Origin of the sequence: Ottowia sp. VDI28 (genome assembly GCF_049532675.1) — a bacterium.
GTDB lineage: Bacteria > Pseudomonadota > Gammaproteobacteria > Burkholderiales > Burkholderiaceae_C > Ottowia.
In genome coordinates, this window is sequence record NZ_CP149820.1 from 4,547,669 (window position 1) to 4,660,208 (window position 112,540).

Below are 112,540 nucleotides of genomic sequence, written 5' to 3' on the forward strand. Positions count from 1 at the left end.
CCCGCGTGAGCGCTGCCCCGCCGCCCTTGATCATGCAGCCACGGTGATCGATTTCATCGGCGCCGTCAATATAGACGCCGATCTCCTCCACCTCGGTGCAATCCAGCACCGGAATACCCAGCGCCTTCAGCCGCGCCGTGGAAGCTTCCGAGCTGGATACAGCACCTGGGATCTGGTCTTTCATGGTGGCCAGCGCGTCGATGAACTTGTTGACCGTGGAGCCTGTGCCCACGCCCACGATCTGCCCTGGTTCCACGTATTTCAGCGCGGCTTGCCCGACCATGGTCTTGAGTTCGTCTTGTGTGGGAGCGTGAGGTGATGGCATTTGCGACAATTCCGGATGTTGTTGCTCGAATACTGCTCGAAAGAAGAATTATCCAATGCCTCTTTTGCCCTACGGGCTGGCTCGCCCATTTCTCTTCCAACTTGACCCGGAAACCGCCCATGAGCTCACCCTGGACGGGCTCGCACGCACTCAGGGAACGCCTTTTTCATGGGCCTGGTGCAATGGCCGCGTGCACGATCCGGTCACCCTGGCTGGCCTGCAGTTTCCCAACCGCATAGGGCTGGCAGCCGGGCTCGACAAGAACGCCCGTGCCATTGACGCCTTTGCTGCCATGGGATTCGGGTTCGTCGAGGTGGGTACCGTCACACCCCTGGCCCAACCCGGCAACCCCAAGCCGCGGATGTTCCGCCTGCCACAGGCCCATGCCCTGATCAACCGCCTGGGCTTCAACAACGCGGGCCTGGATGCGTTCGTAAGCAACGTCAGAAACTCCCGCTTCCAGGCTCAGCGCGAGGCCAGTCCAGGCCCCGGGCGCATGATCCTGGGCCTGAACATCGGCAAGAACGCCGCGACGCCCATAGAGCGCGCCACGGACGACTACCTGACCTGCCTGGCCGGCGTATACCCCTATGCCGACTACGTGACAGTGAATATCTCGAGCCCCAATACCAAGAACCTGCGCGATCTGCAGAGCGATGCAGCGCTGGATGCCCTGCTCTCGACCCTCAAATCCCGCCAGGGCGAGCTCGCGGAGCAGCACGGCAAGCAGGTGCCGCTATTTCTCAAGATTGCGCCCGATCTTGACGAATCACAGATCCAGGCCATTGCCGACGCGCTTTTGCGTCACGCCATGGACGGTGTCATCGCCACCAACACCACGCTTTCGCGCGAAGCCGTCCAAGGTTTGCCGCACGCGGACGAATCAGGGGGTCTTTCCGGTGCGCCTGTGCTGGAAGCCAGCAATAGGGTCATCAGCCAACTGCGCGCGGCGCTGGGCCAGGATTTCCCGATCATCGGCGTGGGCGGCATCCTGAGCGGCACTGACGCGGTCGCCAAGATCCGGGCGGGCGCCGACGTGGTGCAGCTCTATACCGGCCTGATCTACAAGGGTCCGGGCCTGGTTGGCGAAATCGGAAAAGCGCTGAAGGCTGCCCACCGAAAGTAACGACGGAAACCGCGTTTCTGCCAAGTTCTGCAGAACGAGCCTCCTCCAGCAGGAAAGCAGCATTCCCCGCAAAATACGCCCCATGGCCTACACCCCTGACTTCACACCCGACATCCTGACCCCGGCACGAACCGAAGTGGATGCCATGCCTGGCCCGGTGGTGCTGGAATTCGGCACGGGCTGGTGCGGCCACTGCCGTGGTGCCCAGCCACTTATCGAGCAGGCATTGGGCGGCTACCCGCACGTGCAACACCTCAAGATTGAAGATGGGCCCGGCCGCCCCCTGGGGCGCAGCTTCAGGGTCAAACTGTGGCCTACATTGGTGTTCATGCGCGATGGGCAGGTCCAGGCGCAGATCGTCCGGCCCACGGATACGCAGGGTCTGAACGACGCCCTGCGGCAAATCACAGCGTAGGCGAGCTTGCCTGCGCCCGGCCGCATGCCACTACTGGGCAGCAGCCCTTTCTGGTCCACCGGCCGATGAAACACCGGCAGGCCACTATGATCGGCCTCCCCATCCCCCATCTTCTACGCCCTTTCATCAGGCCCCCTCATGTTCTCCTCCCTCAAAGGCCCGCATGTGCTGGGCATCACGCTGGCCGCCGCGGGCATCATGATGGTGACCATGGGTGCCCGGCAATCGCTGGGGCTGTTCGTCGGGCCGCTCAACACCTCCACGGGCTTAGGGCTGGCCACCATCAGTTTCGCGCTGGCGATCGGGCAATTCGTCTGGGGCGCCGTACAGCCGCTGGCCGGCGCCGCCGCTGACCGCTGGGGCCCTCGGGCTGTCCTGATCGCGGGTGTCCTCGTCCTGGCTCTGGGCTGCGCCATGACGCCGTTCATGCAATCGGGCTTCGGCCTGGCTGTTTCCCTCGGGCTGCTCGCCTCCATGGGCGCTGGCGCCGGCAGCTTCTCCGTACTGATCGGCGCGGCCGCGCAGCGCATGTCGCCTGAGGCTCGCGGCACGGCGTCGGGCGTGATCAATGCCGGCGGTTCGTTCGGGCAATTCGTGTTCGCGCCTGTCCTGCAAAAGCTGATCCAGTTGATGGGCTGGATGGGTGCCATGTGGTCGCTGGCAGTCATCGTACTGGCGGCGCTGCCGATGATCGGCAAGGTAACCAAGGGCAGCCAGGCCACCCACGCCGTGCACGCGAGCGAAGACACAGGCCTGCGGCAAGCACTGAAAACCGCGCTGGCCGACCGGAGCTACCTGCTGCTGCACGCGGGCTTCTTCACCTGCGGCTTCCACATTGCGTTTCTGGTCACCCACCTGCCGACCGAGGTGGATCTGTGCGGCCTGCCGCCTTCGGTGGCGAGCTGGTCGCTGGCGCTGATCGGCCTCGCCAACATTGCCGGCAGCCTGGTGGTGGGACACCTGGTGGGGCAGTACCGCAGCAAGATGATCCTGGCGATCATGTATGGCTCGCGTGCCGTACTGATCCTGTGGTATTTGATGATGCCGCGCGAGCCTTGGGTGTTCTATGTCTTCGCCGTGGGCCTGGGCTTCACCTGGCTGGCCACGGTGCCACCCACGGCGGGCCTCGTCGGCAAACTGTTCGGCGTGCGCTATTTGGGCACCCTTTTCGGGCTCACACTGCTCAGCCACCAGATCGGCGGCTTCCTGGGCGCTTGGCTGGGGGGCCTGGCGATCACGGAACTGGGCAACTACAACATCATGTGGTGGGCCGACATCGTGCTGGCGCTGCTGGCCGCCATCGTCAACCTGCCCATCCGTGAAGCCCGCGTGACGCGGCCTTCGCCCGCTGCCGCCTGAAACGGCGGCTGTACGCTCAGTTTGCCAGCATCACCCTGCAAGCCTTGCCGCTACGTCCCCGCGGCACTGCGCACCCGGCCTCACCCAGCACGCGGATGGGCTGGGCGCCCTGGGCAATGGCGAAGGCCTGCAAGGCCTCCCGGCAGCGCTCGATAGCCGCCTGCCCTTCTGCCCCCTCCAAGGCCACACGCAGCACCAAGGTGCCTTTCTCGCGTTGCTGCAGCTGAAAATCGAACACTCCGCACTCCTCCTCCAACACCGTGCACAGAGCCAGCGGCAACAGGCTCACCGACTGGCCGCGCTGGCGTCCCGGCACACGCAAGGTGTCGTCGCGCCGGCCCCTTACCTGAATCACGGGCAGAGGTGAACCGCAGGCGCAGCGCTCGGTGTGCAGGCAAATCTGATCGCCGAGGTCGTAGCGGATCAGCGGCTGCACGTGATTGACCAGATTGGTCAGCAGCACCGTATGCGAGGGCTTGCCAGGTGGAACAGGGCGATGGCGCTCATCCACCGGTTCCAGCAGCACCCAATCCTCGTTGAGGTGCAAGTGGCCTTGCGCGCACTCCCAGGCCATGGGCAAAAACTCGGACGTGCCGTAACTGCTCCGCACCGGCGCGCCGAAGGCCCGCGAGATACGGGCGCGCGCCGCCTGGCTTAGAGCTTCTCCGCCGGTGAGGACACAGCGCGGGCGTATGCGCAAACGGCCCTGTTCTGCTTCTTCCGCCAGCATGGCCGCCGCGCTGGGATAAGTGGCCAGCATGCTGGGGGCATAGTCATTGAGGGCATCCACCAAGGCCGCCGTGGGCTGTTGAATGCTGAAGCCCTTGGCGCTGGCACCGATCCAGGGATTGATCCGCCGCAGCCGCTCCATGCTGCACACGCTGGCAAAGTGCCCGCCGGTTGCGGTGACCAACGCATACCGGCTCCCCACTCCCATCAGCTCAAGCGGCGAGAACGCGCCAAAGGCTCCGACGCCGGGGCTGCGCATATGGTGGCGCACGGCCTCCAGCGCGTCGTATACCGCCAGGGCCTGCGCCTCTTGCACGAAAATGCCGGGCGAGCCGCTGGTGCCGGAGCTCTCCCACACCATGTACTTGCCCAGCCAAGGTTCGGCTACGCGCTCCGGGTCCGAGACAAACGCTTGCAAGCTCTCAAGATCCAGTTCAGGATCAGTCACCCAGTCCTGGAAACGATCCATCAACTCTCCGCGCGTCACCGGGGGCAAGCGCAGCCAATCGGCGGCGCCGATGCGGTTCTTCCCCAGGCGTTCGCGATACAGCGCCGAGCCGGCGTGCGCGACTTCCAGCAGACGAGCCAGCCGCTGCTGCTGCCGCGAAAGCAAAAGGGATGAAGGTGCGTAGCTGCCGGAAACCACATCCAGCGTGGCAGCCTGCAGGTGAAGCGGATCAAAGACCTGCCTCAGCATGGCAACCCCTGGCTCCGGTATTCGGGCTTGGCCGCGAGACCGGAAGAGGGTAAGCCCACAGTGCGGGAACAAGGCGTGGGAGCGGGCTCTCGATAAGACATTGGTTTGTCTCCAATACAGCCTCTCTCACCTCCTCGCACCTATTCAGCTATCTTGCCTGCTTTCTGTAAAGCTGCCGTTGATCCGACGCAATTCTTAAGCCAAATTGAAGGTTATCGCCGCCCGCAGCTGGCACAGCCTTACCACCTGCTTCAGTCTGCATTCATGATGTTTTCACCGCGCAGTGCGCCCATGTCGCGGATATTGAAGCGATGCCGTTTCCAGCCCGCATACGTGCGGCGAAAGTTCACGACAGATATGACGTAATACAACACCTTGAACATGAAGAGCGAGCGCCGGTAGGCCGCCCCGTGGTGAATATCCGCCCCCAGCAGCGACATCATCCCCTGCTTGACCTTGAACACATTCTTGGGATGCATGAACATGTCACGGATCGTCGGATTGGTCGCCCGGTAAATGAACCATGAATAATCGCGCGGCCCCACGCGCAGACGCTTTTCCAGCTCAGCGCGTGCCGCCTGCACGGCCTTGGGGCGATCCAGCGCCGTCTTGACCAGTTCGGCCCCATCGAAAGCGCCTTGCATCGCCAGGAACACACCCGACGAAAACATGGGATCGACAAAGGTAAACGCATCGCCCACCATCAGGTACCGCTCCCCCGTGGCGTGCGTGCTGGAGTAGGAGAAGTTGCCCGTGGCATGCACCCGGTCATCCACCAGCGTGGCGTCCTTCAGGCGGTCGTGCAGCTCTGGGCACATCGCGATAGTGTCGAAAAAATACTCCTTCAGCGGCTTGTCCCGCGCCTTGAGGTAGTACGCCCAGCACACGGCCCCCACGCTGGTAGTGCCGTCGGCCAGCGGAATGAACCAGAACCAGCCGTGCTCAAACCAGCAGATGCTGATATTGCCTTCGCGCTGGCCTTCCAGCCGGCGCGCATCGCGAAAATGCCCGAACAACGCCGTGCTGTTGTGGTCAGGATTCTTGTTCTTGCATTTGAACTTGTTGGCCAGCAGCGTGTCGCGGCCGCTGGCGTCCACCACGAAGCGGGTCCGCCAGGTGCGCCGGGAGCCATCGGCCAGGCGTGCCTGCACCGTGGCCCCATCCGCATCGAAATCCACCCCGGACACCTTGACGCCCTCCAGGGCCTGCGCGCCCACGCTGGCGGCGTTGCGAAAAAGAAGCTCGTCCAGCTCAGACCGGCGCACCTGCCAGGCCGACGCCTTGGAAGGGTCCCAGCCTTCGGCAAAATCGACATAGCTGCAGTAGTCCAGATCAGGCCGGACAAATTCGATGCCGTACTTGGGCATTCCGATTTTTTCCACCTGCTCGCGCACACCCAGCTTGTCGAACAGCGCCACGTTGCCGGGAAGGAGCGATTCGCCTATGTGAAAACGCGGATGATGATCTTTCTCCAGCAAAACCACGCGGCGGCCATCGCGCGCCAGCAGCGTTGCCATGGTGGAACCCGCCGGGCCGCCCCCAACCACCAGAACGTCGCATTCCTGATCAGCTTGCATAAGTAGTTCTTCCTCAGGCTCGCTCGCCCGGATGTTTATTGGAATATGAAATACTAAGGCATCGCTGGCTCTGACCAACCCATGATCCTCACACTGCTTCTGCTTCAGCTCACCGTCATTCTGGTCACGGCGCGGCTGTGCGGTCTGGCGCTGCGCGCGCTGGGCCAACCGATGGTCATCGGCGAGATGGCCGCAGGGATCGTGCTCGGCCCTGTCGTGCTCGGGCAGCTCGCGCCGCAATGGCACCAGCAGCTGTTCCCTCCGGCATCGCTGCAGGGGCTGTCCGCCCTGGCCAACGTGGGGGTCGTGCTTTTCATGTTTATCGTGGGCACCGAACTGCGAACCCCTGAAGGCAGCAAGGAACGAGGCAAACCCTTCGGTGCCGCGGGGTGGGTAGCGGGCTTGGGCATGCTGCTGCCCATGGCTTTGGGCATCACCATCGCACCGGCGCTCCATGAGAGCCTGGCGCCGCCCGGCGTGCGTTTCTGGCCCTTTGCCTTGTTCATGGGTGTGGCGCTCTCCATTACTGCGTTTCCGGTGCTGGCGCGCATTCAGAAAGACAAGGGCCTGAGCGGCACCCGTATCGGCCAGTTGTCGCTGGCCGCAGCCGGCATGGTGGATGCGTCGGCCTGGCTGCTGCTGGCCTTGGTGATCGCATTTGCCTCCGCAGGGGCAGGCCTGGAAGGCTTCCTGCGCATCGCCTTGGGGCTGCCTCTGATGCTGGCGGTGATTTTCCTGCTGATCCGGCCGCTGCTGGCCCGCCTACTCCGCACCCATGCCCCTGACGGCCGCCCCACGGCCATGATGCTGGCTGCGCTGGTGATCGGGGTGTTCGCCAGTGCCATGTTCACAGAGTGGCTCCACCTGCATGCCGTCTTCGGCGCCTTCCTTTTCGGTATCGCCCTGCCTCGCGACGACCGTCTTTCGCATGCGCTCCGGGAGCGCATCGAGCCGCTGTCGGTCGTCATGCTGATGCCGATCTTCTTCGCGATGGCAGGGCTGGGCACCAGCCCGGGCGCCTTTGGCAATGCGGCCCTGGGCATGCTCGTGTTGATCGTGCTGGCGGCCAGCGTGGGCAAGATAGCGGGAGCAGCCGCAGGCGCCCGGATGGGCGGCTACGGATGGCCCGAAAGCCTGGCGATCGGGGCGCTGATGAATTCACGGGGACTGATGGAGCTGATCGCCATCAAGGTAGGCCTGGACGCGGGCCTGATCGGCCCGGAGCTGTTCACCATGCTGCTGGCGATGGCCCTGATCACCACCGCGGCCACGACACCCTTGCTGTCGCTCATCGCAAGGTACAGGCCCGCGGCGGTCGATCGGGTGGCTTTACCGTAGGTCTTGGGCCTCTGCCTCAGGGCACGCCGCGGTTGGCCAGGGCATCGGCGCGCTCGTTGCCTTCATGCCCGGCATGCCCTTTCACCCAATGCCACTGAATCTGGTGCCCGCCTGAGCTCACCAGAGCGTCGAGTTTCTTCCAGAGATCGACATTTTTCACGGGCTGCTTGCTCGCGGTTTGCCAGCCCTTGGCTTTCCAGCCGTGAATCCATTGGGTAATGCCCTGGCGCACATACTGGCTATCGAGATAAAGATCCACATGGCAAGGCCGCTTGAGTGCGGCCAGCCCCTCGATCACCGCAGTCAGTTCCATGCGGTTGTTGGTGGTCTCCCGCTCGCCGCCGAACAGCTCTTTTTCATGATTGCCCGAGCGCAGCAATGCGCCCCAACCGCCTGGGCCTGGATTGCCCTTGCAGGCACCGTCAGTGAAGATTTCTATCTTGTTCAAAGTCTCTTTTCCGTGATCGTGGGAGCAGGCGCCGCGCGGTTGGCGATGGAGATGGGAGCTCCCACCACCGCCGGCGTCTTTTTCCATTGTTGCCCCACCAGTTTGGCACCATGGGTGCGCTTGACAGCCACGATGAAATACGCAGCGCCGAAAATCGGCCACCAGCGCTCACCCAGCCGGTCCATCCACCGGAAACGCGCCAGCGCGCCAGCACTGCGCACCGCGGGCCGGTAGCAACCGAAGCTGACCGACTCCAGCTCGAACTCCAGCAGATGCAGCCAATCGCGCAGGCGCCAATGGCTGATGAGTTCCTCCGCATCCGGCAGGTAGGAGCGCCCGCCGCCAAAGCGCCGGTAAAACCGCGCGCGCCGCTGTCGCAGCCCCCACAGGCTCGCCGGACTCAGGCCGGCAATAGCCACCCTGCCCTCATGCACGAGCACACGCTGCACTTCACGCAGCGCGGCATGCGGATCGCGGCTCTGCTCGAGGGTGTGCGGCAGCACCACCAGATCCAGGCTGCCTTCGACAAACGGCAACGCGGTAGCGTCAGCCACCACGGCGCAACGTGGCGCCATTGGCTCACGCCCATCCTCGCCAGATTTTCCGTCCTGCGCCGTGGCACCCTGTGCGGTTTCCAACGCCAGCCACCGATGCGGCATGCGATTGGCTTGCAAGGCGTTGACGTCGATCAGGCCCAACTGCAACGCGTGATAGCCGAATACGTCGGCCAGCGCAGCGTCGAACTGCGCCTGCTCCCAGGCCAGCAAATACTGGCCTGGCGGAGTTTGAAACCAGTCATGCAAGCCGGTCATGGCCTTTCATATTGTCGATGCTGAAGAAGCGCCACCTAGGGCCGCCTGCATTCTAGGCGGTTCACGGAACGGCCCCAGCAAGTCAAGGGAACGTAAACATATGTCGAAACTTGTTCCCTGACAGACTGTGGCTTGCGTACGCTCACCTGAGCCAACCTCCTGTTACCGGATGCCCCAAGACCGACGGTCATACTGATCCACGCGCCCCTCTCACCCCGGAGCCGTGAGCAATTCGCGGGCATGAAACTTTGCGGGCTACAGGCAGTCGCATACGCGCCCCTATTGGAAATGAGGTTTTCGGGTTTTGGAAATCAAGGAATTCAAACTGCACTACAACCCCGCCCTCGATGGTCTGCGGGGCGTAGCCATCCTGCTGGTCATTCTGTCGCACGCGCATGTGCCGATGTTCGACGGCGCCTTCTTCGGGGTGGATCTTTTCTTCGTGCTGAGCGGCTTTCTGATCACCTCGCTGCTCCTCATGGAGTGGCGCGCCAACGGCCAGTTCGATTACTGGCGCTTCTATCGCCGCAGGTTCTATCGGCTGATGCCGGCGCTGCTGCTGTTTCTGGCGACCTACGCGCTGGTGGCGCCGCTGCTGTGGCCAGACCTCACGGATGTCTATACAGATGTCCTGTGGTCAGCCCTTTATCTCGCCGACTACGGCATCGCCTTTTTCGATCATCCCGATACCCTGCTGCACATGTGGTCGCTCTCGGTCGAAGAGCATTTCTATCTGCTGTGGCCGCTGGTCCTGGCACTGTGCCTTCGCCGGACGCGTCTGGGCGGCGCACTAGGGGGATCGGCCTGGAAAGTGCTGGCCGCGATGTGGGTCATCGCCACCCTGTGGCGCATATTCTGGGTTGGGCAGGAACAAGTGTTCTACGCCATTTTCTTCCGCTTCGATACCCGCGCCTCGGGCCTGCTGGCAGGGGCTCTTCTCGCCGCCCTGCTGGTGGAGCGTCCGGCCTTCATCGAGGCGCTTTCAAAGCGGATGCGCTACGCCCTATGGCTGCCGCTGATGGTGCCCATCCTGATGGCGCAGAGCTGGGACGACTACAACGCGCTGCTCTGGGGCATGACGGTGGTCGAGTGCGCCGCCGTGGTGGTGCTGGTGGCCATTCTGCCGTCTCGTACGCCCGGAACAGCACACAGTGGAAGCGGACTGGTCTCCGAGATGCTGAGCACCCCGGCCCTGGTGGGATTGGGCCGACTGTCCTATGGGGTCTACCTCTGGCACTATCCGGTGGTGCGCTACCTGCGGGCCGAATTCAGTTGGCCGGTCGTGGTTGTGCTGGGCACGGCCATCTCGGTCGGTTTGGCCGCGCTGTCTTACTACACCATCGAGCGCTGGGCCTTGCGCCGGCGTGAAACTGGTGAAAGCCGGGAGAAAACTCCCCGCATCACAGAGCGAGCCGGCAAAACCCGCCCGATTTAGTATTCAATAAATATTCAATGCGTCGCATTGAGAAGGTTTGACGGTTCAAGGAATTTCTTTTTCGCCGTCATTCCACTTTGATGGTTTTAAAATTCGTGGGTTATGGATCTGCTCGCCCTGCCCGCTTTCAATGACAACTACCTATGGCTGCTGCACGACGGCACCCGCGCCCTGGTAGTTGACCCCGGTGATGCCGAGCCGGTATTTGCCGCACTGACGCAGCACGGCCTGGAACTCGCGGCCATTCTGGTCACACACCATCACGCCGATCACACGGGCGGCGTGGCGGCGCTGCGGGAAGCTACCGGCGCTGTCGTGTACGGCCCGGCGCATGAACGCATCCCGGAACCGTTCATCCCGCTGGCCGATGGCGCACAAGTGAATGTGCTCGGCATGGCATTCCGCGTCATTGACGTGCCCGGCCATACGGCAGGCCACATCGCCTACTTCGCCAGCGACATGAACGGCGCTCCGCTGCTGTTCTGCGGCGACACGCTGTTTTCCGGCGGCTGCGGCCGCCTGTTCGAGGGCACCCCGGCGCAAATGCTGGATTCTCTCGACAAGCTTGCCGCATTGCCGGCCAACACCCGAGTGTGTTGCGCCCACGAATACACCTTGTCCAACCTGCGCTTTGCCAGCGCGGTCGAGCCCGGGAACGCTGCGCTGGCAAACTATCAGCGCGAGTGCGAAGCCCTGCGTGCAGCCGGCACGCCGACGCTGCCATCCTCCATCGGCACCGAGCGCGCGATCAATCCATTTCTCCGCAGCCGTGAAGCCTCCGTCACGCAAGCCGTGCAGGCGCATGCGGCCACCCCAACCGACGAAGTAGCAGTGTTCGCCGCACTTCGTGAATGGAAAAACAACTTCAAATGAAATGGTTTCATGTGTTGGCGCTGGCCGCCAGCGTCTGGGTGGCCGGCTGTGCCGCGCCCGGCCCCACGAGCACCACGCCCGGCACGCCATCCGGCACCTCGACCGCAGGAGATCATCCTCCAGCCGGCATCACCCAGAGCATGCCGCGCGCGGGGGACATGCCTCCGGTGCCGGTACACGAGTTGCATTCGCCGGCGGTCACCGCCCTGGCAACCCCGACTGACCTGTGGGACCGCATCCGGCGCGGCTTCGCCATGCCGGATCTCGATACCGATCTGGTACGCGACCGTGAACAGTATTACGTCACCCGGCCTGACTACCTTCAGCGCATGACGGAGCGCTCGCGCATGTACCTGTTCCACGTGGTCGAGGAACTGGAGCTGCGCGGCATGCCCACCGAACTGGCGCTGCTGCCTTTCATCGAATCGGCCTTCAACCCGCAGGCGGTTTCCAGTGCCAAGGCCGCGGGCATGTGGCAATTCATGCCGGCCACGGGGCGCGACTACGCGCTCACGCAGACCGCTTTCCGCGACGACCGGCGCGACGTGCTCGGCTCCACCCGGGCCGCCCTCGACTATCTGCAAAAGCTCTACAACATGTTTGGCGACTGGCATCTCGCCCTGGCCGCCTACAACTGGGGTGAAGGCAGCGTCAGCCGTGCCATCTCCCGCAACCAGGCCTCCGGGCTTGGCACCGGGTATCTCGATCTGAAGATGCCCAACGAAACGCGCTATTACGTGCCCAAGCTGCAGGCAGTGAAGAACATTGTCGCAAGGCCCGAATCCTTCGGCACCGTCTTGCCGCTGATCGAGAACAACCCGTTCTTCGATACCGTTGACATCACCCGGGACATTGATGTCGCGGTGGCCGCCCAACTGGCAGAAATACGCCTGGAAGATTTCAAGGCTCTCAACCCCTCGCAGCGCAAGCCGGTCATCTTTGCGGCCGGCACACCGCAAGTGCTGTTACCCTGGGACAACGCAGCCACGTTCAAACGCAATCTCGCCAGCTACGACCCCACCAAGCTCGCCTCCTGGACGGCATGGGTGGCACCTGCGAACATCTCCGCACGCGAAGCAGCCAACCGCGTGGGCATGGACGAAGCCGAACTCCGGTCCGTCAACGGCATACCCGCCCGCATGCTGGTAAAAGCAGGCTCCACGCTGCTGGTGCCCCGTACTGATGATGCACCACAAGCAGCGCCCCGCCAAGTGGTCAACAACGCCAGCGTGGCCTATGCGCCTGAAGTCGTGCTCAAGCGCTTCGTCGTACGTGCCCGCAAAGGAGACTCCATCGCCCGGCTGGCTGACCGCTACGATCTGCCGCCCGCCACCGTCGCCGGATGGAACCGCAGCAAATCGAATGCCTCGCTCAAAGCGGGGCAGGCTGTGGTGGTGTTCCTGCCGGTGCGCGCTGGCGCATCTGCTGCGGCAGCAGCGACCCAGCATGCCCGCAGGGCAGCGCACAGTGCAGGCCGCTCAACCTCCAAGGCTTCCGCGAAAAAGGGCCACGCTCCGGCGAAGCGCGCAGTGGCCGCGCCGAAAGCCAAGGCCAAAGGCAAGCGGCGCTAGGAGCTCCGCTAAGAATCCATATTTCCGGGCAGCGACTTCAAACCTGAAACTGCCTCTTGGCGCGAAGCGCGAAGTCATTGGTGAAAGTGGCCGCGGGTGAAGGCGCCCGCACCACGGGCGAGGTGCTCACATACTGCGCCATCACGCGGTGCGTGGTTTCCACACTTTCGTCGGAAATCATGCCATCGGGCGACATCGCTTCGCGTGCCTTCCCAAGCGCTGCCAGATAGATCGCCCGATCGCCATGCATGTAGGCCTCGGGCACGGCCTGCACGATATCGCTCGGTCCTGCGGTCTGCAACCACTTGAGCGCGCGCACCACCGCATTGGTCAAGGCCTGCACGGTCTTCGGATAGCGCAAGACGAAATCCTGCGGCGCATAAAGGCACCCAGCCGCCATCGGCCCGCCGTACAGATCATGCGTGCCGCGCAATGAGCGTGTATCCGAGAGCACGCGGATCTCGCCGCGAAACTCGAGCAAGGTAATCACCGGATCGATGTTCGCAATGGCTTCGATGCGGCCCTCGCGCAAAGCGCTGGCCGCTGCCGTCGAATTGCCTACACCCACATACTCGACATCCGTAGGCTGCAAACCGCCACGCCCCAGCAGGAATTTGGCAAACCAGTGCGTGGCAGACTCAGGGGCCGTGATCCCTACCCGCCGCCCTCGTAGCTGAGCCAGTTCGCGGAATTGAGGAAAGGCGCGGGTCGAAACACCCAACACCATTTGCGGCGCCCGGCCCAGAAAAACAAAAGAACGGGCATTCACGCCTCTCCGGCGCAAGTCGATCACGTGCTCATAACTGCCCGCCGTCAGATCCGCAGCCCCTTTCAACATGGACTGCAGTGCCAAACTGCCCGCGGCGTGATCCTGCAACTCAACCTCCAGGCCTTCATCCTTGAAATAGCCTAGCTGATCAGCGATGGTGAGCGGCAGATAGTAGAGCGCCGTACGCCCGCCCACGGCGAGAGTGACCTGAGGATGCTCCGGCCGCGGCGATGCCTGCGCCCAGGCACTGCCTGCCGAGAGCAGAGGCAAAGCAGCGGCAGTGAGCAAGGCACGCCGCCGACGATCTGAAAAAACGAAGCACGGACGGGAAAAGGGCACGATGGACAAACCAAATAACTACCGCCCAACGGTAGCTGATGACAAGCCCGATCGTCATTGGTAAAGCCCCCGATCGGGTTTACCTTGATTGCAAGGAACTTCGGCAGTTCTTCAGCGCCGATCCACCAGCGCGTGCGCGATGGTGCCCAGATCGACATATTCCAGCTCGCTGCCCGCAGGCACGCCTCGCGCCAGGCGCGTCACCGTAAGGCCCCGGCTCTTGAGCGCCTGGGCAATGACGTGCGCGGTGGCTTCGCCCTCGGCAGTGAAGTTGGTGGCCAGAATCACTTCCTGCACCACGCCATCGCTGGCACGCTCGATCAGCTTGGCCAGGCCGATATCCCGCGGACCCACGCCATCGAGCGGGCTGAGACGCCCCATCAGCACAAAGTAAAGCCCTCTGAATGCCGCTGTGCGCTCCAGCGCCGCCTGATCAGCCGGCGTCTCTACCACGCACAGCTTGGTCGCGTCACGGCGGGGATCGGCACAGGTGGAACAGATCTCACCCTCGGTGAATGTGTGGCAACGCTCGCAATGCCGCACCTGCGTCACAGCCGCGTCCAGCGACCGCGCCAGCAATTGCGCGCCTTCCCGGTCGTGTTGCAGTAGATGAAACGCCATCCGCTGAGCAGAGCGCACGCCTACCCCAGGCAGGCGGCGCAACGCCTGCACCAATGTGTCGAGGCTATGAGAGATGGAAGTCCCCCTGAGTCGCTGACGCGCCTTCCCCCCTAAGGGGGACGCACCCAGCGGCCTGGCAAAGCCAGCTCCGCGGGTGCTCGCGGATGGCCTGCTCCGCGGCCTTTCGCGCTTTTATGTTTCATGCACCTTAGAACGGAAACTTCATTCCGCCGGGCAGGCCGGGCATGCCTGCCGTCAGCTTGCCCATTTTCTCGGAGGAAACTTCCTCGGCTTTGCGCACAGCGGCATTGAAAGCCGCGGCGACGAGGTCTTCCAGCATGTCCTTGTCATCGGCCAGCAGGCTGGGATCGATGGTGACGCGCTTGACATCGTGCTTGGCAGTCATCAGCACCTTCACGAGGCCAGCCCCGGATTCGCCTTCGACTTCCATCAGCGCAAGTTCATCCTGCGCCTTCTTCAGGTTGTCCTGCATGGCCTGGGCCTGCTTCATGAGGCCTGCGAGTTGTCCTTTGTTGAACATGGGTTTCCTAGATAAAAGATAAGTTAAAGCGGCTTCACGCTTCCAGCCACGATTTTCGCCCCAAATTCGCGCATCATCTCCTGCACGAATGGATCTGCCAACAATAGCTCTTGCGCGGCGTTCTGCCGGCTATGAGCCACAATCGCATTGCGGCGGGAAGGACTATCGGACACAGCCCCCACTTCGGTCGCCACCCGCACAGGGTGTCCTGCCTCCGCTAGCGCAGTCTGCAGGCGCTCGCGCGTGGAGGCGTGGGTCAGCGACTCATTCTCCACCCTGAGAGTCCATTGGCCCTCGGCGCGCGCCACCAGTTGCGATTGCAGCGCCAATTCGCGCACCACCGCCGTGATCGTTTCGCGTGCCACCATATCTTGCACCAGCGTATGCCAGAAGTCGCCCTCGGGCGAGGCCTGCACCGGGCGTGGCGCCGCGGGCGCTTCACCACGATCCTCCCGCATGGGCCGCTCGCGCACCTGGAAGGCCACGATCTCCGCCTCCCTGGAGGGCTCATCCGAGGCGGCTGGTGCTTCAGCGCCTGCCTCATTTCCCGCCTCGCCTCGCCTGGGTTCGGCAGGCCACTCGCGCACAGGCACCGCCTGCGCAGGAGGATGTGGCTTGAGCCGGGGCGGCGCCGCGTATTCAGGCGCATAGCCCGCAGCCTCAGGCGGAGGTTCATCTTCCCACGGTGGCGCGTCACTTCCCCAGTCGCTCGGCGGAGGCTCGTCGGCAGAAGTCGCCTCAAGCGGTGCAAATCCTCCGCTTTCAGCCGCTGGTGGCGTGGCCGGTGCCTGAACTTGGCGCACGTCCACAGGAGGCCTGGCCGGTGCGGGAACAGGTATTGGAGCGGGCGCAGGAGGCTGCGAAGGTTCGGGAACTGGTGCGGGCACCGGTGCGGGAGCCGCTTCAGCCTTTGCTTGAGGCGCCAAAGCCGCTGACGCCGGAACCGCTGCGGCCTTTTCAGGCGCCGGTGCGGCTGTTTTCAGAGTTTTTTTCAGCCTCGGCCAGCGTGGCCGATGGCGGTCTCACGGGCGCAGCACCCTGCCCTGCACCGGCCTTGAACGGCAACAAGCGCAGCAGCACCATGGTCAGACCGGCAAACTCGTCTGGCGCGAGGCCCAACTCCGCACGGCCGTGAATGCATAGGCTATAAAGCAACTGGGTTTCATCGGCCGGCAGCAGCGCCGACAGGCGCGCAGTCTCCTGCGCATCAGGATCGGTGTCGTCCACCCCCATGTCAGGCACGGCTTGGTGCACCGCCATGCGCTGCAGCACCATGGCCATGTCCTCCAGGGTGGTCGCCGCGGAGAGCCCGTTGGCCCGCAATTGCTCCGAAAGCTCGACCACTGCCTTGCCGTCACCCTGGGCCAAGGCGCCGATCAATTGGAACACCACACTGCGGTCAACGCTGCCGAGCATCTGCCGCACGGCAGCCTCCTGCAGTTGGCCGCTGCCGAAGGCAATGGCCTGATCGGTCAGGCTCAAGGCGTCGCGCATCGAACCACGGGCGGCGCGCGCCAGCAGCCGCAGGGCCGGCTGCTCCGCGGGCACACTTTCCTGTTCCAGCACCTTTCCCAAGTGACCCAGCACCACCTCAGGCGCCATCGGCCGGAGGTTGAACTGCAGGCAACGGCTCAACACCGTGACGGGCACTTTCTGCGGATCCGTGGTGGCGAGCACGAACTTCAGGTATTCGGGCGGCTCTTCCAGCGTTTTCAACATGGCGTTGAACGCCGTGTTGGTCAGCATGTGCACCTCATCGATCATGAAGACCTTGAAGCGGCCCTGAACCGGCTTGTAGACCGCCTGCTCCAGCAACTGCTGCACCTCGTCCACGCCGCGGTTGCTGGCGGCGTCAAGCTCGGTGTAATCGACGAAACGGCCCGCATCGATTTCGGTGCAGGCGGGGCAAACACCGCATGGCGTGGCCGTAATACCACCTTGCCCGTCCGGCCCGACGCAGTTGAGCGATTTGGCCAATATTCGGGAAACCGTGGTCTTGCCCACGCCCCGTGTACCTGTAAACAGGTAGGCGTGATGCAGCCGCTGCTGCGTGAGCGCGTTGGTCAGGGCCTGCACCACGTGCTCCTGGCCCACCATTTCGGAGAAGTTCCGCGGCCGGTATTTTCGGGCCAGCACCAAGTAAGACATGGCCCGATTCTACGGGGTGGGCGAGGTCTTCCGTATTTCGTTCATGAACCCTCGGGCGCCTGCTCCCGGAACAGAACATGGATCAGAACATCGTGTTGCCGTTGGCCGATTTCTCAGGCACTGGTTGCACGACATCCCAGTGCTCGACGATCTTGCCGTCCTGGACGCGGAAGATATCCACGACCGCGGCACCTCGTTGCTCGGAGCTGCGCTGTGAATGCACGTGGAGATACACCAGATCGCCATCGGCGGCGCTGCGGACCACCTTGGCCCGGGATTGAGGATTCTTCTGGAACGTGTCCTTGAAGAAATTCACGAAAGGCGCCTTGCCATCCGGTACATACGGGTTGTGTTGCTTGTAGCTCTCGACGATCACATCCGCCGCTTCCATCTCGTGCTTGTTGAAGAAGCGGTCGTAGAAATTGACCACCAGCTGCCGGTTGGCTTCCTCCTTGGCGACATCGCGCTGTTGCGCCTGTACGGCCGACGCACTGAAAGCCCCACCCACCAGCAGGGCTGGCAGCAATGAAAGCGGATTGAAAACGATGAGACAGCATGCAAGGCTCCTGTGAATGATCCAAAAATGATCTGAATAAACGTGCCAATGACTTCGCTCGTGAGACACACGACATTCGGCGAAATAGTGAGGTCAATCTTGCCCAGTTAGTTCAGGGGCGACTATCAATGCCCATTTGAAATTGTTTGAATGGATTTCGAATGGCCATTACCCCCATTTCATCTCGCCCTTGGCCACTTTGGCGCCAATCTGCAGCGCCACATTCATACCGGCTCATACCGGCCTCCGGGTAGCGCCGCGCCATGGCGGCGATCAATGCGGCGCTGTCCTTGGCCTTTGGCAGTTCCTCTTCGAAGACAGCCAGGTAGTCGCGGGTGTATGAAAGCGTGGAAGCATCCAGCGCCCCATTGCTTGCCATATGGCCAGGCACCACAATGGCTGGCTCGCGCGCGGCCATGGCGTCCAGATTCTTGATCCATGCCGCGCGCAACGCCGGCGTCGGGGTATCGGCCGTCCACACGTGCACGCCTGAAAATACCATCACGCCGCCGGTTAGCCATGCCTTCGGCCGCGACGATGTTGATGACATGCCCCTCCAGGCTCAGCGCAGGGCCATCAAAGGTTTCGGGGAAAACGATATCGGCCTGCGTCTGCGGTCCGTTTTCCTTGAGCTGAGGCCCCCAGGCCTCCAGCTTCTTCTGCACGTTCGCACGGATGGCCGTAATGGTGTCGGAGGCCGCGAGCACCTTGGCCTGGGGAAAGGCCGCCTTGATGGGGCCCAGGCTGAAGTAGTAATCCGGATCGCTCTGGCTGACGTAGATGGCCGTCAGGTTCTTGCCCGAGGCCTTGATCGCATCCGCTACGGCGCGGCCATCGGATAGCGAGAACCCGCCGTCGACCAAGAGCGCGTCCTTGGCTCCGGAAAGCAGCACAGGCGCGCGAAAGAAGCCATGCTCCCCGGCGGGGAAATGCCTCCATTGCAACGGGGTCGAGGGAGCTTGTGCACTGGCGCAGCCAGCCAGGGCAGTGGCGGCACCCGCCGCAGCGGCGCCTTGGAGAATTTCTCGGCGAGTCATCATGATGGTTGCTTGGTGTTCGGGAAAAAGAAAAGAAAAAGGGACACCGGCAGGCCACTCAACATCTTCGGCATGACGGCATTTCTTGATCGGAGCCGTCATGGTAGGAATCGCCTATTGATAGATAAATACCAATGAAGCAGACTCATAGTATGGAAAAAGCACACAATAGCCTGGACACCGGAGCGAATCAGTTCAATAACCTGAAGCGCCTGGCCTATTTCACTGCTGTAGTGGAAACAGGCAGCTTCACGGCGGCGGCAGACCGTCTCGGCATCACCAAAGCCGTGGTCAGCCAGCAGGTGGCGCGGCTCGAGCGCGATTTCCATGCCACGCTGCTCTCGCGCACCACCCGAAAAGTGCTGCCTACCGACGCAGGCCAGGCGTTCTACCAACGCTGCGCGCGGATCCTGCGCGAAGCGGGAGACGCTTTCGACGAACTGGCGGAAGTGGCATCGGAGCCCTCCGGCACGCTGCGCCTGACGGCGCCGCTCGACTACGGCATCATCGCCGTGGTGCCCGCCATTGCGGAATTCACCCGGCGATTTCCGCAATGCAAGGTGGATGCGGTGCTCCGTGATCAGGCATTGGACCTCATGTCCGGGCAAGCCGAACTGGCTATCCGGGTCGGCTGGCTGACAGAACAACACCTGCAGGCGCGTCAAATCGACACTTTCAGGCAAGTGCTCGTGGCCTCAGCCGCCTGGCATGAACAAGTCAGTAAGCTCGCCGGGCCGGAGGAGCTGACCGCCCTGCCGTTTCTGGCAAACACGGCCCTGCGCGAGCCCACGCACTGGCAGTTTTCGCGCCACGGCGCCGAACCGCAGCAGGTGTCGGTGCGTTCGGTCATGTCCATGGATGCGACGCTGGCCGTGCGAGAGGCTGTGCGGCACGGAGCCGGACTGTCGATCCTGCCAGACTTCGCCGTCCAGGAGGACTTGGCCGCAGGACGGTTGATTCATGTCCTGCCCCAATGGGGCTTGCCCTCAGGAGGCATCCATGCGGTGTTCCCCGCCGCGCGCTTCAGGCCAGCCAAGGTCAGGGCCTTTGTGGATTTGATCCAGGAAAGAAGGTGGGGCCAAGAGCGTGTTCAAAAAGAAAGCAGCCAGTAGCAAGCGCGACAAAAACTGATGTATTCAGACAACGCTGACAAGCACAAAAAGCAAATCAACGGTATGCTGCAGCGCAACAGAATTAGTTGTAGTCTGTTTCACGATCATGACCAAAGGCCTCGGCATTGGTACAAAAGTTCGTGAACGCTGTTTTACTGTCATGCTTGCCCACGTAGAAAGCCCTGACGTTTCAGATACCGACACCGCCCTGGCCACTGCCTGCCCTGAAGCGGCAGCCTTGGTGCGGGCCCTCAATGGTTGCTGCCACCCGCGCGCTGGCCGCCTGCTGGCGCGGCTGGGTGATTGTGAGGGTGCTGACCAGATCGACTCGCTGCGAGCCGAGGTATTCAATCTTTTGGCCCTCAGTTTTGGCCCTACGGAAGCTCAGCGGCGTCTATTGCCCCTACAATAGCAAGTGACGGGCCTTCCCGCATGGTGAAGCGGCCAACCGGGTCAGGTGGGGAACCAAGCAGCCCTAACTGTGTAGCCAGTGCCGGGGTAAAGGCTCGTCACCCTTTCTTTTCTTTCGAATTCAGCGGCGCGCCTCTCGCAGCGGCTCATCTTGCAGCGGTAATGTGCAATACTTTTGCATGAAACGCCGCAACGCACTCAAATCCTTCAGTCTGGTTGCCCTGCCGGGCTTGCTGGCCGCTTGCGGGCCAGGCGACAGCGCCACCCCCTCGCCTCCGCCACCCGCCCCATCTCCCGCTGACCGCTGGACAGCCGGCAGCCTGCTCAATGCAGGCTCTTTCGGCGCCGGTACCCCTTCCCTGACCTTGCAGGCTGATGGCACCGACCGGATGCTCGCGCTGACGGGCCCGGGTTCTGAATCGCTTGCCTTTGCCATCAACTCAGCCGCCGGGTCGGCGCTGACGCTGCAGCGCCCTACGTCGTATGCCAATATTTTTGCAGCGGTGCCGAACATGAGCGGTGGAATGCTCTGGATATGGCAGGTAGATGGTGGAGCTGGTGTTCAGCAGTTGCTCTATGCGCTCAGCGACGGCACGAGTGGGCAGATCGGCGTCACCCGCACCCTGCCCGTGCTACCAGCCCCGTCATTGCAAGCCAAGGTCATGGCGCAGGATGCCAACGGCAATGCGCTGGTGCGCTGGGCCAGTGGCCCCCTGGACAGCGCTGGGCAACCCACCCAAGGCGGCCTGCTGCGCTTCATCTCGGCCACGCAAGCCTGGAGCGCCCTACCTTTGCCCAACGCCTTGGCCAGCCCCAACCTGCTCGCCAACTCAGGCGCCGTTTTCGACAGCAATGGCCGCGCCTGGCTGATTCAGCCTACTCCCGGCACAGCAGCCGGTGAATGGACCCTTGTGCTGTATAGCCTGGTGTCCGGCGCATCGGGTTGGACAGTTGGCCCGCAGGTACCGGCCAGCACGCCGCGCGCCTCGGCTTTTCAGATGGTCATCGATGGCAAGAACCGGCTTGTGGTGGCGCATAGCCCCAGTAATGGCTCCACGCTCTCCGTCTCCCGTTTCGACCCCAACGGCACAGGCTGGAGCGACCTGCCCGCCCCTACCTTGTCAAGCCAAGGCTACCGGTTGAGCGTGGATGCGCCAGGCAACCTGTGGGCGCTTGGAACCACCTCGGCCGCGCGCTACGACAATGCTTCGTCCAGTTGGACCGGCCCCAAGAATTTCGATTTCACGCCGGCAGACGCTCAGCAAGGCAACGGAGAGTGGCCGCTGGCTCTGGCAGCCGACAGTCTGGGCAATACCTGGGCCGTGGGCGTGCGCCGCAAGGCGGCGGGGCAAGACTTGCCGGTGCTGTGGATCAACCTCTTCAGTGCCACTACCCGCCAATGGTCCGAAGCCGGCAGTTTGGCCGTGCAAGGCGGCGACAACAGCGCTTTCGTTCAGCCTTCGCAAGGCCTGGGCCCAACCTTCCAGGTGGCCCTGGGGCTCGATACGCAGAACCGCCCTGTGGCAGCAGTCACTGAAATACTCCGGGCGAGCGCGAGCAGCTACCAAGCCCGCACGTGGATCGCACGCGGCCAATCCGCGTAGCGATTTCAGAGCTGGTTCACGGCTCGGCGCGCCCTTCATTGACCTCGCGCGCCGGCATGGAAAGCAGCGTGGTCAATGCACTGGAGAGCATCATCATGCCCCAGAAGATGAAGAAAGTGACCGTGTAGACCGCCTCGCGCGACCACTCCAGCGGCGAACCGAACAGGCTAAGCGCTTCGGGGTCGAACACCGCAAACACCATCATCTCCAATACGGCCGCCACCAGGAAGGCCGGCCACGCAATCCACATCAGTCGTTCACGGAGCATGGGAGTTCCTTGCGGGCGGCTCAAGGATGGCCGGGCTGGCGGGCCGGGGCCATCCCCTGCAGGGGCTTGCCCGACTCCGGCGATGCGGCGTGATTGCGCGCCTGCATGGCGGGCGTCAGGGATGGATCGTGCCCGTCAGCCGGTTGTTGCGTCTGGGCGCCAGCGCGAGGCGTGTCGGCATAGACAGGGTCAGGTCTGCTGACCGCCAGGTACAGCGTGATGAACGATGCCACGACCACCACCAGCGGCCCGCCCACCACCAGCCACATGTGCCCGTACTTCCACCACGGGCCCGAAGAAACATTCTGGACTGCGCTATTCATTGATCACCTCGGCACCATGAAAACTGATTTTTCCTTCACTTCGCCACCCCCTTCGGAACGCACCTCGATATGAATCTCGTGCGAGCCTGATGGCGCGGCATCGTAGGGCAATTGCAACCGCACCGGCACCCAGAGCCCCTGCGCGCCATCGACGATCACGCGCTTGTCGGTCACCAGCTGCAGCCCCGTCAGGCCAGTGGCCGTGATGTCATAGGTCTGCGGTTTCTCGGTGGCGTTCATGATCTGAACGCGATAGACGTTCTCGATCTTGTTCCCATCGACCACGCGCGCCAAAGTGGCCCGATCACGCACGATGTCCACCTTGAACGGCGTCCGTAGCACAAGACTGCCTACGAGCGCCAGGGTCAGCGCCGCCAGAATGCCGCCATAGATCAGCACGCGCGGGCGCAACACGTGGCGCAGGATCTGGCTGCCGTTCCACCCTTTGGCCAGCGCATTCTCCGTGGAATAGCGGATCAGCCCCCTCGGGTAGCCCACCTTGTCCATCACACCATTGCAAACGTCGATGCACGCAGCGCAACTGATGCATTCGTATTGCAGGCCCTTGCGAATATCGATGCCCGTCGGGCACACCTGCACACACAGCGTGCAATCCACGCAATCGCCCAGGCCGGCAGCCCGGTGATCGGTCTTGCGCGAGCGGGCACCGCGCGGCTCGCCGCGGGCGGCGTCATAAGTGACGACCAGTGTGTCCTTGTCGAACATCGCGCTCTGGAAGCGCGCGTAGGGGCACATGTACTTGCAGACCTGCTCGCGCATGTAGCCCGCGTTGCCGTAGGTGGCAAATCCGTAGAAAAAGATCCAGAAGATTTCCCAGGGGCCCAGCGTCCATTGAACGACATGCAAGGCCAGTTCCTGGATGGGCGTGAAATAGCCCACGAAAGTAAAGCCGGTCCACAAGCCCACCGCAATCCAGACGAACTGCTTGAGCGCCTTGCGCGCGAACTTGTTCACCGACATGGGCGCCGCATCCAGCCGCATGCGGGCCGAACGGTCACCTTCTATTTTTTTCTCGATCCACAGATAGATCTCGGTGTACACCGTCTGCGGGCAGGCATAGCCGCACCACTGGCGCCCGGCCACTGCCGTGAACAGAAACAGCAGCATGGCCGAGATGATGAGGATGCCCGACAGGTAGATCACATCCTGCGGATACAGCACCAGTCCAAAAATGTAGAACCGCCGGGCATCCAGATCGAACAGCACCGCCTGTCTGCCGCCCCACTGCAACCAGGGCAACCCATAGAAAAATATCTGCGTGGCATAGACGAAGAACCAGCGCCACTTGGCAAACAAGCCGGTGACGCTGCGCGGATAGATCTTCTTCTGCGCCTGGTACAGCGACACCATGACTTCGTCGGCCGGCACGGCGCCAGCAGCCACCTCCGCTGCGGTGGTTTTTGAGGAAGAGGAACTAGGGCGTGTCATCAATTAAAACCCCCACGCGCTGACTCGCCCTGGGGATGGATACGCGAAGGCAGGCGCAGGCCGTAGTGATCTACGGTCAAGACTGCCGACAAAGTAGACGCCGCAGGGCGAGCCAGCCTGTAGGGTTGCCAAGCCAGGGGGCGCCATGCGTTGTTGTGGCTCGCTTGTGTACAGTAGTACACGGCGCTCTCCACGCCTAGCTTGGTGCCCCCTGGCTTGGCAACGCGTGGGGGTTTTAATTGATGACACGCCCTAGTGTTCAAGTCACTGATCCGGTTCGCGGAGGGTTATGTCCCCCGCCTGAAAAAATTCAATTCACAGCCTTGGACGCCGCCTCAGCGGGCACCGCCCCCGAGGCCCCATACGTAGGCCGTGAGCACATTCAATTGCTCGGGCGTGAACTTGGACGACCAGGCGGGCATGACGTTGGTCTTTCCGTTGTTGATCATGCTGACGATGTGGGTTTCAACCCCCGCACCGTCGAGCCAGATGTTGTCGGTCAGGTTCGGCGCCCCCAGGGCCTGGTTGCCTTTGCCGTCAGGGCCGTGGCAGGCGGCGCAAGCCACGAACTTCGATTTGCCCAGGCTGGCACGCACGGAATCATTCGGAGACCCCGAGAGGCTGAGCACGTAGTGAGCCACATTGCGCACATCGTCAGGCGAGCCCACCGCGGCCGCCATGGGCGGCATCATGCCGGTCCGCCCGTTGGCGATGGTTTCGTGGATCTTCTCGGGCGTGCCGCCCCACAGCCAGTCGGCGTCGACCAGGTTCGGATAGCCCTTGCCGCCGCGCGCGTCGGAGCCGTGGCATTGGGCGCAGTTGTTCATGAACAGGCGGTCGCCAATGGCCCTGGCCTTGGGATCCTTGGCCAACTGTTCGGCGCTCATGCCCGCAAACGCGGCGTAGATAGGCGCCGTCTGCTCGTTGCCCTTGGCCACTTCACGCTCGAACTGGCCGGTTTGGGTCCACTTGAGCGAGCCTTCGTAGGTGCCCAGACCCGGGTACAGAAACAGGTAAGCCAGCGCGAACAGCACGGTGATGATGAACAGCCCGACCCACCAGCGCGGCAGGGGGTTGTTCATTTCCCGCAGATCGCCGTCCCATACGTGGCCGGTGGTGTTGTCGGCGTCGGTCATGGCCTTGGTCTTGCCGCTGATCCACAGCAATACCAAGCACCCCAATATGCCGCCGATGGTGACCACTGAAATGAACAGCGGCCAGAAATTGTTCGTAAAGTCGCTCATTTTTAATTCCTTGTGACGACTGCCTCGACGCGTCTCAATCCTGCTCGAAGGGCAGGTTCGCCGCCTCGTCGAAGCGCGCCTTGTTCTTGCTCGACCAGGCCCAGGCCACGATGCCGATGAAAACGACCAGCGCCACGACCGTCACGATGCTGCGCAGACTGTTGATGTCCATGATGGGTCTCTCGAAAAATCATTTACGGTGGATGCCCATGCCTTGCAGATAGGCGATCACGGCGTCGAGTTCGGTCTTGCCCTTGAGCTCCGCTGGTGCTTTGGCGATTTCCTCGTCCGTATAGGGCGCACCCAGTGCGCGCAGCCCCTTCATATGGGTCTGGATCGAGTCCGCATCAGCGGCATTCTTCTCAAGCCAGGGGTAAGCCGGCATGTTCGATTCAGGCACCACATCGCGCGGGTTGTGCAAGTGGGCACGATGCCAGTCATCGCTGTAGCGTCCGCCTACGCGCGCCAGATCCGGGCCGGTGCGCTTGCTGCCCCACAGGTGGGGGTTGTCGTAGACAAACTCGCCCGCCACCGAGTAGGGGCCATAGCGCAGTGCTTCGGCGCGGAAGGGGCGGATCATCTGTGAATGGCAGTTGGCGCAGCCTTCGCGGATGTAGACATCCCGCCCCACCACTTGCAGGGCCGTGTAGGGCTTCAGGCCTTCAATGGGCTGCGTGGTCGATTTCTGGAAGAACAGCGGCACGATTTCGACGAGGCCGCCGATGGAGACCACGATCAGGATCAGCACGATCATGAGAAAGTTGTTGGTCTCGATCTTGGCGTGGCCGGAGATTTTTTCTTGAGCCATGTGTATTCCTTCCAATTCAGGCGTGCGCAGCAGCAGTCGGGATCGGCACCGGTACGGCGCGCCCGGCAGTTGCCGTCTTGATCGTGTTCCACAACATGATCACCATGCCGCCCAGGTAGAGTAGGCCGCCCAGCAGGCGCAGCACATAGAACGGGTAGGTCGCTTTCACGGACTCCACGAAGGTGTAGGTGAGCGTGCCGTCGGCGTTGACCGCGCGCCACATCAGGCCCTGCATCACGCCGGCAATCCACATGGCGGCGATGTAGACCACGATGCCGATGGTGGCGATCCAGAAGTGCGCCTCGATCGCCTTGGTGCTGTACATCTGGGTGCGGCCGAACAGGCGCGGGATCATGTAGTAGAGCGAACCCATGGTGATCAGGCCCACCCAGCCGAGCGCGCCGGAGTGCACGTGGCCGACAGTCCAGTCGGTGTAGTGGCTGAGGGCGTTGACGGTCTTGATCGACATCATCGGGCCCTCGAAGGTGGACATGCCGTAGAACGACAGCGCCACGATCAGGAAACGCAGGATCGGATCCTCGCGGAGCTTGTGCCAGGCGCCCGAGAGCGTCATGATGCCGTTGATCATGCCGCCCCAGCTGGGCGCCAGCAGGATCAGCGAGAACACCATGCCTACGCTCTGTGCCCAGTCAGGCAGCGCGGTGTAGTGCAGGTGGTGCGGGCCGGCCCACATGTAGGTGAAGATGAGCGCCCAGAAGTGCACGATGGACAGCCGGTAGCTGTACACCGGGCGGCCCGCCTGCTTGGGGATGTAGTAGTACATCATGCCCAGGAAGCCCGCGGTCAGGAAGAAGCCCACGGCGTTGTGGCCGTACCACCACTGCACCATGGCGTCCTGCACGCCGGCATAGGCGGAATAGGATTTCATGAAGCCCACCGGCAACGCGGCGCTGTTGACGATGTGCAGCAGCGCGATGGCCAGGATGAAGCCGCCATAGAACCAGTTGGCCACGTAGATGTGCTTGACCTTGCGCGTGCCCACGGTACCGAAGAACACCACCGCATAGGCCACCCACACGACAGCGATCAGGATGTCGATGGGCCACTCGAGTTCGGCGTATTCCTTGCTGCTGGTATAGCCGAGCGGCAAGGTAATGACGGCCAGCACGATGACCAGTTGCCACCCCCAGAAAGTAAAGGCAGCCAGCTTGTCGGAGAACAGCCGCACCTGGCAGGTGCGCTGCACCACGTAGTAGGACGTGGCCATCAGGCCGCTGCCGCCAAAGGCGAAGATCACCGCATTGGTATGAAGCGGCCTGAGCCGGCCGTAACTGAGCCACGGGATGCCCAGATTCAGCTCGGGCCAGGCCAGTTGGGCGGCAATGATCACCCCCACCAGCATGCCAATCACGCCCCACACCACCGTCATGATGGTTAACTGTCTGACCACTTTGTCGTTGTAGACCGTGGCTTGCTTATTGGCGAATGTCATTTCGACCTCTTCCTGTTAAATGCCCCCAGGGTCAAGCCTTGCTTGACCCGCCCCCCTCCGGGGGTCAAGAAAACCGGGGGCAACCCGGCGTTTTCCTGAGAATCATGAACAGTGTCCGCGAGTGGCCCATGTTTTCACTTGATGTGAATCAAGTCAATGCCGGATAAGGAGCGATGCGGTGAAGCCACTTGTCCGGCATGGCGTCAGTCATGCTCGAAGATGCGCTCGCCCTCGCGCTCGATATCGTCAAATTGGCCACGATAGATGGCCCACCACAAGGCGCCGAGGATGAAAAAAACCAACACCACGGAAAGCGGTATCAGCAAATAGAGAATGTCCATCAGTTCTCCTCTGGAACCGGCATGGCAGCCGGTGTCTCTGCCGACATGGCTGACGACAGGCGCAGTGCATTGAGCACCACGAGAAGCGAGCTCGCCGCCATGCCGAGGCCAGCCAACCAAGGGGGCATCCAGCCGGCGATGGCCAATGGCACACCGATCGCGTTGTAGGCTGCCGCCCAAGCCAGATTCTGCCGCACGATCCGCATCGTGTGGCGGGCACGGCCCACGGCGGCCGGAATCAGGCAGAGCCGCTCACCCAGCACCACGAAATCAGACTGCGCCCGGGCCAGCGGCACCGAACGCCCGAAAGCAAATGAAATATGCGCCCCTGCCAGGACCGGGCCATCATTCAAGCCATCCCCTACCATGGCAACCGTTGCACCGCCTTGCTGCGCCAGTTGCATGGCAGCCAGCTTGTCGGCGGGCGTACAGCCGCCGCGGGTATCTTCGATACCCGCCAGTTTCCCCAGGCGCGCAGCGGCTTCCGGCCGATCACCCGAGAGGAGCCGCACGCCAACCCCCTGCGCCAGCAAGGCCGCCACGGCCTGCCTGGCATCAGGCTGCAGATCTTCCTGCCACTCAAAGCTGGCAAGCCACCCGCTTTCATCACTCAAATGAGAGGCCAAGCCTTCATTCATAGTTGCAGGGGCGCCACAGAACAAGGCAGAGCCCAACTTCACGTGCTGCGGCGCCGCATCCGCCGCGGACACGAGCGCACATACACCCTGCCCGGCCAACTCTTCTTGCTCGCTGATCCGCCAACCCTCCGGCACCAACCCGGCCTGCTCGGCCTCGGCCACCAGAGCCCGCGAAACAGGATGCAAGCTGCCCCGGGCCAGCGCAGCCCCAAGAGCCAGCGCCCGCTCGCGCGTCACGCCTTCGCGCAGCCGAACGTGTTCCAGCACGAAGGCGTCACGCGTAAGGGTGCCCGTCTTGTCGAACACCACGGTATCGACGCCGGCCAACACTTCCAGCGCCTCCAGCCGGCGCACCAGCACGCCGCTTCGGGCCAGGCTGCCGGCGCTGGCCAGCATGGCGGCTGGCGTGGCCAGCGACAGCGCGCAGGGACATGTCACCACCAGAATCGAGACCGCGATCATCAGCGCATGGCCTGGATCGCTAGGCCACCACCAGGCGCACGCCAGGCCGGCAGCCAACAGCACGAATATCAGGAATGGCTTGGCCAGCCGATCGGCCAGTTGAGCAATACGCGGCTTGCTGCTGGACGCCTGCTCCATCAGCGCGACGATCTGTGCGTAGCGGGTATCGGCTCCGACCTGCGTCACCTGCACCTCAACCGCCGCGGTCAGGTTGTGGCTGCCCGCGATCACCTGCGCACCCACGCCTCGGGCCAGCGGCGTGGACTCTCCCGTGAGCAAGGCTTCGTCGGCCATGGTGCCGCCGCGCAGCACGACCCCATCAGCCGGGAACACCTCGCCCGGCAGCACACGGACCACGTCACCCACCCGCACCCGCCGTGCCGCCACGCGCTCCCACGAGCCATCGGCGGACAGCCGCTCCACACTCTCAGGCAGGCGGTGCATCAACGCCTCCAGCGCACCAGCGGTGCGGTCGCGCAGGCGCAGCTCCAACCAGCGCCCGGTCAGCAGGAAAAACACGAACATGGTCAGCGAGTCGAAATACACCTCGCGCCCGAACACCCCCTGGGGCTCGAAGGTACCCAGCATGCTGACGGCGAATGTGATGACCATGCCCAGAGACACCGGCAGATCCATGCTGACGCGGCGCAGCTTCAGATCAAGCAGCGCATTGCGGAAAAAGGGCTGGCAGGAAAACAGCATCACCGGGATCGACAGCACCCAGGACGCCCAGCGCAACAAGTGCACGATATCGGGTTCGATTTCGCCCGGCTCAGTGAAGTATGTCGGCGTGGCATACATCATCACCTGCATCATGCACAGGCCCGCCACGCCCAGGCGCCACATCATCTTGCGGGTTTCGGCACGGCGCCGCTCGGCAGCGAAGGCATCGTGGGCCGGCAGCGGCCGGTAACCGGAGCGCAGCGCGGCTTGCATCCAGGCCGACGGCCGGGTAGCGCCCTCTTCCCACACCACGCTCCCGCGATGGCTTGCGGCGCTCACTTCAACCGAATGCACACCGGGCACCGCGCGCAACGCGTCCTCGATGGTGACCGCGCAAGCCGCGCAGTGCATGCCCTCGAAGACAATCGTGGATTCCCAGCATGCGCCATCGGCCGCTCCAGCAGGGGCGGAAACCCGCCGGCTGAATTCCATCCATTCATCGGGCTCATCGAGCAACGCCCATTGCGAAGCACCGCCCGGCGGCGGCTCGGCTCGCGCAGCCCCCTCGGACAGGGGAGATATGACGGCAGCGCTCTGCATGCCCCCGAATGTACGCCCAATACCCAATGCGAACTTGACCCATATCAAGATAAGCCGCCATGCGCTTGGTATGGTTGAGTGGCAGTCTAGAGTCTTGTACAGGAATTTGGCGCAGACTGTGATTCCGGTTCACTTGAGGAGATAGACCATGTTCAAACGCATTCTCGTGGCCACTGACGGCTCCCCACTGTCCAAAAAAGCAGTCAACAGTGCCATCTCTCTGGCAGTCACCTGTGGCGCCGAATTGATCGCGCTGAAGATTATTCCGCGTTACCCGCAAAGCTACTTCGAAGGTTCCATCGCGTTGTCAGTCGACGATGTGAAACGGGTCGAAAAGCAATGGACCGAAGAAGGCCAGGCCATTGTCGATACCGTGAAAAAGGCGGGCGAAGCCAAAGGTGTGAAAGTCAAGGCCCTGGTGGTCAAATCGGATGTGGTGTCCGAAGCGTTGATTGCCGCCGCCAAAAAGCACAAGGCCGATGTGATCGTGATGGCTTCGCATGGCCGCCGGGGCGTCAAGCGTCTGTTGCTGGGCAGCGAGACGCAGCAGGTGCTAACCCACTCCGAGATCCCGGTGCTGGTGCTCAGGTAAGTTTCAGAAGCCCTGGAAGGCCGCCACCTGGCGGCCAGATGTCAACCAAAACAAAACCCCGGCTGCGGGCAGACCCGCGGCCGGGGTTGGTTTCATTTTTACGGGCAGCCGCCTCTTCAGCGAGGCACCACGTCCCCAATATCGTCCGCCGGAGGCGCGGCGAGAGTCGCCTGGGAGGGAGGTGTCACGGAAGCTGGCGCTGGTGTGTAGCCCGCCAGCCCTTCCCGAAGCCCCATCTCCAGCCGGTCGACGCGCGAGTGCAGATCGCGGTTATGGCTCTCCACTGCCTGTACCAAACGCGAGATCTCGGCATCAGCGGGGCGCTCGCGCAGGCCCATCTCGGCACGGTCCACACGGGAAAGGGTTTCCCGGCTCTGGTTGTTGATGACTTCAGAGAGCCGTGCCACTTCACGGTCCAGGTGTGCACGCAGATCGGTGAAACGCGAGGCCTCGGCCTTGTCCGCAAGATCGCGTTGAATGGCCAGTTCCTTGGCGTGCCGGCGCGTCTCGAACAGCACCGTGGCCTGCATGTAGGCAATCAGTCCCACAAACACCGCCGCCAGCAGCGCCATCAAACCCAGCAGGACCAAACCCAGCGGTGCGCGGATGTCGGTATAGATCAGCGACAGATCGGTCGGCGTGGTCATCTGCTGCCAGTTGACGCCCACGAAGATGACGATAAGCGCGCCAACCAGCAGCAGAAAAAGGGACCTCAAGGACATAGCGGGTGATTCCTTCCAAATGGGTAGATGGGAACAACGCGGAACTCACCACCGCGCTGTTCGATGTGCCGAGTGTAGCGGCCCCACCCGGCCGGGGCTGTCAGCCGCCGCCTACGATCTCGCCTTAAATGAGAGGAGTGTGACTTTGTAGAGTTGCGGTGCAACACGCCATCACGCCTTCCTCTGGGAATTCCCGGCCTCCCGTTGACTCAAGGAGGCGGCGTGACGTCCACTAGGAGCGGTTTTCTCACTCTCATTGTTGAAAAGGCACACAAACTCTTGATTTCAAAGCGCTTTACGAGTGATCCAGAGTTTCTGTGGATAACTTTGTTGATAGCCTTGGGTGAAATCGGCTCAAGCCTTGTAAATCAAGGCTTTGCTTAGAATGCCCGCAAAAGCAGCAGTTTTATAAATACCAATAAAATCAACCACTTAGAAAACCATGAATTTTCATAAAAGAAGCTGAGCCTGCTTCAAATCTTGACGCAGCGCAGCATGTTTTTTGTGCATAAGCGGCACTTCGCCAGTGCCCCGCCCGCGCCGGTTTTGTGCGTGATCCCACAACCCCGGCCTTCCAGGATCGCACATGGACAAGCGAATACTCAGGCCGCGAACAAGCCCTTGTGGCGCTCCCGAAGCAGGTTCTTCTGCACCTTGCCCATCGTATTGCGGGGCAATTCGGCTTCGATGAAGCAGCGCTTGGGGATTTTGAAGTTGGCCAGCCGCGCCTTCAGCTCGGCCAGCAATGCATCGCCGCTCAACTGTGCCCCTGGCTTGGCAATCACCACCGCCACCCCCACCTCGCCAAAATCGGGATGGGGCACGCCCACCAGTGCGCTTTCGGCCACGCCGGGCAACTCATTCAGGTATCCCTCGATTTCTGCCGGATAGACGTTATAGCCACCGCTGATGATCAGGTCCTTGCTGCGCCCGACGATGGTGACATAGCCGCGCTCATCCTGCAGGCCGACGTCGCCGGTCTTGAAAAAGCCATCGGCGGTGAACTCTTCCGCGGTCTTTTCAGGCATGCGCCAGTAGCCTGCGAAGACGCCCGGCCCCGCCACCTGGATACCGCCGATCTCACCCGCCGGCATCGGTTGGCCGCCATCATCCTGCACGCGCAACTGAACACCGGGCAACGGGAAACCAACGGTTCCGCCGCGCCGGTCGCTCTGGTTGCCGTAGCGCGCGTCGGCCTGGTAGGGGTTACTGGTCAGCATGATGGTCTCGCTCATGCCGTAGCGCTCCAGGATCGTGTGGCCGGTACGCTCCTTCCATTCATTGAAGGTTTCCAGCAGCAGCGGCGCGGATCCGCTGATGAACAGCCGCATGCGGGCCGCCTGCTCGCGATCGAGGGCGGGTTCGGCCAGCATGCGCACGTACAAGGTCGGCACGCCCATGAACACGGTCGCGCGCGGCATATAGGCAATGGCACGCTTGGGATCGAACTTTCCCATCCATAGCATCTTGCTGCCATTCAGCAGCGCGCCGTGAATAGCCACGAAAAGACCGTGCACGTGGAAGATCGGCAGTGCATGGATCAGCACGTCGCCCTTCTGCCAGCCCCAGTAGTCCTGGAGCATGCGCGCATTCGAGAGCAGGTTGCCGTGCGAAAGCATGGCCCCCTTGCTGCGGCCAGTGGTGCCGCTGGTGTAGAGGATGGCGGCCAGATCATCGGCACGCCTCACGGCCGGCGTCTGCCGGTCGCTGCAGTGCGCCGCGCGCTCGAGCAGGCTGCCCGTGCGATCGTCGTCCAGCGTGAAGACATGGCGCGCGCCGGCCTTGAAAGCGAGCTTGCTGACCCAATTGAAATTCTTGCTGGAGCAGACCACCACCGCCGGTTCGGCGTTGCCCACGAAATACTCGATCTCGGCGCTCTGGTAAGCGGTATTGAGAGGCAAAAACGCAAAGCCCGCGCGCAACGTGGCCAGATACAGCAACATCGCCTCGACCGATTTCTCCACCTGCACCGCCACCCGGGGCGGTACGCCATCGGGAGAAGCGGGAATATCGAGCGACTGCAGCAGATTGGCCATCATCGCCGTGGCGCGGTCCAGGTCGCGCCAGGAATAGGCCAGACCGTCATCGGTCTCGACGGCCGTGGCATCCAGATCAGCGGGGAAACCGGCGCGCAGCGCCACGAAAAGGTTGTCGTTGCTCATGGTGAATAGAGACAGGTTGAAAGCGCCCCTGGGGGCGTGGCGGCCATTTTCCAGACGTCAGTCGAATTGTGGCACCCGCTTGCTCAAAAACGCCGAAATGCCTTCCCGATGCTCCGGGCTATCGGCGTAGGTATAGGCATCCGGCAGCAATTTTTCCACGGCCGGCTGGCTTGGAGCGGCAAGCGCCCTCAGTGTCTGCTTGTTCAAGCGGGCGGCCTGCGGCGCGAGCTTGGCGATGCGCCACGCACGCGCTTGCGCCTGCGGCATCAACTCGGATTCATCCAGCATGGCGTTCAGAAAGCCCCGTGCCTTCATTTCCGCAGCGTCCAGCACCGCTGCTTCCAGCAGCATTTCACGTGCCGTCGCCTCACCAGCCACCCTTGCCACCAGCTCGGCTTCGCGCGGCGCCATGGGAAAGCCCAAGCGGGCAATGGGGGCGCCGAATTTGGCTGAACGGGCCGCCACGCGGATATCGCAGCAACTGGCGATCTCCACCCCGGCGCCCATGCAATTGCCCTCGATGGCAGCCACGATAGGCACATCGCACGCGAGCATGGCCCCCAGCCCGCCCCAGACGTCGTCTTCATGAAAAGCGCGCAGGCTTTCCGCATCGAAGCGGAAGGCCGGGTATTCGGAAATATCCCCGCCGGCACAGAAATGGCCGGCCTGCCCCCGCACCAGCACGCAGCGCCACTCGGCGCCAGCCTGGATACGGGTGAATACCTCGCGCAATTGGCGCCACATCTGGCGCGACATGGCGTTGTATTTGCCGCCGTGGTCAAGCGTGACGAAGGCGACGCCGTCTTCGCCAGCGAATGAGATTTGACCCAATGAAGCCTGGTTTGACAATTCGAGCACTACTTTCAGAATGAAATCAATCGAACTTGGTGTTGGGGCAGCGCTGAATAAGTTCTCATGCACGTCGCATCCCTGGACTCGGGCGGTCTGCGGGGTTGCCTACGCCGGCCGCGAAAATGCACGCGATATCGCCCGATATCACTGCGCTTTTCGCCCCCGCATCCCATCCCGACCCAGGGCGCGCCGTACACGACAACTTATTCAGCGTTGCCCTAGATCGTAAACACACCCTCAGAGGTTTTACCACCTCTGCCCAGCGTGCAATCCTAGAAGAAACCGAACCCGAGACCAGACCAGGCCACCCGTCAAAGGCCCGTCCGACCACTCTCACCGGCTCGACAGATAAGCCAGTACCGCCTGCACGCGCCGGTGGGAGTCGTCGTCCAGCTCCAGCCCGAGCGCCATGTAGATGCTGGTGATATGGTGGATCACGGTTTTCTCGCTGATGAACAGACGGGCGGCAATGGCCGCGTTCGAGCGGCCCTCGGCGACCAGTGCGAGCACGCCGCGCTGCCGAGGCGTGAGCATGGCGGCGGGCGTGCCGGCTTGATCTGCGCGATCGAGCAGTTGCTCGACCACGGAAGGGTCGAGCACGACCTCCCCGGCGATGATCCGGCGCAGGTCGGCCAGAAAATTGTCAATGTGGGTAATCCGTTGCTTGAGCAAATACCCTATGCCTCCCATGCCACCGCGCGCGTCGAGCAGCGTGCGCGCGGAGTGCGCCAGCACGTACTGCGACAGCACGCAAACCGGGATGGAAGGCCAGGCGCGGCGGATTTCCAGCGCGGCGGTCAGCCCTTCATCGGTATAGCCCGGTGGCATGCGTATGTCGGTGATCACGAGTCCGGGTGCATCGGCCTGGACAGCGCTGATCAACTCGGTGGCGTTGCCGACGATGCGGACGATTTCGAAATCGCCATCTTCAAGCACGGCTTCGAGGCCGCGGCGTATCAGCACCTCGTCCTCCGCAATCACGACCCGTATGGAATTCGCGCCCATATCCTCGTTCCTCCTTGCGCTTGCGTCTCCACGCCACTGACTCCCCCGTTGCCGCCACCCGGTCGGCGATCCCGGCCAAGCCCGTGCCCAGGCGCGGATCCACCCTGCCGTTGCCATCGTCGATGACGGCAACGTGCAGCCACGAACCATCGGCGTGCAGCGACACGGTGCATGACGTCGCGCCGGCGTGCTTCACCACATTGGTCAAGGCCTCTGCAACCACCAGATAGCCCGTCATCTCGGTACTGTCGCCAACCCGGCCCGGCACTGCCGCGTCGAGACGGGTCGGAATCGGCATGGCCAGTACCAGTTCCTCTATCGCTCCGGTCACGCCCAACTCGACCAGCGCCGGCGGCACCAGGTTATGCACGATGGAGCGCAGTTCATCGGCGGCCTGATCGATGGTGTCGCGCAACGCGGTCGCGCGTCTGGCCACCTCAGCGGCCGGCGCGGTGGCGATCTTCTGCGCCTCGACCCCAGCCAGCACCAGCCGCGCCTGCAGCCCGTCGTGCAAGTCCCGGCCGATCCGCCGCCGCTCTGCGTCGGCCGCACCGAACAAGCGTTCGCGCGACTCGATCACGGCTCGCCGGGAAGCCCGCAGCTCGACGGAAAGCCGCTCGCGTTCCAGCGCAAGCGCGGCCAGGCTGGCGGTCCGTTCAATTTCTTGCGGATCGCGCAGCACCGCGCTGTCGTACTCGATGACCGCCACGGGCGCCCCACTCAGGTCGATCTGATGGCGAGAGCGGCCCGCCGCGCCATCTTGCGCGGCAACGATCAAACCCTCCGCGTCCACCCAGCCGCGCAGCTCCATCGACCAGTAGCTCATCGTGAGGCTTGGATCGCCCAGCGCCATGGAAAGCGCATCCCGGATCTGCACACGCGAAGCCTCTGATTCGCCCAGCCAGGCGCCGAGCGCCTCCAGCTCGGCGCTGCGGCGAAAGCCTCCGAGCAAGAACGCGATCACCACCACCACGGGCACCACCCCGATCAAAATCACCTGAATCGAATCGCGCACCAGCACCTGCTCAGGCCACCAGACGCCGAACACCCAGGTGCTCAAGGGCACCAGCACCATCACGAACATCCCATAGCCGTAGACCACGGCCAGGGGCAGGCGGTGCTCAGGCCTGGCACGTGCCAGACGGCCGGTCAGGATGGCCGCGACCGACAAGCTGAGCAGGGTCACGATGGACAACTGTGCCACGCTGGACACCCCAGAAAGGCTCCAGGCCACAGACTCCATCGGCGGATCGAGCAGGTAGCGCGGCACCTGCATCACGATCCCGGCGAAGTACATGCTGACCATCAGCACACGTTCACCCACGGAAGACAGCCGCCCGCCCGGAAACGCCAGCATCAGATGGGCGAACGCCGCCCAGAACGTCGACAGCACCCCGCCCACCAGTTGGAACGCCGGCACAGTCGTGTTATTGATGCCGATGAGCCACACCCCCATGCCAGCCCACACCAGCAGCATTCCGACATTGTTGCGCGGACGGCGCCACCAGGCGATCAGGCCCGCCGCGAAATACATCCAGAACATGAATGGCAGAGCCCGGACCGTTCCTGCTGCCAAGGGCTGCAAGCCGTCGGAAGTCAGCAGCGGGAACAGCAGCAGGCCGAGCACCAGCCCCAAAAGGCCCAGCACCCACAGCACCGCCTGCCGAAAAGCGGGCGGTGCTGCCTGCGGCAAGATTGGGGCTTGCATCGGGTCTTCGCTCTATCTCTCTATCTCTACGGCTGGTAATCCACCGGAACACCTGATTGAAGGAAGTTCTTGGTCGTTTGAGCGTCCTTCGCCTGAGGGTCCCTCGACTGATATGGATAGGCAGATCCGCACCAGCTACCCGACTTGGGATGCAAGGCCCCGCTGCTGTCGACCACGCGGCAATCCGCCGGATCGATGACCAGTGCCTTGTCGGGAAGGCACTGCAGCTCCTTGCATTCAGGGAACCGCGCCTTGATGACGAAGGTATAGAGGTTGTCCTTCAGGTCAGTGAAACGCACCTTGACGGGATAGGACTCCACCGTGCCCACCCGGAATCCCGCGATCTGAGTATGGGTAGGCATGAAAACGTCTTGCTTGTCTTGCTCGCAACCGGGATCACCTGCTTCCCGCCCCATGGCGCAGACACCGTATTTTTTGATCAAAGGCTGGGTGATCCGGGAATCCAGGCTGCCCGGCACGCCGAGCGTCAGGGAAAATCCGCCCGGATAGGTGAACTGCCTTTCGTTTTCCAGCCCGCGGGAGCCTCCTACGGTAAAGATCAGGCCGTCGCCCAGCTCGCTCATGAAGCCCACGGCGTCATCCACGGAAAAGCCATAGGCACTCATCTGGAGATCGTCATGGATCAGCTTGACGTAGGGATTGAACGTCAGCTTCGGATCGTCCTTCACGTACTGCTCCAGGTGGTTGTATTGCAGGTCGTGGATGTACATGGGCTGGATAGTGGCGTGCGTCCAGCCTGGTATGACCGTGTCCTTCAACGGATTCGCCGCCGCGCCGCAGCCTTCGTTGAAAGGCACCCAGCCATAGATGTGCTTCAGCGCTTCGAGGTAGGTGAAGGTTTCAAGCTTGCGGTCCCTTGGCTCCGTGCACGTATTGCCGGCCAGCAGCGCGAGGTACTGCTCATGGCTTTTCTTGAAGAAAGCCTTGACTGCTTCCAGCTTGGTTTTCAGCTCCGGTGAGCAATTGACCGGTGCGCCGGTGACATGGCGCGCCGCGTCTTCTTCCGGCGTCCAGTTAATGCAAGTGCCCCACAGATTCTGGATATTCTGCACTGCCGGGCCAAAGTGCAGGGTTTCTTTTTCCGCTTCATTGCAGCCACCCTGGCCCAGTGGCGGGGGCAGGCACTTGAGCACCGTCAGCACCGGCGGAAACTTGTTGGGGTCGGCAGGCTTGACGGGTACGTCGTCATCGGGGCTCAAAGTGCCAGGACGCTGGGCAAAGATGTTGTATCCACCCGGCAGCTTCACGGCACCCAGGTTATAGAGCGGCCAGCCTTCGCCCACGCCGCCGCTTTGCAAGAACTTCTCCAGCGCGGTTCGGAACTGGCCCAGGGGCTGGGCAGAACCGCTGTACCCAATGTAAGGATTGTTCTTGGGGCCGATGGCCACGGGCAGGTAAACGTGATCCACATAGGAAATGTTGTAGCCCACGTTATCCGGAATGAGCAGACGCGTATTCTGCTTAGGCGGGAAGATGGAATCCCCAAAGGTGTATTCCGACAACTGGGCGTAAATGTTTTCCGACAAGCCTTCCGTGCCTGAATACACGCTCAAGTCGCACGCCGTGCCTTCCCCCGCGCAAAAGACGCCTTTGGGCGCGCCCATCAGTTTGTCGGAAGCGAGGCGCAGGCGGTCGACTCGGTCGGCCAGCACGACGCGTCCGCCGTTCCACCAGGTGATGTATTTCCCGTCTGGCAGGGTGCCCGCTGGCAGTTCGCTGAACACCGGTAGCGTGATCGTGACCGACGAATTCGAAGGGATGCCTTGCCCCTCGTTGACATACGCTTTGTAGACATATTTCGAGTTGTTGGCCTCCCGCGTACGCAAGCACGCTTGCACCCACTGGTCTTCCGTGCCCTTCGCACCGATAACCAGAACGGGGTATATCGTGCCGTCGGAATCGTTGTGGATGGTGATGGTCTTGGGCGGAACCATGACTTCGTTGCGGTCATAGTCCAGACAGGCCACGCCCACGGGCGTCTGGTGAAGCGGAGGGCTCTCTGGCTTGGGAGCACTGGCATCGGGGTCGGAGCCGCCACCGCAACCGGCCAGCGCGAAAACGCTCGCGCAAGCCGCGGCCTGCAACGCCCGCGAAATCAAGGGTGTATGTCTCATGGGTTTCTCTTTCTTCTGGGTTGTATAACTGCCGAAGCACTTTGCCGGTTCGGTCAGATTTCTGGCATAGGCCGGAACACCAGCGTTCCGACGTGCAGCCGGTCTTCTCCGTCCTCGCCTTTCTCCATGCGGAGCTCGACCAGATCCCGCCCCGCCATCACCGGGATCTTCACAGTCATGCCAGCCTCATTGCCATTGATCACACGCAAAAGCTGGTCGTCGTTCCACATCACATAGCCGGGCCGTTCGGCCAGTTCGCCGATCACGCCGGTTCTTGGCTCGTATCTGCCTTCGAACGATTCAGGATCGTCGTTGATACAGCGCCACTGGCTGCCCACCCGGTCTTGCCAGGCCGCCGGTAGCGGCGCCGGCGCTTCGGGCAGCCACTCGGCCACTGGCACCTCGTCCCAATACAGCTGGTTGCCGGAAAGAGATCGCTGGATCAAATAACGACGGCCCTCCACCGTTTTGAAGGCATAGCACCGCTCTGCGACACCATCCGCCCACCACCAGCCATCCGTGCGCAGGCGCAGGCCCTTGTCCGCCACGGTCCACTCCCCAGCGGTCCAAAAGCGAAAAGCCAAGGCGCCACCGGCCTCTGCCAGCACTTGAACGGGCATGCCGTCCCTGGCGTAGATGCCGGTCAATTCCGCCGCACCGGGCGTGACGGAGACCGCCGGCGGCACCGCGGAAACAATGGCCGAAGGCACGGCGGAGATCACCCCACGCTCCTGCGCGGCTCGCAGCAGCAAGCCTTCGAGCAAGGCCAGCCGGTTGCCGGTGAATGCGTTGTCGTTGACCAGCATCGCGGCCAACCGGGCCTGTGGAAGCACGATGAAATCGCAATGAAAAAATTGCGTGTCGCCGCCCTTTTTCCAGGCCAGCAATCCGGCTGCGTCCAAACCGGGTTGCCGCACGGTGTCCCAGCCCAGCCCCCAACGCCACGACGGGGCCGCGGGATCGATGCGCATCATCGCACTCTGATCAACGCCCATGTCCTGCAACGCGCCATCGGAGACGATGCGCCGGCCTTCGAACACGCCACCGTCCATCATCATGCGCGCCAGTTTCATCATGTCGGACGGCGTGCTGAAGAGGCCACCCGCAGCGTAGGGCGCCACCATTTCCTGCGGTAATGTCTGCTCCTTCCAGACCGGATGCACGAACGTGCCTTCGGCGGCTGGCGCCAAGGCAAACCCAGTGAGCGCCATGCCCAGGGGCCCCAGCAGTTCATGCTGGATGAAATCGGTGTAGCTCTGACCGGTGAGTTCCGGCACGATCAACTCCACCAACGTGAAGCCATCATTGCAATAGACCCCGAATTCGCCCGGATCGTGCTTCAGCCGCGACTGCTTGAGCGCCTCGAAAGCATCCTGCGCATAGCCTGGGACAAACGCGAAATTGAAGGCATTGCGATAGTTGCTACCGGGAAAACCCGAGCTGTGGGAGATCAGGTGGCGCGCCGTGATCCTGGTATAGCCCGGGGATTTCATGCTGAAAGATGGCAACAGTTCAGCCACCGGTTGATCGAGCGACAACATCCTCCTATCGCGCAAAATCATGACAGCCAACGCCGTGAACATTTTGGAACCCGAGCCGATATTGAAGCGCGTATCGACGGTGGCCCGCTGGTGCGCATCGCGGTTGGCGTAGCCAAAGGCCTCACTCCAGACGATGCGGTCATCGGCAAGCAGCGCTACCGAACTGGCGCCGAGGTTCGTGCCGGGTCGTTCGAGGGCTGCGAGGATGCCTTCACGCGTCCATCGCACGGATTCAGGGGCATCGGACCGGTCACCATCGCCGCCGCAGGCTTGCAGCAGCGCGGCAGTAGCCGCCGCTGTCCCCAGCTTCAGGAAATCACGGCGCAGCCAGGAACTGTATTCGGGATTCATGCGGTGCATTAGAGCACCCAGCCTTCATCCGGGACATCGGACTTAACTCCCAATCCGCGCGCAAGCCGGCGCTCCTGGCCCGGCTTGCTCCCGAAAGTCTGAACGGTACGTTCAAGGGAAGGGCGTGTCCCCCTAATCGAGCTTGGCGCCCGACGCTTTTACCACTTGTGCCCAGCGTGCGATCTCCGAAGATATCAAAGCGGCGAACTGCGGACCCTCGACATCGGGAAAACTCGCCCCCTGGGCAGCCCAGACGGCCTTGGCTTCGTCGGTCTTGCAGGCATTGCGAATACCCTCTATGGCGGCCTTCTGCGCCTCGGCCGGCATGCCCTTGGGCCCCCAGATCCCGTACCAGGTGCTGACGTTGTAATCAGGCAAGCCCACCTCCACAGCGCTCGGCACATCGGGAATGGCGGGATTGCGCTGTTTGCCGGCCACCATCAGCGCCCTGATTCGCCCGCCCTTGATGTGGCTCGCCGACGAGCCCAGCCCGTCAAAATTCATGTCGACATTGCCTGCAATGAGATCCTGCAGCGCCGGCCCCGCACCCCGGTACGGGATATGGGTGATGAAGGTCTTCGTCTGGATCTTGAACAACTCGCCCGCCAGATGGTGTACCGAACCAGCGCCGGCTGACGCGTAGTTCAGCTTGCCCGGGTTCTTGCGAATCCGCGCCAGCATGTCCTTGTAGTTGGCCTCCGGCGTGTGCTTGGGGTTCACGACCAGCACCTGCGGCACGCTCGCCACCTGGATCAAGGGCACGAAATCCTTCTCGATGTCGTAGTCGAGCTTGGGATACATGCTGGGCGCGATCATGTGGTGGGCGCCCCCCATGAACAGCGTGTAGCCGTCTGGCTGCGCCTTGGCCGCAATGGAAGCCCCCACGGTGCCCCCTGCCCCACCCCGGTTGTCGATCACCAGGGTCTTGCCCGTCAGTTTGGCGAATTGCGCCGCCAGGGGGCGGGCAAACGCATCAGTGCCCCCTCCAGCGGGAAATGGCACGACCAGGGTTACCGGTTTGGCGGGCCATGCGGACTGGGCCGAAGCCGTGAAAGGCAGCGCCAGGGCGGCACCGCCCAGCATGGCCTGCCGGCGGGTCAATGATGAAGTCAATGTGGTCTCCTTGGTTGTAGTCCGGGTAAATACATGCCCGGACATTTACTTTCGCACTGTCTTCCGCTCGGGACAATACCAAGATACCAAGGGGCCGTCTGGCCTTATTTTGAAAGTATTTGAACTAAGACTAACCAACCTTCAGCGCTGCGGCATATCCTTATAGGAGTAGCCCAGGCTCACCGCGGCATCAGCGGGAATCGGTGGCATGCCCGCCTCCCAGGTCTCCCATGCCGCGCGCATCGCGGCCAGGCGCTCTGGCTCCCGGCCCGCCTGATTGGCCCGCTCGCGCTCGTCCGCCGGAATATTGAACAGGTAGTCGATACCGTCCACGCGCAGATACTTCCAATCGCCCTGGCGCAATGCCCGCTGGCCCCGATGGTTCATGCGCCAATGGAGCGGGCGCTCAAAGGTGGCTTGAGGATCGCGCAGCACGGACATGAGCGACACGCCATCCAGCGGATACTCCGCATCCGGCGCCGCCCCGCCAGCCTCGATCATGGTGGCCGACCAATCCATGGTCATGCACAGCTGATCACTCACGCCACCCGCGGGAATCACGGCCGGCCAGCAGGCGATCCAGGGTACGCGAATGCCGCCCTCGGTCAAGTCCATCTTGCCGCCCACCAGAGGCCAGTTGTCCGAGAAGCGCTCGCCGCCGTTGTCGCTGGTGAAAACGATCAAGGTCTCTTCCAGCAGGCCTTCCGAGCGCAGTGCCTCCACGATGCGACCGATGCCCTCGTCCATATGATGGATCATGCGATGGTAGGTGTGGATGTTGCCCCCATGCAGATGGAACAGGTTGGTCTTCACCTCCGCCGCCAGCGCCGCATCATCTCGCGTTTCCCAAGGCCAATGGGGAGCGGTGTAATGAACACTCAGAAAGAAGGGCGTATCGCCGCGGGCCCCCTCGGCCATGCGCTGCACGTAATCCACCGAGCGGTCGGAGATCAGATCCGTGAGGTAGCCTTCCTCGCTGTGCTCGGCATCACCCAGATAGAGATCGTGTGTGCCGTTGTTGCTGCAATGGGTGAAGTAATCCACCCCGCCCGACATGGGGCCGAAGAACTCCTCATAGCCCGATTTGAGCGGCCCGAACACTGGCGGGTAGCCCAGATGCCACTTGCCTATCAGCGCCGTGCGATAGCCAGCCCCCTTGAGCAGCGATGGCAAGGTGGGATGCTCGGGAGGCAGGCCCAGCGTGGTGCTGCCCTTGCTCTTGCTGTTGATCGGTTCCTCGGCGGCGCCGCGCAAGCGGTACTGCCAACGCGCCGTCATCAAACCGAAGCGCGTGGGCGAACACACGGGAGAGTTGCTGTAGCCATCCGTCAGTTTCAGGCCTTGTGCAGCCAACTGATCAAGCACGGGCGATACCGGCCCGAAGCGCGCATCACGCCCGCCATAGCAGCCCAGATCGGCAAAACCCAGGTCGTCGGCGACGATGAAAATGATATTGGGACGTTTTGGTTTCTTTTCGGTCATTCTGGCTTCAAGCCGGCGCGCATCCGCCGGCTCCTCGCTTTTATAAAAATTATTCAACCTTCATCCCGGTGGCCTTGATCACACGGCCATAGCGGTCAGACAAATCGCTCAGGCGCTTGCTGGCAGCAGCCCCCGTGAGGCCTTCGTAGAACAGATCGAGTCCGCTCAGACGCTGCTTGATCTCGGGTTTGGCCAGCGCATCGGTAAAGGCTTTCACGAGCGTCTGCACCACGGCATCCGGAGTGGCGGCAGGCACCATGGCGATGTAGAGCACCTCCTGCTCGAGCCCCTTGTAACCAGCCTCCGCGACCGTAGGCACTTCGGGCGCCAGACTGGAGCGCTGGCGGCTGGTAACGGCCAGCGCCGTGATCTTGCCCGCCTTCACATGGGGCAGCATGCCTGGCGTGGCCAGCACACCGCCATCCACCTCCCCCGCCAGCACCGCGGTAACCGCGGGCGTATTGCCTTTGTAGGGCACATGGGTGATCTTCATGCCCGTCGCCTCATGAAAGAGCTCCGCCGAAAGGTGGCCAGGACTGCCCGATCCAGCCGAGCTGTAACTCACGCCCTTGGTCTTGCCGGCATTCACCAGGTCGGCCAGGGTCTTGAAGCCCCGGGACGGGTGAGTTCCCACCAGCAAACCCGAAGAGGCCAGGACCATCACCGGCTTGAAATCCGATGGTTTGAAAGGCGCCTTCTTGTAGATGTGCGGGTTGACGGTGAACACCGTATCGATGGAAAACAGCACCGTATAGCCATCGGGTGCGCTCTTGGCCACTTGATCGGTACCGATATTGCCGGCTGCCCCCGGCTTGTTGTCGACGATGAAGGTCTGCTTGAGCGTCTTGCCCAGTTCATCGGCCAGCGAGCGCGCGATGAGATCCGACGGCCCGCCTGGAGGAAGCTGTTGAGGAATTTGACGGGTTTGGACGGATAGTGATCCTGCGCGGCAGCGGAGAAGCTCATCAAGCCGGCGCAGAACGCCAGCAGCACGCGGCGCAAGGCAGGGGATGTGGAAAGCATGAGTGGATGATTTCAATGGATTGGAAGGTTGAGCACGTTCTCTGGACGTGTTCAGGGTTGGTAGCCGGATTTGCGCACCACGGGTGCCCATTGGGCGCGGTAGGCCTTCAGCATCGCCGCGGTTTCCGCAGGCGTGCTGGCCACGGGGGTGACCATTGCAGCCGCAAACTTGCTGCGCGTATCGGGGTCGAGCATCACTTCTCGGATAGCCTTGCCCAGGCGCTCCACTTTCTCACGTGGCATGGCGGCGGGCGCGAAGAGCGCGTTCCAGCCCGTGGCCACCAAATCGAGACCGGCTTCCTTGAAAGTGGGAATGTCCTTGGCGAACGGCGAACGCTTGCTGCCTGAGCTGGCCAGGATGCGGAGCTTGCCGGCTTCATGCTGCGGCAAAAGGGTATCCAGCGTATCGAACGCCACCGGCACCTGGCCGCCAAGCAAATCGCCGATGAGCGGGCCCGAGCCCCTGTAGCCGACCACTTGGCCATTGACCCTGGCTTTCTCCGTCGTCATGAGCGCGAAGAAATGCGGCAAACTGCCGGTAGCCGGCACACCAAAATTGGCCTTGTCCGGATTGGCACGCAGCCAGGCCAGCAAGTGAGTCAATTCCTTGACCGGCACGGCGGAAGACACCGCCAGGCCGAATTCGTAGTCGCTCACCTGCGAGACCGGCTGGAAGGTTTTCTCAGGGTCGTAACCGGCATCCTTGAACACCAGCGGAGCCACGACCATCACGGCAGGATTGCCTAGCAGCAACGCGTTCTGGCGCGCATCCATCTCCTTGAACTGCTGCGCCGCCAGCCGTCCGCCGGCCCCGGTCTTGTTCTCGACAATCACCGTCTGACCCAGCTTGGCGCCCAGCTTGTCCGCCACAATGCGCGCCGCGCGGTCGCTCGAGCCGCCAGGGGCATAAGGAACCACGATGCGCAACGGTCCGCTATCTTGAGCAAACGTAGCCGGAGCGGCCATGGCGCCAGCCAGTACGCCAGCAAGAATGGTATGTGCGAGAGTTCTTCTTTGCACCGCGCTTGTCTCCCATGGATATAAATCGCAGAATCAAGCACTGTAGGCGGCGCACCAAGAATTGACAAAATCAATCAATATCCGTAATTACCCTAGGGCGTATCCTAGGATGACTGCCTCACGCCTGACCCATCCTGAAACGCTGGACGACATGCTGTTGTTTCGGCTGTGGAACCTCACCGCGCGCGCGGGCCGCGGCGTCATACAGATGTGCGAAGAGGAATTCGGCATCACCCGGCGCGAGTGGCGCATGCTGGCCGAACTGGCCTTGAACGAAGGGGTGCTGTCTTCGCAGTTGGCTGAGCTGACGGGCCTGGACCGTGCGCGCACCTCTCGTGCCATCACGAGCCTGGCTGTCAAAGGCCTGGTAGAGCGCCGGCCGCGCCCTGGTGACCGGCGTGAGGTGCTGCTGCGCCTGACCGAAGCCGGCCAGCAACTCTACGAGCGCCTGCTGCCGCGCGTGGCGGCCATCAACCGGGAGCTGATGGCCACGCTATCGCAGGATGAAGCCGACATGCTGGACACCCTGCTCAAGCGGCTTCATGAAAAAGCACGGGCCATGGAGCCAGGACGGTTCGCTAGTCCTGCAAACCCTTGACTTGGCTGGAAACCGGAATTTTTCCCTGCGCCAGCAATTCGCGGTGCTTGTCCAGGCGCTTGAGGTCGTAGAGGTAGTTCACCATCAGTCCGTACGACTGCTTGAGCCCCTTGGAAGAAGGGTCCGCCAACCAATTCAGGCGCTCCACACGGGCACCGTTGCCCAAGTGAAAGCGCGCCACAGGATCGAGCGGCCTGGTGCCCTCGATGCCCTGCCCCAGGTATTCCGCCGCGCTGGCCATCAGCCAGCGGCGCACCGCGGAGGATTCGCTCAGCTCCGCCACGCCATCCAGCGCGGCCAGCACATTCTTCGCGGTCGGCGGTTCGCCCAGCTCGCGCGTCAGCGCTTGCTGCGCGCGCGCGGGCATGGATTCCACCAGACGGGCGGCGTTCTTGCTGATCCAGCTGCGCAGGCCCGGAATAGGCGACAGCGTGGCAAACACCTTGAGGCGAGGGAACTCCGCCTTCAAGGTCTCCACCACGTGCTTGATGAGCGAGTCGCCGAAACTCACGCCCCGCAATCCGGGCTGGGTGTTGCTGATGGAATAGAAAATCGCCGTGGTGGCCTTGGAAAGATCAGCCGCGGCCGCCGACTCGTCAAGCAGCGGCGTGATGCTGTCGGACATTTGGCCAAGCAAAGCGACCTCGACAAAGATCAACGGTTCGTCCGGCAGCCGCGAATAGAAGAAGCCATAGCAGCGGCGGTCGCTGTCCAGCCGGTTTTTCAGGTCAGCCCAGCTGCGGATGTCGTGTACAGCCTCGTATTTGATGAGTTTCTCGATCAGCGAGGCGGGCGAATCCCAGCTCATGCGGCGCAGGTCCAGAAAGCCGACATCGAACCAGGTCGAGAACATGTATTCCATCTCGACGTCGAGCGCCACCAGGGTCGGACGGGCCTTGAGGTGCGGCAATAGCTGCTCGCGCATGTCGACCAGGAAGCGCACCCCTTCGGGCAGCACCGAAATGCGCTGCAGGATGCGCCGGCGCGGGGACACCGTGGCGCGCCGCAGCCGGACCTCGGCGGCAGCTTCGTCCGTCGTGCCGATGGCAGCGGTGTATTGCGCCTGCGCGGCCTTGGTCTTGGCCTGATCGGCCACGAATTGTTCGCTCATCAGCAGCCAGGCGTCCAGCCGCTCGCCGGGCACTGCTTTCTCGTACCAGCTCAAAAAGGCTTGCGCGCGGCGCCCGCCTTCCACATCGCCCACACGCGGATCAATGATGGCCTGTAGCTGCTCCAGCAATTTGCGCAACGCGCGCGGTGACAAGGCTTCGCCCCTGCGGCCCAGGAGTGAATCCAGCCGCTCATGGGTGCTGCGTGGCGTACCCGTGGCGGCTTCTGCAGGTTTCAAATTGACTTCCGTGTTCATGACAGGCGATTCCACGCGGATGAAAGAGAAGAAAAAAGAGAATATTCAGGAGACATTCTCGGGGGAATATTGAGCATCTGACGCCAAACCAGAAGAATTTGACGGCTTTTGCACTCAATTTCCCTAAAACACAACTCTTTCGGGATTACCCTCCGTCATTCCCACCTGCCGGCCCGGCAGGAACGTGTTCTAAGCGCGCTTTTTACTCGCCCAGAGCCACATCAACACACCTGCCAGGATCATGGGCACACAAAGCCATTGCCCACGCGACAAGCCCAACGCCTGCAACCCCAGGAAGGCATCCGGCTCACGAAAATACTCCGCGATGAAGCGGAACAGGCCGTAACCCGTCAAAAAGGCACCGCTCACCTGCCCCATCTTGCGGGGCTTGCGCGCGTACAGCCACAGCAAAACGAAGAGCAGCACCCCTTCCAACAGGAACTGATAAACCTGCGAAGGATGGCGGGGCTCAGGGCCAGCCGCGGGAAACACCATGGCCCACGGCAAGGAGGGATCAGCCAGCCGCCCCCACAACTCGCCATTGATGAAGTTACCCACTCTTCCCGAGGCCAATCCCAGCGGCACACAGGGCGCGATCAGATCGGTCACCTGCAGCCAGGGCCGCTGACGCGTGTGCGCCCACCAGATCATGGCCAGAATCACGCCCAGCATGCCGCCATGAAAGCTCATGCCGCCCTGCCAGATCGCAAGAATCTCCAGTGGGTGAGTCAGGTAGTAGCCCGGCTTGTAGAAGAGGCAATACCCCAGGCGCCCGCCCACGATCACGCCGAGCACGCCATAGAAAAGCATGTCTTCGATATCCCGCCGCGTCCACGGGGCAGGCTGGGTGATGCTGGCATAGGGCTCGTGCTTGAGCCGCTGCGTGGCCAGCCAGAAGAACAGCGCGAACGCCACCAGATAGGTGATCCCATACCAGTGGATCGCCAACGGGCCCACTTGCAGCGCAATGGGATTGATTTGAGGATAAATCAGCATGCGCGCATTGTAGGAAAGCCCGCGGAGCAAGCCATACGCGGGCATCCGCGGAAAAGTCTATGCCAGGGCACCCGCGGAGCTGGCTTGGCCAGGCCGCCAGGTGCGTCCCCCTCAGGGGAAGGCGCGTAAGCGCCTCAGGGGGGACAATTTCAGCGCCGCCGGGATGAAGCGCTGGTGGGCCGCCCGATGGCTTTCCTCTGCCGGTCGATCCGCGCCTGCTTGCGCTCCTCGTGCCGCTCCATGGCCTTGCGCTTGGTATAGCCCGACCAATCCGCCCACGCCCACCAAACCACCGCCGCGGCGAACGGCGCCAGTACCACCCACCAGCTCCAGGTGGCAGGCGGCCCGAACTCCAGGTACTTCAGGAGCAACAAAATGATTCCAAGCCCCAGCAGATACATCAAGTTTCCTTAAAGGAGATCAGGTTTTTAGGGTCAACGCCCGCCGGTACAATGGCGTTGATTGGACTGTAGCTCAATCACCCACGAAAAGAGGAATGATATGAAACGCGCTTTGCTAGTCTTGGCCACTATGGCTGCTGTATCCGCCCCGGTCATGGCAAACGAGGCCCTGGCCAAATCCAAGAACTGCATGGCTTGCCATGCGATCGACAAGAAGTTGGTGGGCCCTGCCTATAAAGACGTTGCTGCCAAGTTCGGCAAGGAAGCCGGCGCCGCCGACATGCTGGCTGGCAAGATTATCAAAGGCAGCTCCGGCACCTGGGGCGCGGTCCCAATGCCTCCCAATGGCAACGTGAGCGAAGCTGAGGCCAAGACGCTGGCTACTTGGATTCTTTCGTTGAAGTAACCCCCCTGAGGCGCTGCGCGCCTTCCCCCAGGGGGACGCCGCCTGCGGCCTGGCGAAGCCAGCTCCGCGGCGGCCCCGAATGGCCTGCTCCGCAGCCTTTTGAATACGAAAAAAAGCCCGCTCTGTCGCGGGCTTTTTTATTCATGCTGCATCCGTCCTACCGGGAGCTAAAAATGCCCCGTCATTCCCGCGTAGGCGGGAATCCAGAAGCGGCCTCCGACGAAGATCAGAGTTTCCCTTTCTACGCCGATGTAACGGTAGGGCTGCAGGACGCTTAGAACGTGAACACGTCTTAGTAAGTCTGGTCCAGCTGAGACAGGATCTGCGGGTTCTCCAGCGTGCTGGTGTCCTGCGTGATCTTCTCTCCCTTGGCCAGGCTGCGCAGCAGGCGGCGCATGATCTTGCCGGAGCGGGTCTTGGGCAGGTTCTCACCGAAGCGGATATCCTTGGGCTTGGCGATGGGGCCGATTTCCTTGGCGACCCAGTCGCGCAGCTCTTTGGCGATCTGCTTGCCTTCTTCGCCCTGCGGCAATGAGCGCTTGAGCACCACGAACGCGCAGATGGCCTCACCCGTGGTGTCGTCGGGACGGCCCACCACGGCGGCTTCGGCCACCAGATCGGTCTTGGCGACCAGGGCCGATTCGATCTCCATGGTGCCCATGCGGTGGCCCGACACGTTCAGCACGTCGTCAATACGGCCGGTAATGCGGAAGTAACCACGCTCGGAATCGCGCACGGCACCGTCGCCGGCCAGGTAGTAGCCTTTGAGCTCCTCAGGGAAATAGCTCTTCTTGAAACGCTCCGGATCGCCCCAGATGGTACGGATCATGGCCGGCCAGGGCCTCTTGATCACCAGAATGCCGCCCGATCCGTTCGGGACGTCATTGGCCGCCTCGTCGACGATCGCGGCGGCGATGCCCGGCAGCGGCAGCGTGCAGGATCCTGGCACCAGCGGCGTGGCACCCGGCAGCGGGGTGATGACATGGCCGCCGGTTTCGGTTTGCCAGAAGGTATCCACGATCGGGCAGCGCTCGCCGCCCACGTTCTTGTAATACCACACCCAGGCCTCGGGGTTGATCGGCTCCCCCACGCTGCCCATGATGCGCAAGCTGCTCAGATCCGAGTTCTTCGGGTGCACTTTCTCATTCGTCTCGGACGCCTTGATGAGCGAGCGGATGGCTGTGGGCGCGGTGTAGAAGATGCTGCACTTGTGACGCTCGATCATCTGCCAGAAGCGGCCCGCGTCCGGATAGGTCGGCACGCCTTCGAACACGATCTGCGTCGCGCCCGCGGCCAGGGGGCCGTAGGCCACGTAGGTATGGCCAGTCACCCAGCCGATATCCGCCGTACACCAAAAGATGTCGCTGTCTTTCAGATCGAAAGTCCAGTCCATCGTCATCTTGGCCCACAGCAGGTAGCCGCCCGTGGCATGCTGAACGCCCTTGGGCTTGCCGGTGGAGCCGCTGGTATAGAGCACGAAGAGCGGATGCTCGGCATCCACTGCCACGGGAGCGCACTCGGTGGATTGGCCCTCCAGAAGCTGGGTGAAGGTCTTGTCGCGGCCGGCGGCCATGACGCAGGCGGTGGGTGTGCGCTCGTACACGAACACGTTCTTCACCGATTCGCAGCCGCCCATGCCCAGCGCTTCGTCCACCACGGCCTTCAAAGGCAATTCCTTGCCGCCCCGCATCTGGTAATTGGCGGTAATCACGGCCACGGCACCGACGTCGACAATGCGTTCCTGCAAGGCTTTGGCCGAGAAGCCGCCGAACACCACGCTGTGCGTGGCACCGATGCGCGCGCAGGCTTGCATGGCAATCACGCCCTCGATCGTCATCGGCATGTAGACCAGGACCCGGTCGCCCTTCTTGATGCCGTGCGCCTTCAGGCCATTGGCGAACTGGGACACGCGCGCCAGCAGTTCCTTATAGGTGACCTTGGTCACGGCGCCGTCATCGGCCTCGAAGATGATGGCGGTCTTGTTCTCGGCCGGCGTACCCATGTGCTTGTCCAGGCAGTTGGCGCTGGCATTGAGCTGGCCGTCGTCGAACCATCTGTAGAACGGCTTGTTCGATTCATCAAGCACGCGGGTGAAGGGTTTGCTCCACACCAGATGCTCCTTGGCCTGCCGGCGCCAGAACCCCTCGGGATCCTTGTCGGCCTCGGCATAGAGAGCCTCATAGGCGGGCATGCCCGAGATACGCGCAGCCTTCACCATGGCTTCGCTGGGGGGGAACACGCGGTTTTCAACCAAAACCGATTCGATCGCACTCATGAGTACCGTCTCCTACGTCGTTGCACACAGCGGACGCCCAGGCGCTCCGCCCGAAACCCGGCCATCATCATCCGGCCCGGCTCTTACAAAGTTCTGACTCCGCCACGGCTCTTTTGAGCTTGCGGCGCACCATAAGTGTGCGCCTTAAAAATAGTTGTGGCGCAGCACACCGGCTTTTTACAATCGTGGGTTTTATCAGATTCAGGGCGCCTTCCCGCCCGGCCTCACATATTTCATGGTCGATCCAGTCCAACACCCCGTGAACCGCCCCCTGCGCCCCTTGCCGGCGCTGGTTTTCGCCAGCCGCTGGCTGCAATTGCCGCTCTATCTGGGCTTGATCGCGACACAGGGCGTCTACGTCGTGCATTTCCTGGTCGAGCTATGGCACCTGATTGAAGCCGCGTTCGGCAACAAGGAGGCCCTGGAGGCGCTCGTCAGTGCCATCGGCTACAAAAGCAACGTCCCCATCACTTCACTGAACGAAACCGTGATCATGCTGGTGGTGCTGGCCTTGATCGACGTGGTCATGATCTCCAACCTGCTGATCATGGTGATCATCGGCGGCTACGAGACCTTCGTCAGCCGGCTCGACCTGGAAGGCCACCGCGACCAGCCCGAGTGGCTGAGCCATGTGAACGCCTCGGTACTCAAGGTCAAACTGGCCCTGTCCATCATCGGGATCAGCTCGATTCATCTGCTCAAGACCTTCATCAACGCGGACAACTACACCGACAAGGTGCTGATCGCGCAGACGGTGATCCATGCGGTGTTCCTGCTGTCGGCCATGGCCATTGCATACACCGACAAGCTGATGTCGTCTGAACATTGAGCCCCCCTGAGTCGCTGGCGCGCCTTCCCCCCGAGGGGGGACGCACCCAGCGGCCTGGCAAAGCCAGCTCCGCGGGGGCTCTGGTATGGCCTGCTCTGCGGCCTTTTGAGTTTTCTGCTCAGACCATGTCGGCGGGGTTTACCCAGGCGTCGAACTGGTCGGCGGTTACGTAGCCCGTGGCCAGGGCTGCTTCGCGCAGGCTGGTGCCTTCCTTGTGGGCTTTCTTGGCGATCTGGGCGGCTTTGTCGTAGCCGATGTGCGGGTTGAGCGCGGTCACCAGCATCAGCGAGCGGCTCACCAGTTCATCTATGCGGGTGCGGTTCGGCTCGATGCCTACGGCGCAATGGTCGTTGAAGCTCACCATGCCGTCGGCCAACAGCCGCACGCTCTGCAGGAAGTTGTGCGCGATCATCGGCCGGAACACGTTCAACTCGAAGTTGCCGCTGGCGCCGCCAATATTGATGGCCACATCATTGCCCATGACCTGCGCGCACAGCATGGTGAGCGCCTCGCTCTGCGTGGGATTGACCTTGCCGGGCATGATGGACGAACCAGGTTCGTTCTCCGGGATGCTCAGTTCGCCGATGCCGCTGCGCGGCCCGCTCGCGAGCCAGCGCACGTCATTGGCGATCTTGTTCAAGCTGGCGGCCAGGCCTTTCAGCGCGCCATGGGCATGCACCAGCGCATCACAACTGGCAAGCGCCTCGAACTTGTTCGGTGCCGTGACGAAAGGCAGGTTTGTCAGCCTCGCCAGCTCCGCCGCCGCGCCCTCGGCATAGCCCTTGGGTGCATTCAGGCCGGTACCGACCGCCGTTCCGCCCAGAGCCAGCTCACACAAATGCGGCAGCGCGGCGCGTACATGCGCCTCGGCGTGTCCCAGTTGGGCCACATAGCCGGAAAATTCCTGGCCCAGCGTGAGCGGCGTGGCGTCTTGCAGGTGAGTGCGCCCGATCTTGACAATACCGGCGAAATCACGAGATTTCGCCTCCAGGGTGGCCCGCAGCTTGGCGATGGCCGGCAGCAGCTTGCCTGTCAGTGCCTGCACTGCGGCCACGTGCATCGCCGTGGGAAAAACGTCGTTGCTTGATTGGCTCTTGTTGACGTCGTCGTTCGGATGCACCAGCCGCGCCTCCCCGCGCTCGCCGCCCATCAGTTCGCTGGCGCGGTTGGCAATGACCTCGTTCAGGTTCATATTGGTCTGCGTACCGGAGCCGGTCTGCCAGACAACCAACGGAAATTCCCCCTCATGCTGGCCAGCCAGCACTTCGTCGGCGGCAGCGATCACGGCCTTGGCCTTGTCTTCCTTCAAAAGGCCGAGCTGCTGATTGACCGCCGCCGAAGCCCGCTTCACCAGCGCCAGCGCGTGGATGATCTCCCGCGGCTGGTGCTCGCCGGAAATGTCGAAGTTCTGCAGCGAGCGCTGCGTTTGGGCTCCCCACAGCCGGTCGGCCGGTACGTTGATGGGGCCAAAGGTGTCGCGCTCGGTGCGGGTAGAGGTCATGGCGTTGCTCATTGAAAAGGGCTGTCAAAATAGGGGGTTGGCTGCAGTGCCGTTCAGTGAACGAGAAACAACCTTCCCCGCAGGGGCGGCTTTGGCCGCGAAGGCTTTGCGCCCTCCCCCTGCATGGGATCTATCTGAACGGCATTGGGGCTAAGAACGTGAATACGTTCTAGCGGCAACGGTAGCAGATCGCCGATGCCCCTACGATCGACGTAAATATCCAGAACAAGGAAGCCCACGCCATGACCGCCATCAAGCAAGATGACCTGATCGAATCCGTCGCCGCCGCGCTGCAATACATCAGCTACTATCACCCGGCCGACTACATCGCGCACCTGGCGCGCGCCTATGAGCGCGAGCAAAGCCCCGCCGCCAAGGACGCCATGGCGCAGATTCTCACCAACAGCAAGATGAGCGCCATCGGCCACCGGCCGATCTGCCAGGACACCGGCATCGTCAACGTGTTTCTGAAGGTGGGCATGAATGTTCGCTGGGAAGGCTTCTCCGGCTCGCTGGACGACGCCATCAATGAAGGCGTCCGGCGCGGCTACAACCACCCCGACAACAGCCTGCGCGCCAGCGTCGTCGCAGATCCGCAGTTCGCGCGCAAGAACACCAAAGACAACACGCCGGCGGTCATCGTCACCGAGATCGTGCCGGGCGATACGGTTGAAGTCACCGTCGCGGCCAAGGGCGGCGGCTCGGAAAACAAGAGCAAGATGGTCATGCTCAACCCCAGCGACAGCGTGGTCGACTGGGTGCTGAAAACCGTTCCTACCATGGGCGCCGGCTGGTGCCCTCCTGGCATGCTGGGCATCGGCATCGGCGGCACGGCCGAAAAAGCCGTGCTGCTCGCCAAGCAAAGCCTGATGGACGACCTTGACATGTACGAGCTGCAGGCCAAGGCATCCAAGGGCGAAAAGCTCACGCAAGTGGAAGAGTTGCGCCTGGAGCTGTTCGAGAAAGTCAACGCACTGGGCATTGGCGCCCAGGGCCTGGGCGGCCTCACCACCGTGCTGGACGTCAAAATCGCCATGTACCCCACCCACGCCGCCAGCAAGCCCGTGGCCATGATCCCCAACTGCGCCGCCACGCGCCACGCCCATTTCGTACTCGACGGCAGCGGCCCGGCCTACCTGGATGCGCCTTCGCTCGACCTCTGGCCCAAGGTCGATTGGATGCCCGATACGCAAAAGAGCAAACGCGTGGATCTGAACACTTTGACCAAGGAAGAAGTGGCCAGTTGGAAACCCGGCGACACCCTGCTCCTGAACGGCAAGATGCTCACCGGCCGCGATGCTGCCCACAAGCGCATCCAGGACATGCTGGCCAAGGGCGAGAAGCTGCCGGTGGATTTTGCCAACCGCGTCATCTACTACGTCGGTCCGGTCGATCCGGTGAAAGACGAGGCTGTAGGCCCCGCCGGCCCCACCACGGCCACGCGGATGGACAAGTTCACCGACATGATGCTCTCGCAAACCGGCCTGATCGCCATGGTCGGCAAGGCTGAGCGCGGACCGGCCGCCATCGAGGCGATCAAGAAACACAAGAGTGCCTACCTGATGGCCGTGGGCGGAGCCGCCTACCTGGTGAGCAAGGCCATCAAGAAAGCCAAGGTGGTCGGCTTCGAGGATCTGGGCATGGAGGCCATCTACGAATTCGACGTGGTGGACATGCCCGTCACCGTGGCCGTCGACGCGGGCGGCATCAGCGTGCACAACACCGGCCCCGCCGAGTGGGAAAAACGCATCGCGTCAGGCGAATTCAAAGGCATTGCCCTAGCAAGCGTTTAACCCCTTGAGGCGCTTAGAGCGTGTTCAAAGTCTCAGCGCGAGGGCTGTTGTGTTCGAGAAATCGTGGATGCTAGGCGAAAAACGCAGGGATACCTCGTGGTATCGCGAGGCTTTTCAACGCCGCAGACGCGGTTTCTCGGGCACAACGGACCCGCGAGGAGACTTTGAACACGCTCTTGCGCGCCTTCCGCCGCCAGCGGCCGGGCCAAGCCCGCTCCGCGGCGGCCCCCGCAAAACAAACTGCCCCGCTGCTCCGGACAACGAATATGCAGACAAACCCCAGCGCGCCCATCGGTGTGTTCGACAGCGGCATTGGCGGCATCTCGGTACTCCGGGCGCTGCTGGCCGCCTTGCCGCAGGAACGCTTTGTGTACGCAGGCGACAGTGCCCATGCGCCCTATGGGGAACGTGGCGATGCCTATGTCACGGCGCGCTCCGAGGCCGTGCTGGCGGACATGCGCCGCACGCATGGCATCAAGGCCTATGTGATCGCCTGCAACACCGCCACCGCGGCGGCGGGGCGCGCACTGCGCGAACAACATGCCGATCTGCCCATCATCGGCATTGAACCGGCGCTGAAGCCAGGTGCCCTCGCCACCCGGACAGGCCGCGTGGGCGTACTGGCCACACGCGGCACGCTTGCCAGCGAAAAATTCAGGCTGCTGCGCGAACGCCTCTCGGGGCCGGTGGAGTTCGTGCCGCACGCCTGCGATGGCCTTGCGGCTGCCATCGAAAAAGAAGCGTCCAGCGGCGAGCAAACCCAGACCGATATCCTGATCGAGCAACATGTGGGCGCCTTGGGCACTCTGGGTCACGAACCGGGACAGATCGACACCGTGGTGCTCGGCTGCACGCACTACCCGCTGATCGCGGCGCGGATCCAGCAGCGCACGGGCCAGACCGTGCAATTGATCGATCCTGGTGAGGCCGTCGCACGCCACACACGGGATCTGCTGACCGCGCAAGGATTGCTGGCCACGCAGGTCGCGCCAGCGCCCTCCTTGCAGTTGCTCGACAGCGGCGATGGCCGCGCGCTTGGCGCGGCAGCCGCGCGCTGGCTGGAAGGCGAGGCAAGCATGGTGAAAGTGCAGGCATTCGCGACAGCCTGAGAGCCGAAAGCCGGATTTCCGGAAGCGGCGCAAAACACGGCTATAATCTGAACCTTCGCTGACACCACTAAAAGGGAAGCCGTCGCTTCCCTTTTTTGTCGAGTGTCCCGATATGGCGCGATAGCAAAGCGGTTATGCAACGGATTGCAAATCCGTCTAGTCCGGTTCGACTCCGGATCGCGCCTCCACCCCCATACACTCCAAGCTCGTTGCTGCAGAAACTGCAATGCTTTCAATAGCTTGCCGGAAGAACTGTGGCGAGCCCTCTCGTTTCCAGACCCTGCCCGCGCCGGCTTCATTTTTTCCTCTCACGCCGACAATCGCGCTGCGGCCTGCGACAATGCATCTTTGGCCCCGATGGTGAAATTGGTAGACACTGCGGACTTAAAATCCGCCGCTTTCCTGAAAAGGGGCGTGCCGGTTCGACCCCGGCTCGGGGCACCATCAATAGGAATACGCCATGAGTCACGATGACGCACCTTTTGAAATCCACGTGCATGGCGACGTGAAACTGCGCTCCGATGTCAGCTTTGACACCTTGCAGGATGCGCTGAAACCCCTCTGGAAGTATGCCGGCGCGCGTTCGCTTGCCGATGGGGCAGCCAGCCTCTACGAAGACGAGCCGGGCATCCGCTTCAACCCGCGCGAGCACGTCTTGCAGATATGCTGGACGCTGCAGGGCGACGATGATTTTCGTCAGCAGCTCGACGAGCTTTGCATGAACCTCAACGAGCTGTCCGAAGTCGGTGCGCAGATCGAGATCACTTTCTACGACGCCCAGTTCGACGAGGAAGACGAAGAGGCAGGCCGCGAGTCACGCGATGATTTCGTGCTGCTTTTCGTGGGCCCCACGCCAGAAGCCATCATGCAGGCGCAACGCAATCTGCTGGTGGAAGATGTGGTAAACCTGATGGAGCGCCACTTCGACGGCGCCGAACTCGGCGGGGTAGTGGCCGAGATCGACAAGCTCTTCTCGGATCGCTATTCAGCACTCACCAGTTCGCTTGAACTCGGCAAACCTCCGCGCGGCCCGGGGGCGGCGGCGGGGCCGGCCACGGTGGCGGCCGCAGGCCACGGCATCTTCATTGAACTGAAAACATGGCGCAGGATTTTCTGCGCCGTTTTTTTGCCTTCTCATTTGCAGCCATACCATGCTGCATGATTGACCGGCGCCCTGTTCGGTCGGAACTTCTCGCATGAGTACTCTTTCATCGGATGCGCTGAACCCGGGTGTCAAGAAGCGCGAGGTATTTGGCTGGGCGATGTACGACTTCGCCAACTCGGGCTACACCACGGTCGTCATTACCGCAGTGTTCGCGGCGTATTTTGCCGGTGCAGTGACCCAGGGGGCGGCTTGGGGTCCGCTGGCGTGGACGGCGGCACTCAGCGCCTCCTATGCCATCGTGATGCTCACCATGCCGAGCCTCGGCGCCTGGGCAGACATGCGCGCTGCCAAGAAGCGGCTTCTGCTCCTGTTTACCCTTGGCTGTGTGCTCAGCACCGCGGCCCTCGCTTTCGCGCGCCCTGGCGATGTCGCGCTGGCGGTCGTGCTGATCATCGTTTCCAATACCTTCTATTCCTACGGCGAGTCGCTGACGGGGGCCTTCCTGCCCGAACTGGCACGGCCCGAAAGCATGGGCAAGGTGAGCGGCTGGGGCTGGGGCTTCGGCTATGTTGGCGGCATGCTGGCGCTCGGGCTGTGCCTGGCCTACGTGCTGTGGGCCCAGGGGCAAGGGCAAGCCGCCGAACAGTTCGTGCCCGTGACCATGCTCATCACGGCCATCTTCTACGGCCTGGCCGCGCTGGTCACATTCATGCTGCTGCGCGAGCGGGCGCAACCCATGGCCGCCGCGCCAGGACAGGATACAGGGTTGGCGGCAGCCCTGCGGCAATTGGGGCACACCTGGCGCGAAGCGCAGCGCTATGGCGATTTCGTCTGGCTGCTGGTCTGCACCGTGGCCTACCAGGGAGGCGTGGCGGTCGCCATCACGCTGGCGGCGATCTATGCCGAGCAGGTGATCGGTTTCAAGCAGCAGGAAACCATGGTGTTGATCTTCGTGCTCAACATTGCGGCGGCGGCGGGCGCTTTTGGCTGCGGGTATTTGCAGGACCGCATCGGCCACAAGGCTGCGCTGGCCCTGACCTTGCTGGGATGGGTAGCCACCTGCGTCATCGCGGCGCTGGCACAGACCAAAGGACAATTCTGGTGGGCGGCGGCTATCGCCGGCATCTGCATGGGATCAAGCCAGTCAGCGGGGCGTGCGATGGTCGGCCTGTTTGCTCCGAAGCGGCAATTGGCCGAGTTCTTCGGCTTATGGACAGTGGCCACCCGGCTGGCCAGCATCATCGGCCCCTTGAGTTATGGGGCCATCACCTGGATGACCGGGGGCAACCAGCGCGTGGCCATCGCGGCGACCACGATTCTCTTCGTGCTGGGTTTGCTGGCGTTGCTGCCGATCAATGTGGGGCGCGGCCGTGAGGCGGCTTTGAAAGCCATCTGACCAACTTCTGGCCGTGCCGCATCCCATGAAGATCGACGACGTTTTCAGATCGCAAATCCGCTCCGCGTTGACACGTTGGGAGCGCCTCTCGGCGGACGAGGCGAGCGCCCGCAAGCGTGCGGCGGTGGCCCTCACGATCGTCGATGAAGGGCTGGGCGCGGGTCTGCCCGGGATTGAAAACCCTCGCGTATGGAGCGAAAGCCCAGCCATCCTGCTGACCAGGCGCGCCGCGGCGCTGCGCAAGCATGCAGGCCAATGGGCTTTGCCTGGCGGTGGCATCGATCCCGGTGAATCGCCAGAGGAGGCTGCACTGCGGGAACTGCACGAGGAAGTCGGTCTGGCGCTGACAGAAGACAACATCCTTGGAATGCTGGACGATTTCGTGACCCACTCGGGGTTCTGCATCACACCCGTCGTGGTCTGGGCGGGTACCACGAGGGGCTTCACGCCCAATGAAGCGGAAGTGGCCAGCACGCACCGCATTCCCGTCACGGAATTCATGCGTGACGATGCGCCCCTGCTGGAAGCCATAGAAGGCAGCGTTCATCCTGTACTGCGCATGCCGGTGGGCGATCGATGGATTGCCGCGCCCACGGGGGCCATTCTTTACCAGTTCGCCGAAGTATGTGTCCGGGGGCGGCCCACCCGTGTCGGGCACTTTGAGCAACCTTTGTTTGCGCGCCGATGATCCTCAGAACGGGCTACGGTGTGTCATCAACTAAAACCCCCAGACAAAACTCTGGCCGTTTCCCATGAACATCACGGAAGTACGGGAGGCCTTGCAGATCCACCGCTGCATGGTCCGCTCCAGCGAAGCCGCGGGCTCCGAAAGGCAATCCGGATCGAACACCACGGCGCAGCGCTCTCCGGGTGCGCGGACTGATTCATAACCCAGCCATTGCACACCGCGCTCCTGGGCCGCCGCGGCCACAGCGTGGTTGGCGCTGTAGTCGCTGCCATGCGTCCACTCCGCCCGAGCCTGTACCCAAGGCTCAGCCATCAGATCAATGGAGCGTCCCCTGATCTTCGCCTGAAAAAAGCTGTGCTCGGTCAGCAGGATCTCCTCCAGCAGCCCCGCGCTGTCCAGGATGAAACGGCGCCGCCAATAAGCCACCTCGGCGCAAGCGCCGTAGATATTCTCCGCCCCATACCACTGGCCTTTCGCTTTCGGCGGACGAAAGCGGCTCGCATGCGTGGGGCTATACCGGAACGGAGTAACCAGTAAATAGTGCTTGGGCTTGGCTGTTGGCGGCAAGGCCGGCTTGCTGCCCTCCAGAAGCGACTCCAGCAAATCCTGCTCATCCGGGGTATCCACCAAGCGCATCGTGGACACCACGTGCTGCGCCTCCACGCCACGCCATGCCAGCATGTGGCGCGACGCGATCGTGCCTTTGAACCAATCTTCGCTCCAGGTGGTCACGCAGGAGCCCTCATGCCATCCAGGTAGTGCAATGTAGCCACCAACCCCTCGGCGCTCTGAATCAGTTTCAGGGGTTTTCCGCCGAGCGCCTTGTTGTGGCTGTTCATCCACGCGAGGCGCTTCTGATCGTCCGTGCCCACCAGCGCATCGAGCGAACGGTACACGCGTACCAGAAGCAACGCCAACTCGCCCTCTTTCGAATCGGGATTGATGCTCTTGTGCCCTCTCACGATACGCGAGACCGTGGGCTCGCTCACGCCAATGGTGCGCGCAAGCGCCGCGCCGGAAAGCCCCAGCAACTGGCCAGCCCTGGAGGTGGCTTTTGCCAGCACTTCACCGGGATCAACCTTGACTGCTGCAAGTGGCTTCATGTGGCTTCTCAGAGATTATTTCCATAGAAATATTATGGATCAAACATGGAATATTTTCACGCCGTCCATAAAAGTCAGGATTTCATTCCACATTTCAGACACTTTGACATTCACAACTGTGCATCCTATTGTCCATAGTGAATACCGTTCAAGGCAAAAAGATCCCAAGCCAGAGACAGGAATTCCCCACGGAAAAGGACGGAAGGATTGAAAGGATGGGAAGGACGCCATGCTGAAGGAGCACCCATGACACGAGCCCGACTCACGGGCGTAGGCCACACGCAGGTCGGCAAGCTCCCGGGATCAAGCTGCATGGGACTGCACGATGAGGCTGCGCACGCGGCCATCGCCGATGCCAGCCTGAAGCTGCGCGACATCGACGGCGTGCTGTGCGCCTACTCCCTGGCCGAACCGCACCCCATGCTGGCTTCGTATTTTTGTGAATACGTGGGCCTGCAACCTGCGTTCAATCTGGCGGTGCAGGCCGGCGGGGCCACGGCCTGCATCATGATCATGCAAGCTGCCGCGCTGGTCGAAAGCGGGGTCTGCCGGCACGTGCTGTGTGTGACGGGCGACACCCGCGCTACCGGCATGGCGCGTGACGGCGGCGCGGTGGCGGCGCTCGCGGGGTTTGGCCATCCGCAGTTCGAGCAGCCGCACGGTATGAGCGTGCCGGCTGCCTATGCACTGGTGGCACAGCGCTACATGCACGAATACGAAGCCACTCCGGAGCAGTTGGCCGCGATCGCCGTCGAGCACCGGCGGCATGCTGCACGCCACCCTGGCGCGCACATGCGCGATCCGCTTCAGATCGAGGACGTCATGCGCTCGCGCCTCATCAGCTCGCCCCTCCGGCTGCTCGATTGCTGCCTGGTTTCAGATGGCGGGGCCGCCGTGGTCGTGAGCGCCAGCGATGCGGCGCGGGACACACGTGCGCCTGTGAGCCTGCTCGGCGCGGGGCAAGGCCATACGCACGAACATATTGTGGCCGCCTCCAGCCTGGTGGAGTTCGGATGCCGCCAAGCGGCCGACCGCGCCTTCGGGCGGGCGCAGGTGAACCGGTCCGACATTGATGTGGCACTCGTGTATGACTCGTTCACCATCACGCTGCTGATCCAGCTCGAATCGATCGGCTTCTTCGAGAAAGGAGAAGCCGGCCGCGCCGCCTTGGCCGGTGAACTGGGCTTGAATGGCCGCCTGCCCTGCAACACGCACGGCGGATTGCTGTCGTTTGGCCACTCCGGCGCGGCCGGCGGCATGTTCCACATCGTCGAGGCCGTGCGGCAATTGCGCCGCGAGGCAGACGCCCGCCAGGTATCGGACGCGGAACTGGCTTTCGTGCACGGAGACGGCGGGATTCTTTCCGCGCATTGCTCTCTGATTCTGGGGCGATGCTGAATGAGACTGAAAAGACCGAGATGAAGAAACCCACACCAGTACCCACCGCCGAAACGCAGCCGTTCTGGTCGGCGGCGGCCGAAGGCCGGCTCATCTACCAATACTGCCCCGTCTGCAAGAAAGCGCAGTTTCCGCCGCGCCACCGCTGTGCGAGCTGCGGCCAAGCCGAAATCACCTGGCGCGAATCGCATGGCATTGGCGCGGTTCACAGCTTCACCGTCGTAGAACGCGCCTCAGCACCGGCGTTCCAGGATGACCTGCCGTACGTGATCGCGCTGGCCGATCTTGATGAAGGTTTCCGAATGATGGTGACCATGCGCGGATGTGAACCACACCAGGTCCAGATCGGTGCCCGCATTCGTGTCGTGTTCGAGCTGGGTGAAAACACCTGGCCACTACCGACGGCCACATTGCTGGGTGAGATGCTGACTTTCGCGCGGCTCGAACCCGGCCGCGTCTACGGGCGGCATACCGAAACGATCGGGCAACGCCTGATCGACCAATGGACCGCGCTTTACCCATGGGATCAACCGCAAGGCGATAGGGCCCCGAGCGGCCTGACCAACATGGTAGGCATGCGCACCTATCTTCTGGCCATGCACCCTCGCCCGCCGGGCAACGTGCATGCTTCGATCAAGCTCCGGGGCGCCCGGCCGCTGCGGATCGGGGCGCGCGTATCCGCGGAGGTCTCCTGCAGCGGCAAGGAAGAAAAAGGGCGCCGCTTCGTGGATTTTCACGTTCGCGGTACCGACGAAGAAGGCCACCAGGTCATCGATATGGAACTGCGCTTGATATGGGCTCAATGACACCGCACTCTCACACCCCTCGCGCACGCACGCTGACACCCGTTTCGCTGGAGGCGAGCCTTGGCAATATCGCCGCCTACGCCGAGATCAGCCGCGACTGGAATCCGATTCACCTTGATGAGGAGTTTGCCAGGAGCACGCCGATGGGCGGCATCATCGCGCACGGCACCATGTCGCTGAACCTGATCTGGCAGTCCCTGACGCTCAGCCTCGGCGCAGATGCGCTGCAACGCGTCACACTGGACGCCCGATTTCTCAAGCCCGTGCGCCCCGGCACCCAGGTACGCGCCGGCGGCGAGTGGTCGGAAGAGGCCAAGGGCTGGAACGTATGGGTCAAAACGGATGCCGGCGAGGTCGTCATCGCAGGAACCGCCCTCATGGACAGCGCCCCTTGACCATGGAGAGCACCGAAAGCCACTGCGATCCCAACTGGCTCGACCTGGAGGCCACGCCACACGCCGTGGGCGCCGGGCGCGATGTGGGCGCCGTGCGCCAGGCCCTGGCCGTGCTGCGCGTGATCAGCGCCGCGAGAGAGCCTATCCCCTTGGCCGCCATCGCCCGCTCGGCCGGCGTGAGCCCATCGACCACGCTGAACATCCTGCGCACGCTGGTCAACGAAGGGATTGTGCTGTTTCACGCGTCCGCCAAGTCCTATCAGCTCGGCCTTGGCTTGCTTGAGCTGGCCGGGCCGCTGCTGATCCGCTCCGACGTGGAACTGGCCGAGCCGCTGTTGCAGCAGATCGCTTCCCGCCACAGCGCCACGGCCACCATCTGGATGGTCCGGCCCGGAGGCCGCTTGTTGCTGGCAGCGCGGCTGGTACCAGACAGCGTCATCCGCATTGAGTTTCGGGTGGCCAGCCGCCTACCGCCCTATGCGGGGGCGACCGGCGCCATGGTCGCGGCGGCGCGCGGCGCCAGCACGGCCGATATCGAAGCCGGGGTAGGCCAGGTGCGCTGGGCCCATGTGCCCACGCCGGACCAGTTCCTTTCGCAGGTCGATCAGGCCAGACAGCGCGGCTACGCGGTCGACGAAGGGTATCTGATTCCAGGGGTCACCTCGGTGGCAGCTGTCGCCAAAGGTGCAGGCGACGATCCGCGCCTGGTGCTCTCGGCCCACGTGTTCCAAAGCCAGTTGAGCGGCCAAGAGCTTGACCGTCTCGGTGAAGAACTGCGCGAACTAGGCGCACACGTTGGCTCTGCCGTATACCGGCGCCGGCCGCGCTAGCGGCCTCATTTCCTTCCATTCGATACCTACTACAGGAGACATGACCCATGCCCATCAAAGGACTGATCAAGCAACTCTTGATACCCGCGCTCGCATTCTGCGCGGCTTCGCTTCCCATCGCATCGGCCTTGGCACAGGAATGGCCTGCACGGACGGTGACCTTGATCGTCCCATATCCGCCCGGCGGAAACGTCGACAACCTGGCCCGGTTGCTCGCCACCGAGTTCTCCCAGAAGATGGGCGGAACCTTCATCATCGACAACAAACCGGGCGGAACCGGATTGGTCGGCACCAATATCGTGGCTCGCGCCAAGCCAGATGGGTACACCCTGCTCATGGGCTCCTATTCGACCTTCGCCACGCTCCCTGCGCTCTCCCGGATGGACCCGGAACCGTTGGACTCCATCGACGTCGTGGCCGGCATCGCGGGCTACATCCCCGTGCTGGCGGTCAGCAAGCAGTTGGGGGTCAAGACCTTGCAGGAACTGGTTGCGCTCGCCAAACGCGAACCTGGAAAGCTGACCTATGGGTCCGTAGGGGTTGGCTCTTCATCGCACGTCAACGGTGAAACGCTGAAGCACGCCGCAGGCATCGACATGCTGCACGTGCCGTTCAAGGGCTCCAGCCAAAGCGTCACGGCGCTGATCGGCGGCCAGATCGACGCGGTGATCGATGGCGTGACCGTGACGCCCGCCCAGAGCGGCCGTGTAGTGCCGCTCGCCGCGTTCTACAAGAGCCGGCATGAAATCCTGCCCGATGTACCTACCGCACAGGAAGCCGGCGTCGCAGCGCGCCTTCCCACCAGCACGACCTTCGGTATGTTCGCGCCCAAGGGAACCCCGCCCGCTATCGTCACGAAGCTGCAGAGCACCTTGGAAAGCATTACCAAGGATCCCTCGTTCAAGAGCAAAGTGGTGGCGATGAGCCTGAGCCCGGACTACACCCCCGCGGCGGAGTACCGCAAGGCACTGGAGGCGGATCTGAAATACAACCGGGACTTTTTGCCCAGAATCGGTGTGGCAGCGGAAAAATAAGGAGACCAGAAGATGCCGACAAGCATGCCATTCAGCCAGGTCAAGATTCTTGATTTCACGCGATACGTTGCGGGCCCGTTCGCGACCTTCCAGTTCGCGGTTCTCGGAGCGGACGTCATCAAAGTCGAACCCTTGGAAGGGGACCCCACGCGCGAGAGCCCGGTCGACAAGTCACTCGCCGCCGCGAAGATGTCTCCGACCTTCTTCGCCATGAACCCCAACAAGCGCAGTATCGCGCTCGATCTGAAATCCCCCGAAAGCATCCCGATCATTCACAGTCTGATCCAGGACATCGATGTCCTATGCGAAAACTTTCGCCCGGGCGTGATGAAAAGCCTGGGGCTGGACTACGATACCTTGAAGGCCCTGAATCCACGCCTCATCTATTGTTCGATTTCGGGGTTCGGCCATTCAGGGCCTGAGAAATACACGGCCGCGTTCGACGGCAAGATCCAGGCGATGTCCGGCGTGATGGCCATGAACGGAGACCCCGCGGGCGGCCCCACGCGCATCGGCTTCGCCGCCTGCGATCTCATCGCCGGGATGACGGGCGCCTTCGCCATCTCCAGCGCGTTGTATGAACGGGCGAATACGGGCCAGGGCGCGTTCCTTGATGTCTCCATGCTCGACTCCACCCTGGTGTTTCTCTCTTCGCAGGTCAGCGAAGCGACGATGAGCGGCATTCAGCACACGCAGATGGGCAACCAGTCGGTCAGCCGCAAGCCGACGGGAAACAGATTCAAGACGGGCGACGGAGATATCGTGCTCGCGGTGATGAACGAAAAGCAGTTCATCAAGCTGCTAACCACCCTGGGCCGTCCGGAAGCCTTGAACGACCCGCGCTTTGCCAACTGGGCCACTCGTACGGAACATGAGAAAGCCCTGCGGGAACTCATCGAAACCGCAATGTCCGGTCATGGCGCGGCATACTGGGAGAAGACATTGACCGCAGCCGACGTGCCCTGTGGTGCCATTCGGCGTGTCGATCAGATCATCGAGCACCCGCAGCTCGAGCATCGGGCCGCGCTGCAGAAGGTGAAGACCTTCAAGGGAGAATTCCGGATGGCCGCAGCTGGTTTTCAATGGCAAGACAAAGCGCCCACCATTGAGACCGGTGCGCCTTTGCTCGGCGAACATACCGATGAGATCCTGCTGCAGGCGGGGTACAGTGCGGAACAGATACAGCAGTTGCGCGGCAAGGGCGTCCTGGGGCCTGCCCCCGCTTGAGCATATAGCCCTCTCAGTGCGCTTAGATGGGCTTACTTGGCCCGCAAACCCTGAAGCGCGTTCGTCCAGCGCAGCAGTTCATCGAGCATGGCGGTGGCGGACTGACCATTGATCGGGTTGGCCGCCAGCCCTCCTTCGGCTTGCATCTGTTGCGCCACGTTCGTGAGCGCAACCGCCTCCACCATGGGTACCACCTTGAGCGTGCTCAGCAGCGCCTTGGTGACCTGCACGGATCTGATGCCGCCCGACATGCCTCCGTAACTGACGAAACCCACGGCTTTGTAATGCCATTCACGAACCAGATAGTTGAGCGCATTGACCAGCGCGCCCGGTGGCGCAAAGTTGTATTCGGGCAGCACGAAGAGGAAGGCATCGGCCGCCGCCACGCTGGCGCTCCAGGCACGCGTGTGCTCGTGGGCATACCGCCCCAGCCGGGGATGCTCGGGTTCGTCGAAAACAGGCAGACCGAAAGAGGCCAGATCCACCAGCTTCGCGTCGAACCCGCCGTGGGCCTGTGCCGCGCCATGCGCCCATTCGGCCACCGCCGGGCCAATGCGCCCCGGGCGCGTGCTGCAGATCAAGGTATGGAGAACTGGACGTGTCATGTAAGTACTTCAAGAACAAAAATAAAAAGGAGCTCCTAGGGCCGAATCGTAGCCGCCTCCAAGGCCCCTGCCTTCTCGACCACCGCGCGCAGCAGATAATGCCGTGAAGCAACCCCAGTTTGGCGACGTCTAGAACAGGGAGTTTCTTGCGCAGTAGTCGTGCAACGAGCGAGATAGCCTACTTCAGCGGCGTTGCAACGTTGGAAGTCCCCAAGAAATCACTATGACGCTGTAGATACATCAGGCTGTGGTCTAAGCAGCTCTCTGACGCCAGTGCAACTCCGCAGCGCCCAAAGCCAAGGTTGCGGGCAACAGGGGCGCGAAATAATACAAGGCCCGATAAGCCAGGAGAGCCGCCAGCACCTCGGCAGAATCCAGAGGTGGTGCCGTAAGCAAGGCCACACCCACAGCCTCCAGCACGCCCAAGCCGGCGGGCACGCGCAGCACCAATCCGGCCACCGCCCCCAGCATCACGGTGGCCAAAGCCGCGGGGTAAGCGACCTGGCCCTGCAGCACCGTCCACAGCGCCGCGCCCATGAACATCCAGTTGCAAGCTGATGCGGCTACCTGCCACAGAGCCACGGGCCAGCGAGGCCATGGAAGCGAATGGCCCCGCCATGTGAATGCCCGGCCCGCGCGGAGGGCACATAGCCACACGTAGGCCAGAGGAAGGCACCCCAGCAGCATGCCGCCCGTGCGCCACTGCCCAGATGTGACCGACCAGCCTGCCACGGGTGGCGGTTGCCACAGCCACGGCAGCACGGCCATCAGCACAAGGTAGCCCAACCAGTTCGTTACGATGCTGATGGCCACCACTTGTCCGATGGTGCCCGGATCCACGCCACGCCGCGAATACAGCCGGTAGCGCACACCCACACCGCCGATCAGGGAACCCAGATTGAGTATGAATGGGTAGCTCGTCATGGCGATGCCGAGCGTGGCGAAGAGGCCGAGGCGGTGGCGGCTGCATTGGCGGCCTACCCAGTCGAACGTACCGTAAGTGAGATGGCTGGCCAGCGCGAGTGCGCCCGCCATGGCAAGTACGCTGACCGGCAGATTCCGCAGCGCGTGCAGCACAGCATGCCAGTCCACCAAGCGCGCATGCCTCAGGATAAGCCAAGCCACCAGAGTCAGAAACAACGCCACCGCGCTTCGCTTCAGCCAGGGCCACCAAGGCCGCTGCGTCATGCTGCGCCAGCCCGTCAACGCATCGGCTGTTGTCGATGGCGGGCGGGCCATCGCGCTATGCCGATGCGCTCGCATCGTCTGAGCCTGACGCAGACTCTGCGGAAGCCCTCGGCGCCGTTTGCCCCACGACGGCAATCTGGGGTTCGTGCCGCGGCAGCCAGCCTGCCCAGGCGGGAAACCAGCGCATCAAGTGAAACAGCACATAACCGCGCAACAGCCGGATACCGTCGAAGCGCCCGGGGGCGTGGCCTCGATCTCGCGGCAGCTGCTCTCGATCAGATGCGCCAACCGCCGATACAGGTGCGCGTTGAAATGCCGGTCCCGTATGATGACGTTCGCCTCCAGGTTCAAGGACAGACTCAGCGGATCGAGGTTACTTGAGCCCACCGTAGCCCATTGGTCATCAACCAACGCCACCTTGCCGTGCAGCGGCCGGTCGCAGTATTCGTAGATGCGCACACCGGCGCGCAGCAGATGGTCGTAGAGCATGCTGGCGGCCTTCCGCGCGATGGGCATGTCAGGCCGGCCTTGGAGAATAAGACGCACATCCACGCCGCGCCGGGCCGCACGCCGCATCTCGCGGGTGAACCGGTACCCTGGAAAGAAATAGGCGTTGGCGATCACCGCGCGATGACGCGCCGAGCGCAGCGCCACCCGGTAATGGCGTTCGATATCGCTGGGGTGCTGGTGGTTGTCACGGGTTACGAACATGGCATCCGCGGCTTGCGCATGCGGAAGGCTCCCGGCGTCCGCCTGGCAAGGTGCCTGTGGTTGCCGGTGTTGCTGCCTGCGTCCGGGCCGGCCCAACACAGCCTCGCGCGTGAAGTGACGCATCTGCGTGACGATGGGTCCACGCACCGCCACGGCGTAGTCCTGCTTGGCCTCGGGGCCGAAATCAGCCATGTGATCGGCCGAGTAGTTGATGCCGCCGATAAAGCCCAATTCACCGTCCACAACGACGATTTTGCGGTGCATGCGGCGCAGCGGATTGAGGCGCTGACCGAGAAAGCGGCGGCCCGGATCAAAGATACGAAAACGCACCCCCTCTTCCACCAGACTCCCCACGAAGCCTGCGGAGAGATCCGGCGATCCGAAGCCATCCACCAGCACATGCACCTCCACTCCGCGCCGGGCGGCCGCGAGAAGAGCGGCATGAAGTTGCTGGCCTACTTCGTCCTCGAACACGATGAAGGTCTCCAGCATCACCTCGTGTTGGGCACTCGCAATGGCGTTGAACACGCGCGGGAAGAATTCCTCGCCGTTTTCCAGCAATTCGAATTGATTGCCCGCAACCCATCGGGAAGAGCGCGGCGCATTGAAGGTGCTGGGAGACTTGCGTATCACAGCAGGATCTCCGCAGCCAACGGGGCATGATCCGACAACTTGTCCCAAGGGGTACGGGGAAGAGCCAGCGGCGAGTGCACGGAGGCATTGCGCACGTAGATACGATCCAGTGCCAATAGAGGCATGAACGCCGGGAAAGTGCGTGCCGCGTGTCCAAAGGCTTGTACAAATACTTCACGCAGGTCCGCGCCGCGACGCAGGATGGCGTGCGCCCGGTGGCGCCAGTCATTGAAATCCCCAGCCACCACCACAGGCTCTTCTGGGGGAAAGTGCGCAGAAGCTCACACACACGCAGCAACTGCCGCTGGCGGTGCGACTCCTTCAGGCCGAAGTGCACACACACCGCATGTACCGGCAGGTGGTGCCCAGGGGGCTGCAGCACGCAGTGCAGCATGCCGCGGCGCTCGGGGCCCGCGACGGAGATGTCGTGATTCTCGTAACGCGTGATTGGAAATTTCGACAGCAGCGCGTTCCCATGATCTCCGTTGTCGTAAACCGCATTGCGCCCATAGGCGTACTGCGGCCAGATCGTGTCAGCCAGAAACTCGTAGTGCGGCACTTGGGGAAAGTTCGCCACGCGGCTCGCATGCAAGTGATGTGTGCCCAGCACCTCCTGCAGGAACACCAGGTCCGCCCCTACCTGCCGCACAGCATCACGCAACTCGTGCAGGATGAAGTGCCGGTTGAAGGTGGTGAACCCCTTATGTACGTTCACGGTGAGGACCTTGAACGCGATGGGTTCTGAAACAGGATGGGGACGGACGGAAGGTTCAATCGTCATCTCTGAACCATTGTTCCTCGGGTAGCGGGATGCCGCTGTAGGACGTCCGGCCGTGGGAATGTGCTGCCAGGGCGATTCTGTTGTCTGCTTGGGACCTCGACGGCTCCGCGGTCGACGGCGTTGCCAACCTTGTCAACCTGGGCGGGATACCCAGCCACTCCGTTCCAGCAAGAAGCTGAACAGGCTCTAGGCAATAGCTCGCGTGACTTCCGCCAACGTCGTGCGGGTGGCATCCGCCGCTGCTGGCAGAGCCCTGGCAGTGCTCCACACTACGCTCAGAGAACGACGAATCTCTGGCGCACGCAGCGGAATAAACGCAATTCCATCGACCACCGCCGGTGCCGGCCCAAGCCGCGGCCTTATGGTGTAAACAGCACCATCGCGTACCATCAATGTGATGAGATGTCCCGTGTTGGCGCTTGCCGCGGTACGTACGATGCATCCGATACTCGAGGCAGCGTTGTCAATCATTCGGCGTAACCGATTGGGATGCAAGGTGAGCGCCAGGGGATAAGTAAGAGCCTCCGCGAGATCGATGGCACTGGGCAAGCGATCGAAATTGTCCGCCAGCCCACAGAAGCAAAATACCTGGGTTGCACACTCCTGAACGTGCAGACTCGCATCCGTGCCGGCGTCGGGCAACAGTGCGATGTCTGCGGAACCATCTCGCATCCACTGCGTGATGGCGTGGCTGTCTCCCTCCAGCATGGTGAGTTCCACGAGCGGGTAGCGCGCCTGCATGGTGGAAAAAAGACGTACGCCCAATTGATCGATCAATGAAGTAGGAATGGCCACGGTAACGAGGCCGCTGGGACTGTGATTAGTGCGGGCCATCGCCGCTTCGGCTTCCGCGACATCGCGAAAGATGCGGCGCGCATGCTCCACAAGTTGCAAGCCCGCCGCAGTAGGGCGCGCGCCAGTGGAGGAACGCTCCAGCAGCGGCGTGCCCAGAGCCTCTTCCAGCAGGCGTACTTGCCGCCCTACGGCCGGCTGCGCTCGAAGCAGGCGTGCTGCGGCGCGATTCATGCTGCCTTCTTCTGCAATGACAAGAAAGGCACGTAGATGATCAAGATTCAAAGCCAATGCTCGTCCTTCATCATGTGCGCCGCGGTTCAAAGAAATTTGAAGAGCCCTTGTGCGGAGATTGTATTTCCATGGATGCGCTTGACTGCCTAGACTGCCTGACTCCCTCCAGGATCGTGAAAAAAGACATGCCGCTCCCTCTTGTTGACTCCCCTTTCAGCCCCGCTGTTTCTCGCCGCGAGGCCATCCAGTACACGCTCGCTGGGATGATCGCCGCAACGGTTGGCCTGCCGCGCTCGGCCACCGCGCAAAGCTACCCGACCCGAGCGGTACGACTGCTGGTACCCGTTGCCTCCGGAGGCGGCACCGACATGATTGCCCGCGTCGTGGCGGATGCCCTTTCACGCCACATGGGGCAGCCTTGGGTAGTGGACAACCAGGCGGGCGCTGGTGGCCAGATCGCCAGTCAAGCCATCGCCCGCGCCGAGCCGGATGGCTACAACCTGCTGCTAGGCTATGTCAGCACGCATGGCACCCTGCCAGCCGTCCGCAAGTTGCCCTACGATGTATTGAAAGATTTCACACCTATCACCATGATCGGTGGCGCGCCCAACGTACTGGTCTGCAATGCCGCCACCGGGCCGAAATCGTTCCAGGATTACCTGGCCGATCTGCGCGCCAACCCCGGCCAGGCAGGCTACGGTTCCGCAGGCACCGGCACCATCACTCACCTTGTATATGAGCATTTGAAACTCGCCACACGTACCTCGGTGCTGCATATCCCGTACCGCGGCATTGCTCCGGCATTGACTGATCTCATGGCTGGACAGGTGCAGTATTCGATGCCTGGGCTGGCCGGTGCGCTCGGCTATATCAAGTCAGGCAAGCTGAGGCCGCTGGTCGTCACAGGGCCGGCTCGCCACCCGCAGCTTCCGGATGTTCCCACGCTAGAAGAGCTTGGCGTCAAGAATTTCAAGGCCGCGCAGTGGGTAGGCATCATGGGTCCGGCACACATACCTGCCGCAGTGGTCATGGCGCTGGAATCTGCGTGCGCCCAGGTGTTGCGCAAGCCTGAATTGACCGCCAAGCTAGCCGGCGACGGCTTGCAGATGATGCCGATGAGCCAGCCTGAATTCACCAACTATGTCGCCGCAGATCTTGCACGATGGCGCTCGGTGGTCAAGGAACAAGGTATCAAGGAGTCTTGAACGTGCAAAACAGGAAAAAGCGCATCGCCATCGTCGTCATGTCGGATGAACATTCCGGCGTTGCCATGGGTTCGGCCGGCCACCCATGGATCAAGACACCTCACCTGGATGCTTTCAGCGCATCCAACACGCGCTTCACATCGGCCTATACCAATTCGCCCATCTGCATTCCCGCGCGAGCATCCTTTACCACGGGGCTTTACACGCATGCCACCCGCAACTGGTGCAACGGGTTGCCCTACACCGGCACGCCGCGTGGCTGGACACACCTGCTGCGCGATGCTGGCTGCGACGTCACCTCGATAGGCAAGCTCCACTTTCGCAATGAAGTGGACGACACTGGCTTCACACGCCAACTGCTGCCCATGCACGTTGTCAATGGCGTAGGGGATCTGCTGGGTGCGGTACGCGACCCGCTGCCAGTGCGCCACAAAGCCAAGGCACTGGCGGAGGAAATCGGCATCGGCGAAAGCACCTATACGCAATACGATCGCGCGATCGCGGCCGAATCCATCCGCTGGATCCAAGATCATGCGGAACAGGACAACTGGGTTCTGTTCTCGTCCTTCGTTGCACCGCACTTCCCCTTGATCGCGCCTGAGGAGTTCGCCGCCCTCTACCGGCTGGAAGACATACCGCTACCCAAGCTGAGTCGGGCGGAAGACCGCGACGATCACCCCTGGATCAACGCGCTGCGCGACTGCTTCCGCCACGACTCCTATTTTGATGAGATGCTTCGCAAGCGAGCCATGCTGAGCTATGCCGGCCTGTGCAGCTTCATGGACTGGCATTTCCAGCAAATTTGCGACGCAATTGAAGCCGCGGGCCTGGCTGAAGAAGCGCTACTGATCTACACCGCGGACCATGGCGACAACATGGGCACCCGCGCGCTCTGGGGAAAATCCACCTTGTACGAGGAGTCTCGCCCGCGTCCCGCTCCTGGTGCGCGCTCCAGGCCGGAATATGCGTCAGGTGGTAGCCACGCCCGCCACCCTCGCCGACGTGGCGCCGACGCTCATGGAATGGATGGGCTTGCCGGCGCCGGCGGAATGGCCTGGCCGTTCACTGCTCTCGATGGGTGAAAGCCGGGACGACCATCAGCGCGTGGCATTTTCCGAATACCACGCCGCAGGCGCCGAGACCGGCGCCTACATGGTGCGCCAGGGCCATTGGAAGCTGATCTACTACGTAGGCATGGCTCCTCAACTCTTCAACCTTGCGCAAGATCCCGAGGAACTCCATGATCTCGCCCCAGGAGGCGAGCACGCCACGGTATTGAAGCAATTGACCGTTGAGTTGCGCCGCATCGTGGATCCGGAAGCTCAAGATCGCCAAGCCAAGTCCGATCAGCACGTCCTGCTGGAAGCACATGGCGGACGCGATGCGGTGGTGCGCCGCGGAGGCTTTGGCGCCACTCCCGCCCCAGGGGTCACAGCCCGCTTTGCCTGAGAAAGAAGGCGCGCGCCGCAAATACTTTCGTGCACTGCAGCACACCCGTCACGGTACTGCCGCTGCAGTCAAGGCCCATTCCGTCGAGATGGCGACCTCAAAAACGCCGGCTGCAGAGGTTGCCGCTGAATCTTCAGGACACCCCAGAAACAAAAAAAGGAGCCGAAGCTCCTTTTTTTGCCTCCTGGTCTGATGAAATCCAGAAGCCTTCGGTGTGGACTGAATTGCTGACCGCCATTGGCCTCGAGTCGCTGGCGCGAATTGAGCCTGCACCTGCTTGCCGAGACAAGCCGCAGTTGGCCGGCTGCATGCCGCTTGCCGGCTTCGCCCTCCATGCAGCTCGGCGCGCGGACTGCACACATCAGCCAGGCCTTGGACCCAACGCGCAGCGATGGAGCCGTCCGACACATTACCATCAGGTACAAAGACAGTACCTTTGTATCCAACACTCTTGTGAAGAAACGCTAGAGTAAACCCTAGTAATTCAGCCATTTCATCAACGTTCAGTGACCAATGAGAGCAAAAAATGGATACAGAATTGCTTGAAATCGTTGCTCAAGAAACGTCCGCCATTGTCTTGCTGGATCCTCCGAAAATTGACGCCTTCCTTGACCTGAAAGCAGAAGGCCTGATCAACGGCGCCCTCCACTTCCTTCCAGGCGGAAAACGCTACGTCACCGTGCATGGACTTACTCCCGATGGAAATGCGCTCCTGGCCATCAAACGGAGTCTGCAACGGAGAGCCAGCAGGCGTTCAACAGCTCACTGAAGGTAGAGCTGCTTACGTCGCCTTCCTCAGAATAGACCAGCACGGCCATAGGCGGCCGTGCGGTCCAAGAATGCCCGTCAAGCGAGCTGTACTTCGATACGCTTAGGCTGAGCGTGCTCCGCCTTAGGTATGCGAAGCTTCAGAACTCCTTGCGCCAGCTCAGCAGAGATCTTCTCGGTGTCGAGTTCCTTGCTCAGCGTGAACACGCGATGAAATCTCGCCAATCCTACTTCGGTGTGATGCGAAGCCAGCCCCTCAGGCGCCGTCAAGCCAGATTCAGCTTCGATGGTCAGCGTATCTGACTCAACATGCAGGTTCAATTTATCCCGGCTCACTCCGGGAAGATCTGCATACAAGGTGATCCCATTGCCGTCCTCCACCACGTCCACAGGTGGAGTCAACGCGGCTTCGCTGTAACGTGACCGCTCCTGCGAGCTTGCGCTTGCACGAGCAGTGGTGTTTTCGGAAGTTTGAACATCGTTGCGCATGGTTTTCTCCTTTTCGCAATAACGGATCACTGGATCTGAATGCGGCGCGGCTGGGCAGAGATGCGTCGCTGGATAGTGATATGCAAGACGCCGTCATGCAGCTTTGCACTGACTTGATCTGGATCAGCGTCATCTGGCAAGGTCACCACCCTGCGGAAACGTCCTTCAAACCGCTCATTGATGTGAACGGTGGCCTTGTCGCTCTTGTCGCTCTTGTCAGGAAGCGGGCTCTTGCGTTCACCGGCAATGGTCAGCAAGCCGCGTTCCAAATTGACTTCCAAAGTCGCCGGATCAAGACCCGGGGCGAAAGCATAAATTTCGATGGTTTTAGGAGTTCCACCGACGTTAAGAGCGGGATAACCATGGCGGGCAAAGCCGCGAATAGTGGGAGACGGATCCAAGGCCTGCTGCAAATCGCGCTGCAGGCGATCCATCTCGGCGAGTACATCACGCGGAAACAAGGATCGATACATAGCGAAACCTCCATTCAAGGGTTGAACAGAGCGCTGGAAGCGTCTCCAGCGCATCCAGTCACAAGAATAGGAATGGCCCGCGCGATTTCAAGCCTCAACTGGGCGCGAAAAATTTAATTTGGTCAGCGAGTGTTTGCAGCGGTTTTTTAGCACATGCACGCGGCGATATGGCGTGGTCGACCCTCTTGATAGACAACCGCTCTACCCATATTTCCGGTCTCATCCCATTACCGACATCGGAGAGGACAACCATGAAACCCGCAGCGGAACTGCTTTTGGCGGCAGAGTTGATCAAGAGGGCGGAGGTCTTGAGAGACAAGGACGCGGCCAACTTCGCGGCGCAGGAGTTGCGAAAGGGATCCAGGGTGCCTCTGGACGTGTTGTTGACGAAGTTCGCGCAGCAGCATCCGTACCCCGAGTACTTGGGCCGGGCGCTTGCCGAACTGGAGAACGTGGCGGATCTCGTCATGCAGACGCGCCCGCCGGCCCTCGGGTAGAGCTCGCCCGCGCATATCGCTCCGGCCGCGGGAGCGAAGTACCCCGATCAGGCAACCATTCTGAAGGGCGGCAAAGAACACCTTCCGGCTAAGCTGGGGATCCGATCATCAACGATGAGAAGGGCCTTTGCAATGCCACCTCATAATCCAGCTGTTGCACGGCGCTGATTCGCTCAGAAAGTGAGGATCCGCGGCTGGAAAGGGAGGCTCGTGCCCTGAGCCACGCCCAAGCAAAACTGCTCAACGGGAAGGCTGAATTCTGGTGGTTGCTTGAAAACCGCACCAGCTTCGAGCGGCAAGCCGGGAAGCGGCCCGCAGGCACATTCATGGCTTGGGTGCCTGGCCGCCCGTCAGTCGATCGGCTGAAGGCTATCAGACACCTCTTGACGCTCGCGCCTGCCGCGCTCAAGTGCAGCGATTAATCTAAAGTTTTCTTTCATTGCCAAATCACATTAAATCGCAGTTTAATATGATGCCCAAAAATGAAAGCAGACTTGAATATTGCCCAGATAAGATGACCTGAGTTCACTCTTTTACTTGGAAGCCGAGCAGTGCCAAACACGGTACCCCCTTGATGTGAGGCCGCACTGGTTATAGTCAGGGCCTCCCCGCATTGCAGAAACAAAAAAAGGAGCCGAAGCTCCTTTTTTTGCCTCATGGACTGATTAAATCCAGAAGCACTCCATATTGGAGCGGGAAACGAGGCTCGAACTCGCGACCTCAACCTTGGCAAGGTTGCGCTCTACCAACTGAGCTATTCCCGCATGTGCCTTGGATACCAAGGCAACTCACTAACTCAACGCCACAGGACTTACGCCCTGATAAAAAAAGAGCCTAAGCTCCTTTTTTAACGCCCATGAATCAGTTGGGATTCATGGGTGCTCCATATTTGGAGCGGGAAACGAGTCATGCACTAGAGCGCTAAGTCTCTGTTTCCCAATCACTTTCTCCACTGTGGTGATCAGCGAAGAACTCAATTATAGCCTTGTTTTTCGCCCTCGGCAACAAAGTTCATCCAACCACTTCCACCAGCGTCCAAGGATGATCCATCCACCCGTCGTTACGCCTGATGCGTCCAGCTGCTGAGCGGGTTCGCTATCGAACTCCAACTTGCGACGATCATGACTTGCGCTCGCTCCGCAGGCAGCGCGGGGTGGTGTCGCGTGGACTGCCTGGCACCTGGACGGCTGTAGGACACAACCGCCGGCATCGGAACACCGCAAGTACTCATCTTTACATCGCTGCGGCTAACTTCGCCGGAGCGCAACGCGGCGCCAGTGTAGTGGCAGCCAGCCTCAACGAAGGCGTGCAGCAATCCGGTTCATCTGCTCGATCTCCGCGCGCTGGCCATCGGAAATCGCTTGGCATAGGTTGACGAGTTCCGGATCTGAGAGCTGCGCCTCGCGGCACATGAGGATCGCTCCCGAATGGTGCGGGACCATAGACGCGATGAACTGTCGATCGCCGATTCCGGTTTGAGCACGGGTCGCGGCAAAAGAACCGAGTGTGAGAACGGCAAACAAGCCGTACAGCACGAGATTGAGCCGCCGGTTTGGAAACATGCCGGGCATTGTCGCTAGCATGAAGATGCCCATTGGCGCCCACATAGTGACCGCCATGTAGAGCATGTTGAGATTGTTTCTGAAGTCCCTGGCGCCGTCGATCATGCTGAACATTACGAAGTACATGACGACGAGGCCCAACACCATGTTCACCCAGAACTTGGCGTATGGTCGGCCGTGCTTACCCATCTGACCGGATGTGTGATGTTGATGTTCATGGGAATGTTCAGCCATCTCCGTCTCCTATGTGCTGGGGCAACCTGGCAGGGTCACTGGTACTGCGGCAGATACTTTGTCGATATATCAGCATGTGGAGCGATGCATCACTAACCGCTGATTTCCAGTCACCAACTGGACGTAGGGGCGTCGAACGCTTCAACTCGCTGGTCTTGAACCGTCTGGATATCAGACCATACCAAATCGGTCTTGATGGGCTTTGCGCCACCTATGACGCTGGTACCGTGAGCGCCAGTATCGAGCTTGCGTCCTCATCGCTCGATGGGCCGGCAACTGATCAATTCTTGCATATCAAGCAAGACAAGGCCACCTGCGGCGGATGCCAATGGCCTCCTCCGCCTTCGCTTAGGGCATCGCCTCAAGCGTCCGTTGCAGGCCATAACGACACAACAGCCCTTGGGCAAGAAAGGAGCCGGTGATGTAGCGCACCCGAAAGGAGATGAAGACATGCACAAGGACATTTCAACATCAAAGGTGTTCTATCGTCCCATCGAGGCGGCCATCCGATGGGCTGGGTTGCTGCGGTATCTGCCGATGATCCTGGCCACGATCGCGTCACCGCGTGTCCTGCCTCCGTCGCTGAACTGCCCTCGATGGAATGAGTGCCGGCTGCACTCGGAACGTATCTATGACGGCATCCTCAACGGAGAGCTGCCCTACGGCAAGAACGGGATCACGCTCAATGATCCGAAGCTGCTGAATTCTCTGGATCTGACTGTTCGCCATGTCGATCTGAAGCGTTGGATGCGCACCCACTATCCCGAGCACCGGCCAGGATTCCTGTTCAGCCGTGGCGAACGCATGGCGCACCCCTTCATCACCATGGAAACAGGACAGGCGATCCTGGTCGAGCGGCTGGCCCTTCAGGCCGCGCTTGAACATGCCCGGCGCCAGATGCGGGAATTGCAGGAGCAGCACGACACCTTGCTCAAGCAATCTGCCGTGCTGCTGGCCTCCAAGCAATGCGAGATCAGCGAGCGAGCTGAGACGACGTATCTCAACATCATCGGCGGGATGCTGACGCTGATGCTGGGCCAGTCCCCTTCGGTGTGCCTTATTCCAGCTTCAAGACTCAGGAGGCACTCGTCTCGGCATTGGTCGCCCATTATGGCGGCACCATGGGCATTACGGAGCGAACCTTAAACGGCAAGTTCGCCAACGCCAGGAAGTACGTCCGTAGCGCAAGCGGATGAGGCTATCCAGCTTGTATGTGCAACCGCGGATATTGCATTTGCAGTGTCTTCCCGCAGCCAGGTCTATTGAATAGAGGTCACGCCAACAAACGCCACCGAGCGTTCAGGAGTGACCGCCATGTCGCAGACACCTGTACTCCCGCCGAACGAGCGCCGCATCCTGCGGCTCGATGAAGTCGAAGCGAAGTCCGGCTTCAAACGCGCCCACATCTACAACCTGATGAAGAAGCGCCAGTTCCCCCAGGCGCTGCGCCTGGGCGTGCGCGCCGTCGGCTGGGATTCGATCGAAATCGACCAGTGGATCGCCGAGCGCCTCAACCACCGGACCTGACCCGTTCTCCCGCGGACTTCCCATTCCCAGCAGGAGAGCGCCATGCAGGTCGTATCCATCATTTCAACGAAGGGCGGCGTCGGCAAGACCACGACGGCCGCCAACCTGGGCGGGCTCGCCGCCGATGCGGGCCTGCGTGTGCTGCTGCTCGACCTCGACGTGCAGCCCACGCTGTCTTCCTACTACGAACTGGCTCACCGCGCACCCGGCGGCATCTACGAGCTGCTGGCCTTCAACGAGCGCGACCTCGGCCAGCTCGTGTCCCGCACGGTCGTCGCGGGCCTGGACCTGGTGCTCTCCAATGACCACCGGGGCGAGCTGAACACCTTGCTGCTGCACGCGCCGGACGGACGCCTGCGGCTGCGGCATCTGCTGCCGGCGCTTGCGCCGCTCTATGACCTGGTGCTGATCGACACCCAGGGCGCGCGTTCCGTGCTGCTGGAGATGGCGGTGCTCGCCTCCGATCTTGCGCTGTCGCCCGTCACGCCGGAAATCCTCGCGGCCCGGGAGCTTCGACGCGGCACCATGCAGTTGCTCGAAGACATTGCGCCGTACCGGCACCTGGGCATCGAACCGCCGCCGCTGCACCTGCTCATCAACCGCGTTCACCCGGTGTCGGCGAACGCCCGACTGATCCAGCAGGCCCTGCGCGACCTGTTCCAAGACCATGCTGGCATCCGTGTGCTCGCCACCGACGTGCCCGCCATCGAAGCCTATCCGCGCGCCGCGACGCGCGGCCTGCCGGTGCATCGGGTCGAGCACCGCCAGCCGGCCGGCAGAGTCGCCCCTGCCGCGCTCGACACGATGCGCGCGCTCGCCAGCGAGTTGTTCCCGCAATGGCAGGACCGACTGGCTCAAGTATCCGGTCGCCCGCCACGTCCTCTTGATACCGGGAGGCCCCATGGCGAACGCACATGAACTGGCCCGCGGCCACAAGCGGCTGCGCGCCCTGATCGAGTTCGCGGTCGGTGAAGGCTGGCACGTCAAGCGCACACCGGGTGGGCACCTCAAGTTCACCAAGGCCGGCTGCGCGGCGATCTACACCAGTTCGACCGCGAGCGACCAGCGGGCCGGACTGAACGCCCGTGCGCAGATCCGCCGCGCCGAGCGAGAGGCCCGCATGGCGCCGGCCGGCGGTCGTGGGGACTGCGAGGGGTGCGGCCATGGCTGACCTGACCTCGCAGGACATGGCCGGCAAGCTGCTCGCGGCGGGCTTCGAGCGCAGCGGCCCAGCGGCTACGGCCTTGAGCGACCCGATCGCGGACACGCCCATGGTCGTGACGCTGGACCAGTTGCGGCCCTACGACCATGACCCGCGCATGAAGCGCAACCCGGCCTACGAGGAAATCAAGGCATCCATCCGCGAGCGCGGCCTGGACGCGGCGCCGGCCATCACGCGCCGGCCCGGCGAGGACCACTACATCATCCGCAACGGCGGCAACACGCGGCTGGCGATCCTGCGCGAACTCTGGTCGGAGACCAAGGAAGAACGCTTCTTCCGCATATCGTGCCTGTTCCGGCCATGGCCAGAGCGCGGTGAAATCGTCGCGCTGACCGGGCATCTTGCCGAGAACGAACTGCGCGGCGGCCTCACGTTCATCGAGCGCGCGCTCGGCGTCGAGAAAGCACGCGAGTTCTACGAGCAGGAGAGCGGCGCCGCCCTGAGCCAGTCGGAACTGGCCCGCCGCCTGGCGGCCGATGGCTTTCCCGTCCAGCGGTCGCACATCACCCGCATGGCCGACGCGGTGCGCTACCTGCTGCCCGCCATTCCCACTGTGCTCTATGGCGGCCTGGGGCGCCACCAGGTCGAGCGACTGTCGGTCATGCGCACGGCCTGCAAGCGCACCTGGGAGCACTATGCCAAGGACCGCTCGCTGCCGCTGGACTTCGACAGCTTCTTTCAGGAGGTGCTGGCGCAGTTCGACACGCAGGGCAACGAGTTCGCGCCGCAGCGCGTGCAGGACGAGCTGATCGGCCAGATGTCCGAGCTGCTGGGCATCGGCTACGACGTGTTGGCGCTGGACCTGACCGAATCGGAAAGCCGCCACCGGGCGCTGGTCAGCGACCCGACGCCACCTGCGGCGCCGCCGGCGTTGCCTTCGCCCACCGCCGGCACGCCGACTCCCCCGGGCGCAGCATCGTCCATCGCCACGCCTGCAGCGGCGGCCGGTCCTCCACCCGCCAGCCCTCCGGCGTCCGAGCCCACCTTGCGCCACGACGACACGGCGGCTGGCGAAGCGGCCACGGGAAGCCCGGCGGCTGCACCGAGCGATCTGCTTCGTGAGCACATCGTCTCGCCGGCACCGACGACCGAACGGCTGCAGTCGATCCAGCGCATGGTCGCCGACCAGTTGGGCGATGCGCTGCCGCCCGACTTCTCGGCGAGCGTGTTGCAGTCCATCCCGGTGCAAGCCGGCGGACTCTATCCGATCTCCGATGTCTGGTACATCGACGCCGGCCTGGACACGCCCGATCGGCTGCGCATCCACATCGCGCAGTTCGCGCGCGAGATCGCCGGGGAGGCAGGCCTGGACGAGTACATCGAGGATCGCGCCGATGGCATCGGGTTTGCGTGCCGCGCCCGCGGCCAAGCCCCGTCGCCGCTCGGCCGCGCGGTGCTGACGCTCCTCACTTCGCTGACGGGTCAGCCCGTCGCCGAAGCGGGCCTGGACGGCGCGCAGCTCGCCGCCGACCTGCCGACCCTGTTGCACGGCCAGAGCCAAGGCCATGGCAGCGGCGCAAGGCGCTTGAGCGACACCGCGTTGGTCAAGCTCTTTCGGCTGCTCCGCTTGGCCCGGCGTCTGCTGGACCTGGAAGCCGGCACCACGGCGCCCGGGACGTGAGCGAGGGAGGTCGCATGTCCACATCGCATCCGCTCAACCAGGCCGTGATCGCCCAGGCGCTGTATGACCTTCGCAACGGCCAACTGCGCCGCTGCAAGGCCATGGGCTTCGGCGAGGCCGAGCTGGATGCGCTCAAGCACCCCGCGCTGATCAGCGTGCTGGCCAACGCCAGCGTCTCGTGGTGCTCGGTCACGGTCAACCGCGAAGTGCTGCAGCGCCTGCTCAACCAGGCACAGGACGTGGAGAAGGAAATCGCCACGGTCGATCGCATGCTGCGGCTGGGGGCCAGCACGGAGATGGTCAGCCGCTTCTATGGCCTGACCCATCAGGAAGTCGCCCTGCGGCGGGAGATCCTCGGCCTGCCCAAGCGCAAGGGGCGCCACCCCGTCCTGGACGAGACCCAGGACACCGAACTGTGGCGGCAATGGAAAGCCGTGACCAGCAGCAGGAACGTCGATCTGGAGGACGAGACCTCGATTCTCGATGCGGCCATGGACCTGGCCGAGGGTATGTCACTGCCGCTCTCGGTGGTCTGGGCCGCGATCAGGAACTGGGTCGATCAGGGATTGGGCTAGGCCATGGCCGTGGACGACACCGCCCCACGAGCCCCGCGTCAAGGCCCCGTCGCACTCGCCGACCTGTTCGACGCTGCGCTGAAGGACCTCACGCCCAAGCCACATCCCAGCGCGCCAGCGCCCATGGCAGTGCCCACGCCTGCCGCGTCCGGCGACGCCTTCCTGTTCAGTGGCAATCGGCACGAGAGCGTGCCGCGGCGGCTGTTCCTCGACCGCCGCCTGACACCGCTGGAGCGCAACGCCTGGCAGGTGTTCCGGCTGATGCTCAACGACGACGGCGTCACGGCGTTCCCGACCTATGAGCAGTTGCGCCCCTGGCTGGCGTCCATGCCCTGCGCGGGACAAGCCTCCCACGAGACCGTCGCGCGGGCGCTGACGCTGCTGCGCCTGACGCGCTGGCTGAGCCTCGTGCGACGACGGCGCGACCCCAAGACCGGCCGCATCCTCGGAAACCTCTACGTCCTGCATGACGAACCCCTGACACCGTTCGAGGCCATGCAGCTCGACGCCGACTACCTGGCCCTGGTCAGCCAGTCGCTGGGGCATTCGGCCAAGGCCGTTCAGGTGGTGGGACTCAACACCCTCCAGGAGATCGCGGACGACCCGATGTTGTCCGGACGCACCTTGCCGTCGCGGCTGCAAGTGCTCGCCGAGCGCCTGGCCGACCAGGGCATCACCGCCACTCAAAGTTATCCACAGGAGGATGCGATCCACGATTCCGAAGAAGGGCCCGCGAGCCTTCTTCGGAATGGCGAACGCCCCTCTTCGGAATCCGAAGCAGGGCCGAAACCCGCGCCAGACGGCGCTCTTCGGAATCCGAAGCAGGACCGTACAGTACGTAGTAGTCGTATTAATGAAGTACGTACTACCGCGCAGGCGCGTGCGCTGGGCGACCTGCAATGGCCCAAGCGCTTCGCGGAACTGAAGGCGGAACAGCAGGCCGGAGCCAGGATGGCGTTGCAGCAGGTGGACGCTGCCCTGGGGCAGGCCGTGCTGGACGAATGGGCCGCACGGTGCGGCAAGCATGGCATCCGCAACCCCGCCGGATATCTGTTCGGCATCATCCAGCGCGCCATGCGCGGCGAGTTCAATGCGTGGGCCAAGCAGACCGGCCCGGCACCGCCAACACCATCGGCGGCGCGAGCGCCACCATCCGAGCCGCCGCGCAACGTCGTGCCGCCCGAGGTGGCCCGGCAGCACATCGAGCGCCTGCGCGACCTGCTGCGCAAGACCTGAGCACAGGGCTCGTCAAAGCCGTGAAGTAGATCTCCATGGCGGTCGGCAGAAACGGTCCCCTGGGGACGGCTGTGCGGTGAAGCGCCGGGTGACGGCGCGACCTGCTGCGCGAAACCTGGGCAAAGCGCCTGGCAAGGCCATGAAGCAAACCTCCATGGCGCTCAGCGGAACGGTCCCCTGGGGACGGCCGTGCTGCGAAGGATGGTGTCGAACGACAGCGCGACGTGCGGTGCAGCACGCAACCCGTCGACGACCGAGGCCCGGAGCGCCAACGTGAATGCCCATCTGCGGAGCGGTCCCCAGGGGACCGTTGCGCGCTGCGCCGCCAGCGCGCACAGAACCGGGGGCCGGCTCATTTCGGTTTGTTGACTGACTGCCTTCCGCCGCATGCGGATGCTGGCGGCTCCCTGTCCACCAGCGAGCGATCACCATGGCAACCAGCAACGAACCATTGCAACTCAACCTCGGCTCCCTGCGCAGCGCAATGTCGCTGACGCTGCACACCCACCACGCCTCGCGCATCTGGCATGGCCGCGCCGCCGCCGAGGGGCGACCGGGCATCGTCGGCCTGAACGGCTACATCGCCGTCATGAACAAAATGAAGCGCGGCTCGGAGCAGGACGACCCGTACAGCGACTGGTGGATGCTGCGCATCGAGGACAAGCTCGACCAGACCAAGACCACGCTGCAGACGCTGCGCGAACAGGTGGACCAGGCCCTGGCCGGCGTGCCCGCCGCGTTGACCCTGGGCGAGAACCTCAACGTGCAGCCCGTCAAGCTGCCGCTGTTCGTCAATGCGCAGTTGGGCTTTGCCGCTGTCTATCTCCTGGCCGACTACGACGACATCGCGCGCAAGCTGATCCTCGCCCACCACACCGCGCTGATCGACCGCAGCACCTTAGAGCGCTGGCTCAACGAGGGCGCGCACGCGCTGCGCAGCCTGTTCTCGCTGGCCCAGCAGTATCGCTATTCGGGCTGCACCCGCGACGATTTCGCGGCGAAGAATGCGGCAGCGCGGGCCGCGCTGGAGAAGTTCGGCGAGTTGCCGCAGGACGTGCTCGAAGGCACGCGCCGCTCGAAGTTTGCGCCACCCATCGTGCGCCGTGGTCTGCAACAGCGCGGTGAGAGTCCTGCCGCAGCCGCTACCAGCGTCGATGGTGATGCGGCCGCTGCTGCCGACCCGTCCGAAAACGCAGCCACTGCCGGCGAGGACGAATCCGCATGAGCGATCTGAACCAGCCGACCCGCTACTTCCGGGGCCTGCAACAGGGAGCCTTCATGCGCCTGGAACACGCGGCCTCTCTAAAAGGCCTTTTAAAGCCTTTTAAAGGTAAAGGGGACTTGGAGGCCTGGGCCGGCCAGTGCTTCGCCATGCGCGACGAGTTGATCGGCTTGGCGCAGCGACAAGTGCTGCAACAGGCCAGTGGGCATCCCTTCCACCTGCTGCCCGTGGAACTGGCCCAGCAGACCACTGGCGCGGGAACGACGTTCCTGCGCTGGCGCAGGCACGACCGCTCGGCCATGGGCGTGGCCCTGTGGCAGGAGCTGATGGCGAGCACCAGCACGCCGGTCAACCTGCTGGCCGACCTGCACGCGATCGAGCTGCAGCGCATCACGCTGAACATGCAGATCAGCCTGTTGCACACCCTGGGCAGGCAGGCGCAGGAGTGCGCCAGCAAGGCCGCCGAGGCGGAAGACGCCTACCTGCGCCGGCTCACGTCCTTTCCCGCCGCAATGCGCGATCGGTGATTGCGCCGGGCATCCCAGCACGCGCCCGGCGCCGACCAGGTGCGGGTATTTCAACCACCAAGGAGATTGCAACATGAGCACGCATTTTTCGGGCGAAGGCAACATCGGCTCGCCCCCCGAGTACCGGGAGTTCCCCAACGGCAACGACGAACCGCGGCGCTTGTTGCGGCTGAACGTGTATTTCGACAACCCCGTTCCCACCAAGGGCGGCGACTATGAGGATCGCGGCGGCTTCTGGGCGCCGGTGGAAATCTGGCACCGCGACGCCGCGCACTGGAAGGACCTCTACCAGAAGGGCATGCGCGTGCTGGTCGTCGGCCGCATGGAGCGCGAACCCTGGACCGACAACGAGGATCAGCCACGTGAGACTTGGCAGATCAACGCGCGCAGCGTCGGCATCCTGCCGTTCCGCATCGAGTCCGTCGTCCTGAGCCCCAAATCGCAGGAGACCGCACAGGACGCGCAGCCCAAGCCCCAGGCCGCCCAGGAACCGGCTGCGCCGAAGGAGCCCAAGCGCAGGAAGTGATCCGACGGGGGCGGCCGCAGTACGTTGCCGCCCCCCATGTCCTCGCGAGCTATCCCCAGGGGACAGCGCCACCAGCGTCCACCGGCTTCCACGCGCTCCCGAACATCGCGGCTCCCGACTCGCACATCGCCGGCCGCACGCCATCCCCGCCTCAGCCATCCCATCTCGTGAAAGCGGTCGCTGCCGCATGCAGCTTGTTTGCTGCTGCCCCAACAGGCGCTCGGCATCCTCGATCCCAGCAACTCCATGAACAACGGGAAGCGGATGGACGGACATGCGGCTGTTTCTGTGCGAGAAGCCCTCCCAGGGCAAAGACATCGGCCGGATTCTCGGCGCCACGCAGCGCGGTGAAGGCTGCCTCAACGGCTCCGGCGTCACGGTCACCTGGTGCATCGGCCATCTCGTCGAAGCGGCAGCACCCGAGGTCTATGACGCGGCGCTCAAGCGCTGGTCGTTGGAGCAGTTGCCCATCATCCCTCAGCAGTGGCGGGTCGAGGTCAAACCGCAGACCGCCACGCAATTCAAGGTCGTCAAAACGCTTCTGGCGAAGGCGACCCATCTCGTCATTGCCACCGATGCCGACCGCGAGGGTGAACTGATCGCCCGCGAGATCATCGACCTGTGCGGATACCGCGGCCCCATAGCACGCCTGTGGCTGTCGGCGCTCAACGATGCGTCCATCCGCACCGCGCTCGCCAAGCTGCGGCCCTCGGCCGAGACGCTGCCGATGTATTACTCGGCGCTGGCGCGCTCGCGCGCCGACTGGCTCGTCGGCATGAACCTCAGCCGGCTGTTCACCGTGCTCGGGCGGCAGGCCGGCTACGACGGCGTGCTGTCGGTCGGGCGTGTACAGACCCCGACGCTCAAACTCGTGGTGGACCGCGACCGAGAGATCGCGGCCTTCGTGTCCGTGCCGTACTGGGCCATCGACGTGTCCCTGTCCGCAGGCGGTCAGACGTTCACCGCGCAGTGGGTGGCACCCGACGCCAGCACCGACGACGCCGGCCGCTGCCTGCAGCAGCCCGTCGCACAGCAGGCCGCGCAACAGATCCGCGCCGCGGGCAGTGCCCAGGTGGTGTCGGTCGAGACCGAGCGCGTGCGCGAAGGCCCGCCGCTGCTGTTCGACCTGGGCACCTTGCAGGAAGTCTGTTCCAAGCAGCTTGGGCTGGACGTGCAGGAAACCTTGGAGATCGCCCAGGCTCTGTACGAGACGCACAAGGCCACGACGTACCCGCGCTCGGATTCGGGCTACCTGCCCGAAAGCATGTTCGCCGAGGTGCCCACGGTCCTGGACAGCCTGCTCAAGACCGATCCCACGCTGGCCCCGATCATGGGCCAGCTCGACCGCGCCCAGCGCTCGCGCGCCTGGAACGACAGCAAGGTGACGGCGCACCACGGCATCATCCCGACGCTCGAACCCGCGAACCTCTCCGCCATGAGCGAGAAGGAGCAGGCGGTGTACCGGCTGATCCGGGCGCATTACCTGGCCCAGTTCCTCCCGCACCACGAGTTCGACCGCACCGTGGCGGACCTCTCCTGCGGCCAGCAGAAGCTGGTGGCCACGGGCAAGCAGGTCGTCGTCAAGGGCTGGCTCCTGGTGCTGGCCGAGCCAGAACGTGAAGGCAGCGCCGACGAGGACGGCGATGCCCCGCGCAGCCAGGTGCTGCCCGCATTGCGCGACGGGATGGCATGTCAGGTCGCCGGGGCCGACATCAAGGCCCTCAAGACGATGCCGCCCAAGCCCTATACCCAGGGCGAACTGGTCAAGGCGATGAAGGGCGTTGCGCGTTTCGTGACCGACCCGCGCCTGAAGCAGAAGCTCAAGGACACGACGGGCATCGGCACCGAGGCGACCCGGGCCAACATCATCAGCGGGCTGATCGCCCGCGGCTACATCGTGAAGAAGGGACGCTCCATCCGCGCATCGGATGCGGCGCTCACGCTGATAGACGCCGTGCCCGCGGCGATTGCCGACCCCGGCACCACCGCCGTCTGGGAACAGGCGCTGGACATGATCGAGGCCGGACAACTCACCCTGGATGTGTTCATCGGCAAGCAGGCTGCATGGATTTCGCAGTTGATCGCGCAGTACGGCAGCACGTCCCTGTCCATCAAGGTGCCCCAAGGACCGGCTTGTCCGCAGTGTGGCGCGCCCACGCGCCAACGCACCGGCAAGAGCGGCCCGTTCTGGTCGTGCAGTCGCTATCCCGACTGCAAAGGCACGCTGCCGGTCGAAACCGGCACGTCCAAGCGTGGTGCCTCGCGCCCACGCAAGAGCGGCCGCAAAGGCTCCTGACCGACCCCCGTTCCCCGTGAGCCGTGCCCGCCATCGGCGGCGTGGCCCGTGTTCCGCATGCCCTGCGGGACGCCCAGCGCGCAACGCCTTCTTGTCCGTGTGCGCGTCCCGTTCAGCCGCCCCCGGCCGCGGGACCTGAAGGTAGCTTCTCCGCGAACCGCACCCCGCGCGTTCTCCCCGTCCGCATCTCTTCCGCACGCTGCGAAGGGTCCCCCGATGGCTTGCCTGTGCGAGCCACCCGGAGACCCTTCGTGGTCAGCGGTATTCGGTGCCGGTGCCCGCCGGCGCAAAAACGGGCTCCCTTTGTGCGCGGATGTGCGCCAGACGATGCCGGCCCCAGCCACGACATGGGCCGGGTGTGATTGCTGGATGAGCAGACGGTTCTAGCGACGACCGGGCCTGCCAATCAGCCCACGGGTGGTTCTTCTTTCCTCCCGAGCCGAAGGCCCCTGGGGCCTTCGGCGCCTTTCTCCTGCCTTTCAACGCCCCGGCCAGGGCGATGGCCCTGCGCCATACGAACAGGAGACCGACATGCACCCGAAACTTTGCGCACCGCCACGCAACACGCCGCTGCTCTACGGCAGCGTCTGCAGCGGCATCGAGGCCGTGAGCCTCGCTTGGCAACCGCTCGGCCTCGAAGCCGCGTGGTTCGCCGAGATCGAGCCGTTCCCGAGCGCCGTGCTCGCCCACCGTAACCCCCTCGTGCCCAACCTGGGCGACATGACCACGATCGCCCGCCAGGTCCGCGCCGGCACCGTGCCCGCGCCAGACCTCCTGGTCGGCGGCACGCCGTGCCAGTCGTTCAGCGTGGCCGGCGCCCGCCGTGGCCTGGCTGACCCGCGCGGCGCCCTGACCCTTGCCTATGTGGAGCTTGCAAATGCCATCGACCAAACCCGCCGCCAAGACCGCCGCCCGCCGGCAACGCTCGTCTGGGAAAACGTCCCCGGCGTCCTCAGCGACTGCAGCAACGCCTTCGGACACTTCCTGGGCGCACTGGCCGGCGAAAGCCGTGCGCTCGAACCGCCAGGGCAAAAATGGGCGCACGCAGGTTGTGTGTCTGGACCCCGGCGCCGCATCGCCTGGCGCTTGCTCGATGCTCAATATTTCGGCGTCGCCCAACGGCGCCGTCGCGTGTTTCTTGTGGCAAGTGGTGGAGGTGGCGTCGATCCCGCCGAGGTACTTTTTGAGCGCCCAGGCCTGCGCGGGGATTCTTCGCCGGGCTTCGCGCCGTGGCAAGACGCTGCCGGCGCTGCTGGATCGGGCGCTGCGGCAGCAGGCTGGTACTCGGGATATGCAGGACTGAAGCAGCCCTACGGCAAGGCCACGGTGACGTTCGGATTCGGCGGGGGCAACACCGCAGGACCCATCGACGTCGCGGCCTGCCTGACCGCGGCGCCCGGCCCGAAGAACGACTTCGAGGTCGAGACCTTCGTGGCGCAGTCCATCGCGGGCAGCATCAGCCACACGCTCAGCACCGCCAACGGCGGCAAGGGCTGCAGCGAGGACGGCACCGGCAAGGGTGTGCCGATCATTGCCTTCACCGCACAGGGCTGCGGGGCGGATGCGACGACGAACCATGCACCGACGCTGCGTGCCGGCAGACATCGCCTCAGCCACGCGAACGCCGGCGTGGTGCCGGCCATCGCGTTCGCGCAGAACTCGCGCGGCGAGCTGCGGCTGGAATCCGGCCACGGCCAGCTTGCCGGGACGCTCTCCACGGGTGGCGGCAAGCCGGGCCAAGGCCGGCCGATGGTGATCGGCGTGGCGCTGCGCGGTCGCACCGAAGGCCTGGCCGCTGAACTGGGCGATGGCGTCTCGACCGCGCTGCGCACCAGCAGCGGCGGTGCCGACAAGCCCCATGTGCTGGCACCGGACTTCGAGGCACATTTCCGCTACGACTGGAATAACCCCGGTCCGGGCGACTGGTCGCAGTGGCGGGTGCGTCGGCTGATGCCGGTCGAATGCGAGCGGCTTCAAGGCATGCCCGACGACTACACGCTGGTGCCGTACCGCGGCAGGCCCTCCGCCGACGCGCCGCGCTACAAGGCGATCGGCAACTCCATGGCCGTGCCGTGCGTCGCGTGGCTGGGCCAGCGGCTGGTGCAGTGCCTGCACAAGACGGGATCGAGCGCTTCGGATTGATGCACGACGCGGCCGGCGGGCCGCGTGATCCTCCCTCCTGCATTGCCGACGCATCGGCAACAGCCAGCAGCCAGGGTGTCAAGGCTGCCGTGGGTTCCTCCCACGCCACCCGCCAGTTCGCCCCGGCATCTCTCCGGCGAACGCTGCCCACCGGGCATCGATGCCACCTTCCTCCAACCCACGGGATGTATGCCGCGTCCCGTCAGGGGCGTGTCGTCAACCCGGTCGATATCAGGACTTTCCATGGACACCATCACCCGACAAGACCGCATCACGCTCAAGAACCTCAAGGTCGCGGATTTCGCGAGCGAGGAAACGCTGTGCTTCACCGCCACCGTCATGTTCGACGGCAGGCCCATCGCCGAAGCCCGCAATGACGGACACGGCGGCTCGACGTTCGTGCGCGCGTTGCAAGGCCAGGCCGCGCTGCTGGCCCAAGCCGAGGAATTTGCCAAGAGCCTGCCGCCGGCATCGCTCGACGTCGAGCGCGAGGACGACGAGCCACTTCTCATCGACATGACGCTCGACTTCCTCGTGGACCAGTTGGCCGATGCCATGCACGCAGAGCGCAAGCTGCGCACCGCGTTCAACCGCGACATCGGCAACAAGGTGCTGTTCATCAAGGACGGCCGGCTGCTGTTCCTCAAGGGCATCAAGCTCAAGGCCATTGCCGAACGCGCGGCATATTTCGCAAAGCTGCGCAGCCGACAGGACCAGCCCATCGTCATCCTGGCCGAGCTGCCAGCGGACGAGGCATTCGCCATCTGGAAGCAGCATGTCCTGGGCGACAAGCCCCGCTGATCCAGCCTCACCGCACCGTCATGACCGCCCCGCACTCGTTGCGGGGCTTTTCTTTGTCCCTGCGCACATCAATCGGGGCTGGACCAGATGCCGATTTCCAACTGACGTGGCGCGGCACCCTCACGAAGCTGTCCGCATGTTCGCTGATTCGTCAGCACATGCCAGCAGCCAGGGTTTCAGGCTGCCGCGGGGTTCTCTCCGCGCAACCCACCAGTCCGCATCGCATCCATTGCGCGGACGCGCGTCCCCAAGACGCTGATGCTTTTTTTCAACCGCGTGCGGGAGCTGCCATCCCGTGAGGGACAGGGCCCCGCTTTTCCAAGAAGCCCATCCATGTCCCAGCAAGCCTCTTTCGGCCGATTCGGTCAATTGGCCTTGACCTACTGCGGCAAGTTCCTGCCGCTCGAAGTCCTGCACAGCGCCGCCGGCCACTACATCGGCACGCGCGATACCGAAGGTCCCGTCTCGCGGGAATCTCGTGAGTACTTCCGCAGCCATGCCGCGGCTCAACGTGCCCTCGAAAGAGGCGGCTGGTCCCAGCTCGCCATTCCCTGATCCAACTGGAGGAATCACGTCATGAACCAGCTACTGCCACAGGAAGTCGTCGATCAGATCGTTCGGGAAGAACGGCATTTCAGCGCCGCGCCCCAAGCCTTTTTCGAGGCATGGAAGCGTGGTGTCGAGATCGCCGGCCCGCAATGGTTTGGCGATGGCACCCGTGAAGGTCTGAACCAGGCCAAGAGCAAGTGGGATCTGCGTCCCGACATGCTGCGCCTCAACGACGCCCTCGGCGTCCTGAGCAGCGGGGAACGCATGTTCCTGTCCGCGATGGTCAGCTTCTACAACGCGCGCGAGGGCGGTGCCATGCTCAAGCGCTGCCACTTCAACGGGTTGTCGGACTTCGACGGCCTCGATCTGCCACGTCGCCAGGTGATCGCCGACCTGCTGCTGAACTACAGCGGTTGGTGAGCCGGTCCCTGGCACACCTTCATCACTGCGTTCACGGGACCCCATGAGGGACATGCGCCTCGTTCGAGGCCATGTCCCTCGCGTTTTCTCCCCGCCCAGCGCCATCCGGCATCAGGCGGTTTCCCCTGCGGATGCCATCGTCCGCAAGGGCTGGCTCCGTTCATTCATCGAAAGGAGCCTTCATGGCCAACAACTACTACGAAGCCACCGGCGTTCTCGTGCTCGACCGTGTGACGCCCGTCATCCAGGCGCTGTTCGGCGCCTTCGCGCTGGACGAGAGCCACCCCGGCAACGGGCAGGCCTACATCGCCCAGATCGCCGAGACCACCAATCCGCAATGGCCGGACGTGCTCGATGGCCTGGAAGACCTGGCCACGCAACTCGGTATTCCGATGCCGGACGACGAAGGGCTGTCGATCCCGCCGCTGCTCGAACTGCTCGCCGTGCACTTCCGTGCCGATGAGGACGAAGAGCTGGGGAACTTGATCGACCGTCATTCGTTCGAGGACACCGCCGATCTCGACGCATTGTTTCTGATCGCCACCCGGTTCGATGACGGGCACCACCTGACCGCCATCCAGTTCGAGGGCTGCTGGTACTGCAGCAAGCCGCGGCTGTTCGAGTTCGGCGGCAACGGCTGCTACCTGAGCCGCGAGGTCCGCTTCATCAGCTCCTCCTCCCAGGCCCTCCAGCTCGGCGACCAATTGCGCAAGACCATTGTGGCCGCCGACATCGAAGAGGCTTCGGCCCTGATCGCGCTGGAGACCATCAATCTGCTGGCGGGCGTCAGCGACGAGCCATTCCGCATGAATTTGCGCCGGCGCGTCGCCGAGCGATTGGCCCAAACGCCAACGATCAGCGTCACCTGACGCTGTTTCCTTTCTTTCCACCCACCGGGGTCAATTCCCGGTGGCGGGGATTTGCTCCATCATTATTCTGTTGGAGAAATCCCATGTCCCAGAATCCCAATCCCTTTCTACGCGGCTACTGGAATCTGAAAATCGTCCGCACGCTGTCCATCAGCTACGAGGACGGAAGCCCGCATGTCTGGCGAAACATCCACCCGAGCCAGCAGCACCTCTGCGACGCGGCGCTGGTTTCTTCTCCTTGCATCATCACCAGCGACTTCGCGGTGGTCAGGACTGGCACCGAACCTGTCGGCGCCGCACTGATCGCCGAATGCGACGCGGCTGAAGGGGGCAGCGGCGAAGGCATGGTGGGTGCCGTGGTGTACGCGATCCACGGCGACGACTTCGACGGCCGCCCCGTCCACATTGGCGACACCTATTCGGCCGAGGCCGCACGGGAAGTCGTGCAGCGGTTGAGCTTCGAGACCGGCTACTACAGCCGGTGCTGGGAAATCAGCAGCGCGCACATCAGCCGCGAAACCGGCCAGTACCTGGCCAACCTGGCTGACCTCGCGACGCCGGAGGCCTTTTTGTTCATCGCGTTCCGGATTCCCTACAGCCCGGCGATCGGCGTCAAGCTGATCTCCACGCCCTGGACGGACCAGCACCTGCAGGACGTCGAGGGGATCGCCGCCGAGCAGCTTCGGCAGGAGCACCGCAGCAAGGGCATGCCGGACGAGCTGGCACAGATCCTTGAACTGGCCGGCCAGGCCGACGTGCGCATCCTCATCCTCGATGCCGACGCACCCGTGTTGCCGGGCCTATCGCTGGCCGGCGAATAGCTGCCACACACATCCCCGGCCTTCCTTGTCCTCACCGCATGCCGGCCCGGTCTCCCGCCAGAGAGCCGGGCCGGCGCACTTTCACAGGAGCGATCCCATGTTCCCCGACCTCATCACACCCGCATCCGACTTCGAGCACCAACTCGGAGCCTGCGTCAACGCCATGAGCCAGGAAGATGCCATCGGCCAGATCCTGGTATTCGAGCGCATGAGCGGCACGCTGCACATGCGCCATATCGCCAGCGCCGACCTGGTGGACACCGACGTGGACGACTACGAAATGGTCGTCTTCGACGGTGGCAACACAAGCGGCGACACGTGGAAACACGTGTTCTTTCCGCGTCAGCGCGAGCACTACTTCGTGTACCAAGCCTGACTCCTCCAGCCCCTTTCGAGGGGCTTTTTCTTGCCCGCAGCACAGGAAAACGGTTGTGGTGCGGTGCCGTTTCCTGCGGGCAGGCAGACCGCCCCAGGGCCATGCTTGCCCCATGTTCGTCGGCGTTGCCGGCACATGCCCAGGCAGTCGAGACCTTCGAGGCTGCAAGCGCGGGAAACCGTGCTGGTCGTTTCTTCCTACGGACCTACCGCGTCCATCCACGCCACCCACAAGGGACCTCTCCCTTGCGGGCGGGGAATCCCTTGTTTTTCCTCAAGGAGTTTCCCCATGGATCGTTCCCTCATCAAATCCATGATGCCTTCGCTGGTCGCAGGCCATGTGCCCCGCAACGTGCGGTCGTTCAAGTACCGCGTGTTCGATGATCAGCCGCTGTCCTCAACGCTGGGCTTCGCCATCGACCCCCAACCCTTCGACGGCAAGGTGGTCGCCGCGACCGACGATGCCATCGTCGTCAAGCTCAAGCCTTCCGAGTTCGCGGTGCTCGATCCCAGCCTGGTGACCACGGTTCCTGCCGAAGGCGCCAAGGTGCATGTCCAACCCTATGCCCGTCGTCGCTTCGACGGACTGCGCGCGGACACGCCGGAGGTCATCACCGAGGAGACTTCGGACGGCACGCCGTACACCATCACGAGGCACATCCTCGGCTCGGCGCCGGCCAAGCTGCCCATTCCCACGCCGCAGTGCATGGAGTTGGGCCAGCTCATCGAGCAGTTGGAGGAGATGCCGGCCCCCGATCGCTTCCGGCGCATCACCCACATGCTGGTGGATGCCGGTGCCCGCGACTTCACCTGGGTCGATCCCACGCCCTCCAAGATCATCGAGACCCCGCCGGCGATCAGCTTCACGGTCTCGACCGCGAAGTTCGAGGGCCGGGTGACGATCCTCTACGACCGCGGCGGAGACACCTACGTGGTGGAACTGCACCGTCAGAACGGTGAATCGGTCGAACTGGTCGATCGGCACGACGAGGTGTATTTCGACATGCTCGGCGAAGTGCTGGAGAGGCTCATCGACGACGGGCGCTGGCGCCAGATCGACGTGAGCATCCTCGACGCGAAAGCGGCCCGCAAGCGCCAGGCCGTCCCGGCATGACGCCCCGCAGCGAAACCAGGCGGTCCTGCGGCTGACCCGAGGCATCCGCCACGGCGTTCCAGCCGTTCCGGCCGCGTGCACTACAGGCCCTTCATCCCATCGGATGGAGGCCTTTCTCATTCTTCCACACAGGAGATTTCATCCATGTCACTGCGATTCAAAGGCGCTGACCTGCGCCCCGTGCTGACCGAAGCCATCGCCAATCAGGGGTCGTCTCAGAAAACGGAAAAAAATCGTACGCTAAGAGCCGAAGTGGGCCCTTTAGCAGCAATGCAAAGCTGCGATCAACGGGCAGGAAACATTGCCATGGTGCGCGTTGCACTCTCTCACTAGCGTCGACAGGGCCTCTTCCATCCGCGTGAGGTCCGCCATGCGTGCGCGCACATCGGCCAGCCGGTGAGCAGCCAGTTCGGCCGCCTCGCTGCAATGGGTGCCGTCCTCCAGTTTCAGGAGCTGGCCGACTTCATCCAGGCTGAATCCCAGGCGCTGGGCTGACTTCACGAACTTCACCCGCGCCACGTCCGCCTGCCCGTAGCGGCGGATGCGACCGTAGGGCCGCTCCGGCTGGGGTAGCAAGCCCTTGAGCTGATAGAAGCGGATCGTCTCCACGTTGACCCGGGCTGCCTTGGCGAAGGCCCCGATGGTCAGATTCTCTTGAGCGTTCTCCATGGCGCTTGACTCCGTAGTTGACTACGGAAGTAACGTTACAGCATCAAGCGAAGTCCCGGAAGGAGAACCTTATGTCGGAACCCAAGAACGGCCGCGGCGCACTGGCGACCGGCGGCGTCGCGGCCGTCCTCGCCTCGGCCTGCTGCCTCGGCCCCCTTGTCCTGGTCGCGCTCGGCTTCTCTGGCGCGTGGATCGGCAACCTGACCGTGCTGGAGCCGTATCGGCCGATCTTCATCGGCGCAGCGCTCATCGCGCTGTTCTTCGCCTGGCGCAGCATCTTCCGACCAGCCCATGCCTGCAAGCCCGGCGACGTTTGCGCTGTGCCCCAAGTGCGGACTGCCTACAAGGTGATCTTCTGGATCGTGGCCGCCCTGGTTCTGGTTGCCCTCGCGTTTCCCTACGTCCTGCCGCTGTTCTACTGAAAGGAGATCACCATGAAGAAACTCACCACCCTCACCACCCTCATCGCCCTGGCCGCCGCTCTAAGCGCGCCCGCCTGGGCTGCCACCAAGACCGTCACCCTGTCGGTGCCCGGCATGACCTGCGCCGCGTGCCCGATCACGGTCAAGACGGCTCTGTCCAAGGTCGCCGGCGTCGAGAAGGCCGAAGTCAGCTTCGAGAAGCGGGAGGCCGTCGTCACCTTCGACGAGGCCAAGACCAATGCCGACGCCTTGACCAAGGCCACCGCAAACGCGGGTTACCCGTCCAGCGTCAAGCAGTGAGGGCGTAATCATGGCCGAGGCGATCACCCTCCACATCGAAGGCATGACCTGCACGTCGTGCGCCGAGCACGTCCAGCAGGCTTTGACGAACGTGCCCGGCGTGCGCGCGGCCTCGGTGTCCTATCCGCAGCGGCAGGCCGAAATCGAGGCGGATGCAGGCGTGAGCGTGGCCCCGCTGGTTGCCGCAGTGGCCACGCTCGGCTATCGCGCACGGCTTACCGACACGCCGAACAAGCCTGCCGGCCTGCTAGACAAGGCGCTGGGCTGGCTCGGTGGCGAAACGAAGCATGTTGGCGGTGAACAAGCGCTGCACGTGGCTGTGATAGGCAGCGGCGGCGCGGCGATGGCGGCTGCCTTGAAGGCCGTGGAGCAAGGCGCCCGCGTCACGCTGATCGAGCGCGGCACCATCGGCGGCACCTGCGTCAATGTCGGCTGCGTGCCGTCCAAGATCATGATCCGCGCCGCGCACATCGTCCACCTGCGCCGCGAAAGCCCGTTCGATGCTGGCCTGCCGGCCGCAGCGCCCGCTGTACTGCGCGAGCGGCTGCTGGCCCAGCAACAAGGCCGCGTCGAGGAGCTGCGCCATGCCAAGTACGAAGGCATCCTGGCAAGCACTCCGGCCATCACCGTGCTGCGCGGCGAGGCCCGGTTCAGGGACACGCGCACGCTGACCGTGGCGACCGCTGACGGCGGCACGCACGAGGTGAACTTCGACCGCTGCCTGATTGCCACCGGCGCGAGCCCGGCGCTTCCGCCAATCCCGGGCCTTGCGGACACACCCCACTGGACCTCCACCGAGGCGCTGGAAAGCAGCTCGCTCCCCGAGCGGCTGGCCGTGATTGGTTCCTCCGTGGTGGCGGTCGAGTTGGCGCAAGCCTTCGCCCGGCTGGGCAGCCAGGTCACGATCCTGGCGCGCAGCACGCTGTTCTTCCGAGAAGACCCGGCCATCGGGGAAGCCGTAACAGACGCCTTCCGCGCCGAGGGCATCGAGGTGCTGGACCACACCCAGGCGAGCCACGTTGCCTATGCGGGCGGGGAATTCGTGCTCACCACCGGGCAGGGGGAAGTGCGCGCCGACAAGCTGCTGGTCGCCACCGGTCGCGCGCCGAACACGCGCAGCCTGAACCTTGAAGCGGCAGGCGTCGAAGTCAATGCGCAGGGAGCCATCGTCATCGACCGCGCCATGCGCACGAGCGCACCGCACATCTTTGCTGCCGGCGACTGCACCGACCAGCCGCAGTTCGTCTATGTGGCGGCGGCGGCCGGCACGCGCGCCGCGATCAACATGACCGGCGGCGACGCGGCGCTGGACCTGACGGCGATGCCGGCGGTGGTGTTCACCGATCCGCAGGTGGCGACCGTGGGCTACAGCGAGGCGGAAGCGCACCACGACGGCATCGAGACCGACAGCCGGCTGCTGACGCTCGACAACGTGCCGAGGGCGCTCGCCAACTTCGACACGCGCGGCTTCATCAAGCTGGTGGCGGAAGCTGGCTCAGGGCGGCTGATCGGCGTACAGGCGGTCGCGCCGGAAGCGGGCGAACTGATCCAGACGGCCGCGCTGGCGATCCGCCACCGGATGACCGTGCAGGAGCTGGCCGACCAGTTGTTCCCCTACCTGACCATGGTCGAGGGACTGAAGCTCGCGGCGCAGACCTTCAACAAGGACGTGAAGCAACTGTCCTGTTGCGCCGGATGAGGAAAAGGGAGGTGTTCGATGAACGCCTACAGCCGCGCCAACCGCCGCATCTACGCGGCCTTGTCCGATCCCCTGTCGGCCACCCACCGGCACCGCCTCGACGATCTGCTCAAGCGCCACGACAACGGCAAGACGACCTGGCTGGCCTGGCTGCGCCAGTCGCCCGTCAAGCCGAACTCGCGCCACATACTCGAACACATCGAGCGCCTCAAAGCCTGGCAGGCGCTCGACCTGCCTTCCGGCATCGAGCGGTCGGTGCACCAGAACCGCCTGCTCAAGATCGCCCGCGAAGGCGGCCAGATGACGCCCGCCGATCTGGCCAAGTTCGAGGCACAGCGCCGCTACGCGACCCTGGTGCGCTCGCCATCGAGGGCATGGCCACCGTCACCGACGAAATCATCGACCTGCACGACCGCATCCTGGGCAAGCTGTTCAACGCTGCCAAGCACAAGCATCAGCAGCAGTTCCAGGCGTCCGGCAAGGCGATCAACGCCAAGGTGCGGCTGGCCACCTCGATCAAGCAGGGCACGGTGACGGCCTCGCTGATGCTCAGGAAACTCGGCAGCTACCCGCGCCAGAACGGCCTGGCCGTGGCGCTGCGCGAGCTGGGCCGCATCGAGCGAACGCTGTTCATCCTGGACTGGCTGCAAAGCGTCGAGCTGCGCCGCCGCGTGCATGCCGGACTGAACAAGGGCGAAGCCCGCAACGCGCTAGCCCGCGCCGTGTTCTTCAACCGGCTGGGCGAAATCCGCGACCGCAGTTTCGAGCAGCAGCGCTACCGGGCCAGCGGCCTCAACCTGGTGACGGCGGCCATAGTGTTGTGGAACACGGTCTATCTGGAACGGGCCTCAAACGCCTTACGCGGTCACGGCCAGACTGTCGATGACGCCCTGTTGCAGTACCTGTCGCCGCTGGGCTGGGAGCACATCAACCTGACCGGCGATTACCTCTGGCGCAGCAGCGCCAAGATCGGCGCGGGCAAGTTCAGGCCGCTACGACCGCTGCAACCGGCTTAGCGTACGATTTTTTCCGTTTTCTGAGACGTCCCCAATCAGTGCCGCATTGTCCTGGTCAAGGATCAGGGCGTGTACTTCCTCGCCGAGCGTGGGGAGCGTCGCCCGGATGGGCGCCAGGCACTGCTCGCCTACGCCGTCGGATGCAACCCGGACACCGACCCGTTCGATGACTGGTGGCACCTCGCCGGCCGCGAGCTGGGCGGCGATGACTTCGCGGAGTATTTCGACCCGAAGGACGGCCTGTTCACGCGCCTCCAGCACTCGGCGGACGATCTCGTGCTTTCCGCCACCGCCACGCACCTGTCCTTAGCAGTGGTGCCTCCCGCCTGACGCGGCAACCGCCTCGCAGCCCCCGCATCGGGGGCCTTCTTTTGTTCGCACCGCCGCCATCGCCGCGCGTGCGCGTTTGTCTCCAGCCGCCGAGGCACGCCCCGCCGGCCACAACGCCGGCATGCCACCGGAGACAACCGCATGAACACGCCATCGACCTCGCCGAGGCTGCACCTCCTACCGGTGTCGCTGCGCACGGCCAATGCATTCGTTCTGTCGCACCATCGCCACCACCGCCCGGTCCAGGGCGCGAAGTTCGCCCTGGCCGTCACGCTGAGCGACAGCGACCTGATCCACGGCGTGGCCATTGTCGGCCGCCCGGTCGCGCGGCACCTGGACGCTGGAAGTCACGCGGCTGTGCACCGACGGCACACCCAGCGCCTGCAGCAAGCTCTACGGCGCGGCCTGGCAGGCGGCAAGGGCGCTGGGCTACATACGCCTGCTCACCTACACCATGCCCGACGAAGGTGGCGCCAGCCTGCGCGCCGCCGGCTGGCGGCTGATCGGCGCGCGCGGTGGCGGCGCCTGGAGCCGTCCCGGCCGTCCGCGCGCCGATACCCCCGAGCACCTGCGCGGCGCCAAGTGCCTGTGACAGGCGCCGGGTGGCGCGGACAAAGGGAAGCGCCCGGGTGCCGATTGATTGCTGCCGCGCGCGCGAGGCCCCGCCATGCTGGCCCCATGCCTGCTGACGTCGTCAGCGACATGCCAGGCAACCATCGGTCTTCGAGGTTGCGGCGCAGTTCCCACTGCGTGACCGAGCCAGCTCGCACCGCATCCTTCCGCGAGCGGCCACCAGCCTCTGGTGGCGGATGCTTTCGCCTTATCAACCCACCGCGGGGTCACGCACCTTCCCCGCATGCGTGGGCCGGTGTGTCTCCGCTTCATCCCAATGGAGATTCACCATGAACACCACGTCCAACGAGAAATCGTATTTCGACCTCCACACCTCGGGCATCGGCTACATCCAGCGTGTCCGTGAAGTGCCCGTCCGGGGCGGCCGCCGTGCGCAGCCTTTCCTGGCTTGCACCATCGCCGCGCTGGTCGGCCCCGCCCGGGACCCCAGCTACCGCTACTTCGACGTCAAGGTCTCGGGAGCCGAGGCCAAGAAGCTCGTTCAGCGCTACATCGGCGTTGACGATCCCAAGCAGCGCCCGCTGGTGCGCTTTCGCCTCGGTGACCTGTGGGGCGATGCGTACATCCGCGACAAGGGTGAGCAGAAGGGTCAGGCCGCCGCGTCCCTCAAGGCGCGACTGCTCAAGGCCGAACTGATCGACCGGGCCGAACTGGCTTCGATCGAGCAGCACGAGCTGATCACCCGCGGCATCGGCTATCTCAATCGTGTGAAGGACGTCACCCCGAAGGCTGGCGACTCGTTCCTCTCTTGCACGGTCGCAGCACTGGCCGGGCCTGTCGATGAACCGGAGTATCGGTACTTCGACATCATCGTCGCCACCCCGGAAGCCGAGCATCTGGCTCGCCGGTGCGTCCAGGCCATCGAGGGGGACCGTAAGGTCCTGATCGCCTTCCGTCTGAACGACATGAAGATCGATCCGTACATCCGCACCAAGGGCGAGCACGCCGGGGAACCGGCCGCAAGCCTGGAATCGACGCTGGTCCACATCGGTCTCATCAAGATCGACGGTACCCAGGTCTATCCGACGAGCCAGGCGCAAGCCGAGGCGTCGCCGGCCGAAGACGCATCCGCGTCCGAAGCCGACGAAGCCATCGACACTGCTGCCGACCCCGCTGCAGACCAGCCTGCCGAGCCCGCCGAGCGCGAGCCCGAGGCGCAAGTCGAGGAGCAGGAGCCGGCATTGGCTGCTTCGTTCTGATCCGGCATGGCCCCTCACGGGGCCTTGCTTTTTCCTATTCTTCAAGGAGAACCATCATGGCAGCCACACCGGCACCCGAGAAATCGGTCGCGCCCATCGTCGTCCCCGGCCAGCTCACGCTGCGCACCATTCGCGGCAAGAACGGCCCGTTCACGGTCGGCCGCCTCGCGACGCACCTCGGTACGTTCGAGGTCAAAGACCCGGAACTGGAGCAGTACCCCGAAGGGAAATACGACGGGGAGTTTGTGATCCGCTACATCTTTCCGAAGTCCTACCCGGTCGGGGGCGGCATGCGGTTCGAGATCCGCGCCAGCCTCGACGGGATGACGCTCAATGGCATCGACAAACTGAGCCGCGACGAAGCCCGCAGCTTCGCCACCCAGGACGTCGATCCGCTCGATGAAGAGCAAGGGGCGCAGCCTGCGGCAACGCCGGCCAAGCCCGCCAAGGCATCCAGGCCTGCCAAGCCCGCACCCGTGCAGGCGTCCGCGGACCCGCTGGTCGATACCACGCCCTTCGGCGTGGATGCGCCACCGCCTGCTGCGGCCGCTGCCCCCGGCAGCACCGAAGACGGTGACGCCGCGCTGTTCGGCCTGCTGTGGCCGCTGGGCGAGTCCGTGAAACTGGATTCGACCATCGACCGCCGCACCCTGCGCGCGCAGATCGCCCGCCTGGGCGAGCTGGGCTACGCGCTGGACTTCAAGACGCAGGAGTGGAGCCGCCAGGCCGAACCACAAGCTGCGTGAGCAGACGCCGCATGCGCGGTGTTCTTCATCCACCTGCCGGGGTTCCTTCCCCATGCGGGGGAGGCCCTGGCCATTTTCTGGAGGTCCCCATTATGTTCACCATCGCTTGCGATACCCCGCGTTCAACGTTGGATGAACCCGCGTGGCGGGAACTCTGCAAGGCGGCCGCCGCACACGCCCAGCGCGGTTGCGGCTTGTCCTACGACCACTACGTGACGCTCTTCAGTTCGGCGATCGACGCACAGGCCAATCGTTTGCCGGATGAGCAACGTGCTCAGGCTCTCGAAATCGCGGCCCAGGAATGGGACTACGCAACACCTGCCGAACGGCAGGAAACCCAGGACTGGAATGCGGAGCATGGCTATTGCTCGCATGGGATCGAGTTCGGCTGCTGCCCGGCCGGTTGTGATCGCGACGATGACGACTGGGACTAAGGCCAAGGCATAGGTTTTCCTTCGCTGCACCTGCGGCATTCCATCACCCACTGGGGGTTCTTCCCCACGGGGAGGCCTCCAGCTCAACTTTTCGAGGAGGCCTCTCATGGGCTGGTATTTCTCTCCCCAATCGCGGTCTGAACTGATCGCGGAACTGATCGCACCACAGCAGACCGAGCGCGTCAGCGCGAAGGTTATCGCTCACGCATTGCGCGGCAACGTGCTGTGGTCCGTGGTCGAACTGACCGCCAAGGTCGAAGGTGTGCATCGTGATCTCGCGCCGGGCCAGTCCCTGCGCTACATCCGCTGCGATCTGCTGGAACGCAGCGGCAACCAGTGGGGCTACAAGCCGCTGGAAGAGTCCATGCATCCGTACTATTACTCGTGCCCGCTGTCCTATCTGGACCTCGCACCGGAGCAGTCCGCCGACTGGCGTGCAGGCGTTCGCGCCTACCACGCCCGGCGGCGCACACCCACGGCTGTCACGGCACCCGCCGCGGCGCTGTTGGCCTGAGCCAGGAGGAACCGACATGGACCCGATCCTGGCTGCACTCCCGCTCTCGCTGTTGAAGCTCGTTGAAGGCAGTTTGTCCAACGACGAAGTTTCCTCCGACGAGGAAATGCTGGGGTACTTCATCGACAACGGCCTCACCGAGGAGCAGGCACGGCAGGCGCTGACCTACCGCGACCAGTACCTCAACAACATCTACCTGGACGGCTTCACGCCGATCACCGCGGTGGACGAGGCGCTTCACTTCAATCCGCACACCCAACAGTTCGAGCCGGACTGAGCGGTTTTCTTCCACCCCCTGGGGCAGTACTTGCCCCAGCGGGCGGTGCTGTTCCCGTTCATCCGAGGACACCACCATGCCCGCAAACACTTCTTCCACGCTGTACCGCATCGACGAATGCCCGGACGTGATGGCCGACGCCTGCGTCGGCGATGACCAGGGCAACCTGATCTTCCTGTCCATCTGGGCGCGGGACACCGCCGTCCAGCAGTTCCTTGCACGCCTGACCCTCGGGCGCGACGAGCAGGGACTGGACCAGTTCCACGTCATCACCGACCAGGGCGGCAGCGTCCCGGTATTCATCGGCAACGTCGATCGCCTGGAAAAGCGCATCACGCGCGCCTACCGGCGAACGCTGTTCGGTTCGCTGTCCAACGTGTGGCTGTTCGACCGGCGCTGCGTCAAGCCCGACAAGGCCAACGCCAGCGCATTGGCACTGCTGCCACGTGACAGCGCCCACCGGCTTGACCGCCTGTGGATGCTGGTGCGGGACACCTGCCCGTTGCCGCTGCTCGACCACTGGCGCGAGACCGTGCTGGAACTGCTGCAAAGCCGCGAGATGCTGGCCCGCCTTCCGTTCGCCCTCGGGCCGCTGGAAGGCCATCGGCTCGCCATCGACGTGCCGGCGCTGAGCTTGGCGCTGGGCTCCCTGATCCGCAGTGACGCGCTCACCGCCTATCCCTATCCGGCCAAGATTTGGACGCCGGAAGCGGTAGCGGCTTGACCCACCCTCGGAGGCACGCCTTGGCGTGCTTCCGTCATTCATCCCCGCCAACCAGGAGACTTCCATGGCTCTCATGTTCCCGCGGCTCGCCCGCAATTTCGCCAAAAATGGGTACTACCCGACCGACGAACCCACGCTCGAAAGAGCCCTCAACGCACTGATGCCCAGCGACGGGCCGATGTGCATCCTCGATCCCTGCGCCGGTGAAGGCGTGGCAATCGCCGAAGCCTCTCATGCCCTCGGGCGCGAACAGACCAAGGCGTTCGCCGTCGAATTCGACGCCGAGCGGGCGCGCCATGCCCGCGGCCTGGTCGATCACTGCCTGCACGCGGACCTGATGGACACGATGATCTCCAAGCAGTCCTTCGGACTACTGTGGCTGAATCCACCGTATGGCGACCTGTCCAAGGACGTCAACGGCAACATCGGCTATCAGGGCCAGGGCCGTGCCCGCCTCGAAAAGCTGTTCTATCAGCGTTCGCTGTCGCTGTTGCAATACGGCGGCGTGCTGGTCTTCATCGTCCCCGGCTACGTGCTCGACGCGGAGCTGGTCGGCTGGTTGACGCGCCACTACACCGATCTGCGTATCTACCGAGCGGTGGAAACGCAGTTCAAGCAGGTGGTGATCTTCGGCCGCCGGGTCCGTCAGCGGGAGCTGGCACCCGATGGCGTCAAGGCCGTGCGCAATCTGCTGCTGCAGGTTGGGCTTGGCGAAGTCGAAGCCGAGGAACTGCCGAGCGAATGGCCGTTCCTGCCGTACATCGTCCCCGCCAGTCCGGCCGAGCCGGAGCATTTCTTCCGCGTGACGATGGAGCCCGAACAGTTCGCCGACGAGGTTGGCCGGCTGCAAGGCCTTTGGCCGTCGCTGGACACGCACTTGGGGACCGCGCAGCAGTCGCTGCGTCCACCGGCGCGGGCCTTGTCCCACTGGCATCTCGCCCTGGCTCTGGCCGCGGGCGCGATCTCCGGCGTCGTGCGCTCCCAGACGGGGCGCGTGCTCGTCGTCAAAGGTGACACCCACAAGGACAAGACGCTCCAGCGGGAATTCACCGAACGCGAAGACGGCTCCATCGCCGAGACACGCATCCTCACCGACAAGTTCGTGCCTGTCATCCGCGCGTGGGACATGACGCCTGGCTCCCCGACACGGGGCGAGGTGTTGACCATCCGCTGATCCACCGGACGCGCTGCCGTCCTGCTGTACCACTTCGAAGGAGAAACACCATGTTCCCCAATCCATTCAAGCGGCCTGCGCCGCGCAAGCAACCCTTGTTCGCACCGAGTACGTTGAAGTTGAGCGAGAAGGTGCATTGGCTGGCTCGGCGAGGCCTGATCGACCCCTTGGCCTATGTCCAGCGCCATGTGCGCGGGGACTGGGGCGAGATCGATGAGGCCACCCGCCAAGCCAACGACGTCGCAATCCAACAGGACAACCTGATGATCTCCCAGTACCGGATCACGCCGGAACTGGTGTTGCTCGTGAAGACCAGCGAAGACCACCAGACCACGGTGGTCCAGCTTCCCGAAGAGCGCGACCTGATCTGAAGGCGCCGCCTCGTCATCCCATCCACTTGACGGAGCCACTTCACTCCGCCAGGGGTGTCGTGGCTCAATAGCCTTTCAAGGAGGAGCCCATGGCATCGCATCGCATCGAAACCTACTGCCAGAGGCTGGCGTTCCCCATCGGGGCGCTCATCTTCAGCCGAGGCATTGATCGCCTTGTCCGCGCGGGTCGCCTGGACCCGATTCCGTACTTCAGGCGCCACACCCGTGGCGACTGGGGTGACGTCAACGTCTACCAATGGCACGCCAACGGCGTTGCACTTCAATCGGGCGCGTCGCTGGAATCGCACTATGTGATCCACCCGGGACTCGCCATTCGCATCATCACCGATGCGGGGCGCAGTGTCACCGCCATCGTGCTGCCGTCCGAAGACTGAGCACGGTTCACCCGCAGGCCACTCAGGCCAGCATCTTCAACCACCTTCGGCCGCGCGCCGATGTACTTCCCACCACGGGGCGTGCCATTGCCCCGCTGGGGGTGGTGCATGCCCCATTTTTCATTGGAGCATCACCATGTCCCTCGATCTCGAAACCACTGCCGCTGACGCCGCGCCCGTACAGGGCGAACTGCTCGACGCGGAATCATCCCCTCTGACCCTGAGCCTTCAGGATTTCGTCGGTGAGTTCGGCGACGAACTGCTCGACTCGCTCAACCGCGCCAACCCGCCGGTCTATACCGGCCAACCGCAGGCGCATCGCCAACTCGTCGTCGCCAGCCTCAAGCGCAAGCTGTTCCAGGCTCAGGCCGAAGTCGTCCATGCCGCCGCCGAGCTGCTGATCGACCGTGGCGAACGCGCCGCGATCGTCAATGGCGAAATGGGCTGCGGCAAGACGACCGTTGGCATCGCCACGGCCGCCGTTCTCAACGCCGAAGGCTACTGCCGCACCCTGGTACTTTCGCCGCCGCACCTTGTTTACAAGTGGCGGCGTGAGATCCAGGAGACGGTGGCAGGCGCCAAGGTCTGGGTGCTCAACGGCCCGGATACGCTGGTCAAACTCATCAAGCTGCGCGAGCAGTTGGGTGTGCAGCCCACGGGCCAGGAGTTCTTTGTCCTGGGGCGCGTGCGGATGCGGATGGGATTCCACTGGAAGCCCGTCTTCACCACGCGGCGCACCCGCCATGGCGACGTGGCAGCGTGCCCTGACTGCGGCACGGTCATCACCGACCTCGACGGCGAGCCGGTCAACCCGGTCGCGCTCGAAGCCGAGGAGTACCGCAGGAAGTGCAGCCATTGCGCCGCGCCCCTGTGGACGCTGATCCGCCCGCGCAGCCTGTCCGGCAGCGACCAGTCCTCGGCCGTGCTGAAAGCCTTGAAGCGCATCCCGACCATCGGGCAAGTCACTGCGCAGAAGCTGATGCAGAAGTTCGGTGACGGGTTCCTGGCGTCGATGCTGGGCGACAACATCCATGAGTTCATCAACCTCATGGACGGCAACGGCGAGCTGGTGTTTTCCGACCGCCAGGCTACGCGCATGGAACGCGCTATGGCCAATATGGAGTTTGGCTTTGGCGAGGGCGGCTACCAGCCGTCCGAGTTCATCAAACGCTACCTGCCGCAAGGCACGTTCGACCTGCTCATCGCCGACGAGGCCCACGAGTACAAGAACGGTGGCAGTGCCCAAGGCCAGGCCATGGGCGTGCTGGCAGCGAAGGCTCGCAAGACCTTGCTGCTGACCGGCACGCTGATGGGCGGCTACGGCGACGATCTGTTCTACCTGCTGTTCCGAGCCCTTCCCGGGCGGATGATCGAAGACGGCTACCGCCCGACCACGAGCGGCAGCATGACCTCGGCCGCGATGGCGTTCATGCGCGATCACGGTGTCTTGAAGGACATTTATTCCGAGAGCACCGGCACGGCGCACAAGACCGCGAAAGGCACGAAAGTCAGTGTCAGAACGGTCAAGGCCCCAGGCTTCGGCCCCAAGGGCGTGTTGCGCTGCATCCTGCCGTTCACGATCTTCCTGAAGCTCAGAGACATCGGCGGCAACGTGCTTCCGCCGTATGACGAAGAGTTCCGTGAGGTCGCAATGGACACGGCGCAAGCCGCGGCCTACCGCGATCTGGCGGGTCGGCTGACCGCGGAGTTGAAACAGGCTCTGGCGCGACGCGATACGACCTTGCTGGGGGTGGTGCTCAACGTGCTGCTGGCCTGGCCGGATTGCTGCTTCCGGTCGGAAACCGTGGTGCATCCGCGCACGCGCAACACCTTGGCGTTCGTCCCGGCTCAGTTCAACGAGTTCGAGATCAGCCCCAAGGAGCGTGAGCTGATCGAGATCTGCAAGGAAGAGAAGGCCCAGGGCCGCAAGGTCCTGGCCTACACGGTCTATACCGGCACACGCGACACGACCAGCCGGTTGAAGGTGCTGCTGGAGCAGGAAGGTTTTCGGGTGGCGGTGCTGCGCGCAAGCGTGGATGCCAGCCGTCGCGAAGACTGGATTGCGGAGCAACTGGATCGTGGCATCGACGTGCTCATCACCAATCCCGAATTGGTCAAGACGGGGTTGGACCTGTTGGACTTCCCGACGATCGTATTCATGCAGTCGGGCTACAACGTGTACTCGCTCCAGCAGGCGGCACGCCGCTCCTGGCGCATCGGGCAGAAGCAGCCGGTGCGCGTGATCTACCTCGGCTACTCCGGTTCCTCGCAGATGACCTGCCTGGAGCTGATGGCCAAGAAGATCATGGTCTCGCAGTCCACCTCGGGCGACGTGCCCGAATCCGGGCTGGATGTACTCAACCAGGACGGTGATTCCGTCGAGGTCGCACTGGCCCGGCAATTGGTCGCCGCCTGAACTTCACGCAATGCCGACGACCGAGAGGTCGTCGGCTTTTTTCAGCGCCTCGCAGCGTCAAATTGCACCTTGCCGTACACGCCTGGACAGTGATTCAGCGCTCTCCTTGCGCTCGCTGTACCGATCCACCAGATAGGGGACCGCGTCGCGCGTGAGCAGCGTGAACTTCATCAGTTCTTCCATTACGTCCACGATGCGGTCGTAATAGTCCGAGGGCTTCATGCGCCCGGCCTCGTCGAACTCCTGGTACGCCTTGGCGACCGAGGACTGGTTCGGGATGGTCAGCATCCGCATCCAGCGGCCCAGCACGCGCATCTGGTTGACGGCGTTGAAGGACTGCGAGCCGCCCGATACCTGCATCACTGCCAGCGTCTTGCCCTGGGTCGGGCGCACCGCGCCGACCGACAGCGGAATCCAGTCGATTTGCGTCTTCATCAGGCCGGTCATCGCGCCGTGGCGCTCCGGCGAACTCCACACCATGCCTTCGGCCCATTGCACCAGTTCGTGCAGTTCCTTCACCTTGGGGTGATCGGCTGGCGCATCGTCCACCAGCGGCAGGCCGGACGGATTGAACAATCGGGTCTCGCCGCCCAGCGCCCGCAGGATGCGCGCCGCTTCTTCGGCGGCGAGGCGGCTGAACGAGCGTTCTCGCAGCGAGCCGTAGAGCAGCAGGAAGCGCGGCGCGTGCGTGACCCGTGCCGGCGCGAACAGGTGTTCGGTGTCCGATTGCTGGAACAGCGCCGCGTCGATGTTCGGCAGGTCGAGACGGGATTCAGACACGGCGGCCATCCTGATCGACCACCGGTTCGCCGTCTTCCTTGCTGAACGCGCCGCGCTGCGGCTGCGGCAGCAGGTCGAGCACGGCTTCCGAAGGCCGGCACAGGCGCGTGCCTAGCGGCGTGACCACGATAGGCCGGTTGATGAGGATGGGATGCTGGAGCATGAAGCCGATCAGGTCGTCGTCGCTCCACTTCGGGTTGCCCAGGTCGAGTTCGGCATAGGGCGTGCCTTTCTCGCGCAGCACGTCTCGCACCGGAACGCCCATCGCCGCGATCAGCGCCTGGAGCGTGTCGCGGTCGGGCGGCGTTTTCAGGTACTCGATGATGGTCGGTTCCTCGCCGCTGTTGCGGATCAGGCCCAGCACGTTGCGCGAGGTGCCGCAGGCTGGGTTGTGGTAGATCGTGATGGTGCTCATGGATGCCTCTTGGAGATTACGAAGTGGTCGCGCGGCGTTCGTACCAGCCGCGTGAGCGATTGACCACGCGCACCACCAGCAGCATGACCGGCACCTCGATGAGCACGCCGACCACTGTTGCGAGTGCTGCGCCGGAATGGAAGCCGAACAGGCTGATGGCGGCGGCCACGGCCAGCTCGAAGAAGTTGCTGGCACCAATCAACGCGGATGGCCCCGCGACGCAGTGCTTTTCGCCCGCCTGGCGGTTGAGCCAGTACGCCAGACCGGAATTGAAGAACACCTGGATCAGGATCGGCACCGCCAGCATGGCGATCACCAGCGGCTGCCGGATGATGGCCTCGCCCTGGAAGGCGAACAGCAGCACCAGCGTCAGCAACAGCGCGGCGATGGACAACGGGCCGATGCGTTCCAGTGTTCGATCGAACACGGCCTGCCCCTTGCTCAGCAGCGCCCGGCGCCAGAGCTGGGCCAGGATGACCGGAATGACGATGTACAAACCCACCGACACCAGCAAGGTGTCCCACGGCACCGTGATCGACGACAGGCCCAGCAGCAGGCCGACGATGGGTGCGAAGGCGAACACCATGATGGTGTCGTTCAAGGCCACTTGCGACAGCGTAAATACCGGATCACCGCCAGTCAGCCGACTCCAAACGAAAACCATTGCGGTACACGGTGCAGCAGCCAACAGGATCAGGCCGGCGATATAGCTGTCGAGCTGATCGGCGGGCAGCCAGTCGGCAAAGACGTGGCGGATGAAGATCCACGCCAGCAGCGCCATTGAGAACGGCTTGACGGCCCAATTGATGAACAGCGTGACCCCCATGCCCCGCCAATGCTGGCGCACCTGGCCGAGCGCGGCGAAGTCCACCTTCAGCAGCATGGGGATGATCATTACCCAGATCAGCAGGCCGACCGGCAGGTTGACCTGGGCAATCTCCATGCGGCCGATGGCCTGGAATGCGGCGGGCGCGAACTGGCCGAGCGCGATGCCGGCGACGATGCACACCGCCACCCATAGCGTCAGGTAACGCTCAAAACCGCTCATCGCGGAGTTTGCGGGCGCGGTGCCGGCGGTATTGGTTGCACTCATCGCGCGGGCCTCACTGACGGCCGATGTCGCGCAATTCGCGCTGCAACGACATGGCATCGAGACTTTTGATCGGCAGCGACAGGAACAACTCGATGCGTCGGCGCAGCGTCATGGCGGTGTCGAAGAATGCTTTGCTTTGTCGTTCCTGGGTGCCTTCCACCGCGGCCGGGTCAGGCACGCCCCAATGCGCCGAAACCGGCTTGCCCGGCCACAGCGGACAGGCCTCGCCGGCGGCGTTGTCGCAGACAGTGAAGATGAAATCGAACACCGGCGCATCGGGCTTCAAGAATTCGTCCCAGCTCTTGCTGCGGTAGCCCGTTGTCGGCAGGTGCAGCCGCTCTAGCGTAGCGAGCGCCAGCGGGTGAACCTCGCCTTTCGGATGGCTGCCTGCCGACCAGGCGTGAAACCGCCCCTG

Annotated in this window: 108 protein-coding genes, 3 tRNA genes, 1 other RNA gene and 9 pseudogenes (2 of these 121 cut by a window edge); 69 read left to right on the plus strand and 52 right to left on the minus strand. The window is 63.3% G+C overall.

What is annotated here, in order from left to right:
- Window positions 1-325, minus strand: the 5' portion of a protein-coding gene (gene rpiA / locus WJU18_RS21645; RefSeq protein ID WP_423455592.1) for a ribose-5-phosphate isomerase RpiA. Its footprint begins 365 nt before the window's first position; only the first 325 of its 690 coding nucleotides appear in the window; the start codon lies at window positions 323-325; its stop codon lies off the left edge, out of view.
- Window positions 326-380: 55 nt separating this feature from the next.
- Here rpiA and WJU18_RS21650 point away from each other — a divergent pair, with 55 nt between their 5' ends.
- The 3 genes from WJU18_RS21650 (at window position 381) to WJU18_RS21660 (ending at window position 3,225) form a co-directional block, all read left to right on the plus strand.
- Window positions 381-1,451 (plus strand): quinone-dependent dihydroorotate dehydrogenase, encoded by a 1,071-nt coding sequence (locus tag WJU18_RS21650; RefSeq protein ID WP_423455594.1) that lies wholly within the window; start codon window positions 381-383, stop codon window positions 1,449-1,451.
- An 82-nt stretch (window positions 1,452-1,533) separates the two neighbouring features.
- Complete coding sequence (locus WJU18_RS21655; protein ID WP_423455596.1) at window positions 1,534-1,866, plus strand: thioredoxin family protein; 333 nt, start codon at window positions 1,534-1,536, stop codon at window positions 1,864-1,866.
- A gap of 138 nt (window positions 1,867-2,004) precedes the next feature.
- Window positions 2,005-3,225, plus strand: a complete 1,221-nt coding sequence (locus WJU18_RS21660) for an MFS transporter (protein WP_423455598.1) — start codon at window positions 2,005-2,007, stop codon at window positions 3,223-3,225.
- A 16-nt stretch (window positions 3,226-3,241) separates the two neighbouring features.
- Here WJU18_RS21660 and WJU18_RS21665 read toward each other — a convergent pair whose 3' ends face one another.
- Together WJU18_RS21665 and WJU18_RS21670 are read right to left on the minus strand one after the other, a co-directional pair.
- Complete coding sequence (locus WJU18_RS21665) at window positions 3,242-4,651, minus strand: phenylacetate--CoA ligase family protein (protein ID WP_423455600.1); 1,410 nt, start codon at window positions 4,649-4,651, stop codon at window positions 3,242-3,244.
- A 251-nt stretch (window positions 4,652-4,902) separates the two neighbouring features.
- Window positions 4,903-6,228 (minus strand): NAD(P)/FAD-dependent oxidoreductase, encoded by a 1,326-nt coding sequence (locus WJU18_RS21670; RefSeq protein ID WP_423455602.1) that lies wholly within the window; start codon window positions 6,226-6,228, stop codon window positions 4,903-4,905.
- An 81-nt stretch (window positions 6,229-6,309) separates the two neighbouring features.
- Here WJU18_RS21670 and WJU18_RS21675 point away from each other — a divergent pair, with 81 nt between their 5' ends.
- Window positions 6,310-7,566 (plus strand): cation:proton antiporter, encoded by a 1,257-nt coding sequence (locus WJU18_RS21675; RefSeq protein ID WP_423455604.1) that lies wholly within the window; start codon window positions 6,310-6,312, stop codon window positions 7,564-7,566.
- Between the two features lie 16 nt (window positions 7,567-7,582).
- On the opposite strand, the gene rnhA is transcribed toward WJU18_RS21675, so the two are convergent.
- Together rnhA and WJU18_RS21685 are read right to left on the minus strand one after the other, a co-directional pair.
- Entirely contained in the window at window positions 7,583-8,014 is a 432-nt protein-coding gene (gene rnhA, locus WJU18_RS21680; RefSeq protein ID WP_423455606.1) for a ribonuclease HI, read from the minus strand.
- Window positions 8,011-8,817, minus strand: a complete 807-nt coding sequence (locus WJU18_RS21685; protein ID WP_423461068.1) for a class I SAM-dependent methyltransferase — start codon at window positions 8,815-8,817, stop codon at window positions 8,011-8,013. The genes rnhA and WJU18_RS21685 overlap by 4 nt, the downstream gene beginning before the upstream one ends.
- Window positions 8,818-9,130: 313 nt before the next feature.
- Here WJU18_RS21685 and WJU18_RS21690 point away from each other — a divergent pair, with 313 nt between their 5' ends.
- The 3 genes from WJU18_RS21690 (at window position 9,131) to WJU18_RS21700 (ending at window position 12,705) form a co-directional block, all read left to right on the plus strand.
- Window positions 9,131-10,261: an acyltransferase family protein gene (locus WJU18_RS21690; protein WP_423455608.1), complete on the plus strand. Its 1,131-nt coding sequence runs from the start codon at window positions 9,131-9,133 to the stop codon at window positions 10,259-10,261.
- Window positions 10,262-10,363: 102 nt separating this feature from the next.
- On the plus strand, window positions 10,364-11,134 hold the full coding sequence (gene gloB, locus WJU18_RS21695) for a hydroxyacylglutathione hydrolase (protein ID WP_423455610.1): 771 nt from the start codon (window positions 10,364-10,366) through the stop codon (window positions 11,132-11,134).
- Complete coding sequence (locus tag WJU18_RS21700; protein WP_423455611.1) at window positions 11,131-12,705, plus strand: transglycosylase SLT domain-containing protein; 1,575 nt, start codon at window positions 11,131-11,133, stop codon at window positions 12,703-12,705. The genes gloB and WJU18_RS21700 overlap by 4 nt, the downstream gene beginning before the upstream one ends.
- A gap of 37 nt (window positions 12,706-12,742) precedes the next feature.
- Here the strand turns inward: WJU18_RS21700 and WJU18_RS21705 are convergent, their stop codons facing one another.
- The 6 genes and pseudogenes from WJU18_RS21705 to WJU18_RS21730 form a co-directional block, all read right to left on the minus strand.
- The gene (locus WJU18_RS21705) at window positions 12,743-13,762 is read right to left on the minus strand and encodes an ABC transporter substrate-binding protein (RefSeq protein WP_423455613.1); all 1,020 of its coding nucleotides are present in this window, start codon (window positions 13,760-13,762) and stop codon (window positions 12,743-12,745) included.
- 162 nt (window positions 13,763-13,924) lie between these two features.
- Complete coding sequence (gene recR, locus WJU18_RS21710; RefSeq protein WP_423461069.1) at window positions 13,925-14,509, minus strand: recombination mediator RecR; 585 nt, start codon at window positions 14,507-14,509, stop codon at window positions 13,925-13,927.
- A 133-nt stretch (window positions 14,510-14,642) separates the two neighbouring features.
- The gene (locus tag WJU18_RS21715; protein ID WP_423455615.1) at window positions 14,643-14,975 is read right to left on the minus strand and encodes a YbaB/EbfC family nucleoid-associated protein; all 333 of its coding nucleotides are present in this window, start codon (window positions 14,973-14,975) and stop codon (window positions 14,643-14,645) included.
- 23 nt (window positions 14,976-14,998) lie between these two features.
- Window positions 14,999-17,123: pseudogene (dnaX, locus tag WJU18_RS21720) on the minus strand (DNA polymerase III subunit gamma/tau).
- Window positions 17,124-17,205: 82 nt separating this feature from the next.
- Window positions 17,206-17,649, minus strand: a complete 444-nt coding sequence (locus WJU18_RS21725; protein WP_423455617.1) for a nuclear transport factor 2 family protein — start codon at window positions 17,647-17,649, stop codon at window positions 17,206-17,208.
- Window positions 17,650-17,847: 198 nt separating this feature from the next.
- Window positions 17,848-18,719 (minus strand): annotated as a pseudogene (locus tag WJU18_RS21730) (twin-arginine translocation signal domain-containing protein).
- A 149-nt stretch (window positions 18,720-18,868) separates the two neighbouring features.
- Between WJU18_RS21730 and WJU18_RS21735 the strand changes: the two are divergent.
- The 4 genes from WJU18_RS21735 to WJU18_RS21750 all read left to right on the plus strand — a co-directional run bounded on the left by WJU18_RS21735 (window position 18,869) and on the right by WJU18_RS21750 (window position 21,843).
- Entirely contained in the window at window positions 18,869-19,828 is a 960-nt protein-coding gene (locus tag WJU18_RS21735; protein WP_423455619.1) for a LysR family transcriptional regulator, read from the plus strand.
- Between the two features lie 106 nt (window positions 19,829-19,934).
- Window positions 19,935-20,240, plus strand: coding sequence for a hypothetical protein (locus tag WJU18_RS21740; protein WP_423455621.1), 306 nt, complete (start codon window positions 19,935-19,937; stop codon window positions 20,238-20,240).
- Between the two features lie 5 nt (window positions 20,241-20,245).
- Window positions 20,246-20,342, plus strand: an RNA gene (gene ffs / locus WJU18_RS21745) — signal recognition particle sRNA small type.
- Window positions 20,343-20,418: 76 nt separating this feature from the next.
- Window positions 20,419-21,843, plus strand: coding sequence for a hypothetical protein (locus WJU18_RS21750; protein WP_423455623.1), 1,425 nt, complete (start codon window positions 20,419-20,421; stop codon window positions 21,841-21,843).
- A gap of 16 nt (window positions 21,844-21,859) precedes the next feature.
- Here the strand turns inward: WJU18_RS21750 and WJU18_RS21755 are convergent, their stop codons facing one another.
- From WJU18_RS21755 to WJU18_RS21795, 9 genes are all read right to left on the minus strand, one after another.
- Window positions 21,860-22,111 (minus strand): hypothetical protein, encoded by a 252-nt coding sequence (locus WJU18_RS21755; protein WP_423455625.1) that lies wholly within the window; start codon window positions 22,109-22,111, stop codon window positions 21,860-21,862.
- Window positions 22,112-22,131: 20 nt separating this feature from the next.
- Window positions 22,132-22,434 (minus strand): nitrogen fixation protein FixH, encoded by a 303-nt coding sequence (locus WJU18_RS21760; protein ID WP_423455627.1) that lies wholly within the window; start codon window positions 22,432-22,434, stop codon window positions 22,132-22,134.
- Window positions 22,435-22,437: 3 nt separating this feature from the next.
- The gene (ccoG, locus tag WJU18_RS21765) at window positions 22,438-23,883 is read right to left on the minus strand and encodes a cytochrome c oxidase accessory protein CcoG (protein WP_423455628.1); all 1,446 of its coding nucleotides are present in this window, start codon (window positions 23,881-23,883) and stop codon (window positions 22,438-22,440) included.
- A gap of 335 nt (window positions 23,884-24,218) precedes the next feature.
- A complete protein-coding gene (ccoP, locus tag WJU18_RS21770; protein ID WP_423455629.1) occupies window positions 24,219-25,127 on the minus strand; it encodes a cytochrome-c oxidase, cbb3-type subunit III in 909 nt (302 codons plus the stop codon).
- A 34-nt stretch (window positions 25,128-25,161) separates the two neighbouring features.
- Window positions 25,162-25,299, minus strand: coding sequence for a cbb3-type cytochrome oxidase subunit 3 (locus WJU18_RS21775; protein WP_423455631.1), 138 nt, complete (start codon window positions 25,297-25,299; stop codon window positions 25,162-25,164).
- An 18-nt stretch (window positions 25,300-25,317) separates the two neighbouring features.
- Window positions 25,318-25,935, minus strand: a complete 618-nt coding sequence (ccoO, locus tag WJU18_RS21780) for a cytochrome-c oxidase, cbb3-type subunit II (protein ID WP_423455632.1) — start codon at window positions 25,933-25,935, stop codon at window positions 25,318-25,320.
- Window positions 25,936-25,951: 16 nt separating this feature from the next.
- Entirely contained in the window at window positions 25,952-27,388 is a 1,437-nt protein-coding gene (gene ccoN, locus WJU18_RS21785; RefSeq protein ID WP_423455634.1) for a cytochrome-c oxidase, cbb3-type subunit I, read from the minus strand.
- A gap of 203 nt (window positions 27,389-27,591) precedes the next feature.
- Complete coding sequence (gene ccoS, locus WJU18_RS21790; protein ID WP_423455636.1) at window positions 27,592-27,729, minus strand: cbb3-type cytochrome oxidase assembly protein CcoS; 138 nt, start codon at window positions 27,727-27,729, stop codon at window positions 27,592-27,594.
- A complete protein-coding gene (locus WJU18_RS21795; RefSeq protein WP_423455638.1) occupies window positions 27,729-30,092 on the minus strand; it encodes a heavy metal translocating P-type ATPase in 2,364 nt (787 codons plus the stop codon). Before WJU18_RS21795 ends, ccoS begins: the two co-directional genes overlap by 1 nt.
- Window positions 30,093-30,240: 148 nt before the next feature.
- On the opposite strand from WJU18_RS21795, the gene WJU18_RS21800 reads away from it, so the two are divergent.
- Window positions 30,241-30,684 carry a universal stress protein gene (locus WJU18_RS21800; RefSeq protein WP_423455639.1) on the plus strand — a complete coding sequence of 148 codons (444 nt, stop codon included), beginning with the start codon at window positions 30,241-30,243 and terminating at the stop codon, window positions 30,682-30,684.
- Between the two features lie 116 nt (window positions 30,685-30,800).
- On the opposite strand, the gene WJU18_RS21805 is transcribed toward WJU18_RS21800, so the two are convergent.
- The 11 genes from WJU18_RS21805 to WJU18_RS21855 form a co-directional block, all read right to left on the minus strand.
- Entirely contained in the window at window positions 30,801-31,406 is a 606-nt protein-coding gene (locus WJU18_RS21805; RefSeq protein ID WP_423455640.1) for a LapA family protein, read from the minus strand.
- Window positions 31,407-32,008: 602 nt separating this feature from the next.
- The gene (locus WJU18_RS21810; RefSeq protein WP_423455641.1) at window positions 32,009-33,568 is read right to left on the minus strand and encodes a malonate--CoA ligase; all 1,560 of its coding nucleotides are present in this window, start codon (window positions 33,566-33,568) and stop codon (window positions 32,009-32,011) included.
- Between the two features lie 57 nt (window positions 33,569-33,625).
- The gene (locus WJU18_RS21815) at window positions 33,626-34,399 is read right to left on the minus strand and encodes an enoyl-CoA hydratase/isomerase family protein (RefSeq protein ID WP_423455642.1); all 774 of its coding nucleotides are present in this window, start codon (window positions 34,397-34,399) and stop codon (window positions 33,626-33,628) included.
- 354 nt (window positions 34,400-34,753) lie between these two features.
- Window positions 34,754-35,425: a response regulator gene (locus tag WJU18_RS21820; RefSeq protein ID WP_423455644.1), complete on the minus strand. Its 672-nt coding sequence runs from the start codon at window positions 35,423-35,425 to the stop codon at window positions 34,754-34,756.
- A complete protein-coding gene (locus tag WJU18_RS21825; RefSeq protein WP_423455646.1) occupies window positions 35,349-37,133 on the minus strand; it encodes a sensor histidine kinase in 1,785 nt (594 codons plus the stop codon). Before WJU18_RS21825 ends, WJU18_RS21820 begins: the two co-directional genes overlap by 77 nt.
- A 26-nt stretch (window positions 37,134-37,159) precedes the next feature.
- Window positions 37,160-39,268 (minus strand): hypothetical protein, encoded by a 2,109-nt coding sequence (locus WJU18_RS21830; protein ID WP_423455648.1) that lies wholly within the window; start codon window positions 39,266-39,268, stop codon window positions 37,160-37,162.
- Between the two features lie 53 nt (window positions 39,269-39,321).
- Window positions 39,322-41,160 (minus strand): serine hydrolase domain-containing protein, encoded by a 1,839-nt coding sequence (locus WJU18_RS21835; protein ID WP_423455649.1) that lies wholly within the window; start codon window positions 41,158-41,160, stop codon window positions 39,322-39,324.
- A 132-nt stretch (window positions 41,161-41,292) separates the two neighbouring features.
- Window positions 41,293-42,243 carry a Bug family tripartite tricarboxylate transporter substrate binding protein gene (locus tag WJU18_RS21840; protein WP_423461070.1) on the minus strand — a complete coding sequence of 317 codons (951 nt, stop codon included), beginning with the start codon at window positions 42,241-42,243 and terminating at the stop codon, window positions 41,293-41,295.
- Between the two features lie 171 nt (window positions 42,244-42,414).
- Window positions 42,415-43,755, minus strand: coding sequence for a sulfatase family protein (locus tag WJU18_RS21845; RefSeq protein WP_423455650.1), 1,341 nt, complete (start codon window positions 43,753-43,755; stop codon window positions 42,415-42,417).
- Between the two features lie 49 nt (window positions 43,756-43,804).
- Complete coding sequence (locus tag WJU18_RS21850) at window positions 43,805-44,794, minus strand: Bug family tripartite tricarboxylate transporter substrate binding protein (RefSeq protein WP_423455651.1); 990 nt, start codon at window positions 44,792-44,794, stop codon at window positions 43,805-43,807.
- A gap of 35 nt (window positions 44,795-44,829) precedes the next feature.
- Window positions 44,830-45,744, minus strand: coding sequence for a Bug family tripartite tricarboxylate transporter substrate binding protein (locus tag WJU18_RS21855; protein ID WP_423461071.1), 915 nt, complete (start codon window positions 45,742-45,744; stop codon window positions 44,830-44,832).
- Between the two features lie 163 nt (window positions 45,745-45,907).
- Here WJU18_RS21855 and WJU18_RS21860 point away from each other — a divergent pair, with 163 nt between their 5' ends.
- Window positions 45,908-46,396: a MarR family winged helix-turn-helix transcriptional regulator gene (locus WJU18_RS21860; protein WP_423455652.1), complete on the plus strand. Its 489-nt coding sequence runs from the start codon at window positions 45,908-45,910 to the stop codon at window positions 46,394-46,396.
- On the opposite strand, the gene WJU18_RS21865 is transcribed toward WJU18_RS21860, so the two are convergent.
- The 3 genes from WJU18_RS21865 to WJU18_RS21875 form a co-directional block, all read right to left on the minus strand.
- Window positions 46,377-47,762, minus strand: a complete 1,386-nt coding sequence (locus tag WJU18_RS21865) for a malonyl-CoA decarboxylase (protein WP_423455653.1) — start codon at window positions 47,760-47,762, stop codon at window positions 46,377-46,379. The two genes, WJU18_RS21860 and WJU18_RS21865, sit on opposite strands and share 20 nt — an antisense overlap.
- A gap of 189 nt (window positions 47,763-47,951) precedes the next feature.
- The gene (gene lgt / locus WJU18_RS21870) at window positions 47,952-48,758 is read right to left on the minus strand and encodes a prolipoprotein diacylglyceryl transferase (RefSeq protein ID WP_423455655.1); all 807 of its coding nucleotides are present in this window, start codon (window positions 48,756-48,758) and stop codon (window positions 47,952-47,954) included.
- Window positions 48,759-48,907: 149 nt separating this feature from the next.
- On the minus strand, window positions 48,908-49,159 hold the full coding sequence (locus WJU18_RS21875; protein ID WP_423455656.1) for a TIGR04438 family Trp-rich protein: 252 nt from the start codon (window positions 49,157-49,159) through the stop codon (window positions 48,908-48,910).
- A gap of 100 nt (window positions 49,160-49,259) precedes the next feature.
- Between WJU18_RS21875 and WJU18_RS21880 the strand changes: the two genes are divergently transcribed.
- On the plus strand, window positions 49,260-49,565 hold the full coding sequence (locus WJU18_RS21880; protein ID WP_423455658.1) for a c-type cytochrome: 306 nt from the start codon (window positions 49,260-49,262) through the stop codon (window positions 49,563-49,565).
- Between the two features lie 292 nt (window positions 49,566-49,857).
- Here WJU18_RS21880 and acs read toward each other — a convergent pair whose 3' ends face one another.
- Window positions 49,858-51,840, minus strand: coding sequence for an acetate--CoA ligase (gene acs, locus WJU18_RS21885; RefSeq protein WP_423455660.1), 1,983 nt, complete (start codon window positions 51,838-51,840; stop codon window positions 49,858-49,860).
- A gap of 235 nt (window positions 51,841-52,075) precedes the next feature.
- Between acs and WJU18_RS21890 the strand changes: the two genes are divergently transcribed.
- Window positions 52,076-52,669, plus strand: coding sequence for a TIGR00645 family protein (locus WJU18_RS21890; RefSeq protein ID WP_423455661.1), 594 nt, complete (start codon window positions 52,076-52,078; stop codon window positions 52,667-52,669).
- A gap of 118 nt (window positions 52,670-52,787) precedes the next feature.
- Here the strand turns inward: WJU18_RS21890 and fumC are convergent, their stop codons facing one another.
- Entirely contained in the window at window positions 52,788-54,170 is a 1,383-nt protein-coding gene (fumC, locus tag WJU18_RS21895; protein WP_423455662.1) for a class II fumarate hydratase, read from the minus strand.
- Between the two features lie 242 nt (window positions 54,171-54,412).
- On the opposite strand from fumC, the gene WJU18_RS21900 reads away from it, so the two are divergent.
- The 7 genes and pseudogenes from WJU18_RS21900 (at window position 54,413) to WJU18_RS21930 (ending at window position 60,261) form a co-directional block, all read left to right on the plus strand.
- A complete protein-coding gene (locus tag WJU18_RS21900) occupies window positions 54,413-55,963 on the plus strand; it encodes a fumarate hydratase (RefSeq protein ID WP_423455664.1) in 1,551 nt (516 codons plus the stop codon).
- Window positions 55,964-56,229: 266 nt separating this feature from the next.
- On the plus strand, window positions 56,230-57,072 hold the full coding sequence (gene murI / locus WJU18_RS21905) for a glutamate racemase (protein ID WP_423455666.1): 843 nt from the start codon (window positions 56,230-56,232) through the stop codon (window positions 57,070-57,072).
- A 114-nt stretch (window positions 57,073-57,186) separates the two neighbouring features.
- Window positions 57,187-57,260 (plus strand) — tRNA-Cys (locus tag WJU18_RS21910).
- Window positions 57,261-57,423: 163 nt separating this feature from the next.
- Window positions 57,424-57,516 (plus strand) — tRNA-Leu (locus WJU18_RS21915).
- Window positions 57,517-57,532: 16 nt separating this feature from the next.
- Window positions 57,533-58,161: pseudogene (locus WJU18_RS21920) on the plus strand (DUF6806 family protein).
- Between the two features lie 107 nt (window positions 58,162-58,268).
- Window positions 58,269-59,573 carry an MFS transporter gene (locus tag WJU18_RS21925; protein ID WP_423455668.1) on the plus strand — a complete coding sequence of 435 codons (1,305 nt, stop codon included), beginning with the start codon at window positions 58,269-58,271 and terminating at the stop codon, window positions 59,571-59,573.
- Window positions 59,574-59,598: 25 nt separating this feature from the next.
- A complete protein-coding gene (locus WJU18_RS21930; protein ID WP_423455670.1) occupies window positions 59,599-60,261 on the plus strand; it encodes an NUDIX hydrolase in 663 nt (220 codons plus the stop codon).
- A 30-nt stretch (window positions 60,262-60,291) separates the two neighbouring features.
- Here the strand turns inward: WJU18_RS21930 and WJU18_RS21935 are convergent, their stop codons facing one another.
- Complete coding sequence (locus tag WJU18_RS21935; RefSeq protein ID WP_423455672.1) at window positions 60,292-60,993, minus strand: RES family NAD+ phosphorylase; 702 nt, start codon at window positions 60,991-60,993, stop codon at window positions 60,292-60,294.
- Entirely contained in the window at window positions 60,990-61,364 is a 375-nt protein-coding gene (locus WJU18_RS21940; protein ID WP_423455674.1) for an antitoxin Xre/MbcA/ParS toxin-binding domain-containing protein, read from the minus strand. Before WJU18_RS21940 ends, WJU18_RS21935 begins: the two co-directional genes overlap by 4 nt.
- Before the next feature lie 246 nt (window positions 61,365-61,610).
- Between WJU18_RS21940 and WJU18_RS21945 the strand changes: the two genes are divergently transcribed.
- The 6 genes from WJU18_RS21945 to WJU18_RS21970 are packed head-to-tail and all read left to right on the plus strand — an operon-like array spanning window position 61,611 to window position 67,054.
- Complete coding sequence (locus WJU18_RS21945) at window positions 61,611-62,762, plus strand: thiolase family protein (RefSeq protein WP_423455676.1); 1,152 nt, start codon at window positions 61,611-61,613, stop codon at window positions 62,760-62,762.
- A 20-nt stretch (window positions 62,763-62,782) separates the two neighbouring features.
- Window positions 62,783-63,568 carry an OB-fold domain-containing protein gene (locus WJU18_RS21950; protein WP_423455678.1) on the plus strand — a complete coding sequence of 262 codons (786 nt, stop codon included), beginning with the start codon at window positions 62,783-62,785 and terminating at the stop codon, window positions 63,566-63,568.
- A complete protein-coding gene (locus tag WJU18_RS21955) occupies window positions 63,565-63,963 on the plus strand; it encodes a MaoC family dehydratase (RefSeq protein ID WP_423455680.1) in 399 nt (132 codons plus the stop codon). Before WJU18_RS21950 ends, WJU18_RS21955 begins: the two co-directional genes overlap by 4 nt.
- A gap of 2 nt (window positions 63,964-63,965) precedes the next feature.
- Entirely contained in the window at window positions 63,966-64,793 is an 828-nt protein-coding gene (locus tag WJU18_RS21960) for an IclR family transcriptional regulator (protein ID WP_423455681.1), read from the plus strand.
- A gap of 47 nt (window positions 64,794-64,840) precedes the next feature.
- Window positions 64,841-65,827 carry a Bug family tripartite tricarboxylate transporter substrate binding protein gene (locus WJU18_RS21965; RefSeq protein WP_423455683.1) on the plus strand — a complete coding sequence of 329 codons (987 nt, stop codon included), beginning with the start codon at window positions 64,841-64,843 and terminating at the stop codon, window positions 65,825-65,827.
- 12 nt (window positions 65,828-65,839) lie between these two features.
- Window positions 65,840-67,054, plus strand: coding sequence for a CaiB/BaiF CoA transferase family protein (locus tag WJU18_RS21970; protein ID WP_423455685.1), 1,215 nt, complete (start codon window positions 65,840-65,842; stop codon window positions 67,052-67,054).
- A 32-nt stretch (window positions 67,055-67,086) separates the two neighbouring features.
- On the opposite strand, the gene WJU18_RS21975 is transcribed toward WJU18_RS21970, so the two are convergent.
- From WJU18_RS21975 to WJU18_RS21995, 5 genes and pseudogenes are all read right to left on the minus strand, one after another.
- A complete protein-coding gene (locus tag WJU18_RS21975) occupies window positions 67,087-67,659 on the minus strand; it encodes an NADPH-dependent FMN reductase (RefSeq protein ID WP_423455687.1) in 573 nt (190 codons plus the stop codon).
- Between the two features lie 252 nt (window positions 67,660-67,911).
- Window positions 67,912-68,898: a lysylphosphatidylglycerol synthase transmembrane domain-containing protein gene (locus tag WJU18_RS21980; RefSeq protein ID WP_423455689.1), complete on the minus strand. Its 987-nt coding sequence runs from the start codon at window positions 68,896-68,898 to the stop codon at window positions 67,912-67,914.
- A gap of 4 nt (window positions 68,899-68,902) precedes the next feature.
- Window positions 68,903-70,188, minus strand: a pseudogene (gene clsB, locus WJU18_RS21985) (cardiolipin synthase ClsB).
- Window positions 70,188-70,972 (minus strand): annotated as a pseudogene (locus WJU18_RS21990) (endonuclease/exonuclease/phosphatase family protein). Before WJU18_RS21990 ends, clsB begins: the two co-directional pseudogenes overlap by 1 nt.
- A gap of 186 nt (window positions 70,973-71,158) precedes the next feature.
- Window positions 71,159-72,088: a LysR family transcriptional regulator gene (locus WJU18_RS21995; RefSeq protein WP_423455691.1), complete on the minus strand. Its 930-nt coding sequence runs from the start codon at window positions 72,086-72,088 to the stop codon at window positions 71,159-71,161.
- 95 nt (window positions 72,089-72,183) lie between these two features.
- On the opposite strand from WJU18_RS21995, the gene WJU18_RS22000 reads away from it, so the two are divergent.
- From WJU18_RS22000 to WJU18_RS22015, 4 genes are all read left to right on the plus strand, one after another.
- Window positions 72,184-73,203, plus strand: a complete 1,020-nt coding sequence (locus tag WJU18_RS22000; RefSeq protein WP_423455693.1) for a Bug family tripartite tricarboxylate transporter substrate binding protein — start codon at window positions 72,184-72,186, stop codon at window positions 73,201-73,203.
- A gap of 2 nt (window positions 73,204-73,205) precedes the next feature.
- Window positions 73,206-74,285, plus strand: a complete 1,080-nt coding sequence (locus WJU18_RS22005; RefSeq protein WP_423455695.1) for a sulfatase-like hydrolase/transferase — start codon at window positions 73,206-73,208, stop codon at window positions 74,283-74,285.
- On the plus strand, window positions 74,167-74,652 hold the full coding sequence (locus WJU18_RS22010) for a sulfatase/phosphatase domain-containing protein (RefSeq protein WP_423455697.1): 486 nt from the start codon (window positions 74,167-74,169) through the stop codon (window positions 74,650-74,652). Before WJU18_RS22005 ends, WJU18_RS22010 begins: the two co-directional genes overlap by 119 nt.
- A 526-nt stretch (window positions 74,653-75,178) precedes the next feature.
- A complete protein-coding gene (locus WJU18_RS22015; RefSeq protein ID WP_423455699.1) occupies window positions 75,179-75,421 on the plus strand; it encodes a hypothetical protein in 243 nt (80 codons plus the stop codon).
- Window positions 75,422-75,498: 77 nt separating this feature from the next.
- Here the strand turns inward: WJU18_RS22015 and WJU18_RS22020 are convergent, their stop codons facing one another.
- Window positions 75,499-75,909: an Hsp20/alpha crystallin family protein gene (locus WJU18_RS22020; RefSeq protein WP_423455701.1), complete on the minus strand. Its 411-nt coding sequence runs from the start codon at window positions 75,907-75,909 to the stop codon at window positions 75,499-75,501.
- 26 nt (window positions 75,910-75,935) lie between these two features.
- Window positions 75,936-76,382, minus strand: a complete 447-nt coding sequence (locus WJU18_RS22025) for an Hsp20/alpha crystallin family protein (protein WP_423455702.1) — start codon at window positions 76,380-76,382, stop codon at window positions 75,936-75,938.
- Window positions 76,383-76,633: 251 nt separating this feature from the next.
- On the opposite strand from WJU18_RS22025, the gene WJU18_RS22030 reads away from it, so the two are divergent.
- Window positions 76,634-76,879: a hypothetical protein gene (locus WJU18_RS22030; protein WP_423455704.1), complete on the plus strand. Its 246-nt coding sequence runs from the start codon at window positions 76,634-76,636 to the stop codon at window positions 76,877-76,879.
- 688 nt (window positions 76,880-77,567) lie between these two features.
- On the opposite strand, the gene WJU18_RS22035 is transcribed toward WJU18_RS22030, so the two are convergent.
- Window positions 77,568-77,643, minus strand: a tRNA-Gly gene (locus WJU18_RS22035).
- 531 nt (window positions 77,644-78,174) lie between these two features.
- The gene (locus WJU18_RS22040; protein WP_003098996.1) at window positions 78,175-78,675 is read right to left on the minus strand and encodes a DUF305 domain-containing protein; all 501 of its coding nucleotides are present in this window, start codon (window positions 78,673-78,675) and stop codon (window positions 78,175-78,177) included.
- Window positions 78,676-79,125: 450 nt separating this feature from the next.
- Between WJU18_RS22040 and WJU18_RS22045 the strand changes: the two are divergent.
- From WJU18_RS22045 to WJU18_RS22135, 19 genes and pseudogenes are all read left to right on the plus strand, one after another.
- Window positions 79,126-79,871: pseudogene (locus tag WJU18_RS22045) on the plus strand (hypothetical protein).
- Window positions 79,872-79,989: 118 nt separating this feature from the next.
- Window positions 79,990-80,202: an AlpA family transcriptional regulator gene (locus WJU18_RS22050; protein WP_003090093.1), complete on the plus strand. Its 213-nt coding sequence runs from the start codon at window positions 79,990-79,992 to the stop codon at window positions 80,200-80,202.
- Window positions 80,203-80,244: 42 nt separating this feature from the next.
- Complete coding sequence (locus WJU18_RS22055; protein WP_009517730.1) at window positions 80,245-81,120, plus strand: ParA family protein; 876 nt, start codon at window positions 80,245-80,247, stop codon at window positions 81,118-81,120.
- A complete protein-coding gene (locus WJU18_RS22060; protein ID WP_009517729.1) occupies window positions 81,104-81,373 on the plus strand; it encodes a hypothetical protein in 270 nt (89 codons plus the stop codon). The genes WJU18_RS22055 and WJU18_RS22060 overlap by 17 nt, the downstream gene beginning before the upstream one ends.
- The gene (locus tag WJU18_RS22065) at window positions 81,366-83,045 is read left to right on the plus strand and encodes a ParB family protein (RefSeq protein ID WP_423461072.1); all 1,680 of its coding nucleotides are present in this window, start codon (window positions 81,366-81,368) and stop codon (window positions 83,043-83,045) included. The genes WJU18_RS22060 and WJU18_RS22065 overlap by 8 nt, the downstream gene beginning before the upstream one ends.
- A 14-nt stretch (window positions 83,046-83,059) precedes the next feature.
- Window positions 83,060-83,620: a DUF2857 domain-containing protein gene (locus WJU18_RS22070; protein ID WP_003090097.1), complete on the plus strand. Its 561-nt coding sequence runs from the start codon at window positions 83,060-83,062 to the stop codon at window positions 83,618-83,620.
- Between the two features lie 3 nt (window positions 83,621-83,623).
- Window positions 83,624-84,856, plus strand: a complete 1,233-nt coding sequence (locus WJU18_RS22075; RefSeq protein WP_023113902.1) for an STY4528 family pathogenicity island replication protein — start codon at window positions 83,624-83,626, stop codon at window positions 84,854-84,856.
- A 430-nt stretch (window positions 84,857-85,286) separates the two neighbouring features.
- On the plus strand, window positions 85,287-86,081 hold the full coding sequence (locus WJU18_RS22080) for a PFL_4669 family integrating conjugative element protein (RefSeq protein WP_003090099.1): 795 nt from the start codon (window positions 85,287-85,289) through the stop codon (window positions 86,079-86,081).
- Window positions 86,078-86,605 carry a DUF3158 family protein gene (locus WJU18_RS22085; RefSeq protein WP_003090100.1) on the plus strand — a complete coding sequence of 176 codons (528 nt, stop codon included), beginning with the start codon at window positions 86,078-86,080 and terminating at the stop codon, window positions 86,603-86,605. The genes WJU18_RS22080 and WJU18_RS22085 overlap by 4 nt, the downstream gene beginning before the upstream one ends.
- Before the next feature lie 73 nt (window positions 86,606-86,678).
- Window positions 86,679-87,131 carry a single-stranded DNA-binding protein gene (locus tag WJU18_RS22090; RefSeq protein ID WP_003120036.1) on the plus strand — a complete coding sequence of 151 codons (453 nt, stop codon included), beginning with the start codon at window positions 86,679-86,681 and terminating at the stop codon, window positions 87,129-87,131.
- Between the two features lie 274 nt (window positions 87,132-87,405).
- Window positions 87,406-89,427, plus strand: a complete 2,022-nt coding sequence (locus WJU18_RS22095) for a DNA topoisomerase III (protein WP_033962290.1) — start codon at window positions 87,406-87,408, stop codon at window positions 89,425-89,427.
- Between the two features lie 531 nt (window positions 89,428-89,958).
- A complete protein-coding gene (locus WJU18_RS22100; protein WP_038204406.1) occupies window positions 89,959-91,569 on the plus strand; it encodes a DNA cytosine methyltransferase in 1,611 nt (536 codons plus the stop codon).
- A 243-nt stretch (window positions 91,570-91,812) separates the two neighbouring features.
- Window positions 91,813-92,370 (plus strand): hypothetical protein, encoded by a 558-nt coding sequence (locus WJU18_RS22105; RefSeq protein ID WP_023108433.1) that lies wholly within the window; start codon window positions 91,813-91,815, stop codon window positions 92,368-92,370.
- Between the two features lie 333 nt (window positions 92,371-92,703).
- On the plus strand, window positions 92,704-92,925 hold the full coding sequence (locus WJU18_RS22110; RefSeq protein WP_003120032.1) for a hypothetical protein: 222 nt from the start codon (window positions 92,704-92,706) through the stop codon (window positions 92,923-92,925).
- Between the two features lie 21 nt (window positions 92,926-92,946).
- Window positions 92,947-93,339 carry a hypothetical protein gene (locus WJU18_RS22115; protein ID WP_003050375.1) on the plus strand — a complete coding sequence of 131 codons (393 nt, stop codon included), beginning with the start codon at window positions 92,947-92,949 and terminating at the stop codon, window positions 93,337-93,339.
- Between the two features lie 182 nt (window positions 93,340-93,521).
- Complete coding sequence (locus WJU18_RS22120; RefSeq protein ID WP_003116830.1) at window positions 93,522-94,208, plus strand: hypothetical protein; 687 nt, start codon at window positions 93,522-93,524, stop codon at window positions 94,206-94,208.
- A gap of 83 nt (window positions 94,209-94,291) precedes the next feature.
- On the plus strand, window positions 94,292-95,029 hold the full coding sequence (locus WJU18_RS22125) for a hypothetical protein (protein WP_003116829.1): 738 nt from the start codon (window positions 94,292-94,294) through the stop codon (window positions 95,027-95,029).
- Between the two features lie 97 nt (window positions 95,030-95,126).
- Complete coding sequence (locus tag WJU18_RS22130) at window positions 95,127-95,405, plus strand: hypothetical protein (protein WP_003116828.1); 279 nt, start codon at window positions 95,127-95,129, stop codon at window positions 95,403-95,405.
- Between the two features lie 288 nt (window positions 95,406-95,693).
- The gene (locus WJU18_RS22135) at window positions 95,694-96,518 is read left to right on the plus strand and encodes a hypothetical protein (RefSeq protein WP_003098941.1); all 825 of its coding nucleotides are present in this window, start codon (window positions 95,694-95,696) and stop codon (window positions 96,516-96,518) included.
- Window positions 96,519-96,779: 261 nt separating this feature from the next.
- Here WJU18_RS22135 and merR read toward each other — a convergent pair whose 3' ends face one another.
- Window positions 96,780-97,187, minus strand: a complete 408-nt coding sequence (merR, locus tag WJU18_RS22140; RefSeq protein ID WP_003098939.1) for an Hg(II)-responsive transcriptional regulator — start codon at window positions 97,185-97,187, stop codon at window positions 96,780-96,782.
- Between the two features lie 71 nt (window positions 97,188-97,258).
- Between merR and merT the strand changes: the two genes are divergently transcribed.
- From merT to WJU18_RS22225, 17 genes and pseudogenes are all read left to right on the plus strand, one after another.
- Complete coding sequence (merT, locus tag WJU18_RS22145; protein WP_011804695.1) at window positions 97,259-97,609, plus strand: mercuric ion transporter MerT; 351 nt, start codon at window positions 97,259-97,261, stop codon at window positions 97,607-97,609.
- A 12-nt stretch (window positions 97,610-97,621) separates the two neighbouring features.
- Window positions 97,622-97,909: a mercury resistance system periplasmic binding protein MerP gene (merP, locus tag WJU18_RS22150; protein ID WP_003116826.1), complete on the plus strand. Its 288-nt coding sequence runs from the start codon at window positions 97,622-97,624 to the stop codon at window positions 97,907-97,909.
- A 10-nt stretch (window positions 97,910-97,919) separates the two neighbouring features.
- Window positions 97,920-99,608 carry a mercury(II) reductase gene (gene merA, locus WJU18_RS22155; protein ID WP_003098932.1) on the plus strand — a complete coding sequence of 563 codons (1,689 nt, stop codon included), beginning with the start codon at window positions 97,920-97,922 and terminating at the stop codon, window positions 99,606-99,608.
- Window positions 99,609-99,626: 18 nt separating this feature from the next.
- A complete protein-coding gene (locus tag WJU18_RS22160) occupies window positions 99,627-100,142 on the plus strand; it encodes a Tn3 family transposase (protein WP_003098931.1) in 516 nt (171 codons plus the stop codon).
- Window positions 100,106-100,624, plus strand: a pseudogene (locus tag WJU18_RS22165) (Tn3 family transposase); the annotation flags it as partial. The gene WJU18_RS22160 and the pseudogene WJU18_RS22165, both read left to right, overlap by 37 nt.
- A gap of 27 nt (window positions 100,625-100,651) precedes the next feature.
- Window positions 100,652-100,954 (plus strand): annotated as a pseudogene (locus WJU18_RS22170) (DUF3085 domain-containing protein); the annotation flags it as partial.
- A gap of 141 nt (window positions 100,955-101,095) precedes the next feature.
- Window positions 101,096-101,459: pseudogene (locus WJU18_RS22175) on the plus strand (XF1762 family protein); the annotation flags it as partial.
- A gap of 397 nt (window positions 101,460-101,856) precedes the next feature.
- Window positions 101,857-102,786, plus strand: coding sequence for a DUF3577 domain-containing protein (locus WJU18_RS22180; protein ID WP_011804694.1), 930 nt, complete (start codon window positions 101,857-101,859; stop codon window positions 102,784-102,786).
- 56 nt (window positions 102,787-102,842) lie between these two features.
- Window positions 102,843-103,532, plus strand: coding sequence for a DUF3275 family protein (locus WJU18_RS22185; protein ID WP_011804693.1), 690 nt, complete (start codon window positions 102,843-102,845; stop codon window positions 103,530-103,532).
- Window positions 103,533-103,624: 92 nt separating this feature from the next.
- Window positions 103,625-103,966, plus strand: a complete 342-nt coding sequence (locus WJU18_RS22190) for a hypothetical protein (RefSeq protein WP_023108442.1) — start codon at window positions 103,625-103,627, stop codon at window positions 103,964-103,966.
- A 106-nt stretch (window positions 103,967-104,072) separates the two neighbouring features.
- Window positions 104,073-104,480: a hypothetical protein gene (locus tag WJU18_RS22195; protein ID WP_011804742.1), complete on the plus strand. Its 408-nt coding sequence runs from the start codon at window positions 104,073-104,075 to the stop codon at window positions 104,478-104,480.
- Window positions 104,481-104,496: 16 nt separating this feature from the next.
- Entirely contained in the window at window positions 104,497-104,757 is a 261-nt protein-coding gene (locus tag WJU18_RS22200) for a hypothetical protein (protein ID WP_003098905.1), read from the plus strand.
- Window positions 104,758-104,833: 76 nt separating this feature from the next.
- Window positions 104,834-105,481 (plus strand): hypothetical protein, encoded by a 648-nt coding sequence (locus tag WJU18_RS22205; RefSeq protein ID WP_003098901.1) that lies wholly within the window; start codon window positions 104,834-104,836, stop codon window positions 105,479-105,481.
- A gap of 40 nt (window positions 105,482-105,521) precedes the next feature.
- Complete coding sequence (locus tag WJU18_RS22210) at window positions 105,522-106,655, plus strand: DUF6094 domain-containing protein (protein WP_254917107.1); 1,134 nt, start codon at window positions 105,522-105,524, stop codon at window positions 106,653-106,655.
- A 50-nt stretch (window positions 106,656-106,705) separates the two neighbouring features.
- Window positions 106,706-107,026 (plus strand): hypothetical protein, encoded by a 321-nt coding sequence (locus WJU18_RS22215; RefSeq protein WP_003098896.1) that lies wholly within the window; start codon window positions 106,706-106,708, stop codon window positions 107,024-107,026.
- Between the two features lie 89 nt (window positions 107,027-107,115).
- Window positions 107,116-107,421 carry a hypothetical protein gene (locus tag WJU18_RS22220; RefSeq protein WP_011804740.1) on the plus strand — a complete coding sequence of 102 codons (306 nt, stop codon included), beginning with the start codon at window positions 107,116-107,118 and terminating at the stop codon, window positions 107,419-107,421.
- A 136-nt stretch (window positions 107,422-107,557) separates the two neighbouring features.
- Window positions 107,558-109,837, plus strand: coding sequence for a helicase-related protein (locus WJU18_RS22225; protein WP_033986397.1), 2,280 nt, complete (start codon window positions 107,558-107,560; stop codon window positions 109,835-109,837).
- Window positions 109,838-109,894: 57 nt separating this feature from the next.
- Here WJU18_RS22225 and arsH read toward each other — a convergent pair whose 3' ends face one another.
- The 4 genes in view from arsH to WJU18_RS22245 are tightly spaced (at most 16 nt apart) and all read right to left on the minus strand, a layout consistent with a single transcriptional unit that may run on beyond the window.
- Window positions 109,895-110,617: an arsenical resistance protein ArsH gene (gene arsH, locus WJU18_RS22230; RefSeq protein WP_023108446.1), complete on the minus strand. Its 723-nt coding sequence runs from the start codon at window positions 110,615-110,617 to the stop codon at window positions 109,895-109,897.
- Window positions 110,610-111,032 carry an arsenate reductase (glutaredoxin) gene (gene arsC, locus WJU18_RS22235; RefSeq protein WP_011804686.1) on the minus strand — a complete coding sequence of 141 codons (423 nt, stop codon included), beginning with the start codon at window positions 111,030-111,032 and terminating at the stop codon, window positions 110,610-110,612. The genes arsH and arsC overlap by 8 nt, the downstream gene beginning before the upstream one ends.
- Window positions 111,033-111,048: 16 nt before the next feature.
- Window positions 111,049-112,125 (minus strand): ACR3 family arsenite efflux transporter, encoded by a 1,077-nt coding sequence (gene arsB, locus WJU18_RS22240; protein WP_023108447.1) that lies wholly within the window; start codon window positions 112,123-112,125, stop codon window positions 111,049-111,051.
- Between the two features lie 10 nt (window positions 112,126-112,135).
- Window positions 112,136-112,540: the 3' portion of an arsenate reductase ArsC gene (locus WJU18_RS22245; protein ID WP_011804684.1), read on the minus strand. Its footprint extends 90 nt past the window's final position; only the last 405 of its 495 coding nucleotides appear in the window; its start codon lies beyond the right edge, outside the window — the gene reads right to left on this strand; it ends in the stop codon at window positions 112,136-112,138.

Bases quoted from the DNA above. Each gene is read 5' to 3' on its own strand.
- murI (WP_423455666.1), top strand. From the start codon at position 56,230: ATGCAGACAAACCCCAGCGCGCCCATCGGTGTGTTCGACAGCGGCATT.
- WJU18_RS21750 (WP_423455623.1), top strand. From the start codon at position 20,419: ATGAAACGCCGCAACGCACTCAAATCCTTCAGTCTGGTTGCCCTGCCG.
- WJU18_RS22100 (WP_038204406.1), top strand. From the start codon at position 89,959: ATGCACCCGAAACTTTGCGCACCGCCACGCAACACGCCGCTGCTCTAC.
- WJU18_RS22055 (WP_009517730.1), top strand. From the start codon at position 80,245: ATGCAGGTCGTATCCATCATTTCAACGAAGGGCGGCGTCGGCAAGACC.
- WJU18_RS22075 (WP_023113902.1), top strand. From the start codon at position 83,624: ATGGCCGTGGACGACACCGCCCCACGAGCCCCGCGTCAAGGCCCCGTC.
- WJU18_RS21810 (WP_423455641.1), bottom strand. From the start codon at position 33,568: ATGAGCAACGACAACCTTTTCGTGGCGCTGCGCGCCGGTTTCCCCGCT.
- WJU18_RS21965 (WP_423455683.1), top strand. From the start codon at position 64,841: ATGCCCATCAAAGGACTGATCAAGCAACTCTTGATACCCGCGCTCGCA.
- WJU18_RS21865 (WP_423455653.1), bottom strand. From the start codon at position 47,762: ATGAACACGGAAGTCAATTTGAAACCTGCAGAAGCCGCCACGGGTACG.
- WJU18_RS21665 (WP_423455600.1), bottom strand. From the start codon at position 4,651: ATGCTGAGGCAGGTCTTTGATCCGCTTCACCTGCAGGCTGCCACGCTG.
- WJU18_RS22050 (WP_003090093.1), top strand. From the start codon at position 79,990: ATGTCGCAGACACCTGTACTCCCGCCGAACGAGCGCCGCATCCTGCGG.
- ccoN (WP_423455634.1), bottom strand. From the start codon at position 27,388: ATGACATTCGCCAATAAGCAAGCCACGGTCTACAACGACAAAGTGGTC.
- WJU18_RS22195 (WP_011804742.1), top strand. From the start codon at position 104,073: ATGGGCTGGTATTTCTCTCCCCAATCGCGGTCTGAACTGATCGCGGAA.
- WJU18_RS22180 (WP_011804694.1), top strand. From the start codon at position 101,857: ATGAACACCACGTCCAACGAGAAATCGTATTTCGACCTCCACACCTCG.
- WJU18_RS22185 (WP_011804693.1), top strand. From the start codon at position 102,843: ATGGCAGCCACACCGGCACCCGAGAAATCGGTCGCGCCCATCGTCGTC.
- WJU18_RS21805 (WP_423455640.1), bottom strand. From the start codon at position 31,406: ATGTCCTTGAGGTCCCTTTTTCTGCTGCTGGTTGGCGCGCTTATCGTC.
- WJU18_RS22120 (WP_003116830.1), top strand. From the start codon at position 93,522: ATGGCCAACAACTACTACGAAGCCACCGGCGTTCTCGTGCTCGACCGT.
- WJU18_RS22115 (WP_003050375.1), top strand. From the start codon at position 92,947: ATGAACCAGCTACTGCCACAGGAAGTCGTCGATCAGATCGTTCGGGAA.
- arsB (WP_023108447.1), bottom strand. From the start codon at position 112,125: ATGAGTGCAACCAATACCGCCGGCACCGCGCCCGCAAACTCCGCGATG.
- WJU18_RS21900 (WP_423455664.1), top strand. From the start codon at position 54,413: ATGACCGCCATCAAGCAAGATGACCTGATCGAATCCGTCGCCGCCGCG.
- WJU18_RS22010 (WP_423455697.1), top strand. From the start codon at position 74,167: ATGCGTCAGGTGGTAGCCACGCCCGCCACCCTCGCCGACGTGGCGCCG.
- fumC (WP_423455662.1), bottom strand. From the start codon at position 54,170: ATGACCTCTACCCGCACCGAGCGCGACACCTTTGGCCCCATCAACGTA.
- WJU18_RS22135 (WP_003098941.1), top strand. From the start codon at position 95,694: ATGGATCGTTCCCTCATCAAATCCATGATGCCTTCGCTGGTCGCAGGC.
- WJU18_RS22130 (WP_003116828.1), top strand. From the start codon at position 95,127: ATGTTCCCCGACCTCATCACACCCGCATCCGACTTCGAGCACCAACTC.
- WJU18_RS22085 (WP_003090100.1), top strand. From the start codon at position 86,078: ATGAGCGATCTGAACCAGCCGACCCGCTACTTCCGGGGCCTGCAACAG.
- WJU18_RS21860 (WP_423455652.1), top strand. From the start codon at position 45,908: ATGACTGCCTCACGCCTGACCCATCCTGAAACGCTGGACGACATGCTG.
- WJU18_RS21700 (WP_423455611.1), top strand. From the start codon at position 11,131: ATGAAATGGTTTCATGTGTTGGCGCTGGCCGCCAGCGTCTGGGTGGCC.
- merR (WP_003098939.1), bottom strand. From the start codon at position 97,187: ATGGAGAACGCTCAAGAGAATCTGACCATCGGGGCCTTCGCCAAGGCA.
- WJU18_RS21955 (WP_423455680.1), top strand. From the start codon at position 63,565: ATGACACCGCACTCTCACACCCCTCGCGCACGCACGCTGACACCCGTT.
- WJU18_RS22025 (WP_423455702.1), bottom strand. From the start codon at position 76,382: ATGTATCGATCCTTGTTTCCGCGTGATGTACTCGCCGAGATGGATCGC.
- WJU18_RS21670 (WP_423455602.1), bottom strand. From the start codon at position 6,228: ATGCAAGCTGATCAGGAATGCGACGTTCTGGTGGTTGGGGGCGGCCCG.
- WJU18_RS21840 (WP_423461070.1), bottom strand. From the start codon at position 42,243: ATGCTGGGCGGTGCCGCCCTGGCGCTGCCTTTCACGGCTTCGGCCCAG.
- WJU18_RS21660 (WP_423455598.1), top strand. From the start codon at position 2,005: ATGTTCTCCTCCCTCAAAGGCCCGCATGTGCTGGGCATCACGCTGGCC.
- WJU18_RS22060 (WP_009517729.1), top strand. From the start codon at position 81,104: ATGGCGAACGCACATGAACTGGCCCGCGGCCACAAGCGGCTGCGCGCC.
- WJU18_RS21795 (WP_423455638.1), bottom strand. From the start codon at position 30,092: ATGCAGAGCGCTGCCGTCATATCTCCCCTGTCCGAGGGGGCTGCGCGA.
- merT (WP_011804695.1), top strand. From the start codon at position 97,259: ATGTCGGAACCCAAGAACGGCCGCGGCGCACTGGCGACCGGCGGCGTC.
- WJU18_RS21740 (WP_423455621.1), top strand. From the start codon at position 19,935: ATGACCAAAGGCCTCGGCATTGGTACAAAAGTTCGTGAACGCTGTTTT.
- WJU18_RS22220 (WP_011804740.1), top strand. From the start codon at position 107,116: ATGGCATCGCATCGCATCGAAACCTACTGCCAGAGGCTGGCGTTCCCC.
- WJU18_RS22190 (WP_023108442.1), top strand. From the start codon at position 103,625: ATGTTCACCATCGCTTGCGATACCCCGCGTTCAACGTTGGATGAACCC.
- WJU18_RS21980 (WP_423455689.1), bottom strand. From the start codon at position 68,898: ATGGCCCGCCCGCCATCGACAACAGCCGATGCGTTGACGGGCTGGCGC.
- WJU18_RS21970 (WP_423455685.1), top strand. From the start codon at position 65,840: ATGCCGACAAGCATGCCATTCAGCCAGGTCAAGATTCTTGATTTCACG.
- WJU18_RS21650 (WP_423455594.1), top strand. From the start codon at position 381: ATGCCTCTTTTGCCCTACGGGCTGGCTCGCCCATTTCTCTTCCAACTT.
- WJU18_RS22160 (WP_003098931.1), top strand. From the start codon at position 99,627: ATGAACGCCTACAGCCGCGCCAACCGCCGCATCTACGCGGCCTTGTCC.
- WJU18_RS22215 (WP_003098896.1), top strand. From the start codon at position 106,706: ATGTTCCCCAATCCATTCAAGCGGCCTGCGCCGCGCAAGCAACCCTTG.
- WJU18_RS22110 (WP_003120032.1), top strand. From the start codon at position 92,704: ATGTCCCAGCAAGCCTCTTTCGGCCGATTCGGTCAATTGGCCTTGACC.
- WJU18_RS21715 (WP_423455615.1), bottom strand. From the start codon at position 14,975: ATGTTCAACAAAGGACAACTCGCAGGCCTCATGAAGCAGGCCCAGGCC.
- ccoP (WP_423455629.1), bottom strand. From the start codon at position 25,127: ATGAGCGACTTTACGAACAATTTCTGGCCGCTGTTCATTTCAGTGGTC.
- WJU18_RS21975 (WP_423455687.1), bottom strand. From the start codon at position 67,659: ATGACACGTCCAGTTCTCCATACCTTGATCTGCAGCACGCGCCCGGGG.
- WJU18_RS21855 (WP_423461071.1), bottom strand. From the start codon at position 45,744: ATGGCCGCTCCGGCTACGTTTGCTCAAGATAGCGGACCGTTGCGCATC.
- WJU18_RS22090 (WP_003120036.1), top strand. From the start codon at position 86,679: ATGAGCACGCATTTTTCGGGCGAAGGCAACATCGGCTCGCCCCCCGAG.
- WJU18_RS22105 (WP_023108433.1), top strand. From the start codon at position 91,813: ATGGACACCATCACCCGACAAGACCGCATCACGCTCAAGAACCTCAAG.
- WJU18_RS21830 (WP_423455648.1), bottom strand. From the start codon at position 39,268: ATGAGACATACACCCTTGATTTCGCGGGCGTTGCAGGCCGCGGCTTGC.
- ccoG (WP_423455628.1), bottom strand. From the start codon at position 23,883: ATGACACGCCCTAGTTCCTCTTCCTCAAAAACCACCGCAGCGGAGGTG.
- WJU18_RS21925 (WP_423455668.1), top strand. From the start codon at position 58,269: ATGAGTACTCTTTCATCGGATGCGCTGAACCCGGGTGTCAAGAAGCGC.
- WJU18_RS22070 (WP_003090097.1), top strand. From the start codon at position 83,060: ATGTCCACATCGCATCCGCTCAACCAGGCCGTGATCGCCCAGGCGCTG.
- WJU18_RS21800 (WP_423455639.1), top strand. From the start codon at position 30,241: ATGTTCAAACGCATTCTCGTGGCCACTGACGGCTCCCCACTGTCCAAA.
- ccoO (WP_423455632.1), bottom strand. From the start codon at position 25,935: ATGGCTCAAGAAAAAATCTCCGGCCACGCCAAGATCGAGACCAACAAC.
- WJU18_RS21960 (WP_423455681.1), top strand. From the start codon at position 63,966: ATGGAGAGCACCGAAAGCCACTGCGATCCCAACTGGCTCGACCTGGAG.
- WJU18_RS22200 (WP_003098905.1), top strand. From the start codon at position 104,497: ATGGACCCGATCCTGGCTGCACTCCCGCTCTCGCTGTTGAAGCTCGTT.
- WJU18_RS21735 (WP_423455619.1), top strand. From the start codon at position 18,869: ATGGAAAAAGCACACAATAGCCTGGACACCGGAGCGAATCAGTTCAAT.
- WJU18_RS22125 (WP_003116829.1), top strand. From the start codon at position 94,292: ATGTCCCAGAATCCCAATCCCTTTCTACGCGGCTACTGGAATCTGAAA.
- WJU18_RS22065 (WP_423461072.1), top strand. From the start codon at position 81,366: ATGGCTGACCTGACCTCGCAGGACATGGCCGGCAAGCTGCTCGCGGCG.
- WJU18_RS21775 (WP_423455631.1), bottom strand. From the start codon at position 25,299: ATGGACATCAACAGTCTGCGCAGCATCGTGACGGTCGTGGCGCTGGTC.
- merA (WP_003098932.1), top strand. From the start codon at position 97,920: ATGGCCGAGGCGATCACCCTCCACATCGAAGGCATGACCTGCACGTCG.
- lgt (WP_423455655.1), bottom strand. From the start codon at position 48,758: ATGCTGATTTATCCTCAAATCAATCCCATTGCGCTGCAAGTGGGCCCG.
- WJU18_RS22095 (WP_033962290.1), top strand. From the start codon at position 87,406: ATGCGGCTGTTTCTGTGCGAGAAGCCCTCCCAGGGCAAAGACATCGGC.
- WJU18_RS22040 (WP_003098996.1), bottom strand. From the start codon at position 78,675: ATGGCTGAACATTCCCATGAACATCAACATCACACATCCGGTCAGATG.
- merP (WP_003116826.1), top strand. From the start codon at position 97,622: ATGAAGAAACTCACCACCCTCACCACCCTCATCGCCCTGGCCGCCGCT.
- WJU18_RS21675 (WP_423455604.1), top strand. From the start codon at position 6,310: ATGATCCTCACACTGCTTCTGCTTCAGCTCACCGTCATTCTGGTCACG.
- WJU18_RS21950 (WP_423455678.1), top strand. From the start codon at position 62,783: ATGAAGAAACCCACACCAGTACCCACCGCCGAAACGCAGCCGTTCTGG.
- ccoS (WP_423455636.1), bottom strand. From the start codon at position 27,729: ATGGACATTCTCTATTTGCTGATACCGCTTTCCGTGGTGTTGGTTTTT.
- WJU18_RS21945 (WP_423455676.1), top strand. From the start codon at position 61,611: ATGACACGAGCCCGACTCACGGGCGTAGGCCACACGCAGGTCGGCAAG.
- WJU18_RS22030 (WP_423455704.1), top strand. From the start codon at position 76,634: ATGAAACCCGCAGCGGAACTGCTTTTGGCGGCAGAGTTGATCAAGAGG.
- arsC (WP_011804686.1), bottom strand. From the start codon at position 111,032: ATGAGCACCATCACGATCTACCACAACCCAGCCTGCGGCACCTCGCGC.
- WJU18_RS21845 (WP_423455650.1), bottom strand. From the start codon at position 43,755: ATGACCGAAAAGAAACCAAAACGTCCCAATATCATTTTCATCGTCGCC.
- WJU18_RS21880 (WP_423455658.1), top strand. From the start codon at position 49,260: ATGAAACGCGCTTTGCTAGTCTTGGCCACTATGGCTGCTGTATCCGCC.
- WJU18_RS22205 (WP_003098901.1), top strand. From the start codon at position 104,834: ATGCCCGCAAACACTTCTTCCACGCTGTACCGCATCGACGAATGCCCG.
- WJU18_RS22225 (WP_033986397.1), top strand. From the start codon at position 107,558: ATGTCCCTCGATCTCGAAACCACTGCCGCTGACGCCGCGCCCGTACAG.
- WJU18_RS21755 (WP_423455625.1), bottom strand. From the start codon at position 22,111: ATGCTCCGTGAACGACTGATGTGGATTGCGTGGCCGGCCTTCCTGGTG.
- WJU18_RS22080 (WP_003090099.1), top strand. From the start codon at position 85,287: ATGGCAACCAGCAACGAACCATTGCAACTCAACCTCGGCTCCCTGCGC.
- WJU18_RS22015 (WP_423455699.1), top strand. From the start codon at position 75,179: ATGGATACAGAATTGCTTGAAATCGTTGCTCAAGAAACGTCCGCCATT.
- WJU18_RS21835 (WP_423455649.1), bottom strand. From the start codon at position 41,160: ATGAATCCCGAATACAGTTCCTGGCTGCGCCGTGATTTCCTGAAGCTG.
- WJU18_RS21820 (WP_423455644.1), bottom strand. From the start codon at position 35,425: ATGGGCGCGAATTCCATACGGGTCGTGATTGCGGAGGACGAGGTGCTG.
- WJU18_RS21875 (WP_423455656.1), bottom strand. From the start codon at position 49,159: ATGTATCTGCTGGGGCTTGGAATCATTTTGTTGCTCCTGAAGTACCTG.
- gloB (WP_423455610.1), top strand. From the start codon at position 10,364: ATGGATCTGCTCGCCCTGCCCGCTTTCAATGACAACTACCTATGGCTG.
- WJU18_RS21760 (WP_423455627.1), bottom strand. From the start codon at position 22,434: ATGAATAGCGCAGTCCAGAATGTTTCTTCGGGCCCGTGGTGGAAGTAC.
- WJU18_RS21655 (WP_423455596.1), top strand. From the start codon at position 1,534: ATGGCCTACACCCCTGACTTCACACCCGACATCCTGACCCCGGCACGA.
- WJU18_RS21825 (WP_423455646.1), bottom strand. From the start codon at position 37,133: ATGCAAGCCCCAATCTTGCCGCAGGCAGCACCGCCCGCTTTTCGGCAG.
- WJU18_RS21930 (WP_423455670.1), top strand. From the start codon at position 59,599: ATGAAGATCGACGACGTTTTCAGATCGCAAATCCGCTCCGCGTTGACA.
- WJU18_RS22000 (WP_423455693.1), top strand. From the start codon at position 72,184: ATGCCGCTCCCTCTTGTTGACTCCCCTTTCAGCCCCGCTGTTTCTCGC.
- WJU18_RS21890 (WP_423455661.1), top strand. From the start codon at position 52,076: ATGGTCGATCCAGTCCAACACCCCGTGAACCGCCCCCTGCGCCCCTTG.
- WJU18_RS21940 (WP_423455674.1), bottom strand. From the start codon at position 61,364: ATGAAGCCACTTGCAGCAGTCAAGGTTGATCCCGGTGAAGTGCTGGCA.
- acs (WP_423455660.1), bottom strand. From the start codon at position 51,840: ATGAGTGCGATCGAATCGGTTTTGGTTGAAAACCGCGTGTTCCCCCCC.
- WJU18_RS22020 (WP_423455701.1), bottom strand. From the start codon at position 75,909: ATGCGCAACGATGTTCAAACTTCCGAAAACACCACTGCTCGTGCAAGC.